General features: G+C 60.1%; 104 protein-coding genes, 1 tRNA gene and 6 pseudogenes (1 of these 111 running past the window's edge). 52 read left to right on the top strand and 59 right to left on the bottom strand.

What is annotated here, in order from left to right; translation table 11 throughout:
- The first annotated feature begins 338 nt into the window (after positions 1-338).
- The 3 genes from HCF10_RS20410 to HCF10_RS20420 all read left to right on the top strand — a co-directional run bounded on the left by HCF10_RS20410 (position 339) and on the right by HCF10_RS20420 (position 3,239).
- Positions 339-947 carry a LysE family translocator gene (locus HCF10_RS20410; protein WP_131696166.1) on the top strand — a complete coding sequence of 203 codons (609 nt, stop codon included), beginning with the start codon at positions 339-341 and terminating at the stop codon, positions 945-947.
- A gap of 315 nt (positions 948-1,262) precedes the next feature.
- Positions 1,263-2,270 carry a GlxA family transcriptional regulator gene (locus HCF10_RS20415; RefSeq protein ID WP_131696167.1) on the top strand — a complete coding sequence of 336 codons (1,008 nt, stop codon included), beginning with the start codon at positions 1,263-1,265 and terminating at the stop codon, positions 2,268-2,270.
- A gap of 48 nt (positions 2,271-2,318) precedes the next feature.
- A complete protein-coding gene (locus tag HCF10_RS20420; protein ID WP_167656268.1) occupies positions 2,319-3,239 on the top strand; it encodes an ADP-ribosylglycohydrolase family protein in 921 nt (306 codons plus the stop codon).
- 118 nt (positions 3,240-3,357) lie between these two features.
- Here HCF10_RS20420 and HCF10_RS20425 read toward each other — a convergent pair whose 3' ends face one another.
- The 3 genes from HCF10_RS20425 to HCF10_RS20435 are packed head-to-tail and all read right to left on the bottom strand — an operon-like array spanning position 3,358 to position 6,526.
- Positions 3,358-4,617 carry an FAD-dependent oxidoreductase gene (locus HCF10_RS20425; protein ID WP_167656269.1) on the bottom strand — a complete coding sequence of 420 codons (1,260 nt, stop codon included), beginning with the start codon at positions 4,615-4,617 and terminating at the stop codon, positions 3,358-3,360.
- A gap of 3 nt (positions 4,618-4,620) precedes the next feature.
- On the bottom strand, positions 4,621-5,559 hold the full coding sequence (locus HCF10_RS20430; RefSeq protein ID WP_167656270.1) for a dihydrodipicolinate synthase family protein: 939 nt from the start codon (positions 5,557-5,559) through the stop codon (positions 4,621-4,623).
- Positions 5,560-5,599: 40 nt separating this feature from the next.
- Complete coding sequence (locus tag HCF10_RS20435) at positions 5,600-6,526, bottom strand: 4-hydroxyproline epimerase (protein ID WP_131696171.1); 927 nt, start codon at positions 6,524-6,526, stop codon at positions 5,600-5,602.
- Between the two features lie 211 nt (positions 6,527-6,737).
- On the opposite strand from HCF10_RS20435, the gene HCF10_RS20440 reads away from it, so the two are divergent.
- A complete protein-coding gene (locus HCF10_RS20440; RefSeq protein WP_167656271.1) occupies positions 6,738-7,505 on the top strand; it encodes an AraC family transcriptional regulator in 768 nt (255 codons plus the stop codon).
- A 106-nt stretch (positions 7,506-7,611) separates the two neighbouring features.
- Positions 7,612-9,675 carry a maltose alpha-D-glucosyltransferase gene (treS, locus tag HCF10_RS20445; protein ID WP_145337768.1) on the top strand — a complete coding sequence of 688 codons (2,064 nt, stop codon included), beginning with the start codon at positions 7,612-7,614 and terminating at the stop codon, positions 9,673-9,675.
- 46 nt (positions 9,676-9,721) lie between these two features.
- Here treS and HCF10_RS20450 read toward each other — a convergent pair whose 3' ends face one another.
- A complete protein-coding gene (locus HCF10_RS20450) occupies positions 9,722-10,417 on the bottom strand; it encodes a response regulator (protein WP_131696174.1) in 696 nt (231 codons plus the stop codon).
- Between the two features lie 3 nt (positions 10,418-10,420).
- Positions 10,421-11,806 carry a sensor histidine kinase efflux regulator BaeS gene (gene baeS / locus HCF10_RS20455; RefSeq protein WP_131696175.1) on the bottom strand — a complete coding sequence of 462 codons (1,386 nt, stop codon included), beginning with the start codon at positions 11,804-11,806 and terminating at the stop codon, positions 10,421-10,423.
- Positions 11,807-11,953: 147 nt separating this feature from the next.
- On the opposite strand from baeS, the gene HCF10_RS20460 reads away from it, so the two are divergent.
- The 5 genes from HCF10_RS20460 (at position 11,954) to HCF10_RS20480 (ending at position 20,309) form a co-directional block, all read left to right on the top strand.
- Positions 11,954-13,123, top strand: a complete 1,170-nt coding sequence (locus tag HCF10_RS20460) for an efflux RND transporter periplasmic adaptor subunit (RefSeq protein WP_167656272.1) — start codon at positions 11,954-11,956, stop codon at positions 13,121-13,123.
- A gap of 2 nt (positions 13,124-13,125) precedes the next feature.
- Positions 13,126-16,239 (top strand): efflux RND transporter permease subunit, encoded by a 3,114-nt coding sequence (locus HCF10_RS20465; RefSeq protein ID WP_167656273.1) that lies wholly within the window; start codon positions 13,126-13,128, stop codon positions 16,237-16,239.
- Positions 16,236-17,621: an efflux transporter outer membrane subunit gene (locus HCF10_RS20470; protein ID WP_167656274.1), complete on the top strand. Its 1,386-nt coding sequence runs from the start codon at positions 16,236-16,238 to the stop codon at positions 17,619-17,621. Before HCF10_RS20465 ends, HCF10_RS20470 begins: the two co-directional genes overlap by 4 nt.
- 202 nt (positions 17,622-17,823) lie before the next feature.
- Entirely contained in the window at positions 17,824-19,233 is a 1,410-nt protein-coding gene (gene gabP / locus HCF10_RS20475; protein ID WP_131696179.1) for a GABA permease, read from the top strand.
- Entirely contained in the window at positions 19,230-20,309 is a 1,080-nt protein-coding gene (locus tag HCF10_RS20480) for a GlxA family transcriptional regulator (RefSeq protein ID WP_131696180.1), read from the top strand. Before gabP ends, HCF10_RS20480 begins: the two co-directional genes overlap by 4 nt.
- Positions 20,310-20,383: 74 nt before the next feature.
- Here HCF10_RS20480 and HCF10_RS20485 read toward each other — a convergent pair whose 3' ends face one another.
- The 5 genes from HCF10_RS20485 to HCF10_RS20505 form a co-directional block, all read right to left on the bottom strand.
- Entirely contained in the window at positions 20,384-21,892 is a 1,509-nt protein-coding gene (locus tag HCF10_RS20485; RefSeq protein WP_167656275.1) for an amino acid ABC transporter permease/ATP-binding protein, read from the bottom strand.
- Between the two features lie 106 nt (positions 21,893-21,998).
- The gene (locus HCF10_RS20490; RefSeq protein ID WP_131696639.1) at positions 21,999-22,802 is read right to left on the bottom strand and encodes an ABC transporter substrate-binding protein; all 804 of its coding nucleotides are present in this window, start codon (positions 22,800-22,802) and stop codon (positions 21,999-22,001) included.
- 77 nt (positions 22,803-22,879) lie between these two features.
- Positions 22,880-23,932 (bottom strand): isopenicillin N synthase family dioxygenase, encoded by a 1,053-nt coding sequence (locus tag HCF10_RS20495; RefSeq protein WP_131696182.1) that lies wholly within the window; start codon positions 23,930-23,932, stop codon positions 22,880-22,882.
- 13 nt (positions 23,933-23,945) lie between these two features.
- Positions 23,946-24,797, bottom strand: coding sequence for a sugar phosphate isomerase/epimerase family protein (locus tag HCF10_RS20500; RefSeq protein ID WP_167656276.1), 852 nt, complete (start codon positions 24,795-24,797; stop codon positions 23,946-23,948).
- A 243-nt stretch (positions 24,798-25,040) separates the two neighbouring features.
- Positions 25,041-26,081 carry a zinc-dependent alcohol dehydrogenase family protein gene (locus HCF10_RS20505; protein WP_145337776.1) on the bottom strand — a complete coding sequence of 347 codons (1,041 nt, stop codon included), beginning with the start codon at positions 26,079-26,081 and terminating at the stop codon, positions 25,041-25,043.
- Between the two features lie 143 nt (positions 26,082-26,224).
- Here HCF10_RS20505 and HCF10_RS20510 point away from each other — a divergent pair, with 143 nt between their 5' ends.
- The 4 genes and pseudogenes from HCF10_RS20510 to HCF10_RS20520 all read left to right on the top strand — a co-directional run bounded on the left by HCF10_RS20510 (position 26,225) and on the right by HCF10_RS20520 (position 27,819).
- Positions 26,225-26,707, top strand: a complete 483-nt coding sequence (locus tag HCF10_RS20510) for an Lrp/AsnC family transcriptional regulator (protein WP_131696185.1) — start codon at positions 26,225-26,227, stop codon at positions 26,705-26,707.
- A 224-nt stretch (positions 26,708-26,931) separates the two neighbouring features.
- Positions 26,932-27,108, top strand: a pseudogene (locus HCF10_RS20515) (phosphatidylethanolamine-binding protein); the annotation flags it as partial.
- Between the two features lie 5 nt (positions 27,109-27,113).
- Positions 27,114-27,326 (top strand): annotated as a pseudogene (locus HCF10_RS31490) (helix-turn-helix transcriptional regulator); the annotation flags it as partial.
- 295 nt (positions 27,327-27,621) lie between these two features.
- Positions 27,622-27,819 carry a hypothetical protein gene (locus HCF10_RS20520; protein ID WP_027606646.1) on the top strand — a complete coding sequence of 66 codons (198 nt, stop codon included), beginning with the start codon at positions 27,622-27,624 and terminating at the stop codon, positions 27,817-27,819.
- 86 nt (positions 27,820-27,905) lie between these two features.
- Here the strand turns inward: HCF10_RS20520 and HCF10_RS20525 are convergent, their stop codons facing one another.
- A complete protein-coding gene (locus HCF10_RS20525) occupies positions 27,906-28,511 on the bottom strand; it encodes a cysteine hydrolase (RefSeq protein WP_131696186.1) in 606 nt (201 codons plus the stop codon).
- 462 nt (positions 28,512-28,973) lie between these two features.
- Here HCF10_RS20525 and HCF10_RS20530 point away from each other — a divergent pair, with 462 nt between their 5' ends.
- From HCF10_RS20530 to HCF10_RS32090, 4 genes and pseudogenes are all read left to right on the top strand, one after another.
- Positions 28,974-30,074 (top strand): ABC transporter substrate-binding protein, encoded by a 1,101-nt coding sequence (locus tag HCF10_RS20530; RefSeq protein ID WP_145337777.1) that lies wholly within the window; start codon positions 28,974-28,976, stop codon positions 30,072-30,074.
- A 1,278-nt stretch (positions 30,075-31,352) separates the two neighbouring features.
- Positions 31,353-32,402, top strand: a pseudogene (locus HCF10_RS32080) (sensor histidine kinase); the annotation flags it as partial.
- 213 nt (positions 32,403-32,615) lie between these two features.
- Positions 32,616-32,951, top strand: a pseudogene (locus HCF10_RS32085) (response regulator transcription factor); the annotation flags it as partial.
- Positions 32,952-33,470: 519 nt separating this feature from the next.
- Positions 33,471-33,815, top strand: a pseudogene (locus HCF10_RS32090) (ATP-binding protein); the annotation flags it as partial.
- Positions 33,816-33,905: 90 nt separating this feature from the next.
- Here HCF10_RS32090 and HCF10_RS20540 read toward each other — a convergent pair.
- From HCF10_RS20540 to HCF10_RS20555, 4 genes are all read right to left on the bottom strand, one after another.
- Positions 33,906-34,454, bottom strand: a complete 549-nt coding sequence (locus tag HCF10_RS20540) for a thioesterase family protein (protein WP_131696189.1) — start codon at positions 34,452-34,454, stop codon at positions 33,906-33,908.
- 147 nt (positions 34,455-34,601) lie between these two features.
- Entirely contained in the window at positions 34,602-34,847 is a 246-nt protein-coding gene (locus HCF10_RS20545; protein ID WP_167656278.1) for a hypothetical protein, read from the bottom strand.
- Between the two features lie 199 nt (positions 34,848-35,046).
- Entirely contained in the window at positions 35,047-35,412 is a 366-nt protein-coding gene (locus tag HCF10_RS20550) for a hypothetical protein (RefSeq protein WP_131696191.1), read from the bottom strand.
- A gap of 391 nt (positions 35,413-35,803) precedes the next feature.
- A complete protein-coding gene (locus HCF10_RS20555; RefSeq protein WP_167656279.1) occupies positions 35,804-36,151 on the bottom strand; it encodes a hypothetical protein in 348 nt (115 codons plus the stop codon).
- A gap of 76 nt (positions 36,152-36,227) precedes the next feature.
- On the opposite strand from HCF10_RS20555, the gene HCF10_RS20560 reads away from it, so the two are divergent.
- From HCF10_RS20560 to HCF10_RS20570, 3 genes are all read left to right on the top strand, one after another.
- Positions 36,228-36,428 (top strand): hypothetical protein, encoded by a 201-nt coding sequence (locus HCF10_RS20560; RefSeq protein ID WP_167656280.1) that lies wholly within the window; start codon positions 36,228-36,230, stop codon positions 36,426-36,428.
- 78 nt (positions 36,429-36,506) lie between these two features.
- A complete protein-coding gene (locus HCF10_RS20565) occupies positions 36,507-36,719 on the top strand; it encodes a hypothetical protein (RefSeq protein WP_167656281.1) in 213 nt (70 codons plus the stop codon).
- Between the two features lie 722 nt (positions 36,720-37,441).
- Complete coding sequence (locus tag HCF10_RS20570) at positions 37,442-37,651, top strand: hypothetical protein (protein WP_167656282.1); 210 nt, start codon at positions 37,442-37,444, stop codon at positions 37,649-37,651.
- A 40-nt stretch (positions 37,652-37,691) separates the two neighbouring features.
- Here the strand turns inward: HCF10_RS20570 and HCF10_RS20575 are convergent.
- Positions 37,692-37,778, bottom strand: a tRNA-Leu gene (locus HCF10_RS20575).
- A gap of 224 nt (positions 37,779-38,002) precedes the next feature.
- Between HCF10_RS20575 and HCF10_RS20580 the strand changes: the two genes are divergently transcribed.
- Positions 38,003-38,467: a hypothetical protein gene (locus HCF10_RS20580; RefSeq protein ID WP_167656283.1), complete on the top strand. Its 465-nt coding sequence runs from the start codon at positions 38,003-38,005 to the stop codon at positions 38,465-38,467.
- A gap of 90 nt (positions 38,468-38,557) precedes the next feature.
- Positions 38,558-38,749 carry a hypothetical protein gene (locus HCF10_RS20585; protein ID WP_027606617.1) on the top strand — a complete coding sequence of 64 codons (192 nt, stop codon included), beginning with the start codon at positions 38,558-38,560 and terminating at the stop codon, positions 38,747-38,749.
- Between the two features lie 45 nt (positions 38,750-38,794).
- On the opposite strand, the gene HCF10_RS20590 is transcribed toward HCF10_RS20585, so the two are convergent.
- The gene (locus HCF10_RS20590) at positions 38,795-39,076 is read right to left on the bottom strand and encodes a hypothetical protein (RefSeq protein WP_131696199.1); all 282 of its coding nucleotides are present in this window, start codon (positions 39,074-39,076) and stop codon (positions 38,795-38,797) included.
- 196 nt (positions 39,077-39,272) lie between these two features.
- Between HCF10_RS20590 and HCF10_RS20595 the strand changes: the two genes are divergently transcribed.
- On the top strand, positions 39,273-39,731 hold the full coding sequence (locus HCF10_RS20595) for a GFA family protein (protein WP_131696200.1): 459 nt from the start codon (positions 39,273-39,275) through the stop codon (positions 39,729-39,731).
- A 2-nt stretch (positions 39,732-39,733) separates the two neighbouring features.
- Here the strand turns inward: HCF10_RS20595 and HCF10_RS20600 are convergent, their stop codons facing one another.
- The 6 genes and pseudogenes from HCF10_RS20600 to HCF10_RS20620 all read right to left on the bottom strand — a co-directional run bounded on the left by HCF10_RS20600 (position 39,734) and on the right by HCF10_RS20620 (position 43,772).
- Positions 39,734-40,261, bottom strand: coding sequence for a DinB family protein (locus tag HCF10_RS20600; protein WP_167656284.1), 528 nt, complete (start codon positions 40,259-40,261; stop codon positions 39,734-39,736).
- Between the two features lie 129 nt (positions 40,262-40,390).
- Positions 40,391-40,465, bottom strand: a pseudogene (locus HCF10_RS32095) (hypothetical protein); the annotation flags it as partial.
- Positions 40,466-40,888: 423 nt separating this feature from the next.
- Complete coding sequence (locus HCF10_RS20605) at positions 40,889-41,500, bottom strand: LysE family transporter (protein WP_131696202.1); 612 nt, start codon at positions 41,498-41,500, stop codon at positions 40,889-40,891.
- A gap of 113 nt (positions 41,501-41,613) precedes the next feature.
- Positions 41,614-42,099 (bottom strand): arsenate reductase ArsC, encoded by a 486-nt coding sequence (locus tag HCF10_RS20610; protein WP_131696203.1) that lies wholly within the window; start codon positions 42,097-42,099, stop codon positions 41,614-41,616.
- 13 nt (positions 42,100-42,112) lie between these two features.
- Positions 42,113-43,396 (bottom strand): arsenic transporter, encoded by a 1,284-nt coding sequence (locus HCF10_RS20615; RefSeq protein ID WP_131696204.1) that lies wholly within the window; start codon positions 43,394-43,396, stop codon positions 42,113-42,115.
- A gap of 19 nt (positions 43,397-43,415) precedes the next feature.
- Positions 43,416-43,772: a metalloregulator ArsR/SmtB family transcription factor gene (locus HCF10_RS20620; RefSeq protein ID WP_131696205.1), complete on the bottom strand. Its 357-nt coding sequence runs from the start codon at positions 43,770-43,772 to the stop codon at positions 43,416-43,418.
- A gap of 176 nt (positions 43,773-43,948) precedes the next feature.
- On the opposite strand from HCF10_RS20620, the gene HCF10_RS20625 reads away from it, so the two are divergent.
- The 4 genes from HCF10_RS20625 to HCF10_RS20640 all read left to right on the top strand — a co-directional run bounded on the left by HCF10_RS20625 (position 43,949) and on the right by HCF10_RS20640 (position 45,764).
- The gene (locus HCF10_RS20625; protein ID WP_025856028.1) at positions 43,949-44,164 is read left to right on the top strand and encodes a hypothetical protein; all 216 of its coding nucleotides are present in this window, start codon (positions 43,949-43,951) and stop codon (positions 44,162-44,164) included.
- A gap of 71 nt (positions 44,165-44,235) precedes the next feature.
- On the top strand, positions 44,236-44,931 hold the full coding sequence (locus HCF10_RS20630) for an AzlC family ABC transporter permease (protein WP_131696206.1): 696 nt from the start codon (positions 44,236-44,238) through the stop codon (positions 44,929-44,931).
- Positions 44,928-45,239 carry an AzlD domain-containing protein gene (locus tag HCF10_RS20635; protein ID WP_167656285.1) on the top strand — a complete coding sequence of 104 codons (312 nt, stop codon included), beginning with the start codon at positions 44,928-44,930 and terminating at the stop codon, positions 45,237-45,239. Before HCF10_RS20630 ends, HCF10_RS20635 begins: the two co-directional genes overlap by 4 nt.
- 171 nt (positions 45,240-45,410) lie before the next feature.
- Positions 45,411-45,764: a hypothetical protein gene (locus HCF10_RS20640; RefSeq protein WP_131696208.1), complete on the top strand. Its 354-nt coding sequence runs from the start codon at positions 45,411-45,413 to the stop codon at positions 45,762-45,764.
- Between the two features lie 144 nt (positions 45,765-45,908).
- Here the strand turns inward: HCF10_RS20640 and HCF10_RS20645 are convergent, their stop codons facing one another.
- The 11 genes from HCF10_RS20645 to HCF10_RS20695 form a co-directional block, all read right to left on the bottom strand.
- Entirely contained in the window at positions 45,909-46,613 is a 705-nt protein-coding gene (locus tag HCF10_RS20645; protein ID WP_131696209.1) for a YoaK family protein, read from the bottom strand.
- A gap of 69 nt (positions 46,614-46,682) precedes the next feature.
- Complete coding sequence (locus tag HCF10_RS20650) at positions 46,683-48,305, bottom strand: ABC-F family ATP-binding cassette domain-containing protein (protein ID WP_131696210.1); 1,623 nt, start codon at positions 48,303-48,305, stop codon at positions 46,683-46,685.
- A 124-nt stretch (positions 48,306-48,429) separates the two neighbouring features.
- Positions 48,430-49,479: a DNA topoisomerase IB gene (locus HCF10_RS20655; protein ID WP_167656286.1), complete on the bottom strand. Its 1,050-nt coding sequence runs from the start codon at positions 49,477-49,479 to the stop codon at positions 48,430-48,432.
- A 77-nt stretch (positions 49,480-49,556) separates the two neighbouring features.
- Complete coding sequence (gene modC / locus HCF10_RS20660; protein WP_167656328.1) at positions 49,557-50,636, bottom strand: molybdenum ABC transporter ATP-binding protein; 1,080 nt, start codon at positions 50,634-50,636, stop codon at positions 49,557-49,559.
- A gap of 5 nt (positions 50,637-50,641) precedes the next feature.
- On the bottom strand, positions 50,642-51,322 hold the full coding sequence (gene modB, locus HCF10_RS20665; RefSeq protein ID WP_131696212.1) for a molybdate ABC transporter permease subunit: 681 nt from the start codon (positions 51,320-51,322) through the stop codon (positions 50,642-50,644).
- The gene (modA, locus tag HCF10_RS20670; RefSeq protein ID WP_167656287.1) at positions 51,323-52,081 is read right to left on the bottom strand and encodes a molybdate ABC transporter substrate-binding protein; all 759 of its coding nucleotides are present in this window, start codon (positions 52,079-52,081) and stop codon (positions 51,323-51,325) included.
- A gap of 119 nt (positions 52,082-52,200) precedes the next feature.
- Complete coding sequence (locus HCF10_RS20675; RefSeq protein WP_167656288.1) at positions 52,201-53,259, bottom strand: NAD(P)H-dependent flavin oxidoreductase; 1,059 nt, start codon at positions 53,257-53,259, stop codon at positions 52,201-52,203.
- Between the two features lie 105 nt (positions 53,260-53,364).
- The gene (ada, locus tag HCF10_RS20680) at positions 53,365-54,411 is read right to left on the bottom strand and encodes a bifunctional DNA-binding transcriptional regulator/O6-methylguanine-DNA methyltransferase Ada (RefSeq protein ID WP_131696215.1); all 1,047 of its coding nucleotides are present in this window, start codon (positions 54,409-54,411) and stop codon (positions 53,365-53,367) included.
- A 75-nt stretch (positions 54,412-54,486) separates the two neighbouring features.
- Positions 54,487-55,152, bottom strand: a complete 666-nt coding sequence (gene alkB, locus HCF10_RS20685) for a DNA oxidative demethylase AlkB (RefSeq protein WP_131696216.1) — start codon at positions 55,150-55,152, stop codon at positions 54,487-54,489.
- A 4-nt stretch (positions 55,153-55,156) separates the two neighbouring features.
- The gene (locus HCF10_RS20690) at positions 55,157-55,324 is read right to left on the bottom strand and encodes a hypothetical protein (protein WP_167656289.1); all 168 of its coding nucleotides are present in this window, start codon (positions 55,322-55,324) and stop codon (positions 55,157-55,159) included.
- A 24-nt stretch (positions 55,325-55,348) separates the two neighbouring features.
- Positions 55,349-55,651, bottom strand: a complete 303-nt coding sequence (locus HCF10_RS20695; RefSeq protein WP_003173824.1) for a DUF1883 domain-containing protein — start codon at positions 55,649-55,651, stop codon at positions 55,349-55,351.
- Between the two features lie 212 nt (positions 55,652-55,863).
- Here HCF10_RS20695 and HCF10_RS20700 point away from each other — a divergent pair, with 212 nt between their 5' ends.
- Both HCF10_RS20700 and HCF10_RS20705 read left to right on the top strand, forming a co-directional pair.
- Positions 55,864-56,214 carry a hypothetical protein gene (locus tag HCF10_RS20700; RefSeq protein WP_131696217.1) on the top strand — a complete coding sequence of 117 codons (351 nt, stop codon included), beginning with the start codon at positions 55,864-55,866 and terminating at the stop codon, positions 56,212-56,214.
- 20 nt (positions 56,215-56,234) lie between these two features.
- Entirely contained in the window at positions 56,235-56,465 is a 231-nt protein-coding gene (locus tag HCF10_RS20705) for a hypothetical protein (RefSeq protein ID WP_027606591.1), read from the top strand.
- A gap of 9 nt (positions 56,466-56,474) precedes the next feature.
- Here the strand turns inward: HCF10_RS20705 and HCF10_RS20710 are convergent, their stop codons facing one another.
- Both HCF10_RS20710 and HCF10_RS20715 read right to left on the bottom strand, forming a co-directional pair.
- Positions 56,475-56,756, bottom strand: a complete 282-nt coding sequence (locus HCF10_RS20710) for a hypothetical protein (RefSeq protein WP_027606590.1) — start codon at positions 56,754-56,756, stop codon at positions 56,475-56,477.
- A 141-nt stretch (positions 56,757-56,897) separates the two neighbouring features.
- The gene (locus HCF10_RS20715; RefSeq protein WP_131696218.1) at positions 56,898-57,083 is read right to left on the bottom strand and encodes a hypothetical protein; all 186 of its coding nucleotides are present in this window, start codon (positions 57,081-57,083) and stop codon (positions 56,898-56,900) included.
- 309 nt (positions 57,084-57,392) lie between these two features.
- On the opposite strand from HCF10_RS20715, the gene galU reads away from it, so the two are divergent.
- Together galU and gorA are read left to right on the top strand one after the other, a co-directional pair.
- The gene (gene galU, locus HCF10_RS20720) at positions 57,393-58,232 is read left to right on the top strand and encodes a UTP--glucose-1-phosphate uridylyltransferase GalU (RefSeq protein WP_003212579.1); all 840 of its coding nucleotides are present in this window, start codon (positions 57,393-57,395) and stop codon (positions 58,230-58,232) included.
- Positions 58,233-58,331: 99 nt separating this feature from the next.
- Positions 58,332-59,690: a glutathione-disulfide reductase gene (gene gorA / locus HCF10_RS20725; protein WP_145337794.1), complete on the top strand. Its 1,359-nt coding sequence runs from the start codon at positions 58,332-58,334 to the stop codon at positions 59,688-59,690.
- On the opposite strand, the gene HCF10_RS20730 is transcribed toward gorA, so the two are convergent.
- The gene (locus tag HCF10_RS20730) at positions 59,691-60,698 is read right to left on the bottom strand and encodes a DNA-binding protein (protein ID WP_167656290.1); all 1,008 of its coding nucleotides are present in this window, start codon (positions 60,696-60,698) and stop codon (positions 59,691-59,693) included.
- 170 nt (positions 60,699-60,868) lie between these two features.
- On the opposite strand from HCF10_RS20730, the gene HCF10_RS20735 reads away from it, so the two are divergent.
- The 3 genes from HCF10_RS20735 to ahpF all read left to right on the top strand — a co-directional run bounded on the left by HCF10_RS20735 (position 60,869) and on the right by ahpF (position 64,194).
- A complete protein-coding gene (locus HCF10_RS20735) occupies positions 60,869-61,801 on the top strand; it encodes a site-specific integrase (protein WP_131696221.1) in 933 nt (310 codons plus the stop codon).
- A gap of 133 nt (positions 61,802-61,934) precedes the next feature.
- Positions 61,935-62,498: an alkyl hydroperoxide reductase subunit C gene (gene ahpC / locus HCF10_RS20740; RefSeq protein ID WP_003173835.1), complete on the top strand. Its 564-nt coding sequence runs from the start codon at positions 61,935-61,937 to the stop codon at positions 62,496-62,498.
- Positions 62,499-62,628: 130 nt separating this feature from the next.
- Positions 62,629-64,194, top strand: coding sequence for an alkyl hydroperoxide reductase subunit F (gene ahpF, locus HCF10_RS20745; protein WP_145337796.1), 1,566 nt, complete (start codon positions 62,629-62,631; stop codon positions 64,192-64,194).
- Between the two features lie 64 nt (positions 64,195-64,258).
- Here the strand turns inward: ahpF and gloA are convergent, their stop codons facing one another.
- A complete protein-coding gene (gloA, locus tag HCF10_RS20750; RefSeq protein ID WP_053129696.1) occupies positions 64,259-64,780 on the bottom strand; it encodes a lactoylglutathione lyase in 522 nt (173 codons plus the stop codon).
- 199 nt (positions 64,781-64,979) lie between these two features.
- Between gloA and HCF10_RS20755 the strand changes: the two genes are divergently transcribed.
- Complete coding sequence (locus tag HCF10_RS20755; RefSeq protein WP_167656291.1) at positions 64,980-65,516, top strand: DUF4946 domain-containing protein; 537 nt, start codon at positions 64,980-64,982, stop codon at positions 65,514-65,516.
- Positions 65,517-65,626: 110 nt separating this feature from the next.
- Here HCF10_RS20755 and HCF10_RS20760 read toward each other — a convergent pair whose 3' ends face one another.
- From HCF10_RS20760 to HCF10_RS20770, 3 genes are all read right to left on the bottom strand, one after another.
- Positions 65,627-65,992, bottom strand: coding sequence for a histone-like nucleoid-structuring protein, MvaT/MvaU family (locus HCF10_RS20760; protein ID WP_027606583.1), 366 nt, complete (start codon positions 65,990-65,992; stop codon positions 65,627-65,629).
- A 198-nt stretch (positions 65,993-66,190) separates the two neighbouring features.
- The gene (locus HCF10_RS20765) at positions 66,191-67,732 is read right to left on the bottom strand and encodes an EAL domain-containing protein (RefSeq protein ID WP_167656292.1); all 1,542 of its coding nucleotides are present in this window, start codon (positions 67,730-67,732) and stop codon (positions 66,191-66,193) included.
- 27 nt (positions 67,733-67,759) lie between these two features.
- Entirely contained in the window at positions 67,760-68,686 is a 927-nt protein-coding gene (locus tag HCF10_RS20770; protein WP_131696226.1) for a LysR family transcriptional regulator, read from the bottom strand.
- 78 nt (positions 68,687-68,764) lie between these two features.
- Here HCF10_RS20770 and HCF10_RS20775 point away from each other — a divergent pair, with 78 nt between their 5' ends.
- Together HCF10_RS20775 and hppD are read left to right on the top strand one after the other, a co-directional pair.
- The gene (locus HCF10_RS20775; RefSeq protein WP_167656293.1) at positions 68,765-69,688 is read left to right on the top strand and encodes a DMT family transporter; all 924 of its coding nucleotides are present in this window, start codon (positions 68,765-68,767) and stop codon (positions 69,686-69,688) included.
- Between the two features lie 246 nt (positions 69,689-69,934).
- Positions 69,935-71,011: a 4-hydroxyphenylpyruvate dioxygenase gene (hppD, locus tag HCF10_RS20780; protein ID WP_027606579.1), complete on the top strand. Its 1,077-nt coding sequence runs from the start codon at positions 69,935-69,937 to the stop codon at positions 71,009-71,011.
- Between the two features lie 56 nt (positions 71,012-71,067).
- On the opposite strand, the gene rarD is transcribed toward hppD, so the two are convergent.
- The 4 genes from rarD to HCF10_RS20800 form a co-directional block, all read right to left on the bottom strand.
- Complete coding sequence (gene rarD / locus HCF10_RS20785) at positions 71,068-71,949, bottom strand: EamA family transporter RarD (RefSeq protein WP_131696228.1); 882 nt, start codon at positions 71,947-71,949, stop codon at positions 71,068-71,070.
- 242 nt (positions 71,950-72,191) lie between these two features.
- Positions 72,192-73,202, bottom strand: a complete 1,011-nt coding sequence (locus tag HCF10_RS20790; RefSeq protein ID WP_131696229.1) for an aldo/keto reductase — start codon at positions 73,200-73,202, stop codon at positions 72,192-72,194.
- Positions 73,203-73,395: 193 nt separating this feature from the next.
- A complete protein-coding gene (locus tag HCF10_RS20795; protein ID WP_131696230.1) occupies positions 73,396-74,262 on the bottom strand; it encodes a hypothetical protein in 867 nt (288 codons plus the stop codon).
- Positions 74,263-74,381: 119 nt separating this feature from the next.
- Complete coding sequence (locus HCF10_RS20800) at positions 74,382-75,293, bottom strand: LysR family transcriptional regulator (protein WP_167656294.1); 912 nt, start codon at positions 75,291-75,293, stop codon at positions 74,382-74,384.
- Positions 75,294-75,394: 101 nt separating this feature from the next.
- On the opposite strand from HCF10_RS20800, the gene HCF10_RS20805 reads away from it, so the two are divergent.
- A complete protein-coding gene (locus tag HCF10_RS20805; RefSeq protein WP_167656295.1) occupies positions 75,395-76,099 on the top strand; it encodes an SDR family oxidoreductase in 705 nt (234 codons plus the stop codon).
- 64 nt (positions 76,100-76,163) lie between these two features.
- On the opposite strand, the gene HCF10_RS20810 is transcribed toward HCF10_RS20805, so the two are convergent.
- Complete coding sequence (locus tag HCF10_RS20810) at positions 76,164-77,474, bottom strand: MFS transporter (RefSeq protein ID WP_167656296.1); 1,311 nt, start codon at positions 77,472-77,474, stop codon at positions 76,164-76,166.
- Between the two features lie 173 nt (positions 77,475-77,647).
- Here HCF10_RS20810 and HCF10_RS20815 point away from each other — a divergent pair, with 173 nt between their 5' ends.
- The 4 genes from HCF10_RS20815 (at position 77,648) to HCF10_RS20830 (ending at position 81,678) form a co-directional block, all read left to right on the top strand.
- Positions 77,648-78,754 (top strand): sugar diacid recognition domain-containing protein, encoded by a 1,107-nt coding sequence (locus HCF10_RS20815; RefSeq protein ID WP_167656297.1) that lies wholly within the window; start codon positions 77,648-77,650, stop codon positions 78,752-78,754.
- Positions 78,755-78,845: 91 nt separating this feature from the next.
- Positions 78,846-79,985 (top strand): glycerate kinase, encoded by a 1,140-nt coding sequence (locus HCF10_RS20820; protein ID WP_167656298.1) that lies wholly within the window; start codon positions 78,846-78,848, stop codon positions 79,983-79,985.
- 54 nt (positions 79,986-80,039) lie between these two features.
- On the top strand, positions 80,040-81,104 hold the full coding sequence (locus HCF10_RS20825; RefSeq protein WP_167656299.1) for a DUF1176 domain-containing protein: 1,065 nt from the start codon (positions 80,040-80,042) through the stop codon (positions 81,102-81,104).
- A gap of 61 nt (positions 81,105-81,165) precedes the next feature.
- Positions 81,166-81,678, top strand: a complete 513-nt coding sequence (locus HCF10_RS20830) for a GNAT family N-acetyltransferase (protein ID WP_145337806.1) — start codon at positions 81,166-81,168, stop codon at positions 81,676-81,678.
- Here the strand turns inward: HCF10_RS20830 and HCF10_RS20835 are convergent.
- From HCF10_RS20835 to ccoN, 3 genes are all read right to left on the bottom strand, one after another.
- Positions 81,675-82,367 (bottom strand): aspartate/glutamate racemase family protein, encoded by a 693-nt coding sequence (locus HCF10_RS20835; RefSeq protein WP_167656300.1) that lies wholly within the window; start codon positions 82,365-82,367, stop codon positions 81,675-81,677. The two genes, HCF10_RS20830 and HCF10_RS20835, sit on opposite strands and share 4 nt — an antisense overlap.
- Positions 82,368-82,457: 90 nt before the next feature.
- On the bottom strand, positions 82,458-82,667 hold the full coding sequence (locus HCF10_RS20840; RefSeq protein ID WP_131696241.1) for a cbb3-type cytochrome c oxidase subunit 3: 210 nt from the start codon (positions 82,665-82,667) through the stop codon (positions 82,458-82,460).
- A gap of 1 nt (position 82,668) precedes the next feature.
- Positions 82,669-84,096 (bottom strand): cytochrome-c oxidase, cbb3-type subunit I, encoded by a 1,428-nt coding sequence (ccoN, locus tag HCF10_RS20845; protein WP_145337809.1) that lies wholly within the window; start codon positions 84,094-84,096, stop codon positions 82,669-82,671.
- A 194-nt stretch (positions 84,097-84,290) separates the two neighbouring features.
- On the opposite strand from ccoN, the gene HCF10_RS20850 reads away from it, so the two are divergent.
- Both HCF10_RS20850 and HCF10_RS20855 read left to right on the top strand, forming a co-directional pair.
- Positions 84,291-84,785 carry a hypothetical protein gene (locus HCF10_RS20850; RefSeq protein ID WP_167656301.1) on the top strand — a complete coding sequence of 165 codons (495 nt, stop codon included), beginning with the start codon at positions 84,291-84,293 and terminating at the stop codon, positions 84,783-84,785.
- 133 nt (positions 84,786-84,918) lie between these two features.
- Positions 84,919-85,590 (top strand): DUF3313 domain-containing protein, encoded by a 672-nt coding sequence (locus HCF10_RS20855; RefSeq protein WP_167656302.1) that lies wholly within the window; start codon positions 84,919-84,921, stop codon positions 85,588-85,590.
- 3 nt (positions 85,591-85,593) lie between these two features.
- Here HCF10_RS20855 and HCF10_RS20860 read toward each other — a convergent pair whose 3' ends face one another.
- From HCF10_RS20860 to HCF10_RS20880, 5 genes are all read right to left on the bottom strand, one after another.
- Positions 85,594-86,577: a DUF3829 domain-containing protein gene (locus tag HCF10_RS20860; protein WP_167656303.1), complete on the bottom strand. Its 984-nt coding sequence runs from the start codon at positions 86,575-86,577 to the stop codon at positions 85,594-85,596.
- Entirely contained in the window at positions 86,574-88,121 is a 1,548-nt protein-coding gene (locus tag HCF10_RS20865) for a J domain-containing protein (protein WP_167656304.1), read from the bottom strand. Before HCF10_RS20865 ends, HCF10_RS20860 begins: the two co-directional genes overlap by 4 nt.
- 131 nt (positions 88,122-88,252) lie before the next feature.
- Complete coding sequence (locus tag HCF10_RS20870; RefSeq protein WP_131696247.1) at positions 88,253-89,653, bottom strand: DUF1254 domain-containing protein; 1,401 nt, start codon at positions 89,651-89,653, stop codon at positions 88,253-88,255.
- Positions 89,654-89,849: 196 nt separating this feature from the next.
- Positions 89,850-90,215, bottom strand: coding sequence for a response regulator (locus tag HCF10_RS20875; protein ID WP_131696248.1), 366 nt, complete (start codon positions 90,213-90,215; stop codon positions 89,850-89,852).
- Positions 90,216-90,468: 253 nt separating this feature from the next.
- Entirely contained in the window at positions 90,469-94,014 is a 3,546-nt protein-coding gene (locus HCF10_RS20880; RefSeq protein WP_167656305.1) for a hypothetical protein, read from the bottom strand.
- Positions 94,015-94,297: 283 nt separating this feature from the next.
- On the opposite strand from HCF10_RS20880, the gene HCF10_RS20885 reads away from it, so the two are divergent.
- The 5 genes from HCF10_RS20885 (at position 94,298) to HCF10_RS20905 (ending at position 100,865) form a co-directional block, all read left to right on the top strand.
- Positions 94,298-97,795, top strand: a complete 3,498-nt coding sequence (locus HCF10_RS20885) for a response regulator (RefSeq protein ID WP_131696250.1) — start codon at positions 94,298-94,300, stop codon at positions 97,793-97,795.
- Entirely contained in the window at positions 97,796-98,626 is an 831-nt protein-coding gene (locus HCF10_RS20890; RefSeq protein WP_371920987.1) for a CheR family methyltransferase, read from the top strand.
- On the top strand, positions 98,623-99,222 hold the full coding sequence (locus HCF10_RS20895; RefSeq protein ID WP_131696251.1) for a chemotaxis protein CheB: 600 nt from the start codon (positions 98,623-98,625) through the stop codon (positions 99,220-99,222). The genes HCF10_RS20890 and HCF10_RS20895 overlap by 4 nt, the downstream gene beginning before the upstream one ends.
- Positions 99,216-100,409 carry a hybrid sensor histidine kinase/response regulator gene (locus tag HCF10_RS20900; protein ID WP_131696252.1) on the top strand — a complete coding sequence of 398 codons (1,194 nt, stop codon included), beginning with the start codon at positions 99,216-99,218 and terminating at the stop codon, positions 100,407-100,409. The genes HCF10_RS20895 and HCF10_RS20900 overlap by 7 nt, the downstream gene beginning before the upstream one ends.
- Positions 100,410-100,487: 78 nt before the next feature.
- Positions 100,488-100,865 carry a response regulator gene (locus HCF10_RS20905; protein ID WP_057703059.1) on the top strand — a complete coding sequence of 126 codons (378 nt, stop codon included), beginning with the start codon at positions 100,488-100,490 and terminating at the stop codon, positions 100,863-100,865.
- A 101-nt stretch (positions 100,866-100,966) separates the two neighbouring features.
- On the opposite strand, the gene HCF10_RS20910 is transcribed toward HCF10_RS20905, so the two are convergent.
- The 5 genes from HCF10_RS20910 to HCF10_RS20930 form a co-directional block, all read right to left on the bottom strand.
- Entirely contained in the window at positions 100,967-105,178 is a 4,212-nt protein-coding gene (locus HCF10_RS20910; protein WP_167656306.1) for a YopT-type cysteine protease domain-containing protein, read from the bottom strand.
- Between the two features lie 312 nt (positions 105,179-105,490).
- Positions 105,491-107,125, bottom strand: a complete 1,635-nt coding sequence (locus HCF10_RS20915) for an ATP-binding protein (protein WP_205885808.1) — start codon at positions 107,123-107,125, stop codon at positions 105,491-105,493.
- A 44-nt stretch (positions 107,126-107,169) separates the two neighbouring features.
- Entirely contained in the window at positions 107,170-108,672 is a 1,503-nt protein-coding gene (locus tag HCF10_RS20920) for an ATPase domain-containing protein (RefSeq protein WP_167656308.1), read from the bottom strand.
- A 120-nt stretch (positions 108,673-108,792) separates the two neighbouring features.
- A complete protein-coding gene (locus HCF10_RS20925) occupies positions 108,793-109,842 on the bottom strand; it encodes a tetratricopeptide repeat protein (protein WP_167656309.1) in 1,050 nt (349 codons plus the stop codon).
- Positions 109,843-109,912: 70 nt separating this feature from the next.
- Positions 109,913-110,806 carry a bestrophin family protein gene (locus tag HCF10_RS20930; protein ID WP_167656329.1) on the bottom strand — a complete coding sequence of 298 codons (894 nt, stop codon included), beginning with the start codon at positions 110,804-110,806 and terminating at the stop codon, positions 109,913-109,915.
- 200 nt (positions 110,807-111,006) lie between these two features.
- On the opposite strand from HCF10_RS20930, the gene HCF10_RS20935 reads away from it, so the two are divergent.
- Together HCF10_RS20935 and HCF10_RS20940 are read left to right on the top strand one after the other, a co-directional pair.
- The gene (locus HCF10_RS20935; protein WP_131696257.1) at positions 111,007-111,774 is read left to right on the top strand and encodes an SDR family NAD(P)-dependent oxidoreductase; all 768 of its coding nucleotides are present in this window, start codon (positions 111,007-111,009) and stop codon (positions 111,772-111,774) included.
- A 12-nt stretch (positions 111,775-111,786) separates the two neighbouring features.
- A protein-coding gene (locus HCF10_RS20940) for an acetyl-CoA C-acyltransferase (protein WP_131696258.1) crosses the window boundary here: on the top strand, positions 111,787-112,736 show its 5' portion. It continues 235 nt past the right edge of the window; 950 of the gene's 1,185 nt are visible here — the first part of the coding sequence; the start codon lies at positions 111,787-111,789; the stop codon falls past the right edge of the window.

Consider the following 112,736-nt stretch of genomic DNA (forward strand, 5'->3'; position numbering starts at 1 on the left):
GGCCATGGCGGTGGGGGGCATGGTCAAGGCGGCGGCCCTGGGGGCGGTCCGCGTTAATAGTTAGTCAACGAGAGGCAGGCCATGAACAATGGCCTGCCTCTTTTTTTGCCCGGCTTAAATCCCAGGCAAAGAAAAGCCCGCGATGGGGAGCACGGGCTAAAAGGGATGTTCATTAGGAGCTGGATTCACCATAAGGGGGCGTCTGTGAAAGGTTTGTGAAAGCGCCTGAATTATTTGCGCCTGAAGTGTATGCCTCGATCCGTGCCTGGCTGTACGGGGCGCCGAGGGGCATAACCCACTACTGTCACAGGCATATCACACCGCTCGGATGCCGCACCATGGTCATGTCTACCAGCCTGCTCTCAGCCTTTGTGCTGTTCGCCTTCGTGTCCTCGATCACCCCGGGTCCGAATAACACCATGTTGCTCGCTTCGGGGGTGAACTTCGGGTTTCGCCGCTCGATGCCCCATGCGCTGGGGATCAGTATCGGCTTCATGCTGTTGGTGATTTCGGTCGGCCTGGGCCTGGGCGAAGTGTTCAAGGTGTTCCCGTGGGCCTACACGGTGTTGCGCTACGTGGGCGCGGCGTACTTGCTGTACCTGGCCTGGAAGATCGCCACGGCGGGCGGCCTGTCCGATAGTAGTGATGAACACGGCAAGCCCATGACCTTCCTCGGCGCGGCGGCGTTTCAGTGGGTGAACCCCAAGGCGTGGATCATGGCGCTGGGGGCCATTACCACCTATACGCCCGCTGAGGGCTATGTCACCAACGTGCTGGTGATTGCGCTGGTCTTTGCCGTGGTCAACCTGCCCAGCGTGTGCGTGTGGGTCGGATGTGGCAGCGGCTTGCGTAATGTGCTGCGCGAGCCGCGCTGGTTGAGGCTGTTCAATTGGTCAATGGCCGGGCTGTTGGTGCTGTCGCTGTACCCGATGTTGTTTGCCGGCTAGGCGTCAGACCGGCGAGATGGTCGCCAGCAGGCCGATGCCGATGGTCAGCACTAAAAAACCGAACAGGAAAATCGCCATCTTGGTCATACGGCCTCCGAAGGGAAGGGGGTGGGGATGTGGGCTATTGTCCGCCCAGGCGGCATTTCAATACAGGCGCAGATAGCAAAGAAAAAACCGTATCAGATGCGCTTGCGACTGTTCTGCGACGGGCTTTGGGGGGCTGCGATTTTTTCAAGATCAGTGCCTGGGACAACCACGGCTTTTCCCCCTAAGATGGCGCCCATTGCATCAACAATAAAACTGGGCCAACCCTCGATGGAAAGACGTCAGTTCAGCGGTGGCATGAAAGGCAAGAACCTGCGCTACCTCAACGAAACCTCCCAGCCGGCATCGGTCACCCGCGTCGGCTTCCTGCTGCTCGAACACTTCTCCCTGCCTGCCTTCACCCAGACCCTCGACACCGTGGTCACCGCCAACCTGCTGCGTCCTGACCTGTTCGCTTCGCGCACCTACGGTTGTGATGACGGGGAAGTCATCAGCGACCTGGGCCTGGTGATCCGCCCGGATGCGCGTCTCGATGCCCCGGCGCTGCAAGGCTTGGATCTGCTGGTGATCTGCGGCGGCTTTCGCACCGAACTCAAGGCTGGCGACCCCTTGATCCAGCTGCTGCGCACGGCCGCCGAGCAGGGCGTGAGCCTCGCAGGGTTGTGGAACGGCGCATGGTTCCTCGGCCGCGCCGGCCTGCTGCAAGGCTACCGCTGTGCCATCCACCCCGAACACCGCCCGGCCCTGGCGGAAGTGTCCAAGGCCACCCACGTCACCAGCGAACCCTACGTGATCGATCGCGACCGCCTCACCGCGTCGAGCCCCTCCGGCGCCTTCCACATGGCCCTGGACTGGATCAAAAGCTTACATGACAAAGCCCTGGTCGAAGGGATCGAAGACATCCTGGCCTTCGAAGAATCGCGTTATCGGCGGATCAAACCCACCGAAAACGTCAGCGTCAGCGCGCCCCTGCGCGAAGTGGTCAAGCTGATGGACGCCAACCTCGAAGAGCCGCTGGAACTCGACCAACTCGCTGTCTATGCCGGCCGCTCGCGCCGCCAACTGGAGCGCCTGTTCAAGGAACAACTGGGCACCACGCCGCAGCGCTACTACATGGAGCTGCGCGTCACCGAAGCACGCCGGCTGTTGCAGCACACCGAACTGTCACAGGTGGAGGTGCTGGTGGCGTGCGGGTTTGTCTCGCCGAGCCATTTCAGCAAGTGCTACAGCTCGTATTTCGGATATCGCCCCTCCAAGGAGAAGCGGTTGGTCAAGTAAAGTGGCTGCCGCTCTATGCACGCTGGCATGATTTTTCAAGGAGGACCCATGTCTCTTACACGTTTGGATCGTTATCGCGGCAGTTTGCTGGGCTTGGCCTGCGGCGATGCAGTCGGTACCACGGTCGAGTTCATGCCCCGTGGCACCTTTACACCGCTCACCGATATGGTGGGAGGAGGGCCATTCAACCTCAAGCCTGGCCAGTGGACAGACGACACCTCAATGGCGCTGTGCCTGGCCGAAAGTCTGCTGCGCAAAGAGGGGTTTGACGCGGCAGATCAGATGGGCCGCTATCTGAATTGGTGGAAATGGGGCTATTTGAGCTCCACCGGCGACTGCTTCGATATCGGCCTGACCGTTAGCAAAGCGCTCACAGCGTATCAAGACAGTGCAAACCCCTTTTCAGGTTCTACGGATCCGTATTCCGCCGGCAATGGTTCGATGATGCGCCTTGCACCGGTGGTGTTGTTTTACTTTCCGGACCTTCAACGTATCCGCCATTACGCCGCCGAAAGCTCGCGCACCACCCACGCTGCTCAGGAAGCAATCGAGTGCTGCCTGGTGCTGGCCCAGGCAATCAGCAATGCGCTTGAGGGGGGTTCAAAGGATCAGGTCTTGCAGTTGGCGCAGATGGACCTCGCGACCGCCAAAGTCGCCGCACTTGCGCAGGGCAATTACCTGGAGAAGTCCCGTGACGACATCGTCGGCACCGGCTACGCCGTGGCGTCCCTTGAAGCCGCACTCTGGTGCTTCCACCATACCGACAGCTTTGCGGCGGCAGTGCTGATGGCGGCCAATTTGGGCGATGACGCCGACACCACCGCAGCCATCGTCGGCCAACTGGCCGGTGCGTATTATGGCGCCCAAGCGATTCCTGGCGGCTGGTTGGAAAAGCTGTGGATGCGCGAGGAAATCCAAGGCATGGCGGATGCCCTGTTGGCAGCTTCGACCGGTAGTCTCGTTCAGTGAAGCGAGCACCGTCTGCAAAACCATGAAGATCAAATGTGGGAGTTGTCGAGCTCACCACAAAAAGCACGCGTTTGAAATAGCTTGTGCAAGTTGCAGTGCTTGGACGTGGCGGTTCTTCTCAAAACCTCCCCAGTCGATACGGCCCTAGCGCCGGCAACCCTGAAAGCGCAGGCGCCCCCGACGCCAATTGCCCCACCATCTCCGCCGTCACCGCCGCCTGCGTCAGCCCCAAATGCTGATGCCCGAACGCAAGTAGCACCTTCCCGTCACACACCCGATCAATAATCGGCAGCGAATCCGGCAGCGACGGTCTGAAACCCATCCACGGTGTCGCATCCTCTGCACTCAGGTCCTCACGAAACAGTCCCTGGCTCAACCGATGCAACTGCCACGCGCGTGCCATGTTCGGTGGGCGGTCGAGGCCGGCGAATTCCACCGTGCCGGCCAGGCGCAGGCCGCCTGCCATCGGCGTCATGATGAACTTGCGTTCCAGGGACGTGACGGCAAACGGCAGGCGTTGCTGTTCATGGGGCAGCATCAGGTGATAGCCCCGTTCGGTGTCCAGCGGGACTTTTTTGCCGGTCAGGGCGGCGGTGAGTCTGGCCGAGTGGGCGCCACAGGCGATCAGGACCTGGCGGGCGGCAAAGGTGCCTTGATCGGTACTCACGCTGACGCTGTCGCCTTCAACCCGTGCATCCAGCACCTGGTGTTGGAGGAACTGCACGCCCTTGGCCTTGGCCGCATCCACCAATTCGCAGACCAACCGGTAAGGGTCGAGGAAGTGCCCTGTACCCGGGAAAAACAGGCCGCCCTGGATCTGCGCGCTCAATTGCGGGGCAACCTCGCGTATGGCATCCCCCGACCAGAAATCCACCGGCACGTTTTGCGCCTGCATGCGGCGTTGCAGCTCATCAATGGCGGTGCGGGAGTTTGTATGTTCGAACACCAGCAGCGAGCCGTCTTCACGCAACAGGTGCCCGCGCTGGATGCTTGCCAGCAAACGCTGCCAGGCGCCGAGGCTCGCTTCATTGAGCGCGCGAATACCCTCCACCGTGCGCTGGTAACTCGCCGGGCGCAGGTTCAGCAGCAGGCGGATGAACCAGGGCAGGGCGCGCGGCAGGTATTTCCAGTCCAGGCGCAGCGGGCCCATGGGGTCCATGAGCATGGCGGGCAAGCGCTTGAGGATCGACAGGTCGGCGATCGGGAACACCTGTTCGGTCGCCAGGTGCCCGGCATTGCCGTAGGAGGCGCCCATGCCGGGTGCCTGCTGGTCGATCACCAGCACTTTCCGCCCCAGGCGCGCCAGCTGCAGGGCGCAGGCAACGCCAATGATGCCGGCTCCGATTACGGCGATATCTGCAGGGTCAGGGTCGTGCATCAGCTACGCCTCTCTCGACCAGTTGGCATACCACTGGCGAAACAGCGCGTACTGGGTTTCTGCGTAACGCCGCTGGGCATCGCTGAGCACGTCGGTCTCGTTGAAGTGCAGGGCGTAGCCCTGGTCGCCGTTGAGCACCATCAGGTGCTTGTAATACAGCACCAGGTCGCAGCCTTCATCGAAGGACGACAGCACCGCCAGCGCCGCTTCCAGTTCCCGCGCCAGGCGCCGGGCCTTAGCATCGCCCTTGGCGGCTTGCTTGCTCAGGGCCACCAGGTGCAGCACTTCGCGGGGCAAGGCATTGCCGACGCCGGTGATCGCGCCCGTGGCGTTGCAGTTGACGAAACCGTGCACCACCTGAGTATCGACGCCGACCATCAGGCTCACGCTGTCGTCCTGGGAGGTGATGTGCTCGGCGGCGTAGCGCAGGTCGGCAGCGCCACCGAACTCCTTGAAGCCGATCAGGTTCGGGTGTTCGCGGCGCAGTTCGAAGAACAACTCCGCGCGGGTGGCAAAGCCGTAGTAGGGGCTGTTGTAGATCACCGCCGGCAGGTTGGGCGCGGCCTTGAGGATCGCCGAGAAATGCGCCTTTTGCGCGGTGACCGAAGCACCACGGGACAGCACGCGTGGGATCACCATCAAGCCATGGGCGCCGACCTTGGCCGCGTGGGCGGCGTGGGCCACCGCCTCGCGGCTGTTCACCGCACCGGTACCGACAATGGTCGGCACGCCGGCCGCCACCAGGCGCGCCACGCCTTCCTGGCGTTCGGCTTCGGTGAGCAACGGCCAGTCGCCCATGGAACCGCAGTACACCACGGCGCTCATGCCGATATCTATCAGCTCGCGGCCCTTGGCGACCAGCGCGTCGAAGTCCGGCTTGCGCGCGGCGGTACACGGGGTCATCAGCGCGGGGATGCAACCGGTGAAGACGTTATCGCTCATTGTCCTAGCTCCTTGCAGCGTTCAATCAAAAGGGATGGGCTCAGATGCCCCAGGCAAACGGGTCCTGCTCGTCGATCAGCAAGGTGCTGTCGGCGGTCATGTAGGCGCGGCCGGTGATGAAGGGGATGACACATTGGCCGTCCCATTCATAACGGCCTTCGAAGCGGCTGCCGGTGATGCTGGCCTGTACCCAGGTTTCGCCGGGGCCGAGTTTTCCATCGGCGGCCAGGCACGCCAGCTTGGCGCTGGTGCCGGTGCCGCAGGGTGAGCGGTCGTAGGCTTTGCCGGGGCACATGACGAAGTTGCGGCTGTCGGCGTGGGCATCGTCGGCGAACAGTTCGATATGGTCGATCAGGGCACCGTCTGCGCCGTGGATACCCTGCGCCTCGAGGGCCTTGAGCATCGCCCAGGTGTAGTCGGTGAGGGCGTCGACGTTGTCCATCTCCAGCGTCATGCCGTGCTCGGACACCAGGAAGAACCAGTTGCCGCCCCAGGCAATATCGCCCTGGACTGCGCCGTGGCCCGGTACATCCACCGTCACCTGCTGGCGATAGCGATAGGCAGGCACGTTGCGCAGGGTCACGGCGCCGTCGTCGTGCAAGGTCGCGGCCACCGGCCCCACCGGGGTGTCGAGGGTGTGCACGCCCGGCTGGATGCGCCCCAAGTGGTGCAAAGACGCCACCAGGCCGATGGTGCCGTGGCCGCACATGCCCAGGTAACCGGCGTTGTTGAAGAAGATCACCCCGCAGGTGGCGCCTGGGGTGACGGGCGCGCAGTAGAGCGCGCCGACCAGGACGTCATTGCCACGGGGTTCCAGCAGGCAGGCGCGGCGCCACGGGTCGTGCTCGGTGCGCAGGTTTTCCAACTGGTCGGCAATGCTCGCGCCCTTGAGCGCGGGGAAGCCGGTCATCACCAGGCGCGTGGGTTCGCCGCCGGTGTGGGAGTCGATCACATGCAGTCGCTTCATAACGCGCTCCCTCTATGAAGGCTGTGGGGGGGCCTTCTTGTGAGTGTATGGATAGGCATGCAGTGGCCCTATCGTGAACGCGCAAGCGCGGCGGCGATTGATGTTTTTTGCTGGCATCGATGACGAATTCAGCACAGTCCGCCCTGCTCGACAGCACCCCGGGCATGGGGCAATCTGCTTGCCATCGAGGTGAAAACGGGGAGTGACACTCATGCTTCAAAGCGCGTTTGCGAGCCTTTGCCAAGGGCACGGGGCAAGCCCTCCCCACAGCATCGAGCAGCTATTGGCCGGTGTGGCGCAGCTGCTGCCGATGCTGGATGTGATCCCCAATGCCGCCATCTTCATCAAGGACCTGGACGCCCGTTACGTCCTCGCCAACCGCACCCTGGTGCAGCGCTGCGGCCTCAAGCAGTTGCAACCGTTGCTGGGCAAGACCAGCGCCGACGTCTTTCCCGCACAATTGGGGCCGGGCTACACCGAGCAGGATCGGCGCGTGCTGGAGCAGGGCTTTGTGTTGGAGGACCAACTCGAACTGCACCTCTACGGCAGCCGCGAACCCGGCTGGTGCCTCACCCACAAATGGCCGCTGTACAACCACGAAGGCCGCATCATCGGCCTGGCCGGCATCTCGGTCGACCTGCAATCGGCCAGCCAAACCCACCCGGCCTACCAACGCCTGGCCGCCGTGGACGAGCACATCCGCAGGCACTTCAACCGCCGCGTCACCCTCGGCGAACTGACGCGCATCGCCGGGATTTCCGTGGCGCAACTGGAGCGCTACTGCAAACGCGTGTTCCACCTGACACCCCGGCAGATGATCCAGAAAGTACGCTTGGAACACGCCCATCGGTTATTGCACAGCGACATGCCGATTACCGAAGTCGCGCTGCAGTGCGGCTATACCGACCACAGCGCTTTCACGCGGCAGTTCAAGGCATCGACGGGGTTTACGCCGAGGCAGTATCGGGAAACCTGCTGAACGCCCGAGCCCCCGGTTCAGGCAAGCTACATTGCAATGCAACGAATGGCCCGCCGAACCCTCATATGTTCACGAGTAATGTTTAACGACGACAGGTACCAAGCTTATGACCGCGGCTGAAAACAACCATGTGAACTGGCTGGTGGAACAATCGATGCTGCACGCAGCACGCCAGCGCGCCAAGCTCTATTCGGGCCAGGGCCGGTTGTGGCAACAGCCGTATGCGCAGACCCGGCCGCGTGATGCTTCGGCTTTGTCGTCGGTGTGGTTTACCGCCTACCCGGCGTCGATTGTGACGCGCGAGGGCGGTACCGTGCTGGAGGCGCTGGGGGACGAGACGCTGTGGCACGCGCTGTCGAAGATCGGCATCCAGGGCATTCATAACGGCCCGCTGAAAAAATCCGGTGGCCTCACCGGCAACCAGCACACGCCAACCATTGACGGCAATTTCGACCGCATCAGCTTCGAGATCGACCCGCAGTTGGGCACCGAGGCGCAGTTGCAGGCGTTGACGCGCATGGCGGCGGCGCACAACGCGGTGATCATCGACGACGTGATTCCGTCCCACACCGGCAAGGGCGCGGACTTTCGCCTGGCGGAGATGGCCTACGAGGATTACCCCGGCCTTTACCACATGGTGGAGATCCGCGAGGAAGACTGGCCGTTGCTGCCCGATGTAGCTGAGGGCCGCGACGCGCAGAACCTCAGCCCGCTGCAAGTCGATGCCCTGCGCGACAAGCACTATATTGTCGGCCAGTTGCAGCGGGTGATTTTCTTCGAGCCCGGCGTCAAGGAAACGGACTGGAGCACCACGCCCGTGGTCATCGGCGTGGATGGCAAGCCGCGTCGCTGGGTGTACCTGCACTACTTCAAGGAAGGCCAGCCCTCGCTGAACTGGCTCGACCCGACCTTCGCCGCGCAGCAGATGATCATCGGCGACGCCTTGCACGCCATTGACGTGATGGGCGCGAAAATCCTGCGCCTGGACGCCAATGGTTTCCTCGGCGTGGAACGCACCCTCGATGGCACGGCCTGGTCCGAGAGCCATCCGCTGTCGATTACCGGTAACCAGTTGCTGGGCGGGGCGATTCGCAAAGCGGGCGGTTTCAGCTTCCAGGAGTTGAACCTCACGGTGGATGACATTGCGTCGATGTCCCATGGCGGTGCCGACCTGTCCTATGACTTCATCACCCGCCCGGCGTACCAGCACGCGCTGTTGATGGGCGACGCCGAATTCCTGCGCCTGATGCTGCGCGAAATGCATCGCCAGGGCATCGACCCCGGCTCGCTGATCCATGCGTTGCAGAACCACGATGAGCTGACCCTGGAGCTGGTGCACTTCTGGACGCTGCATGCCCACGACACCTTCCTGTATCAGGGCCAGACGTTCCCCGGCAATATCCTGCGCGAGCATATCCGCGAGCAGATGTACGAGCGCCTGGCCGGCGAGCACGCGCCGTATAACCTTAAGTTCGTCACCAATGGGGTGTCCTGCACCACCGCCAGCATCATCACGGCGGCGCTGGGCATTCGCGACCTGGAGGCGATCAGTGCTGCGGACATTCAACAGATTCGCCAGATCCACTTGCTGCTGGTGATGTACAACGCCATGCAGCCGGGGGTGTTCGCCTTGTCCGGCTGGGACCTGGTAGGCGCGCTGCCGTTGGCCGCCGAGGAAGTCGCGCACTTGATGCAGGATGGCGACACCCGCTGGATTCATCGCGGCGCCTACGACCTGGTGGACCTGAACCCGGACGCAGAATTGTCGGCCGGCCAGATGCCGCGTTCGAAAAGCCTCTACGGCAGCCTCAACAGTCAGTTGCAGGACCCGGAATCGTTTGCCTCGCAACTGCAAAAAATCCTCGCCGTGCGCCGTGCCTACGACATCGCCGCCAGCCGCCAGATACTGGTGCCAGACGTACAGAACCCTGGGCTGTTGATCATGGTCCACGAACTGCCGGCCAACAAAGGCACGCAAATCACCGCGCTGAACTTCGGCGCCACGCCGATCACCGAAACCCTGCACCTGCCGGACATCGCGGCGGGGATGGTGGTGGACATCATCAACGAACGGGTAGAAGGGGACCTGACTGCAGAGGGTGAGTTCACCATTACCCTGGATGCGTACGAGGGGTTGGCGCTGCGGGTAATCGGCAGCACGCCGATGTAACCCCAATCCTCCAATACCGAAGAATCCAATGTGGGAGGGGGTGTTTTCAGGCATGTGGCTGCTTTTCAGCCAACTGAAACCGATACCCAACCCCATACAACGACTCAATCGGCGTTTCCCCCGGGCACACCTGTTCCAGCTTGCGCCGCAGATTGCGGATATGGCTGTCCACCGTGCGGTCGGTCACCACGCGGTGGTCGGAGTAGATGTGATCCAGTAATTGGTCGCGGGAAAATACGCGGCCGGCGGCGCGGGCAAAGGTGTTGAGCAGGCGCAACTCCAGAGGCGTGAGGTCCAGCGTGATGCCGTCCAGCGAGGCCTGGTAGCGGGCCTCGTCGATCAGCAGGCGTGGCGCGCTGGTGTCCAGCAACTGCGGGCTGCGGCGCAGGATGGCCTTGACCCGGGCCACCACTTCGCGGGGGCTGAAGGGCTTGCAGATGTAATCGTCGGCGCCGAGTTCCAGGCCAAGCAGGCGGTCCACTTCTTCGACGCGGGCGGTGATCATGATGATCGGCACCGCGCTGAAACCACGCAGGTCCTGGCACAGCTGCATGCCGTCACGGCCGGGCAGCATCAAGTCGAGCAGGACCAATTTGGGTTCGTGGGCGCGCACGGCGGGCACCACGTGCAGGCCATTGTCCAGGCACAGGGTGGTGTAGCCGGCCGCCTCGAGGTAGTCCCGCATCAGGGCCGCGAGCTTGGGTTCGTCTTCGACGATCAGGATCGGCTGTTCATCGTTCATGGTTCACAGGCTCCGGGGCAGGCGCAGGATCAGCCACAGGCCGCCGTAGGGCGAGTGGTCGGCAACCAGGCTGCCATCGTGGGCGTTGGCGATGCTACGGCAGATTGCCAGGCCCAGGCCCGCGCCGCCATGCTCGCGGTTGCGCGATGACTCGCCGCGGTAGAACCGCTCGAACAAGCGTGGCAGCTGGCTGGCGGACACGCCCGGCCCGGAGTCGAGAAAGTCGATACGCACCGTGTCGCGGTCGACACCGACACTGATGCGCAACGTGCCGTTGACGTCGGTGTAGCGCACGGCATTTTCCAGCAGGTTGGAAAACAATTGCTGCAAGCGACTGGCATCCGCCAGCAGCTCCACGGGCTGGCGCGGCAGCTCCAGGTCGATCTGCAACTGGCGGGCCGTGAAGCGCTCCCGGTACATCGCCAGGCTGTTTTCGAGCAAATCGTTCAGCCGACATGGGGCCTTGCGGTAGGTCAGGGCGCCCACGTCCGCCAGCGACAGTTCATACAGGTCATCCACCAGCTTGCTGAGCATGCTGACTTCGCCTTGCAGCGACTTCATTGAGCTTTGGTCAAGGCTGCGCACACCGTCCTCGATCGCCTCCAGTTCGCCGCGCAGCACCGACAGCGGCGTGCGCAGTTCGTGGGAGACATCAGCCATGAACTCCCGGCGCATTTTTTCGTTGCGCTCCAGGGTGTAGGCCAATTGGTTGAAGTCGCGGGACAATTGGCCGACTTCGTCGTCGGAGGCCACGGCCACGCGGCTGCCGTAATCGCCGCTGGCCAGACGGTGGGTGGCGGCGGCCACGCGCTTGACCGGCTCCAGCAGCGTGCGGGCGATCCACCAGGCTATCAGCATCGCCAGCAGCAACGAGAACACGCCCATCACCAGGCTGGTGCGCAGTTGGTACTGCTGGAAGCGTTCGCCACCGGCTTCGGTCACGCTCTGGAACGGCGTGACGGCCAGCCAGCCGACGGTTTCGCTGTTCACCACCACGGGCTGTATCAGCGCATCCTCGCCAATGGCCGGGTAGCCGGTGACGCGTTTCTTGTCTTTATCGAGGAGGGCGATGCGAAACAGTGCACCGGTCAAGTCCGACGCCAGCGGCGGGCGGAAATCATCCGACGCACGCGCGGCATCCGGGTCAGGCCGCATGACGTCAAACCAGCGATCCGGCCGATTGCGCAGAAAGTCCCAGTTGCCCTCACGTTGGTAAGCCGTGGCCAGGCGCGGCACCACCTGGGCCATGCGCTCCATTGCCTGCTCATTGATAAAGCCCAGGAACCCGCGACCAAAACTCCAACTGGTGGCCAGGCCCATGCTCAGGATGACCAGCAACACACCGGCCAGCACCGCGACAAACAACTTGGTGGAGATACTCAACTTCATGAATGGGGGCCGTAACCAAAGGGACGCGTCCATTTAGGCCCCCACGGACGAAAGATTCAACCCAGGCCGGCAATCTTCAATTTTCCTGCACATTTGCCTTTCAGCATGAGGGTGAGGCTTGCACCACCCCGTCTTGCAGAGGCAACTATGTCGACTAAATTTTTCGCCAAATACCTGGTAACCGCCGCGGTTCTCATGTCCTTCATCATTCTGGTGCTGCTCGGCGGCTGCTCGGCTGGCGACCCCGCGCCCGACGTCGCCACCCCCAAAGTCTCGGTGATCACCGTGCAACCCAAGAGCCAGGTGCGAACCACTGAACTGGCCGGGCGTACCCAGGCTTTTATGGTCGCCGAGATTCGCCCGCAGGTCGGCGGTATCGTGCAACAGCGCCTGTTTGTCGAAGGCGCCGAGGTGAAAGCCGGGCAGGCGCTGTACCAACTGGATGCGGCACCGTACAAGGCGGCGCTGGCTGAGGCGCAGGCGAGCCTGGCCAAGGCGCGCGCCACCTTGAAGTCGGCTCAGGCCACCGCCGCGCGTAATGCCCAGTTGGTGAAGATCGACGCCATCAGCCAGCAAACCAACGAGGACTCACAGGCCACCCTGCTGACCGCCGCCGCTGATGTTCAAGTGGCCCAGGCCGACCTCGACACCGCTCGCATCAACCTGGCCTACACCCGCATCAGCTCGCCGGTGGCCGGGCGCATTGAGACCTCCACGGTCACCCCCGGTGCATTGGTGGTGGCCAACCAGGACACCGCGCTGACCACCGTGCAGCAACTCGACCCGATCTATGTGGATGTGACCCAGTCCACCACTGAGTTGCTCGCCCTCAAGCGCGACCTGGCCCGTGGCGTATTGCAGGCCAATGGAGACGGCGAGGCCCGCATCAGCCTCAAGCTGGATGACGGCAGCGCCTACAACCACGACGGCCGTCTCAAGTTCAGCGGGGTGAGCGTCAACCAGGGCACCGGCACCGTGACCTTGCGTGCAGTGTTCGACAACCCGGAGCATTTGCTGATGCCCGGCATGTACGTGCGCGGCGTGTTAGAGCAGGCCCGCGATGACCAGGCGATCCTGGTCCCGCAAAAAGCCGTGAGCCGCAACGCCAGCGGCGTGACCTCGGTGTTGCTGGTGGTTGACGGCAAGGTCGAGCAACGCGTGCTCACCGTTGACCACGCCGTGGGCAACCAGTGGTGGGTCACCGCCGGTTTGAAGGCCGGTGACCAGGTGATCGTCGAGGGTGGGCAAAAAGTCCGCATCGGCGCCGTGGTCCAGACCCAGGCCGCAGATGCCGGCGCCCTGGCGCAGGAGGGTTGAACATGGCACGTTTCTTTATTGATCGACCGATTTTCGCCTGGGTCATCGCCATTGTGATCATGCTCGGCGGCGCGTTATCCATCAGCCAGTTGCCGCTGGAACAGTACCCGGACATCGCGCCGCCCACCGTGCGTATTTCCGCCACCTACACCGGCGCTTCGGCCAAGACCGTCGAGGACTCGGTGACCCAGGTCATCGAGCAGCAAATGAAAGGCCTGGACAACCTGACCTACATGTCGGCCTCCAGCAGTTCGGCGGGCAGTGCCAGTATCAGCCTGACCTTTGGCGCCGGCACCGACCCGGATGTGGCGCAGATGCAGGTGCAGAACAAGCTGCAACAGGCCGAGTCGCGCTTGCCGCAGTCGGTGCAGAGCGAAGGCCTGACCGTGACCAAGGGCGGCTCGGACTTTTTGATGATTGCCGCCCTGGCCTCGGATAATCCCAGTGTCACCGGCACCCAGATCGGTGACTACATCTCCAGCACCTTGCTCGATTCCATCAGCCGTATCGATGGGGTGGGGGACGTACAGACCCTCGGTTCGGGCTACGCCATGCGCATCTGGCTGAACCCGGCGCTGCTGGAAAAATACGCGCTGATGCCGTCGGATGTGAGCGCCGCGCTGGAGGCGCAAAACACCGAAGTGTCAGCCGGCCAGCTCGGCGCATTGCCGGCGGTGAAGGGCCAGCAACTCAATGCCACCATCAGCGCGCGCAGCAAACTGCAAACGGCCGAAGCGTTCCGCAATGTGGTGGTCAAGTCCAGCAGCGACGGCGCGGTAGTGCTGCTCGGCGACGTGGCGACCGTAGAGTTGGGCAGCGAGAGCTATGACATCAACTCGGCCCTCAATGGCAAGCCGGCCGCCGCCATGGGCGTGCAACTGGCGGCGGGCGCCAATGCGCTGGACGTGGGCGAGGCAGTCAAGGCCAAGCTCAAGGAGCTGGCGCCGTTTTACCCCACTGAAATGCAATTGAAGAACGTGATCGCCTACGACACCACGCCCTTTGTGAGCCTGTCCATTGAGGAAGTGGTCAAGTCCCTGGGCGAGGCCATCGTGCTGGTGGTGCTGATCATGTTCCTGTTCCTGCAAAACCTGCGGGCCACGCTGATCCCGGCGATCACTGTGCCGGTGGTCCTGCTGGGCACGTTGGGTGTGTTGGCGTTGTTCGGGTATTCGATCAATACCCTGACCATGTTTGCCATGGTCCTGGCCATTGGGTTGCTGGTCGACGATGCGATCGTGGTGGTGGAAAACGTCGAACGGGTGATGGCCGAGCAGGGCTTGTCGGCCCTGGCGGCCACGCGGCAATCGATGGATGAAATCACCAGTGCACTGGTCGGCATCGCCCTGGTGTTGAGTGCGGTGTTTATTCCTATGGCGTTTTTTGGGGGTTCCACCGGGATTATCTATCGGCAGTTTTCGGTGACCATCGTCTCGGCCATGGTGCTTTCGGTGGTGGTCGCGATGACCCTCACGCCGGCACTGTGCGCCACGTTGCTCAAGCCGGGGCACGCAGTTCAACGGGGTTTTTTCGGCTGGTTCAACCGTTCTTTTGAGCGTTGCTCCAGCGCGTATGAAGCGTTGGTCGGCGCTGTCCTGCAACGCTCACGGCCCAGCCTGGTGGTGTACGCGCTGATCGCCGCAGCCATGGCTGCGGGCTACGCCAGCTTGCCCACCTCGTTTCTGCCGGATGAGGATCAGGGCATTCTCATGGCGCAAATCCAGCTGCCAGTGGGGGCCACCGACAGCCGTACCCAGGCGGTGTTGCACCAGTTCGAGCAGTACATGCTCAAGCAGCCAGAAGTCGAGGCGATGATCAGCATCAGCGGCTTGGGTATGGGCGGCAACAGCCAGAACACCGCGCGTGCGTTTATTCGCTTGAAAGACTGGAGTGAGCGCTCAGACGATGCCGCCACGATTGCCCAACGCGCCACGTTGGCCCTGGCAAGCATTGGCGATGCCGATGTGTTCGTGATGCAACCGCCCGCCGTGCGAGGCCTGGGCCAGAGTTCAGGGTTTGATTTGCAGCTCAAGGACCTCGCCGGTCTTGGCCACGATGCGCTGGTGGCGGCGCGCGAGCAGTTTATCGCGCTGGCCAGGCAAGACCCGCGCCTGCTGGGCGTGCGCAGCAATGGCCTGGACGACGCACCGCAACTCAAAATCAGCATCGATGACCGCAAGGCGGGGGCCTTGAGCCTGAGCACCAGCGACATCAACAGCACCTTGTCCACGGCGTTGGGCGGTACGTATGTGAACGACTTCCTCAACCAGGGCCGCGTGAAGAAGGTTTACGTGCAGGGCGAGGCCAGCACCCGCATGCAAGCAGCGGATCTGGATCACTGGTTCGTGCGTAACAGCAACGATGAAATGGTGCCGTTTTCGTCATTTGCCAGCAGTGCCTGGAGCTATGGCTCGCCTTTGCTGGAGCGCTACAACGGCACATCCTCCCTGGAAGTGGTCGGCGACCCGGCGCCCGGCGTGAGTTCCGGCGCTGCGATGGACGCGGTGGAAGCGATTGCCCGGCAACTGCCCGATGGCATCGGCTACGAATGGACCGGCCAGTCCTACCAGTTGCGTCTGTCCGGGTCTCAGGCGCCTTTGCTGTATGCGGTGTCCATCCTGTTTGTGTTCCTGTGCCTGGCCGCACTGTACGAGAGTTGGTCGGTGCCATTCTCGGTGATTCTGGTAGTGCCGCTGGGCATCGTCGGCGCGGTGTTGGCCACGCGATTGACCGGGTTGAGCAATGACGTGTACTTCCAGGTCGGCCTGCTGAGTACCGTAGGGCTGGCGGCGAAGAACGCGATCCTGATCGTTGAGTTTGCCAAGCACCTGCAAGAGCAGGGCAACAGCCTGCGCGAGGCGACGCTGATCGCCGTGCGCCAGCGCTTGCGGCCGATCCTGATGACCTCCCTGGCCTTCATGTTCGGCGTGCTGCCCCTGGCCGTGAGCAGTGGCGCAGGTTCCGCCGGGCGTCGGGCCATCGGTACCGGCGTGCTGGGCGGCATGTTCAGCGCCACCGTGCTGGGGATCTTCTTTGTACCGCTGTTTTTTGTGTTGATCCGCCGCCGATTTGGCCGTGTCAGCACGACGCCCATTGTCGAAAAAGGTGACGCATGATTCGCTTTCTCTGCCCATTAGTGGCCGCATTGGTCCTGAGTGGCTGCATCAACCTGGCGCCTCACTATCAGCAGCCCGAGGCTCCGGTGCCTGGCGAATGGCAAGCGGGTGTGCAGGGTGAGGTGCCGGCCGACATCCAGTGGCAGCAGTTCTTTACCGACCGCCGCTTGGCACACCTGCAAACCCTGGCCCTGGCCAATAACCGCGACCTGCGTCTGGCCAGCCTGAATATCGAGAAGGCCCAGGCGCAATACCGCATCCAGCGCGCCGCGGCGTTCCCGACCATCGACGCCAGTGTCAGCGGTACCCATAGCCGCACGCCGGGTTCGCTGTCCAGCAGCGGCACGGCCGTCACCAGCCACGACTACAGTGCGCAACTGGGGCTTAGCAGCTATGAAGTCGACGTGTTCGGCCGCGTGCAGAACCTGCAGGACGAAGCGCTGGAAGACTACCTGGCGCTGACCGAAACCCGGCGCAGTACGCAAATCAGCCTGGTGGCAGAAGTGGCCACCGCCTGGCTGACCCTGGCCGCCGACAACCAGCACCTACACCTGGCCGAGGAGACCCTGGCCAGCCAGCAATCCACCTACGAATTGACCCAGCGCAGCCACGCCCTGGGTGGTTCGACAGCGTTGGCCGTGGCCCAGGCGCAGACCACCGTCGAGTCGGCGCGGGTCGATGTGGCCGAGTATCAGAGCCAGATTCTCCAGGACCGCAACGCCTTGCGCCTGCTGGTTGGCAGCGACATCCCAGACGCCTTGCTGCCCGACGCCCACCTGCAATCGGCGGCGGCGTTGGTGCAGGTGCCGGCCGAACTGCCGTCGAGCCTGTTGCAGCGACGCCCCGATGTTCTCGCGGCGGAACACAGCCTCAAGTCCGCGAATATTGACATTGGCGCGGCCCGTGCGGCGTTTTTCCCCAGCATCAGCCTCACCGCGAATGCGGGCTCCGCCAGTTCGTCACTGTCCAGCCTGTTCAAGGCCGGCAGCGGCGCCTGGACCTTCGCCCCGAGCATCAGCGTGCCGATCTTCGATGCCGGCAGTAACCGCGCGACCCTGGATGCCGCCAAAGTCGAGAAAGAGATCCAGGTGCAGACCTACCAGCAAACCCTGCAAACCGCGTTCAAGGAAGTCGCCGATGCCCTGGCCGTGCGCAGCACCCTGGACCAGCGCCTCACCGCCCAGCAAGCGCTGACCGAGGCGAGCCAGAAGAGCTACGACCTGTCCGACGCGCTCTACCGCGCCGGCTCGCAAAGCTACCTCGAAGCCCTGGACTCCCAGCGCTCGCTGTACAGCGCCCAGCAGGACCTGATCACCCTGCGCCTGGCAGAGCAGAGTAATCGGGTGAGTTTGTATAAGGTGATGGGGGGAGGGTGGCAGTAGTCCCAGGTGGGCTGTGGTTAGCGAGGCTCTGCAATGCGGCTAAGCAGCCTGTCTCGATGTCGATATCAGGCGACTGAGTGCCGTTATCAGGCTGTTTTCGCGGCAGGGATGCCGCGTACTGTGACTCGTCATTAAGAAACGATGATCGCCTGACCCTCCAGTCAGTACGTCTTAACGTCGATCACAGAGAATAAAAACAACGATGAATAGCCTGAGTTCCAAGGATTCAAACGGCCAGTTGGCGCAGGGCTTCAAGCCGCGCCATGTCACCATGCTCTCCATCGCAGGCATTATCGGCGCGGGGTTGTTTGTCGGGTCCGGGCACGCCATTGCGGCGGCGGGGCCGGCGGTGATGCTGGCGTATCTGTTTTCCGGCCTGTTGGTCGTGCTGGTCATGCGCATGCTGGGGGAGATGGCGGTGGCAAATCCCGACACCGGCTCATTCTCGACCTACGCCGACCAGGCCATCGGGCGCTGGGCCGGGTTTACGATCGGCTGGTTGTACTGGTGGTTCTGGGTGCTGGTGATTCCCATCGAAGCCTTGGCCGCCGGGCATATCCTCAACCAGTGGTTCCCCCAGATCGACGCTTGGCTGTTTGCCTTGTTGTCGATCTTTTTGTTGGTGGTCACCAATTTGTTCAGCGTCTCCAAGTACGGCGAATTCGAGTTCTGGTTTGCCATGGCCAAGGTCGTGGCGATCATCGGCTTCATCGGCCTGGGAGGCGCAGTGTTGATGGGCTGGATTCCCGAGCGGGAGGCCAGCGGCTTGAGTCGCTTGATGGAAGAACACGGTGGTTTCGCACCTAACGGCCTGTCTGCGGTGGTCGGGGCTTTCATTACCATCATGTTCAGCTTTATTGGCACGGAAGCCGTCACCATTGCGGCAGCCGAGTCCAGCAACCCGGCGCAGAATATCGCCCGGGCCACGCGTTCGGTGATGTGGCGTATCGGCGTGTTTTACGTGTTGTCGATCTTTGTGGTGATTTCCGTGGTGCCCTGGAACGACCCGCTGTTGGCGTCGGTAGGCTCTTATCAACGTGCCCTGGAACTGATGAACATTCCCCACGCCAAGTTACTGGTGGACGTGGTGGTGTTGATCGCCGTGGCCAGTTGCATGAACTCGTCCATCTACATTGCTTCGCGCATGCTGTATTCCCTGGGCAAGCGCGGGGACGCGCCAGCGCTGATGAAAAAGACCTCGGCGGCGAGTGTGCCAAGGGCCGCCGTGATCGCCAGCACGGTCCTCGGTGCCGGTGTGACCTTGCTCAGTTACTTCATGCCGGCCGGGCTGTTCCAGTTTCTGCTGGCCAGTTCGGGGGCCATCGCCTTGCTGGTGTACCTGGTGATCGCCGTTTCGCAGCTGCGCATGCGCAAGGTCCTGCAGCGCCGCAATGTCACGCTGACGTTCAAGATGTGGCTGTTTCCCTGGCTGACCTGGGTGGTCATTGTCTTCATCTGTTGCGCATTGGCGGTGATGCTGTTGACCCCCGAGCATCGCTTCGAGGTGTCTTCGACGATCATCCTGGCCTTGCTGATTTCCTTGGTCGGCGTCCTGACTGCACGCCAACCCGAACCTGAGCGCAAGCCGATGCCGGTCGCCTCGCAGCCATGAACGCTCGGCCGGTGACCCGCCTGGTGTTTGTGTTGCTGGACCAGTTCACCCTGATCTCACTGGCGTCTGCCGTAGAGCCGCTGCGCATGGCCAACCAGCTAGCAGGCCAGGAACTCTACTCTTGGCAGACGGCCAGCACCGACGGTAATCCCGTTTGGGCGAGCGATGGCATGCCCATCACACCTGACTGTTCGATAGGCAGTGCGCCTTGCGCCGATATCGTGCTGGTGTGCGGCGGTACGGGCATTCAAGGCACGGTGACCGACGAGTTGATGAAGTGGTTGCGTACCCAGGCACGTTATTCGAAGCGTCTGGGTGGTATTTGTACCGGCAGTTGGGTATTGGCCCGGGCGGGGTTGCTCGACGGGTTTGAATGCAGTGTGCATTGGGAATGGCTGGCGGCCATGCAGGAAGCCTTTCCACGGGTGAGCCTCAGCGCCAGCGTGTTTACCCTCGACCGCGATCGCCTGACCAGCTCGGGCGGCACCGCGCCCATGGATATGATGTTGCACCTGATTGGGCGTGAGCATGGGCACGAGCTGTCGGCGGCGATTTCGGACATGTTCGTGTACGAGCGCATGCGCAATGAGCAAGACCATCAGCGCGTGCCGCTCAAGCACATGCTCGGCACCCAGCAACCGAAGCTGCAGGAAATCGTCGCGCTGATGGAGGCCAACCTGGAAGAACCGATCAACCTGGATGAACTGGCGGAGTATGTGGCCCTGTCACGGCGTCAGCTTGAGCGAATGTTCCAGAAATACCTGCACTGTTCACCCTCGCGCTACTACCTGCGGTTGCGGCTGATCCGCGCGCGGCAGTTGCTTAAGCAAACCCCCATTTCGATCGTGGAGCTGGCCTTGCTTTGCGGGTTTGTGTCCACACCGCACTTCTCCAAATGCTACCGCGAGTACTTTGGTGTGCCGCCCAGTGACGAGCGCCTGGTGACGGCAGGAGAGCGAGCCGTCATTTTGAAGCCGATGATTCGCGCCGTACCGATGCCGATGCCGATGAGTGCCTTGGAGCAGGCGCGGGGGGAATCGACGTTTGCCAGTGTCCGGCTCAAGGCAAGGAGCTGAGAGCACAGTGAGTGGGTGTGAGCGCTGATCAGCGACGCTTGCGTTTCGAGTTTCAGGCCCCACTCACGCCGGGTTTAAACCCGCATGAATGCCTTGATTCTCTCGCCGCACTGATCGGCACGAATCATCCCAGGCGCCGCATCCACCGCAACCAGGCCGTCTTCCATGAAAATCACCCGGTCGGAAATGGACAGGGCGAAGTCCATCTCGTGGGTCACGATCAGCATGGTCATGCCTTCTTTTGCCAGGTCGCCGATGACCTTGAGCACGTCGCCCACCAGTTCCGGGTCAAGGGCTGACGTCGGCTCATCAAACAGCATGATGTGCGGGTCCATGGCCAATGCGCGGGCGATTGCCACGCGTTGTTGCTGACCCCCAGACAACTGATGCGGATATTTTTGTGCGTGAGCCAGCAGTCCGACCTTGTCCAGCAGGGCGTAGGCGCGCTGTTCGCTGATGAGTTGGTCGCGGCCGTGATAGCGCGGCGCGAGGGTAACGTTGTCGAGAATCGTGCGATGAGGAAACAGGTTGAAGCTCTGGAACACCATGCCGATGTGCTGTACCCCACGGCGTACTTGTTGCGTGTTGGTGTTGTCACCGGCGTGGATATAGCTTTCGCCGAACAGAATGATCTCGCCCTGGTCGATGCTTTCCAGGGCGTTGACGGTGCGAATCAGCGAGGTTTTTCCCGAGCCCGAGGGGCCGATGATGGAAATCACCTGACCCACATTTACATCAAGGTTGATGCCCTTGAGCACAGCATGCTGGCCGTAGCGCTTGTGAATGTTGACCAGTTGCAGGGCGGGTGCGGAGCCAGGCCCAGGCGCTTTGCCAGCGCTTGTCGAAGGGGGCGTCGCCCGTGACGCGCGTAGACGCCCCACGCTGATGTCATCGAGCGTTTGGGGTGTGCGGTTGTTGAGTTCCAGGTGGTGCTCCAGCCAATGAAACAGCCAGCCGAGCACGGTCACGATCAGCACGTAATACACCGCCACAGCCGAGAGGGTTTCCATGACCAGGAAGTTTTGCGCGTAAAGGCGCTGGCCCACAGTCAACAGTTCGGTCAAGGAAATCACCGAGACCAGCGAGGTCAGTTTCACCACGGTGATGTATTCGTTGATCAGCGTTGGCAGGGAAATGCGGAACGCCTGTGGGATCACGATCAGACGCTGTAAACCGAGCAGGCCGATGCCCAGCGCGCGGCCGGCCTCTTTTTGTCCTTTGGCCACGGATATCAAGCCGCCACGGTGGATTTCCGCCATATAGGCCGCTTCGGTGACCACCAGGGCCAACAGGCCGGAATAGAACGGGTTGGACAGTACCCCCCGGGTGACCGGGAACATCTGCGGCAGGTTATAGACGAACACCACCAATACCAGCAGCGGCACGCTGCGAAAGAACCAGATATAAATCGACGCCGGCACGCTGATCCAACGCGTGGCCGAGAGCTTGGCCGAAGCCAGCAGGAAGCCCAGCAGCATGCCGATGAACCAGGCCAGCGTGCTGAGCTCCACCACCGTAATGCAGGCTTTCCAGAAGTCCGAGAGCGAAAACAGAGAAAAAAAGTAAGGCCATTCAAATTGCATGTGTACCTCCAACTGCTGGCGTCGACGCAGGCTTCACCTGGGCCGGGCAGTCAAGCGAAAGCCGCCGACGGTGGGAGCGGCTTCGCTCCCACAGGGCTGCACTGAGTCAGTTAGTCGGTTCTTCGAGGTTGTATTTCTTCAACAGGGCGGCGTACTCACCGGACGCCTTGCTCGCCTCAAAGGCCTTGAGCAGTGCCTGATAGAGCGCGTCGTTGCCTTTCTTGACGTAAATACCCAGCGTCTGCTGGTAGATCGAGTGCTCGGTGCTGACCACGACGCGACCCTTGGTACGTTCTGCGATCATGCCGGCGGCGCCGTCGATCTCGACCTGAGCCTGCACATTGCCGGAGAGCAGCGCCTGGGTCACTTCGGGTGCGGACGGGAACTCGCTGACCATAATCGCGCCCTTGTTATTCGGGGTGCAGTAGTCCGTCGAGAGCGTGTTGAACTGCGCCACCCACGTGGTGCCTTTTTCCAGGCCGACTTTCAGGCCGCAGAGGTCTTCCGGTACTTTCGGTTTCAGCGGGCTGTCTTTAAGCACCATGATCGCTGCGCCGGTCTTGGCGTACGGGATGGTTTGCGCTTGCGTCTGCCGCTGGGGCGTGATGTACATGCCGGAGATGATCGCGTCGTAGTGACCGGCGTTCAGGCTGAGGATCAGGTTGGAAAACTTGGTGTCAACGAAGTCGGCCTTGAGGTCCAGGTGCTTGGCGAGCAGGTGCGCCAGCTCGGGGTCGGAACCGACGACGTTTTTATGTTCGTCGTATGACTCGAAGGGCGGATAGGTGATTTCCATGCCGACCTTGAGTATGCCGGGTGTCACCGTCGTTGCGGCATGGGCGCCAGCTGCACCAAGGAGTGCGACGGCCAGCAGGGTCAAGCGGACAGCATTATTGATTGGATTGCGCATCATCGATGACTCCACGTCGGTAAAGTAGGGCTGGGCGGGTGGTTAAACAGGGCGGTGTGACCAGGCTGAGGGTTGCATCAGGACGCGTCCTGCGCCTGGCTCTTTAAGTGACCGAAGCTCGATGGCTTGCGCGCTTTCTCGTACAGCTTGAGTTCGCCCCGTTCGACTTTGCGGCGCAGGTACTGATAGGTCTGCAGCGCTTGGCCGAACATGTGCTCACCGATGGTGATTTCCTCGTAATCCTTAGCGCCTTCAAGAAACTGTGGCAGTGGCTTGATCTGCGTATGGAAGTCGCATGCGTAGAAGAGTGGGAAGGCGTAGCGCTCTTCACTGACGGTTCGCACTCGGTGAGCCGTAGCGACGAACGTACCCGCAGTCATGACCTCCAGCATGTCGCCGATGTTGACCACAAAGGCACCGTCCACGGGCGGCGCATCAATCCAGTGCCCCTGATCGTTCATCACCTCGAGGCCTGGCTTGTCGGCAAGCAAAATGGTGAAGCACTCATAGTCGGTATGCGCACCAATGCCGGGTGCGTCTTGGGCGGCCAGGTCAAATGGGTAGTGAATCAGGCGCAGTTTCGACGGTGGGCGGGTAACCAGTGCTTCGAAATAGTCCTCTTCCAGGCCCAATGCGAGCGCGAAGCCCTTGAACAGGCGACGACCCAACGCAAACACCGCTGCGTAGTAAGCTTCGACGGCAGGACGGAAACCCGGCAGGTCTGGCCATTCATTGGCGCCGATCAATGGGGTCCCGGCCATGACCAGCGGATCGTCTTCGCCCACTTCAAAACCGACATCGAAGGCTTCCTTGTGATCGGGTTTGCCTTTGGCATAGACCTCTTCGCCTTCAGGCACAAAACCCTTGTGGCTGCGGGAGGTGCCGATGTAGTGCTGCATCTTGTACGCAAGGGATTGCGCAAACAGGTCCTTTGCCGCGTGACGCAAGCCGTCGATCAGCGACGACTCGATGCCGTGGTTCTTGATGTACAGAAAACCCACTGCGCGGGCGGCGTTACCGAGCTCTTCGGCCACTGCCTGGCGCTGTGTGATGTCGTCGCTGTACAGCCCGGCGATGTCCACCAGCGGAATGCGATTGAAGTTGGCGGCCTTTGGCGTTTTGTCAGGCATGAGGGAACGCTCCTTATCGGGTTGAGGCACCGCTGAAGCGGCGGAAATGCTCGCGCTCGGTGTTTGCCATCCACACATTCAGCGACCACAGGTCGGCCACCGGCACATTGGTGAAGGGCAGGTGATGCAGATAGCCGTCGGCACCGAACTCCGGTGTCAGCGTGCTGACCTGATAGCCGCGGTTTTCCTGGGATCGCCAGATGGCCTCCCAATGTTGCTGATGGAAGGCCAGCGCCTGGGCATACTCGGGGGCGGCGGGGTGGGGAACCTGGGGCCCCTGGTCATAACCGACCCGGGCTTGAATGTGGTGAACGCGTTCGACGAAGGCGCTGAGGTCGTCTTCCGGATCGTTGAGCAGACGCTCGCAGGTGACGACCCAATGACTGATGTCGCTGGTGAAGCGCAGGTCCGGCAGTTGACGAATCAGCTCGAGGGTGACCCAGGGGTTGAACAACGAGCGCGCACGATGGGTTTCAAAGGCGCACACCTGGCCATGCTTGCGCGCGACGTCCATCGCGCGGCCAAAGAAGTCGACTTGCTGTACCAGTGGCCAGCGGTCGTTGCCAGCCAGCAGGTTGATGAAGCGCGGCGATAACTCAGCCGCCCAACCGAGTTTTTTATCGAGGTCCAGAAGGTGTTCGTCGACGCTCGCCGATTGTTGCGGCAGAACATCGTAGGCGCTGAAGACGGTACTGATATAGCTGACGTGGTTGGCGCGTAGAAAGGCTGCGAACTCGGCGCGTTCGCTGGCGGTCATGGGCAGGCGAGCTTCCATGCCATCGAGCCCGGCTTCAAGCAGCTCCTCCAGCGCTTGTGCCTTGCTCGCGGTGTAGCCCCACAACGTTCGGAATATTTCCAACTTCATCGATCTGCTCCAAAGGTGCCTTCGCATGATTGACACAGCGGCGTTGCGGCGCTAACCGAAACGCACAAAAAACGGCAGTGACAATCAGAAAAGGCAATCTTCGGGCCGCATCTCTGTGGAAAGGCTCCTTTGTTGCCGCCAATAGTAGGGAGGGGCGGTTGGCGGAAAGAATAGGGAAGTGCAAATAGATAGTTCAGAGATTTCTAAACTATTGTTCAGTGCGGCTCAGGGTGGCGTCATGCGTTAAAACTCGGTTATGACGGTTACACCTGCCGTCTCGAAGCGGTCCATGTTCGTCAACGCATCGATGGACTGCGCCAGGCTGATGGTTTTACCCACGAGTTTTTCAGGTGCCAGCTTGCCTGAGGTGATCATCTCGATCATGGCGCCATAGCGATGCGCTTGCATCCCGTGGCTACCGTAGATCTCAAGTTCATGGGCGATAACCTTGCTCATGGGGATTGCCGGCGTGGCGTGATCAGCGAGCATCAGCCCGACCTGGACGTGCTTGCCGCGACGGCGCAGGTTGTTGATGGAGTTGAAACAGGTGGTTGGGTGGCCCAATGCGTCCAGCGAGACGTGGGCACCGCCCTGGGTGATTTCCAGCACGGCTTCGGTGACGTCTGCGACGCACTGGGCATTAAGGGTGGCGACAGCGCCGAGCGCGCGTGCCAGGTCGAGTTTTTCCTGGGAAATATCGATGGCGATCACGTTTGCGCCAATGGCCTGGGCGATCATCACCGCAGACAGGCCTACGCCACCACAGCCGTGAACCGCTACCCACTGACCGGCGCTGACGTTGCCTTGGTCGACGATTGCACGGAACGAGGTGGCGAAGCGACAACCCAGGCTTGCGGCGGTAGCGAAGTCCATGCTCTCAGGCAGCGCGACCAGGTTCAGATCGGCCTGGTGGATGCCGACGTACTCGGCAAAAGAACCCCAATGAGTGAAGCCCGGCTGAAATTGCGTGTGGCAGACCTGCTGATTGCCGCTGTTGCACTGCGCACAAGCACCACACCCGCCCACGAACGGCACGGTCACGCGGTCACCGACCTTCCACCGCGTGACGTCGTTGCCCACTTCGGCCACGATGCCCGCCAGTTCATGACCCGGGACATGGGGCAGTTCAATGTCGGGGTCGTGACCTTTCCAGCCATGCCAGTCGCTGCGGCACACCCCGGTGCCAAGCACCTGGATCACCACACCATGACGTTCCGGGGATGGGTCTGCCACGTTCATAAGGCGCGGCGGCTTGGAAAAGGCTTCGTAGACGACTGCTTTCATTCAAATTACCTAGGCTTGGAGGGGCGATTCAGGTATTGCCATTATGAATGAGCGCCTTGAAATTACCTTTCAAGTTGCAATTGACCGAACGCAAGAATTGAAATTAACCTTCATTTTAAAGCCAGAATTTGAGGAGTTATTTCATGATTGAGCAGCTCGATAAGGCGGACATTGCAATATCGGAGCGTTTGCAGCGGGACGGCAAGCTGTCTAATGTCAAGCTGGCCGAGCAGTTGTCCCTCAGCGAAGCGTCCTGTTGGCGCAAGCAAAGACGGCTGGAAGAATGCGGGGTTATCGAGGGATACCAAGCCATTCTCAATCGAAAGAAACTCGGGTTGGGCCTGAAGGCCTTTGTCCAGATCTCCTGCACGGATCACAGCGAAGAAGCCACGGCAAGGTTTGAAAAGATTATTCAGGCGGCCCCGCAGGTATTGAGTTGCCATAACACAACGGGGGAGGCGGACTTTCTACTTGAGGTGGTTGCACGGGACTTGGACAGCTATAGCCGCTTTGTCGAAACAGTGCTGAGGAAGCTCCCTGGGGTTTCAAGTATTCGCTCGAACCTCTCCCTGCGCGAGATGAAGACCACCCATCGACTGCCCGTCAGCGAGCTCTTGAGTATCTGAAGGCTGTCAGGCAGGACGAGAGTCATCGTTCGCCCGGACAATCGAGCATTTCGGCACTGTTATCGAGCATTTCGGCACAGTCCCCCGTCTTTGTTCAACCTAGACTCGAGCTTCACTTTCAGACTCAGCTGGAGCCGCGATGAACATCAGATTAATCCTGCCTGCACTCTCCATGGCCGTAACACTCAGTGGCTACGCTGCGGATTTCTCACTGACCAGCCGGGTTCGGTGGCGCTTGCCCTCCTGTCGAGGATAAACCCCATCGCTATCAATTCACCGTGTGGGCCTTGAAAGCCGACAAGCTACCGCTCGACAACCAGGCCAGCGGAGCCTTGGTAGGTTACATGCTCAACGCCAACGTCCTGGCCAAAGCGACCATTACTTCAACTTACGGACGTTAAGCACGATGCGCCCTTGGGACGGCATACAGCACCGGGAAAATATTATCGATGCATCTGTCATACGGGCGCGACATGCCCTTACCTTGCCAAAGGTGCCGGTATTCGTGACCACCTTGTGTCGAGTGCGGCAGGGGGAAAAACTGTTGCAATGGGATGACCGGGAAATGCGCGCAGGGCCTCAGCATCTGATTCTGATGCCGGCCGGGCGCGAGCCAGGTGCTGACGTTTACCGGTGGGTACCGGACCAGGCCGTCTGGCGTTAGTGCTACCGTTTACGCAGCCCCGCTGGAGCCTGCTGGATGACTCATCCAATTTCAGTTCCCCACATCGCAATGCCTCCAGCCGCGCCATCCAGGAAATACCCACGGCGCCGAATGGATCGAAATACACACCGGCAGGGTCACCTTGTGCCAGTCTGGGCGCGTCCATTCGTCTGTTGCCCGGCACTCTGGGGGGCATGGCGTTTCTCAACCTTAAGCACGGATATCCCGAGCCCAAGAACGGAGAGCCAGCATGGAAATCAATGAAAATGCCCCGGGCAACATTTCACAGCAGGCTGTAACGCGCGGCACGGACAACGAGACAGGGCACGACCCGAAGCGTGATGAGGATAAGATCCCGCTGCCGCCGGACGACGATGCACCCCTTGAGGAGGATATGTCTGATGTGGACGCCGCCGATTCAGTGGCGAGCGAACACCCTGACAACTGAGGTGTTTCAGATCAACGAACCCGGCCAGGGTGTCGCAGGTGACTGCGAATCCGAAGGCGGCTGTAAAGCCGCCTCCTGGGCGATGGCTAGCGGGCGTTCAGCCCGTTGAGAAACTCGGTGTGTTGCAACGTCCTGGAAAACATCGGCAGCGTGAAGCGTTCGGCAGCCTGTTGTTGCTCGTCGGTGAAGGTCGCGGTGCAATCGATCAGCGTTACCACGTTATAGCCCTTCTCATAACCTGATCGAACCGTGCCTTCGACACAGCAGTTGGTCAGGAAGCCCGCCACCACCAGGGTCTGGATGCCGTTGTTGCGCAGCACCAAATCCAGGCCCGTGGTGGCGAAACCGTCCAGCCCGCGCTTGCCCTCCACGAGGATGTCGCCGGCTTCCCGGGTAATCGCTTCGCTGATGTCGGCGCCCCAACTGCCGGTGCGAAAGGCGCTGCCATCGGCAACGCCCTTGAGAATCCCGTAGTCGCGGGTGGTCAGCTCCGGGTAGCCCTCGGCGAATTGGATCGGCAGGTGGATGATCTTCACGCCGAGCGTGCGCGCCTGTTCAACCGTGGTGGCGGTGTTCGCGAGCATATTGGACGTGTGCATCACGTCTTTGACGGCGTCATGGAACACGCCGCCTTCGGTGGTGAAGTCGTTTTGGTATTCGATCAGCACAAGGGCGGTGGTGTGGGGGTTCATGTCGGGTCTCCGATAAGTGGGTCAAGCAGCAAGCGTAGAACAGCAAGCGGGTTTGAGTAGGGCAGCAGCAAACACATAACCGTGGCTCAGAACGCCGTATCCGTTCACAGACCGCGGGCGTAGCGGGCACTTTGATACTATGCTCATTGCCAATGCGAGCCCTATACGGGTTTCAATGTTCGGCTGCCAAGGGCACTGACCTTATCGAAATCATTGACGTTGGCCAGCAGCCTTGTATCGGCAAGACAGCCGGGGGGTGGGCTTCGGGCTTTTTCAACGGCACTACGCAACAACCTGCACGCGGCATATGGGGAAACGTTCAATGCCTGCCCCAAACCTACATGTTCGAAAATCTCCAAACCCGGGGGCCAACCGCTCCAACCAGGACAAGCCGTCGATCCAGGCTGTAGGCAGGTGCAGATGGATGACTGTTGGTAAATGCCAAGCATGATGGAGAACAGCATGAACACCAAACCGATCTACACGATCTTGGGGCGCTTCGCCGGCTGCGTGGCGGGGCTGGCGATAGTTGCCGCCAACCCAGCCCATGCTGCCGACGACGGCATCGCCAGCGGCCCTACCGCAAGCTATAGCATTGCCTTCAGTAATTCCTATGCGGGCAGCGATTTTCGCAAGGTGATGGTGCGCAACTGGCAGGAAATTGCGCTCCAGGCGCAAAAAGACGGCTTGATCCGTGAGGCTCCCGTCGTCAGCGCCAATAACTCGGCTTCGGAGCAGGCGGCCCATATCCAGGACATGATCGTCAAGGGCGTCGATGCCATCGTGGTCCTCGCTGCCTCCGACACGGCCCTCAACGGGGTGATCCGCGATGCCTGCAACGCCGGCATCGTGGTGGTTGTCATGGCCAGCCTGGTCACCGAGCCCTGTGTCTATACCGTGGATTACAACTGGTCCGCCATGGGCCGTGTGGAAATGGATTACATCGCCGAGCGCCTGAAGGGGAACGGGACGTTGCTGGAGATCCGTGGCATCGCTGGCGATGCCACGGATAAAAACATCAGCGATGGCATTCGCAAGGCCGCCAGCGACTATCCGGGCCTGAAATTCGTCAAGACCGTATACGGGAACTGGACGGCTTCTGTCGCCCGCAAGGAAGTGACGCTGGCGCTGCCGTCGCTGCCCACTATTGATGCCGTGGCGACTCAGGGTGGCGACGGATATGGCGCGGCCATGGCGTTCAAGGCGGCGGGACGCCCTTTGCCGATCATTGTGATGGGGAACCGTCAGGACGAACTTGCCCTGTGGAAACAGGAACGCGATGCCAATGGCTACGAGACCGTCTCTGTTTCTGCCTCCCCGAGCGTCTCCCAGATGGGGTTCTGGGTGGCCCAGCAGATACTGGCGGGCAAGCAGGTGCCGAAGTTCGTCGAGGTGCCGCTGGTACGTATTGATGCCAAAGACCTGGACGCCTGGCTCGCCACCATGCCGGTGGGTGGCGCCGCCAATCCTTTCTACGGCCAGGCTTCCGTTGCGGCGATGATCGATGCGGCCATCAACCATACGGCGCCGCCGGCGTTTTTGCCGGAGGTGCCGAAGCAGTAGCGGCGGGCGAGGTCCATGTTGACATTCAAATCAGCCACGGCCAGGCCTATTGCCGTCAGGATTGGCCTGGCGGTTGCCGCACTGGTGTTGCTGATGCTGGCGGTATCGCTCGTGAACCTCTACGGTCTGCGAGGCATGGTACGTGCGGTGGATTCCGCCAGCCATTCCGCGGAAATTCTGGCCTCGGTCAACGGGGCCACCGGGCGGGTGGAAAACTTCATTGCCACCCGCGACCAGGAAAGCTTGTCCCAGGCCGAAGGCTTGGTAGCGACCGCTATCAGCGGCCTTAACGCTATTCCGGCGGCAGAGGCGCAATCGCTCAAGGGCAGCCTGGAGAGGCTCGCTGCAGCGATCGCGTCCTTGCGGGCGGCGACCCTGACCATGGATGGCGAAACCGAGAATATGACGGCCCATTACGCCCGGATGCGAGAGGCGACGGCCCTCGTTGAGCAGGGTATCGCCGATGGGCTGAAGGGCCTGGATTCCCGCGCCGCGGACCACGAGGCGCGGGTGAGCAACGCCCAGAGCGCCCATCGCATCCTGGATATCCTGCGCAACGGTGAACGCATCATTACCGCCAATGTAGCCAAGGTGTTGGTGACCGGTGATGGTGCGGCCGCCACTGCGGCGCGCAGCGCCTGTGCGGCGCTGCCGCCTGTGGTCGAGCAATTGCGCGAGTTGATGGGAGCGCCGCAGCAGGTGGAGACCCTGGAGCAGTTGGCGAAGGCGGTGGCTGCAGCCAGCCTGGCGCTCGAGCAGCTTGACGAGGCTCCCAAGCTTCGGGGAGGCGAGGCTTTGCGGTATCTGGGTGCTGTTGGAGGTGTGGCAGAGCGCCTTGAAGTCATGTTGGCTGAAGTGGACGAGCATATTGCCCATGACGCAAGTGACATTCAGGCCGCCACCGGTTTACTGCAAAATGCAGCCGCGTTGTCCAAGCGTTTCGCCGAACGTGTTGCCACCCTGGAGGCGCAGACCTTGTCGTTTCGCCTGGCGCCGTCGGCCGAGGTCGCCAGCTCTGTAGGCGTCATCCTCGATGAGCTCTCCCGTCTCGCGCGGGTTCTCCCTTCTTCTGTGGGGCCGCAGGCCAACGCTACGCCCCTGACGGTCAGCGATCAGATTGCTGGCTACCGAGCGGCATTTGCCAGGTTCCATCAGGCGAGCAACGCCTTGAGCGACGCGCGCGACCAAGTTCGCAATGAGGCACGGAGTGCGGGCCTGTTGGTTGCGCGCTTCGCTGGCGAGGCGCGCTCAGACGCCTTGGCCCACAAGGATCGCGGCATGCTTGCGGCGATCATCGCGGGCACCGTCGCCATCCTGCTGGCCGGTGCCATCGCCTGGAGCACCTCGCGGTTTGTCGCGCAGCCCATCGTCGCCCTGGCCTCGGTCATGCGCCGGCTTGCTGCCGGTGACCTGACCGCCGAGATCGCCAGCGCTGGACGCGGCGATGAGATTGGGATCATGACGCGGGCCGTCCGGGTGTTCCAGGAGAATGCTTTGCGCATCCGGGTGCTGGAGGCCGAGGCCGAAGCCGAAAGACAACAGGTGCAGGCCTCTCTGGAGAGGATGGTCGCCGAACGGACCGACACGCTGCACCGACAGACCGAGGTGCTGGAGGCACAGGCGGTCGCACTTATTCAGGCGCGCAACCAGGCCGAGACGGCCAACCAGGCAAAGAGTGATTTCGTCGCCACGGTCAGCCACGAACTGCGTACCCCCCTGACCCTTATTCTCGCCCCGTTGGAGCAGCTTTCGGTGGCGATGACCCCGCCGGCGGACTGGCACGTGCAAATCGACCGCGCACAACGAAACGCACTGCGCTTGATGAACCGCGTGAACGATATCCTTGACTTCTCCAAGGCCGAAGCAGGCAAGTTTGAGCTGTGTCCGGCGCCCGTTGATTTGAACAAGGCAGTGGGCGTGCTGGCCGAGGACGCCGCCATGGTGGCCAAGGGCAAAGGCTGCACGTTGACCTGCAGCATCGATCCTGCCCTCGGAACCGTGTTCCTGGACCCCCGACACTTCGAGAAGATTCTGCTCAACCTGGTGAGTAATGCCATCAAGTTCACCCCCGCTGGCGGTACCGTGCATCTGGCCGTCACTGCGCTTGATGACGAGCGATTTGAACTCGCGGTGCAAGACTCGGGCATTGGCATCGCGTCTGACAAATTGCCCCTGCTGTTTCAGCGCTTTTCCCAGATCGACAATTCCGCCACGCGGCATTACAGCGGTACAGGCATCGGTCTGGCCCTGGTCAAGGATCTGGTCGAGCTGATGGGGGGCGAAGTTCGCGTCAACAGTGAGCCTGGAAAGGGGTCGTGCTTCCTTGTTCGATTTCCTCGGGGAACTGAGCAAAACACCGTGCCGACCGAAGCCAGTCATCTGCATGAGGGATCGTCACCCGCCGCAATGATCACAACCGAGCAGCGCCACTTGCTGTTCGACGACGGCCACCGTGGCAGTAGCAACGACCCAGCGTCCATGGGCGATGCAGACAACGAGCAGCACCCGGAACGCGCCTCGCAGTCCAGGGTTCTGGTGGTTGATGACAGCTCGGAAATGCTTAGCTACCTCAGCGAGCTTTTGCGCGACGACTACAGCGTCGTCACCGCAGCTGACGGAGAGCAGGCCTGGGCCATACTGCAGCGCCAACCGATCAATGTCGTTCTCTCGGATGTGATGATGCCGGAGCTCGATGGCTTCGGCCTGACCGCCAGGATCAAGGCGAGCGCCGGTTTTGCCCATCTGCCCGTCATCCTGTTGACGGCCCGCGGCGGCAGCGAGGCTTGCATCTCCGGGCTGGAGAGTGGCGCCGATGACTATATCGCCAAACCTTTCTCGCCATTGGAGCTCAAGGCTCGTGTACGCGCGGCGCTACGCATGAGCCAGGTGCAATCCGAGCTGCATGCGAAATCCCGTCAGGCGGGTATGGCCGAGATCGCCACGACGGTGCTGCACAATGTCGGCAACGTCCTCAACAGCGTGAACGTTTCGGCAGAGCTGGTCAGCAGCCAGATGCGCACCTCCAAGGCCCAGGGCCTGGGCAAGGTGGCGCAGATGATGAACGAACACATCCATGAGTTGAGCGATTTCCTCACCCAGGACCAGAGGGGAAAGATGCTGCCCGACTACCTGCTCAAGCTGGCGCAGGCGGTGGCGGCAGAGCAGCAGGGCATCATCGAAGAACTCGAGCAACTCACCAAAGGCATTGACCACATCAAGACCATTGTCGCTGCCCAGCAGTCCTATGCCGTTGCTGTCAGTGTCGTCGAGACAATACCGGTTTCGGAATTAATCGATGATGCCTGGCGCATGAGTGCCGGCTCACGGATGAAACAGGAGGTGACAGTGGTCAAGGACATTGCCGACTTGCCCCTGCTGTCGCTGGACCGGCACCGGGTGCTGCTGATTCTGGTGAACCTGATCAGAAACGCCGGGCAGGCGTTGGACGGCGTGGTCGATCGCGGCCCGTGCATCACGTGCAGCGCCTCCCTCATTGCTGACGGAACAGTCTTGCGTATCACGGTGGCCGACAATGGCAACGGAATTACGCCAGAGCACCTGACGCGTATCTTTTCCCATGGCTTCACGACGCGCAAAGACGGTCACGGTTTCGGCCTGCACAGCTGCGCGCTCGCCGCGCAGGAAATGGGTGGCAGCTTGACCGTGCACAGCGACGGGGCTGGGCAGGGCGCAAACTTCATCCTCGAAATCCCCCTTGATGCGCCGCAGAGTATGCGTTGAACATCGAACAACGCCGGAATGGGTTGCGTTAATTTACGGTTAAGGCGGGTAAACCAATAGCGCACGGGTCACGGGCTGCCTGCAAGTCAGTCAATCATGGGTGCTTTCTTCATCTCTGAGCTGGCGGCTCATGGCATCGCAGCTCTGCGACCACGAGGTCAGCCATGTCGGCATCTCTGGCGACCGTTCGGGCAGTCCCAGTTCTCGAACAAACTCGCTTGGCGGAATAACACCTTTCGCTGAACGAAATAGACCTCGCATTACGACAACGCCGATCACCCTGCCTTTGCTCACAAATCGATGCTCCATGAAGCTCCACTTGTCGTCCCAGCCAAGCATCCTTGTGTGGATTTCAAACGCTTCAAACAGCCTAAGCTCACGACGAAATTTACCCCAAGTGTCTCCGACGATGGGCAGCGCCTTTGCTCTAATAGCTACTCGATAGGCGCCACTGCGCAAAACGAAATCCATGCGTCCGACATCGGCCAGAGTGAAATATCGGCCGTTGGTGACATGTCGATTGAAGTCGAGGTCCAGTGGCCAGACGCGCATTCGGATGACGGTCGATTCCAGCGCTTTTGCCGGTCTGCGCCAAGGTCGACGAAGTAGCATGAGGAGAAGTCGAAACCAGAGATTCATACAGACGCCGATAGTTGAATGATTGGCGTACTTTAAAGTGCCGAGGGCTGAGCCAGGTAGGTCCCTAAATGACTAAATTCTGCGCAAAAGTACATTCCGATCACTAACTTCTATGGTTTAAGTTTTTCTAGCGGGTTTCGCAGGTCGCTATCGCGATAACTGCCGATCGGCAATCGTCTCGGGCTTGCGATGCAGGCCGCCGCTTGCGAAAGCCTTGCGGCTGGTGAGAACTGTCGCGATCTTGTTGAACGCTTCGATGTACTCGCGGTTGATCCAAGGGAACTGTGTCTCAAGCTTCTCGTGCTCGGTTGGCAGCTCACAACCGCCCCCAGTAATACCTGGAGGGACATGATCATTGTCGACACAAGCACTGGGGAGCGAGTAGATGAGCACGTCCCGTCCAAGTAATCGCCAGGCTGCTGCGCCCGGTAAGGTTAAGGATTAAAGCCAGCAATGCTGATGTATGTGCGAGATGTCCAGCCGCTACTGCAAACGTGTTTTGCTCATTTGACTTCCAGGTCATAAACGCGCCGGTATTGGCACTTCCCCATTCCTTGGGCTGCGGGCGACGGGGCTGGGGAAATCCATAAATTCAAAGGCCAAGATCCATCCCTAGCAACTCGCCTTTGAGCCTGTTCGGGCTACTACAATCAGGATTGTTCTCTCTAGCCAATAGGTAGTCGGCCAACTCATTTCCTAATTCGGCTGACCGTATAGGATCTTCGTTTTCTAAAGGTGCTATGAGATCCATAATTTCTTGCAGATTCGACAGTCGATGAGCGAAACGTTCGTTGCCCTTGAGAGCGTTTATCCGTTCCGCTGAACGAGATAAGCGCATACCCTCGCGGTCCTTGAAATCTTCAATTTCTAACATGATCGCGTAGCGCAGCCCCCGGATCCACTGATGATCTTTGGCGGGTGCTACAGAGAATTGTCTTATCTTGTCGCCTATTGCCATGGTTTCCTCATGCGTTTGATGAATTAGTGTGGCGCAACGCTACCATTTCGTAATGGACGTAGTTACTGGCATTCCATACACACTGTATGCCTGTCCAGGAAGACTGTAGATTCAACCCCTAAAGGATGATGCAAGCCTGTGGAGCGGTAACCAGAGGTATGCAAAAGTACCCAAGAAATACTGGTTTTTAGGGCTTATGTAGACGGCTAGGCCCAGAGCAATACCTATTACTGCTATCGATATATCGGTAGATCTTGCTGCGTCCTTTCTGGTGAGCTCATTCCTCGTGACCTTTGTGATGTGCCGAAGGTGCAAAACGCGATGACCGAGTTGTAATGTCAGCCTGTTTTACGAGCTTGCGGTCAGTGAGCGTCTTTTATCACGTTGAAGTTCAATAACAGAGGCGGCGGCAAGCCATAAAAAAGAAAGCATCCAAACGTAAAATCCGTAGCTGTAGCTTGTGATGCTTATCCTTCCGGCGCCATCGTTCCAGATGCTGGTGTAGGAGAACGAGGTTAGGCCCATCGCGATTGCTATGATTGAGCAAATGCCGGTCGAGCATGTAGACGAATGCGAGTCGGTGCAGGTTGTGCCGCTTTCTGTCGATCATCACCGTCAGATAGCCACTTGAAACCAGGCTGCCCGCAACAGTTCTGCTTCGGCTGACAAGCCAGGTGAAAACGCCCGATTCTGGCGAGTAGGCAAGTATCGATTTCAGGTATTCAGGGGCGATAGGCATGGCTTCGCCTCGCCAGCTGGCGTGATTCGTTTAAGTGGGTGATATGCTTTGCTGCTTATCAAACAAGGAGGTGGTAATGGCGGGTAAAAAGCTTGAAGCGTTCCGCGAGTGGTTCACGCCGCGTAAGCGGTTATGGGCAGGGCTCGCTTTGCTTGTCACTGCGACATTCGGGCCGCTTTTCTATCCAGGCTTCAATGGTTATTGGGGTATCTTTATTGCTCCTGGGATCATGTTTCTCTGCAGTGCATGGAATCCCGAAGCTCGCGATAAGCGCTGATAGCCTAGCCGTCTGGCGCTATTCAGCGATATAGGGTATTGCGGGTGACCGGCATGGAGCCGGATCAAGGAGGTATGTATGCGTGATTACAACTACGAAGCAGGCCTTCATAAGCTTCAAATCGCAAAAGACGAAGCTGAGGCAGCGGCGGAAGATTTCTACGACAAATACTGGCCGTTCCAGACTGACGAGATAGCCGCTCAGTACGGGGAACTGCAGTTCACGGCGGTTATCATGCTCGCCGAGTTTGAACAATTCGCTCAGCAAGGCAGCGTTAAGCACGCACGGTAACGCTCCTTAAGGTGTGTTGCTTGTTCCGCAGTTCCGGCAGTCTTCCCGGTAGCGCTGAGCGTCGCTTATGAACCGACCGCAACCATCGCAGTTGAACATCATCATTCGCGGCCTTTGCGGCTGCACCAGCTTTATGGCTGAGCCTCGCAAGGTCTCCTTGATGTTCACGTCGTCGCGCTCAAGATCCTCGGCTCGGCCATTCAGCACCAGCAGCTGCACCGCCTCGCTGACTTCCTCGAGCTAATGCCAGAGCATCAGCTCGTCGAGCATTTGCCGGGTACCGTACGGGACTGTGTGCCGCATCGCCCAGTTCCTGCCGCTTCTCGGCGAGCCTGGCCGTTCGTTCTTCCTGGGTCACAGCCAAGGCCTACCTCTTCTATTCCGCTGGCTGGCAGCGCGAGCCAGGTTTGACGTTTGCGTTGCTGGATGCGGGCTATGTGGCGCATGAATCGACCTTTACCTGGCTTCAGGCGCCTACGGCTTCGAAGATCCGCGCGGCGTGATCCTCTTACCGAAGTACAAGGAGGCGAGCATGCGCTCCCACTTATTACGTGGTGGTCGCCAACTGGATTGCGAATAAGCGATTGGTCGCGCTGCAAGGCTGCTTATAGTCAGCACCACTTCATCAAAGGCTCGCTTCGGCGGGCTTTTTTTATTGCCTGGAGAAAAGCAGGAGCGCAGCACGCGCCGTCAATCTGCCGCGCGTGACAACCGGACGGCTGTTGCGGATCACTCGACTGACTGCTAACCAGAACAACAAAATCTCCAACACTATGCAGATTGCCGGCCTCACCGAGGTGATCGACGCGAAGATCAGCTGTTCGGCATTTCTGTTCGTTGGAGTGGACGGCTTAGCAGGGGGCTGGATCTTGGGATTTGATTTAGGTCGGCAGGACGCCGGAGCAATGGAAACTGCGGAGCAAAAAAGATAAGGGCCTGCATGAAGTTCATCATGCAAGCCCTTGATATATATGGTGCCCGAACCCGGAATCGAACCGGGACGCCCTTACGAGCGGGGGATTTTAAGTCCCATGCGTCTACCAGTTTCGCCATTCGGGCGGTAGCGCGTTGTTACAGGGTTGGGAATATATAGATCCAGGCGCTTCGACGCAAGGTCGGACTGCCGCTTTCTTGCTTCAGGGGCGCCTGAAAAAGCTTGGCAGATCAGTGATCTACATCGGCTTTAACAGGCGAACCAGAGGATTCCTACGGCAGGGGAACAAGCGGCATAAATGACAGTCATAGCGATATGCCATCCCGGCAGTCTGGAAAGGAATCAGTTGATGCTCAGTGTTCGCAAGCGATCCTGGTGGGTGGTTGCAGGTGTCATGGGACTGTTGGCCGGTACGGCACAGGCTGGGAGTGCGGTGAAGTGGGGGGATTTCAGCGCGTCAGGCGGTGACCGGTTGACGGGGGCTTCGCTGGAGGCCGGCAATCAGTATGTGTTGAAGGCGTCGAGCATTTCGGTGGGGGATATTGAACAGCTGCAAGCGGCGCAGAAACGTACCGATAGCGAGGTGCAAGGCCTGAAAAGCAAGCTGGAGGGTCAGGACCGCGCGTTCGATGAGTTAAAGCGCAGGGACGGTTCGAGTGCCAGCTCCAGTGACAGCCAGTTGGCGAGCCTCAAGCGCACGGTCGAGAATCAAAACAGCACGATCGAACGGCAGAAAAGCGACATCGACGGTTTGAAGCGCAGCCTGGATGATCTCAAGCGCACCGTGGATACCTTGAGCAACAAGGTCAAGTAGCGTGGCCGCCGCGACATGCGGTCAGTCATGAGCCTGGACTCGGGTGTAAGGTAGGGCGTGCAACGCTAATCTCAGGAAAGCGAGGTGACTATGAGCGCTCCACTGCTGAAGAAGCTGCATCTGAATGGGTACGACATCGTGCAGGTCAATTTCGGGCCATGGCGGGTGTGTACGCCCCAGGACCGGCTGGCGTCCTTTAACTCCCGCGAACAGGCGCTGGCGTATGCCGCCACGTTGCCGGGCTACCAGGCCCGCAACCGGCCGGTGTCCAATGATGATTGATTGAAAACGAAGCCCCGGTTTGACCGGGGCTTCTGCGTTTCTGGCTTATACGAAGGGCTGTGCGCCGAAGCCACGTGGCAGGCGTTGCAGCCCTGTCAGCTCGGTCAGGCGTTGCGTCCAGGCACTGCGCCAGTCGGTGCTGGTGTGGGTCTTGGCTTGGCGCGAAGCACGGCGAGCGGCGTTGCGCTGGTTGCGGCGCGCTTCCTTGAAGGCGTCGGTGTTGCGGCAGGTGCGGCACTTGACCCGTTTCAGCTCGGTGCTGGAGGGCAGGTTATTGCCGTGATGACCGCAGGCCAGATGCCCGGCAACCTTGAAGTGAATGACCATGTAAGCGTCTCCTTCTTATTGGGTGCGCGCATCGGTAAACCCACAATGCACGCGGGGAGGGCGGGGATTAAAAATCCGGGCACCTGAAATTTCGACCCCGTGGGTGCGGCAGCGTTCGGTTTTGCCCTTGGACCTGTTCAATACCCCTGCCTGGACGCTAACCTGGCACGCCACTGATCATGAAAAGGAGTGTGTGATGAGCGTCGAAACCCTGCCCTTGGAAGGCAGTTGCCGTTGTAACAGGGTGCGCTTCAGCGTGAGCCAGGCGCCGGTAATTACCATGGCGTGCCACTGCACCGGTTGCCAGAAGATGACCGCCAGTGCGTTCTCCCTCAGCGCGCTGATTCCCGCCAGCGCGTTCACCGTGACCCAGGGTTGCCCGGTGGTCGGCGGCCTGCACGGGGTCGATCGTCACTATTGCTGCCCGCACTGCATGAGCTGGCTGTTTACCCGGCCCCATGGCATCGATGAGTTCGTCAACGTGCGTGCGACATTGTTGGATAGTGCCGCGGATTACGTGCCCTTTATGGAGACCTGGACCCGCGAAAAACTGGCCTGGGCTTCCACTCCGGCCGTCGAAAGCTTCGAGCAGTTGCCGCAACCCGAGGATTTTGTAAGGTTGTTGCAGGCCTATGCCGAGTTCAGTGCTCGCTGAGTTCAGTCAATCAAAGCGAGCAGGTCCGTATCGCCTACGTCCTGCCCGGCCTGGGTCAGCAGCGTGGTGACCTGGCCTCGATGGTGGGTCTGGTGATTGAAAAAATGTACCAGCAGGGCGCCAAACGGCTTGCTGGCCGCCGCGCCGCGCATGTTGTGGTAGTGCAGGTGATGGTCGAGGTCGGGCTCGCGCAGGGTGTGGACCCAATCGATGATCAACGGGTCCAGCCAACGGCGCCGGACTGCGAGTTCACCCAGGTCGGCGAACGCCAGCTGCTTGAGGTCCGAGGGGGCGGCAATGGCGCTCAGGGGCGCCAGCACCTCATAGCCTGCGGGGTGCAGGGCAAAGCGCTTGAGCCAGACCGTGTCGCCCAACGTCAGATGGTTGAGCGTGCCGAAGATCGAGCCGAAAAATGCCCGGCGGTCCACGCGCAATTCATCGTCCGTGAGCTTGGCCGCCGCGTCATAGACCTTGCGGTTCATCCACTGGTTATAGGTCGCCAGCAGCGCCATTTGTTCGATACGGTCCACGTGCTTTACCCCTCGTTGGCAATGGTGCCGTCATCATAAGGCAATTACCTGGACGACCCGCAGTTGCAACGGCACCTGGCGCAACCTGCCAAGCCCAGTGAAATGGTTGCGTTGGCGTTCCGCCTGCTTGGTCAGCAGCACGTAGATGAACGGATTGTTCAGTGCCTGCAGGAACTGGACGATGGCGTGAGGCGGTTTGTCATGGACCTCTTTTCTTATGCAGTAGCGTGTTTTTTACGGCGCCCATTGTCTGTACTCCTGTCGCCAATTCTCGATAAAACATACCCGGTACTTACCTGAATACAGGCGAGCGAAAGCATGCCGAGTCGCTGACTTCGCGATCTTGGATAACTTCTACTATCAAGCTCCAGCGCAGCTTACCGGACCGGGGAGGCGAGTCCTGTCATATTCTGGGTTGGGCGCCCGATGCCCGCCAATGCGGTGCTCGGACAGCGACTGGATACTGTGTCCATTGGCTTCTTTTGTGAGGGTTAAAAAAGGCCCCAGTTGCGGGCACGGGCAAACTACTCAGACAGTTACACAATGTCAGCGCATGATTAATTAGATAGCCCGGTGTTCAGGGTTCATTCAGACAAGAGGCCTTCGAAAGTTACCCGATATATAACTTCATATGCCGCGTGCGGCGAGAATGGCCAGATAGATCAATACCAAACCGCAGGCGCCATAACTGATGCGCTGCCAAGTGGGCGATGCGTTCTTGCGCAGCAGGTTCACCAGTGCAGCGATCAAAAAGCATGACAGCACCGAAGCCAACATGAAGCCGGCGAAAAACATCAGCGTCTGTCCATGACTGGGCGTGGCGCCGACGATGCCTGAGAGCGCGCTGCCGAGTGCTCCCCAGTAGACGATGTTTTTCGGGTTGGCCAGGGAGATTGCCGCGCCCACGGCCAGCGCATTTTGTCGGGTGCTGGCCGGTGCATCATCGGCTTCGGGCAAGTGCCAGGCGTCGATCAGGCTGCGAACGCCCAACCAGGCCAGGTACAGCGCGCAGATGATCGTCAGCGGCACGCGCACGGCGTCATGCTGGATCAACAGCGCGATGCCGGTGAGGCCGATCACCGCCCACACGGCATCGCCTACCAGCGAGCCAAACTGCACCAGCAAGGCGGGTGTGAACCCGTGCAGCAAGCCACGGCGCAGGGTCTCCGCCAGCACCGCACCGGGGGAGAGGCAAAACACAAAACCGAATACCAGCGCGTAAAAAAAGATCGTCAGCATGCCCGCGTCCTTTCAGGAAAGTGCGAGAGCATACGCTGGCAGAGGGTTGGCGATCCATATCTGCACACACTGTTGTGGCAAGCCCACTTGCCAACGTGGGATTCATTCAGCCGTCAGGGCGTGGTCATTTCCAGCAGCGCGATGCGGTCGAGCTCGGCCTTCAGCTCGCCAGGGCTGAGGTGGGCAAAGGGCAGGGCGAAAAACGCTCGGCAACGGGTGGCGATGGTCGCCAGCGTTGCGTCGAATGCGGCTTGGATATTGGTTTCATCGCCCTGCACATCCGAAGGATCTTCCAAGCCCCAATGCGCCTTCACCGCCGGCCCGAAATACACCGGGCAGGCTTCACCCGCCGCCTTGTCGCAGACGGTGATGACCACATCCGGCGGGCTGCCTTCAAATGCGTCATTGCCCTTGCTGTACAACCCCTCGGTGCGGATGCCCGCCGCCTGCAACGTGCTCAGGCTGCGCGGCAGGACCTGGCCCTTGGGAAAGCTGCCGGAGCTGACCGCGGCAAAACCCTGCGGGGCCAGGTGGTTGAACATCGCTTCGGACAAGATGCTGCGACAGCTGTTGGCGGTGCACATGAACAGGACTTTCATTGCGGTCTCTCCTTCAGATACTCAGGCGCAACGCGAGGGCGGCGAGGGTGATCAGCAGCACCGGCAAGGTCAGCACAATCCCGACCTTGAAGTAGTAGCCCCAGGTGATGGTGATGCCTTTGCGCGCCAGGATATGCAGCCACAGCAGGGTGGCCAGGCTGCCGATGGGAGTGATTTTCGGGCCCAGGTCGCTGCCGATCACGTTGGCGTAGATCATCGCGTCCTTGACCACGCCCACGGCATGGCTGGACTCGATGGACAGCGCGCCGATCAATACCGTCGGCAGGTTGTTCATCGCAGAGGACAACAACGCCGTCAGCACCCCAGTGCCCATGGCCGCACCCCACACGCCGTAAGTGGCAAAGGTATCGAGCCAGGTGGCCAGGTAGGTGGTGAGGCCGGCGTTACGCAAGCCGTAGACCACCAGGTACATCCCTAAGGAAAAGACCACGATCTGCCACGGGGCTTCCTTCAGCACCTTGCGCGTGGAGATCTTGTGGCCCTTGGCGGCGATCACCAGCAGGAGCACGGCGCACACCGCGGAAATCGCGCTGATGGGAATGCCCAGCGGTTCCAGGGCAAAGCAGCCGATCAGCAGGATGCCCAGCACCCACCAGCCGGCGCGGAAGGTGGCGCGGTCGTGGATCGCGCTGGCGGGGTCGGCCAGGTCGGCCGGGTCGTAGGTCTGGGGAATATCTCGGCGAAAGAACCACAGCAGCACCGCCAGGGTGGCGGCGACACTGACGAAGTTGACTGGCACCATGACGGCGGCATATTCGTTGAAGCCGATCTTGAAATAGTCCGCCGAGACGATATTCACCAGGTTCGACACCACCAGCGGCAGGCTCGCCGTGTCTGCGATAAACCCCGCTCCCATCACAAACGCCAGGGTCGCCGCCGGCGAAAAGCGCAGCGCCAGCAGCATCGACATCACGATGGGGGTGAGGATCAGCGCTGCGCCGTCGTTGGCAAACAGCGCCGACACCAGGGCGCCGAGCAGCACCATATAGGCAAACAAGCGCCGGCCACGCCCGCGCCCCCAGCGCGCCACATGCAGCGCAGTCCAGGCAAAGAATCCGGCCTCATCCAGCAGGAGGCTGATGATGATCAGCGCGACAAACGTCCCGGTGGCATTCCAGATGATGTGCCATACCACCGGGATATCCGCCAGGCTGATCACGCCACAGGCCAGGGCCAGGATCGCACCCAGTGTGGCGCTCCAGCCCACTCCGAGGCCCTTGGGCTGCCAGATGACCAGGACGATGGTGAAGATGAAAATGGCGACTGCGACAAGCATGAAGAAACGCTCCGGTGGTTCAGCAGCAGGTGCTGGCTCGTTGTGGTCTGTCGCCCATTGCACCCAGACGCTGTGCGTCGTTGTGCAACCATGGCTGGTTGGCTTGCAGGGTGATGTCCAGCACCTGGGTCACCCAATCGGGCAGTGCCGGGTTGACGCGGTAGTAGATCCATTGACCCTGACGACGATCCAGCAGCAGCCCGCTACTGCGCAGTTGCGCCAGGTGGCGGGAGATTTTTGGCTGGCTGTCGTCCAAGGCATGGATCAGTTCGCACACGCAAAGTTCGCCTTCACGCTGAATCAATAACGTCAGCCGCGCCCGAGTGGCGTCGGCCAGGCACTTGAACAAGGTGGGCGGTGTAAGGGGCGCCGACATGACCATGACCTCTGTATATATGAGGATTCGAATATACGTATTTCCATATATTTTGGTCAAACCCTGTTTCAATTGATATGGATCAAATCACCGGAAAACCGCCACAAGTGATTGAAATTAAAATGAAACACGAATGTCCTAAAGTGCCTCCCCATTGCTGATGAAGGAAGACCCGCGTGACCCGTGCCACTCGCAACCTGCGCAAGACTCTGGATTCCGTCGCGGAAAATAACGAAACCGCGGCGTTCGACCTGATGCGTGCCGTCGAAAAGCTCGGCGATGAAGTGCTTCGCCAAAGGTTGCTCAACACGATTCACCGACTCAACCAGGATGCTCACGAACTGCGTGAAGCGCGGGATTCGGTGGAGCAGGTGTCTGTCAGGCTCGCCTGAGCAAGATCGTTCAAGACAAGCCCCTTAGAGGGCTGGCATGCTTGTCGACTGTCTGTCGATGAGCCGTTTCCATGCCTGCTGCCTTACCTCATTACGCGTTCGCTCGCGGCGCAATCGCCGTCATTCCCTTGTCCCTGGCCTGTGCGCCCTGGGGACTGCTGGCCGGCTCCATGGCCATCGATGCGCAATTCACCCCCCTGCAAGCCCAGGGCTTGTCCGCCATTGTGTTTGCCGGCGCTGCGCAGTTGGTCGCCATTGGCATGGTCAAGAGCGGCGCCAGTCTTATTTCCATTGTGCTGACTACCTTGCTGCTAACCTCCCAACATCTGCTGTATGGCATGCACCTGCGCCCGATTCTTTCGCCGCTCAAGACGCGCTGGCGCATCAGCCTGGGCTTTCTGATGACCGATGAGTTCTTTGCGCTGGTCAGCCACTATGACCGCGAAACCTTTAATCGCTGGTATGCCCTGGGCGTCGGCTTGACGTTTTACATCATCTGGAACCTGTTCACCCTGGCCGGTATCGTGCTGGGCAAAAGCATCCCCGGCCTCGATCAGTTGGGCCTGGAGTTCTCGATTGCCGCCACCTTTATTGCGCTGATCACCCCGGTGGTGCGCGACGTGCCGACGGTGGTCTGCGTGGCGGTGTCGCTGCTGTTTTCCGTATGGCTGAGCTTCCTGCACTGGGAGTCGGCCGTGGTGGTGTCGGGCGTGCTGGGCATGAGCGCAGGGTTTTTCTGCAAACGGCTGGGGGTTGGGCAGCGATGATTTACCTGATGATTGTGGCCATGGGCCTGGTGGTTTTTTTCAACCGCTATTTGTTTATCGAGCCGCGCCTGCCGGTGCGCCTCAACCGTGGGGCACGGGAGTTTCTCGGGTTTGCGGTGCCGGGCATGCTCACGGCGATCTGCGGGCCGATTATTTTCCTCGCCGACCACCAGCTCAACCTCAGCCCGGCCAATCCGTATTTGCTGGCAGGTATCTGCGCGGTGGCGCTGATGTTCTGGACGCGCAACGTATTGATTACCGTGCTGCTGAGCATGGCGCTGTTCTACCTGTTTCGCTGGTGGCTCTGAAGCGCAGGCGAAAAAAAGCCCGCGGGAGGGCGGGCAGAAGGAAGGCTTCTGAAAATGAGCCAGGCCACTATAGGCGGCACATTCTCGCACCACAGTGAAACAAAATTCATGGCGGCGTCAGTCAGCCTTGCGGCAATGGTACAGTCGCGTTTTTTCCAACGAGGCAATGGCATGCACAAGGTGGTAATGGGCGCATTGGTATTGGTAGCACTGGCCGGTTGCGCGGGATCGAAGATGAACGAGGCGCGCTTGGGTGCTCCGTACAAGGCCATGGCATCGGACAAGGCCACGCTGGTGGTTGCCGAGTGCATCCAGTTTGGCTGGCAGGACGAAAGCGTGTTTGGCGTCGACGCCGGAGGCTTCAAAGAGCCGAACGGCGCCGGTGGCTTCACCGTCTACACCACGGGTGGCGATTACTTCGTCGACGTGCAAAGCGCCGGCGCCGGTTCGTCCGTCAAGTACTACGCCGTTGAAGATACGATGCCGGCCAAACGTCGTTTGGCTGCACTCGCGACTTGTCTGTAGTCCGTTGCCTTAGTCATTTTGGGAAACGCCCGGCGGGACAGCCGTTGGACATTCGCTTATGATTCAATCCGCCCGCCCGACATAATGGCTCTTTACCAGTACACGGACGTCGAGGCCTAACCGTCGGGCGGGCACCTTTGTTCCTTATCGCGGCATAAAACCCAAATGCCAGCGCCGGGGAATCTTCAGCGACACCAGCCCCAACACCCCCGCCAATACACCGCTGACCACCAGCGCCCTCAGCCCCATGTGCTGTTCCAGCAACGCGCCGATCACCGCGCCGACAAACATTCCCGCCCACGGAATCAGTTGCACCCGCCAGCCGTTACGGCGTTCCCCCAGCATCCAGCGTCCCAGTCCGCGCCCAAAGCGTGACAGCGCGCCAGTGACGTAGGTAAGACCCACCGGCAAGCCGTTGACCTCTTCCACGGCTGCGTTGAGCATGCCCATCGCGATAATCGCCGCCAGCAGCGCGGGCAATGTATCGGCGAAGGGCAACAAGGCTGCGCCGCAGAGCAACGTTGCAATACACAGCAGCAGGGGCAGGGCATGGCGCCGGCTGAGACGGCTGACCACTACACCCAAGGCGTTACCGGCGACGAATGTGGCGACCAGCAACAGCAGGCGTGCGGTCAAGCCGAGATCCCCAACACTGATGGCCACTGCCAGGCGCGTGGTGTTGCCGCTCATGAACGAAACAAAGTCGCCGCTGGCCATAAAGCCGATGGCGTCAGTCATGCCCGCCAATACCGAAAGGCTGGCCACCAGCATCAGGCCGACGCGGCCCCGCCAGCGCTTTTGATGGGCCAGTGCGGCGTTGGCATACGGCTTGTGGGGCGAAGGCAACATAGGGCCGGCTTCCTCGGTGAGATTATCCGGCCACTACCCTAGGACGCTTTGATTGCGCGCGCAATAACCTCAGACACTCTCCAGGCGCCAACCCTCAGTCTCCCACGTCAAAAGGTGAGTCGGCTTGATCGCCTGAACGAATGCTTCGTCATGGGAGACCGCCACCATCGCCCCGGTAAAACCTCGCAACGCCTGCTCGAAAGCGTTCACCGATTCCAGGTCCAGGTGGTTGGTGGGCTCGTCGAGCAACAGCAGTTGCGCGGGTGTCTCACGCCACAGCGCAATCGCCATCGCGGCTTTCAAACGCTCGCCGCCGCTGAGGTGCGCGGCCGGTTGTGTCACCCGCAGGGCATCCAGTTGCAGCAACGCCAGGCGCGTACGCAGTTCGGCTTCGGCCAGTGGTGTGTCGAGCAGGTTGAGCTGTTCGACGACGGAGCGCCGGTCGTCCAGCAGCGCCAGGTGCTGATCGATATAGGCACTGGGCACAAACACGTGGCATTCACCGCTGAGCGGCTGCCATTGGCCTGCCAGCAGCTTGAGCAAGGTGGATTTTCCGCAGCCGTTTGGCCCACGCACGGCAACGCGCACCGGGCCCATCAGGTTAAGGGTGAGCGCTGGGTGGTCCAGCCACGGTAACCGGGCATTGACCAGGGCCAACACCTGTCGGCCATTGGGTACCGCTGAGCCTGGCAAAGCCAACAAGGTGGGGGATTCATCGATGACGCGCGCATAGGCCTGGCGCACCTGGTCATCCAACCGGGCTTTGTCGGCGAGGTGCGCGCGGTGCCGTGTGTCGACGACCTCGGTGGCGGCGTTTTTCCACCGAGCCCTGGTAAACCGGTCCACGTTGGCGGTCTCTGCGTGTTTGCGCGATTGGGCGGCGTTACGTTGCAGGTTATCGTGGTCCATTTGCAGGCGCCGACGTTCGCGGCTGCGTGCCTGGCGAGCGTGTTCCAACGCAGCGATGGCGGCCTGTTGCTGCCCGTCGTGTTGGGTGCGATAAGCCTGGTAGTTACCGCCATACACCTGTGGTCCGAGGGGCGATAGTTCGACGATGCGGCCCATGGTGTCGAGCAATTGCCGATCATGGCTGACCACCACCAGGCCGCCGCGCCAATCCTTCAGCACACGCAGTAACCAGGTGCGGCCAGCCCTGTCGAGGTGGTTGGTGGGTTCATCCAGCACCAGCAGTTGGGGGGCGGCCAACAGCGCACCGATTACCGCGACTCGAGCCAATTGGCCGCCACTGAGTCGCTCGGCCGGCGCTGCAAAGCCGAGTTGTTCCAGACCTGCTGCATCCAGGGCCCGGCGCAAACGATCGGCAAGGTCCCAGCGATCGGCGATCAGCGCCAGGTCGTCGACCTGCGCTTCGCCCCGGGCCATGCGTTCAAGGGCCGCCAATGCCTCGGCGACCCCGGCAATGTGGGCGACGGTTTCCCCTGCGGTCACCGCCAGGTACTGCGGCACATAGGCCACGCTGGCCGCGCAATCGAGTGAGCCGCTGGTGGGTAGCAGCACTCCGGCGATGAGTTTGGCGAGGATACTTTTGCCCCGTCCATTGCGCCCCACGATGCCGGTGGGTGTGTGGTCGATGGACAGGCTCAGGTCGTCCAGCAAGGTCTCGCCGTTGGCGAACTCGAAGCACAGGTGTTGCAGGGAAACCAATACGGGCAGCCGGTTGACGTCAGTCATCAGCACCTCCAAAAAAATGTCGAACAGGCCAACAAGCGCGCCTTGCGGCTTGTTGCAGATACATTTTGGAAGGCTTAGTGGTTCACGTCGGCGGTCGTCCCGGGAGTCAGAAGGGAGGCAGAGCCTAACCCGCCTTGGCTTTCTGGGGCAAGTCGGCGGCCAGTTGCTCAAGGAACATCGCCAAGGCGACTTCCTCGGCCTTCAGGCCTTTGCGCAGCCGTGGCTTGGGCAGCTTGGACAATTCACCCAGGCTGAAATGCTCCAGCACGGCCGGGTGGATATAACACTTGCGACACACGGCGGGCGTGTTGCCCAACTGTTTGGCGACATCCTTGACCATCGCCACCACATGTCGCTTGGCGTCGGATTCCGGTTGCCATTCCAACTCCCGCAGCACCGCCAGCGCCATGGCGGTGCCAGCCCAGGTGCGGTAATCCTTGGCGGTGAAGTCGGCACCGGTAAGGTCGTGCAGGTAGGCGTTGACGTCATGGGAACTGACGGTGTGCCGCTCGCCGTCCTCGTCCAGGTACTGGAAAAGATTTTGCCCTGGTAACTCCAGGCAGCGCTTGACCACTGTGGCCAGGCGCCGGTCCTTGACGCTGACCTGGTGCTCCACGCCACTCTTGCCGCGAAACTGGAACTGGATTTCGCTGCCTTTCACATCCACATGGCGGTTGCGCAGGGTGGTCAGCCCGTAGGATTTGTTGTCGCGTGCATATTGGGTATTGCCGACACGGATCAGCGTGGCGTCCAGCAGCATCACCACCGTGGCCAGGACTTTTTCGCGGGTGAAGCCGGGTTCGGCGATCTGCGCTTCCAGCTGTCTGCGCAGTTTCGGCAGGGCGTTGCCGAATTCCTGCAGCCGAGCGTACTTGTCACTGTCACGCACCTCGCGCCAGCGCGCGTGATAGCGGTACTGTTTGCGCCCACGGGCGTCGCGGCCGGTGGCTTGCAGGTGGCCGCGCGGGTCGGCGCAGATCCACACGTCGGTATAGGCCGGAGGGATGGCGAGGGCGTTCAGGCGCTTGATCTCATCGGCGTCCTGGATGCGCTCGCCCTTGGCGTCGAAGTACTGGAATTTGCCGCGCAGCTTCTTGCGGCGGATGCCGGGCTGGGTGTCGTCAACGTAATGCAGGTCGCGGGGCAGGTCGGCGGGCAGCGCGGAGTCGGGCATGGGGCAAATTCCTTGGCAAAAAATCAGACCGGTATGCCTGATTGACCGCAGCCGTATGTGGTCGTGCCAAAAGGTTTTTACGCCAGTACGGCGACCGCTTTGATTTGTGCCCACATCGATTGGCAGGGATGCAGTTGCAACTGGTCACGGGAGAACCGCGTGATACGCGCCAGCAACGGCGTGCCATCCGCGTCCAGGCGCACGAGCACATGGGCGCTGTTATCCGCTGCAATCTCTTGGGTAACCGTCACCGGCAGGCGGTTGAGGATGCTGCTGTGCTCTCCGGCGTGCAGGCTGAGGCTGACGTCGCGTGCCTGTACCTTGACCCGCAACGCCTTGCCCAGCGCCAGCGGTGCATGGGCCACGCGCAGATGCTGGGCACTGTCGGGCAGTTGCAGCGTGAGCAGTTGGTAGTGATCGTCGTAGGCGCTGACGCTGCCGTTGATCACCACGCCAGCGTCGTCCCCCAACGCCAGTGGCAGGTCGAGCCGCGCCAGGGTTTCGCCTATGGGACCACTGGCCAGCGCCTTGCCGTCGCTGAGCAACACGATGTGATCGGCCAGGCGTGCCACCTCATCCTGGGCATGGCTGACGTACAGCATGGGGATGTCCAGTTCGTCGTGCAGGCGTTCCAGGTAGGGCAGGATTTCACCTTTGCGCTTGCTGTCGAGAGCGGCCAGGGGCTCATCCATCAACAGTAGTTTTGGGCTGGTGAGCAGGGCACGGGCGATACCGATACGCTGGCGTTCACCGCCGGACAGGTGTTGGGGGTGACGCTCAAGCAGATGGCCGATCCCCAGCAACTCCGTAGCCTGAAGCATATCCACCCGGCGTTGCGGGCGCGCGATGCGTTTGAGACCGAACTCCAGGTTGGCCCGCACCGACAGATGGGGGAACAGGCTCGGCTCCTGGAACACGTAGCCGAGCGCGCGCTTGTGCGGCGGCACGAATAGCCCGTTGCGGCTGTCTTGCCAGACTTCATCGTTGATCTGGATAAACCCGTCTTCGGCGCGCTCCAGCCCGGCGATGCAGCGCAGGCAGGTGGTCTTGCCGGAGCCCGAGTGCCCGTACAGCGCAGTCACCCCACGGCCGGGCAACTGCAGGTCCACGTCCAGGGCAAAGCCTGGGTACTTCACGTTCAGGCGCACATTGATCATCGACATCAGCTCCAGCCCATCTTGGTTTTACGGCTGGAGTAGAGCGCCAGCAACACGAGGAACGCGAATACCACCATGGCGCCCGCCAGCCAATGGGCCTGGGCATACTCCATGGCTTCGACGTGATCGTAGATCTGCACCGAGACCACACGGGTTTTGTCCGGGATATTGCCGCCGATCATCAGCACCACGCCGAATTCGCCGACGGTATGCGCAAAGCCCAGAATGGCCGCGGTCACAAATCCCGGGCGCGCCAGGGGCAGGATCACGGTGAAGAAGGTGTCCCAGGGATTGGCGCGTAGGGTCGCGGCCACTTCCAATGGGCGAGTGCCGATGGCGGAGAAGGCGTTTTGCAACGGCTGCACCACGAACGGCATGGAATAGATCACCGAACCAATCACCAGCCCGGCGAAGCTGAAGGTGAGGGTGCCCAGGCCGAGCCATTGGGTGAACTGGCCAACGTAGCCATGGGGCCCCATGGTCAACAGCAGGTAGAAACCGATTACCGTGGGCGGCAGTACCAACGGCAGGGCCACCACCGCGCCGATAGGGCCGCGCCACCATGAACGGGTGCGCGACAGCCACAAGGCGATCGGAGTGCCGATGACCAGCAGGATCACCGTGGTCAGTGACGCCAGTTTGAGGGTCAACCAGATTGCGGAAAAATCGGCACTCGACAGGGGCATTTATTTGGCCAGCTCATAACCGTAGGACTTGATAACGGCAGCGGCTTTCGGCCCCTTGAGGTACTCGACCAGGGCCTTGGCTGCGGCGCTGTCTTTGCCCTTGTTGAGGATCACCGCGTCTTGTTTGATCGGGTCGTGCAGGGTGGCAGGGACGATCCAGGCCGAACCGCTGGTGACTTTGCCGTCTTTATAGATCTGCGACAAGGCGACGAAACCCAACTCGGCATTGCCGGTGGAGACAAACTGAAAGGCCTGAGTGATGTTCTGGCCTTCGACGAGCTTGTCCTTGACCTTCTCGGTCAACCCTTCCTTGGCCAGCACCTGGGTAGCGGCGAGGCCATAAGGCGCGGCTTTCGGGTTGGCGATGGACAGGTGCTTGAATTCGTTTCTCTTCAAGACCTCCCCCTTGGCGTCCACATAGCCTTCCTTGGCCGACCACAGCGCCAGGGTGCCCACGGCGTATGTGAAGCGCGAGCCTTTGACGGTGTCGCCTTCGCTTTCAAGTTTCTGCGGGGTGGTGTCGTCGGCACTCAGGAACACTTCGAACGGCGCGCCGTTCTTGATCTGGGTGTAGAACTGCCCGGTGGCGCCGTAGGCCGCGACCAGCTTGTGGCCGGTGTCTTTTTCGAAGTCGGCGGCAATCGCCTGGATCGGTGCGGTGAAGTTAGCTGCTACGGCTACCTGGACCTCATCGGCATGGGCCGAACCGACAGCGAACGCGGCGGCCAGCATGGTCAGGCGTAAGGCGTGAATCTTCATGAAGCAGCTCCTTGGGGACTGTACGGCCTGTTATAGGGAGAAGATGTAACCGCTATGTATGGGAATATATAGCGGTTAGCCATTGCCGGTACAGTGCAAAGTTGCCGCAGGTGAAAGCGCTATTTGAGCTTTGCTAAAGCCTGCTCGGCCAATTCGCGGGTCAGTTCATAGGTGCTTGTGTCTTTACCCAGGCGTAGCGCCTGGCCGGACCACAGGTTGCTGAAGCCTGCTTCGTCCTTGGCCTTGAGTGGTATTAATGCGCCGCCGGACCTGGGAAACGCGGGTGCCGTGGGGTTGATCGCTCCCAGCTCACTCATTGCCCGGTTAATGATGCCCCGTGCCGGGCGCCCGGTGAATAGGTTGGTCAGGGCGGTTTCGCTGGCCTGTGCATGGCGCAGCGCATGGTGATGGGAGGCTGTGATCGTAGCTTCGGGGGTGAACAGATACGCCGTCCCGATCTGTACCGCTGAAGCGCCCAACGCCAAGGCTGCGACGATGCCACGTGCATCGCCAATACCACCGGCCGCAATCACTGGTACGGTCACCGCGTCGACGATCTGCGGCACCAGTGCCATCAGGCCTATCTGGCTGCTGAGGTCGTCGCTCAGGAACATCCCGCGATGCCCCCCGGCTTCAATGCCCATGGCAATAATCGCGTCGCAACCGTGCTGCTCCAGCCAGATCGCCTCTTCAACGGTGGTGGCTGACGACAGCACCTTGGCGCCGGTGGCTTTTACCCGATCCAGCAGGGATTTTTCCGGCAGGCCAAAGTGAAAACTGACGACCTCGGGCCGGAACGCTTCAACCACCTGGCAAGCTGCGTCGTTGAACGGTGCGCGATCGGAAACCGGCGTTGGCGCCTCAAAATCGGCACCCAGCTCGCGGTAGTAGGGCTCCAGCAGAGCCTTCCAGCGTCGATCACGTTCTTCGTCGGCGGCAGGGGGCTGGTGGCAAAAGAAGTTGACGTTGATGGGGCGCGTACTGGCCTGGCGAATGCTGGTCAGCGCGGCGCGCAGTTGCTCGATGCTCAGTGTGGCCGCCGGCATCGATCCTAGGGCGCCCGCTTCGTTGGCGGCGATGACCATGGCGGCGGTCGTGGCACCGGCCATCGGCGCCTGGATGATAGGCACGTCGATGCCGAGCAGGTCGAGAATGCGGGTGTCTGGCCAGGTGCTCATGGGATGCGTCTCCAGCGTGAGTCGGTTTTTTCGCTGTTTTAGCAGGGTACCTGGCACCCGGCCAGTCTGTTTTATTCACTGGACGAGGTGGGCTTTTCGTGCGCGTCAGTGGTCTTTTTCGCGATCGAGCAGCTGCCGCTTGCGCTCAACCCCCCAGCGATAGCCGGATAAATCACCATTGCTGCGCACCACCCGATGACAGGGAATCGCCACCGCCAGGCTGTTTGCTCCGCAGGCTTGGGCCACCGCGCGAAAAGACGTGGGTGCGCCGATACGCTGGGCGATCTGCGCGTAGCTGGCCGTGCTGCCCACCGGGATTTCGCGCAAGGCCTGCCATACCCGCTCCTGAAACGCCGTGCCGCGCAGGTCCAGCGGCAGGTCCAGGCCCAGGGCGGGAGCCTCGATAAACCCCACCACTTGGGCGATAAGCTGTTCGAAACGACGGTCGGCGCCCACGAGGTTGGCCTTGGGGAATTGGTCCTGCAGGTCGCGCACCAGTTTGTCCGGGTCATCCCCCAATAGAATCGCACACACACCTCGGGCACTCTGCGCCACCAGGATCGCACCCAACGAGCATTGCCCGACGGCAAATAGAATTTGGTTGTTGGTGCCGCCGGCCTTGTAGTCGCTGGGCGTCATGCCGAGCAATTGGTTGGCCGACTCATAAAAGCGGCTGTTGGAATTGAAGCCGGCTTCATACAGCGCATCGGTTACCGAATGCGGGCCCTTGAGCCCCTGGCGCACCTTGCGTGAGCGATGGGCGCTGGCGTAACCCTTGGGCGTCAGGCCGGTCACGCCTTTGAACACGCGGTGGAAATGGAACGGGCTCAGTCCGGCCCGGCTCGCCAGCGTGTTGAGGCTGGGCGCGGTGTCGGCGTGTTCGATCTGCCGGCACGCGTCAGCCACCAATTGCGCATGCTGCGCAGCCAGCTGCGTCTGGTCACCGGCTGCGCGTTTACTGGCGCGATAACCGGCGGCCTCGGCCTGTGCCGGGGTGTCGAAAAACTCGATATTTTCCGGGCGGGGCAATCGCGAGGCGCTGCTCGGGCGGCAATACACACCAGTGGTTTTTACGCCGTAGACGAACAGCCCGTCGGCTTTCGGATCGCGGGCAAGAATCGCAGCCCAGCGCAGATCTTGTTCGGTAGTCATAGTTGGCACTCTTGACGGATCCTGGCCAGATTAGCCGTGCCGCAGTGGCCTGGCACTCCGAAGCTTGCGGTCAAATCAGCCGGCGGTGCGAAAAGTGAGGTTGATACGTTGCGGGCCCATGATCGGGTGCACGCCTTCCTTGATCGGCGTCACCCCATGAAAGCGCAGCCGATCGACCCCGCCCCAGACCACCACATCACCATGGAACAGCGAGACCTTGCGGGTCTTGTCACTACGCGCGTGACCACCAAACAGGAAAACTGCCGGCAGTCCAAGGGATATCGACACGACGGGCTCGCTGTAGCGACGTTCATTCTTGTCCTGGTGCAAGGACATTTTCGCGCCCGGAACATAACGATTGATCAAGCAGGCGTCGGGGGCAAAGTCGACAAACCCGGCGTCTGCTGCGGCTTCTATGGCCAGTTGGCGCAAGGTGTCCGGCAGCGCTGGCCAGGGCTGCCGGGTGCGAGGGTCCAGGGGCGTATAGCGGTAGCCGCTGGTGTCGCTGGTCCAGCCCAGCGCGCCGCAACTGCTCAAGGCTGCCGACATGGTAAAGCCACCGGGCGTAACCATTTGCCGAAACGGCGATTGCGCCAGCACACGGCGCAGTTCTGGTAGAAGGCGCTCAATCCAGGGCAGGGCATATCCCCTAAGCACGTAGGACTGTTCGCCGATCTGCTCACGTGCTGCTGGTTGTTGCAGGGCGTCATCGGCGAACAAGTCATCTGTGGGCCCGGGCATTGCCTTACAGCGCCTTGCTCACGTTGATGTCGGTGATTTCATCGCTGGTATCGTGGATTTTCGCCAGGGCTTGCAGGGCCTCTTCTACGCTGTTGGTGGTAAGTTGGGCGAACTCAAAGCGGCGTTCGCCATTGAGCTTGTACTTGATCACGTATTTGGTAGTGGTGGTCACGGTGATTTCCTGTGGCTGTTCGAGTCAGCTCAGCTTGGTGCTGGTGCGACGTACGATGCGAATCTTGTGGGACAACGCAGGCTTGCGCGTGACGCTGATTGCGCGGCGGGTCACCACGTCCAGGGTGATATTCCAGAACCCGGTGCTGGGTGCGGTGATCTTGGCGGGGAACTTGTCGAACGCGCCGCCGTGGTACGTGTGGCGGCCGCCATTCTTGAAACTGCGAAAATTTGCGTCACTCATCAGGCGAATATTACAAGTCTGCGAGCATTCGATGACGACAATGTCCCCCTCGTTGAGGTGCTCGCGCTGGTGGATAAATTTCATGAGGGTGTCTCCAGAAGGGCTTTTTCTGAAAAATCAGAATGATACGTAGGTTAAGATGGAGTTTATCAGCCCCAGCGCGTTTATTATCGGCCCGTCTTCAACGGCGTCGACAATTTAAAACAGTTATTTACCGAGTTATAAGAGATAAATCCTACGTGGGCGGGAGAAAATTACTATCTCCGCTGTCGTAGGGTCTTTAATGGAGGATTTGTATGAAGTGGAGTGTGTTGGTTCTGGCCTTGGCGATAGGTGGGTGTGCTTCGGTTGCAGATATCAAGCAGACCCCGCCGACGTTGGCCGTCATCTCCGGGAAAAAACCCCAGGAGTACGCCGCGTGTGTGGTAAGAAAATTGTCGGCCACCCGTCGGCCGCCGCAGATTGAACCGCATAAAGACGGTGTCCAAGTCATCGTGCCGCAGAAACTTTCCGCCGATCCTTCGGCAATTTTCGATATTGAAGAGCGCTCCAGCGGTAGCAGCATCAAGCTCTACGAGAGCATGTCCAACGTGCCTATCCGCCCGGGTGACGTGAAAAAGGCCGGTGAAGAGTGCATTTCCGGTTGATGCCGCTGGGGAAAGCCGATATGAAGCGTGAACACGTCAAAGCCCGTCATGCCGAGGGTGAAATCTCGGCCACCCATGTCATCCAGAACCCCGCCGATCTGGGCGAGTGGATCGTCTTCTTCAAGAAAAGCGGCGGTCGCAGCTTTTTTCTGGTGGATGATCAGGATGAAGTCGAGTCCTTTGCCAGTCTTGACGAACTCAGCGAGATCCTTCGGGAGCTGGGCATCAAATTTGCCGAGATCCACCTATAACCCTCGTGGTTACTTGCAGACCACCACCACACTGCGACTTTTGTAGTTGCCCACATCCTGGCCCAGGGTCTTGTCGCTTTCTTTCAGCGATGGCGTGCCCTCGGTGCCGACAATGCGATAGCCGGTGCCTGCGCAGGAGGCATCGGCTTTTTCGTAGCAACTGGCCCAGGAGTTGGCTTCACCTGAACAGTCGATGGTCAGGCCTTGCTCGCCGTTTTTGAGGTAGACATCGGAAGTGGTGGTGCAGCCGGCAAGTGCCAGTACCGCAGTCAGTGCCAGAAATTTGTTCATGTGTGTTCGTCGTCGAGGGTGTGGGAGGGGCGCTGACACTGTCGTGGGGCGTTTTTGAAAGATTATAGCGAACTGCCATCTAGGTACAGGCAAAACCCAAAAAAGCCCCTGGTTCGGGGCTTTTTGCACAGGCCTGCTGGCTTACTTGCCCTTCGGCCTTTTGCTCGATGCGTGGCCCGCTTCATCCACAAATACTTCGGCGACCGCGATCGCCATGCTTTCGCTCTCGAACACGCCCGCGACGCTGTCTCCGTGGAAGTTGATCAGGTGCCAGCCGTCCGCTCGCTTGGTGATCAGGTAGCCGTTCACGCCTTTTGGTTCTGACATCTATTAACAATCTCGTGGTCTGATTCAAGGGCGTAATGATAGCGCCAAATGTCCCAATGCCGCGCAAGTTATTCCAGGTCAGTGTTCTGGGCTGAAAAGCGTGCTAAAAGGGTTGCAGCCCCTTTAAACATGAGGAAACGGGGTTTTTTACCGTGACGGCAGAGTCGCTCTTTGTAAGATCAGCGGAACTTACGCCGACATTTTTTCTCTATGATGACATCGCAACGCCAGCAGAACCCATTGTAAGGTGACTGCGGCCTGATTAGACTGCGCCGAACTCCGTACGCACAGCCCTTTGTAAGGACTTATATGATCAAGAAATGCTTGTTCCCAGCAGCCGGTTACGGCACTCGCTTCTTGCCAGCGACCAAGGCCATGCCCAAAGAGATGCTGCCGGTGGTAAACAAGCCACTGATTCAGTACGGCGTCGAAGAGGCACTGGATGCCGGTCTGAACGAAATCTCTATCGTCACCGGTCGCGGTAAGCGCGCACTGGAAGACCATTTCGACATCAGCTACGAGCTGGAAAACCAAATCAAGGGCACCGACAAGGAAAAATACCTGGTCGGCATCCGCAAGCTGCTGGACGAGTGCTCGTTCTCCTACACCCGTCAGACCCAGATGAAAGGTCTGGGCCACGCCATCCTGACCGGCCGCCCGTTGATTGGTGACGAGCCGTTCGCCGTCGTACTCGCGGACGACCTGTGTGTGAACCTGGAAGGCGACGGCGTACTGACCCAGATGGTCAAGCTGTACCAGAAATACCGTTGCACCATCGTTGCGGTTCAAGAGGTTGATCCTCAAGAGACCAACAAGTACGGCGTGATTGCCGGTGACGACATTGGTGATGGTCTGATCCGCGTACGTGACATGGTTGAAAAACCGGCGCCTGAAGATGCACCGTCTAACCTGGCGATCATCGGTCGTTACATTCTGACTCCGGACATCTTCAAGCTGATCGAAGAAACCGAGCCAGGCAAGGGTGGCGAGATCCAGATCACCGACGCCCTGTTGAAGCAGGCCAAAGACGGTTGCGTGATCGCCTACAAGTTTAAGGGTCGTCGTTTTGACTGCGGTGGCGCCGAAGGCTACATCGAAGCCACCAACTTCTGCTACGAGCACTTCTACAAGACAGGCAAAGCTTACTGATTCACGCTGACCTGCCTTTGAAAAGCCACCTTCGGGTGGCTTTTTCGTTTTTCAGCCCCATGTAAGTCGGTATGCTGATGTCCTGCCGAGGAGAATGAAATGGCCTACGATTTTGACCTGTATGTAATTGGCGCCGGTTCCGGCGGTGTTCGCGCGGCGCGCTTTGCTGCAGGCTTTGGGGCCAAGGTGGCCGTGGCGGAAAGTCGCTACCTGGGTGGCACCTGCGTAAACGTTGGCTGCGTGCCGAAGAAACTATTGGTGTACGGCGCACATTTTGCCGAGGACTTCGAGCAAGCCAGTGGCTTTGGCTGGTCCCTGGGGGAAGCGAATTTTGATTGGGCGACCCTGATCGCCAACAAGGATCGCGAGATCAATCGCCTCAATGGCATCTACCGCAACCTGTTGGTCAACAGTGGCGTGACCCTGCATGAAGGCCATGCGCGCCTGGTTGATCCGCACCAGGTGGAAATCAATGGCGAGCGTTTTACAGCCAAGCACATCCTGATCGCTACCGGGGGCTGGCCGCAGATTCCGGATATTCCGGGACGTGAGCACGCGATAGGCTCCAATGAGGCGTTCTTCCTCAAAGAGTTGCCCAAGCGTGTGCTGGTGGTAGGTGGCGGTTATATCGCTGTTGAGTTCGCCGGGATTTTCCATGGGCTGGGCGCGCAAACCTCGTTGCTGTATCGCGGCGATCTGTTCTTGCGCGGTTTTGATGGTTCAGTGCGCACGCACCTTAAAGAGGAACTGACCAAGCGTGGCCTGGACCTGCAATTTAATGCCGATATCGAACGTATCGACAAACAAGCCGATGGCAGCCTTAAGGCAACCTTGAAAGACGGTCGCGTGCTGGAGGCCGATTGCGTGTTCTATGCCACCGGCCGGCGGCCGATGCTGGATAACCTGGGCTTGGAAAATACCGGCGTCAAACTGGATGAGCGAGGTTTCGTCCAGGTGAACGACCAGTACGAGACCACCGAAGCGTCGATCCTGGCAATCGGCGATGTGATCGGCCGTGTGCAACTGACGCCGGTGGCGCTTGCCGAAGGCATGGCAGTAGCGCGTCGCTTGTTCAAGCCCGAGCAATACCGTCCGGTGGATTACGCAATGATCCCGACAGCGGTATTCAGCCTGCCGAATATCGGCACGGTCGGCCTGACGGAGGAGGAGGCGAAGAAGAATGGGCACCGGCTGCAGATCTTCGAAAGCCGTTTCCGCCCGATGAAGCTGACCTTGACCGAGTGCCAGGAAAAAACCTTGATGAAGCTGGTGGTCGATGCCGACACCGACAGGGTGTTGGGCTGCCACATGGTCGGTCCGGACGCGGGCGAGATCGTCCAGGGCCTGGCGATCGCGCTCAAGGCGGGCGCGACCAAGCAGCACTTCGATGAAACCATCGGCGTGCATCCCACGGCGGCGGAAGAGTTCGTCACCATGCGCACGCCTGTGGCGGACTGATCAGGTGGGTGGTGTTGCCTCTGGCGTCGCTGCAACGGCGGCCGCCAGGCGCAACGCTTCGATAGTGGCGTGGGCCTTCATAAGCTCCAGTTCCAGGTGCTTGTTGGTGTGCCCGTGCTCAGCCAGCGCTTGTTGGCGTGACTCGCTTTCAAGCAAGGCCACCCGCAGGCGTTCCTGAAGCAGGGTGCGCTCGCTGTCGATCTGGTTCACGTGTTCGTTCAGTTTCAGTTGCTGGGCCTGGCCTTTGCGGGTTTCTTCCAGCAGCGCAGCCAATTCCTTTGTCGTCACTCGGTGCTCGATCAGCAAGCGCTCATTGTCGCGATGCAGCTGGGTGATCTCATCTTGGCGAACCATTGCGCTTTGCTGGGCTTGGCGTAGTTCTGCCTGTACTTGCTGCAGCTGACCTTCGTGGCGCCGCTGTTCCTGCTCGCGCTGCTCTTTGATCGCATTGCGGTAGTGCTCCAGCGCCTCGCGGGCGTGCAGGTGCTTTTCTTCCAGCGAGCGAATCTGCTCGTCCTTGTCGCTGATCCGCAGTTCGTAATCACTGCAGGCCTGGCTGAGCCCAGCGTTGCGGGTTTGCTCGGTTTGCAGGCTGGTATTGGTGGTTTGCAGGGCGGCGCTTTCTTCTGCCAGGGCGGCCGCTTGAATATCGAATTGCTGCTTGAGTTCGGCGTGAGCTTCTTCAAGCGCCTCGATCTGGGCGAGCAGGGCGGCTTTTTGCTGTTCGAACTGCGCCAGGGCCAGGTCAATCGGCTCTTGAGCTTTCTCCTTCAAGCGCAGCGCCAACCGTGCAACCAGTTCACCCAGCTCGTCGTCAATCGGGGCTTCGGTGATGGTCAGGCGGGCTTCGCTGTCGTCCAGCTCCTTCAAATAGCGGTGGATCGTGGTTTTCGAGCCGGTATTGCCCATCTCGATGCGTACCGCGTCGATGCTGGGGTTCTCGCCACGGGCAAGGATCGCCAGGCGTGCCGTTTGAACTACTGCTTTATTAATGCCGCCGCGAGCCATGGGGTCTCCGTCGATTTAGTACTGTGGTATGTATTATGTATATACATACCATATCACGAATAAAAATTCGTTTAAATTCATGATTTAACAGATGGGATATTGGCGTATTATCCCGTGTCACTGGCGTCTGGAACGCTTATATGTCTGCCAGCAGTACGAATAGGCCTCCCATGAGCGATCTGGATCGTTACCTCAACGCCGCCACCCGCGATAACACGCGCCGCAGCTATCGCGCGGCCATCGAACACTTCGAAGTCAGTTGGGGCGGATTTCTGCCGGCTACCAGCGACAGCGTGGCGCGTTATCTGGTGGCGCATGCGGGTGTGCTGGCGGTCAACACCCTGAAGCTGCGGCTCTCGGCACTGGCGCAATGGCATACCAGCCAGGGCTTTCCCGACCCGACGAAAGCGCCGGTGGTGCGCAAGGTGCTCAAGGGGATTCGCGCCGTGCACCCGGCGCAGGAGAAGCAGGCCGAGCCATTGCAGCTCAGGCATCTGGAGCAGGTAGTGGCCTCCCTTGAGGCTGAAGCGCGAGAGGCCAGTGAGGCGCAGGATCCACCGCGATTACTGCGCGCCAAGCGTGACACTGCGCTCATCCTGCTGGGCTTCTGGCGCGGTTTTCGTAGCGATGAGTTGTGCCGATTAAGTATCGAACACGTGCAGGCCACACCCGGTGCCGGCATCAGCCTGTATCTGCCGCGCAGCAAAAGTGACCGCGACAACCTCGGCAAGACCTATCACACCCCGGCGTTGCTGCGCCTGTGTCCGGTGCAGGCCTACAGCGAATGGCTCAGCGCGTCGGCCCTGGTGCGCGGTCCGGTATTCCGGGGTATTGATCGCTGGGGAAATCTGGGGGAGGAGGGCTTGCACCCCAACAGCGTGATCCCGCTGCTGCGCCAGGCGCTTGAGCGTGCGGGCATCGCCGCCGAGCAATACACCAGCCACTCGTTGCGCCGGGGTTTTGCCACCTGGGCCCATCGCAGCGGCTGGGACTTGAAGTCGCTGATGAGTTACGTCGGCTGGAGCGACATGAAATCCGCCATGCGCTATGTTGAAGCAACGCCCTTTCTCGGCATGACATTGGCCACTCAACCGCTGCTTTGAGATTTCTTCTATTAATACCGTCACCTGATAGGGAAAACCAATCGTCAGCATCAGGTTTGCCAATGAGCCATCCGCCGAGAGAGTGGGTAGGATTCACCTCATCAACTTCTTAACCCCTGACGGAGAGTCAACGATGCCTATCATCAACAGCCAAGTAAAACCGTTCAAAGCGACTGCATACAAAAACGGCAACTTCGTAGATGTGACCGACGCTGACCTGAAAGGCAAATGGTCGGTAGTGTTCTTCTACCCAGCCGACTTCACCTTCGTTTGCCCAACCGAGCTGGAAGACCTGGCTGACAACTACGCCGAATTCCAGAAACTGGGCGTCGAAATCTACAGCGTTTCCACCGACACCCACTTTGCCCACGCTGCCTGGCACAACACTTCGCCAGCCATCGGTAAAATCCAGTACACCATGATCGGCGACCCGACCCTGACCATCTCCCGCAACTTCGACGTACTGATCGAAGAAGCTGGCCTGGCTGACCGCGGTACCTTCGTGATCAACCCGGAAGGTCAGATCAAGATCGTTGAACTGAACGACGGCGGTGTTGGCCGTGACGCTTCCGAGCTGCTGCGCAAAATCAAGGCCGCTCAATACGTAGCTGCCCACCCAGGCGAAGTGTGCCCAGCCAAGTGGAAAGAAGGCGAGGCTACTCTGGCTCCGTCCCTGGACCTGGTCGGCAAGATCTAAGTCTGTGAAGACGTCTCAAGGGCGGAACTCCGCACTTAAGTAAGCTGCATCCGCCCTCAAAACGCCCGGGCGAGAGTCGCTCGGGCGTTTTTTTGTCTGCAATAAACCGAATTAATAGGAAATCGCCCGTATGTTGGACGCCAATCTTAAAGCTCAGTTGAAGTCATACCTGGAACGGGTCACCCAGCCGATCGAGATCGTCGCCTCCCTCGACGACGGCGCGAAATCCCAGGAAATGCTTGCCCTTTTGCAGGACGTAACCAGCCTCACCACGCTGATTACCCTGAAAACCGATGGTGATGATGCGCGCAAGCCATCGTTCTCCATCAACCGCCCGGGTGCCGATATCAGCCTGCGTTTCGCCGGCATCCCCATGGGCCATGAATTCACTTCGTTGGTGCTGGCCCTGCTGCAAGTCGGTGGCCACCCGTCGAAGGCCAGTGTCGAAGTCATCGAACAGATCCGCGCCCTTAAAGGTGAGTTCAGCTTCGAGACGTACTTCTCGCTGTCCTGCCAGAACTGCCCGGACGTGGTCCAGGCGCTGAACCTGATGGCCGTGCTCAACCCGAACATCCGCCACGTCGCCATCGACGGCGCGCTGTTCCAGGCTGAAGTCGACGAACGTCAGATCATGGCAGTGCCGAGCGTTTACTTGAATGGCGTGAACTTCGGCCAGGGCCGCATGGGCCTGGAGGAAATCCTCGCCAAGCTCGACACCAGCGGCATTGAAAAAGCCGCCGAGAAAATCAGCGCCAAAGATGCCTTTGATGTGCTTGTCGTCGGCGGTGGCCCGGCCGGTTCCGCAGCGGCCATCTACGCCGCACGTAAAGGTATTCGCACCGGTGTTGCCGCCGAACGCTTTGGCGGCCAGGTGCTGGACACCATGTCCATCGAGAACTTTATCTCGGTACAGGAAACCGAAGGGCCGAAACTGGCCAGCGCCCTGGAAGCCCACGTACGTCAGTACGACGTGGACATCATGAACCTGCAGCGCGCCAGCAGCCTGATCCCAGCGAAAAACGCCGGTGACTTGCATGAAATTCGCTTTGAAAGCGGCGCGACGCTCAAGTCCAAGACCGTGATCCTGGCCACCGGCGCCCGCTGGCGCGAAATGGGTGTGCCCGGCGAGCAGGAATACAAGGCCAAGGGCGTGTGCTTCTGCCCGCACTGCGATGGTCCGTTGTTCAAGGGCAAGCGTGTGGCGGTAATCGGCGGCGGTAACTCCGGCGTTGAAGCGGCCATCGACCTGGCCGGTATCGTCAGCCATGTGACCTTGCTGGAGTTCGACAGCAAGTTGCGCGCCGACGCGGTATTGCAGCGCAAGCTGTACAGCCTGCCTAACGTTGATGTGATCACCAGCGCGCTGACCAGTGAAGTCAAAGGCGACGGCCAGAAGGTCACCGGCCTGGCCTACAAGGACCGCGATACTGGCGAGTTCAAGACCATCGACCTGGAAGGCATCTTTGTACAGATCGGCTTGCTGCCCAACACCGACTGGCTTAAAGGCACTGTGGAATTGACCCCGCGTGGCGAGATCATTGTCGATGCCCGTGGCGAGACTTCACTGCCAGGGGTATTCGCTGCCGGTGACGTGACGACCGTGCCGTACAAGCAGATCGTGATTGCGGTAGGCGAGGGCGCCAAGGCTTCCCTGAGTGCTTTCGATCACTTGATCCGTACCTCCGCTCCGGCGTAAGTCCAGGCCCGGAAACGAAAAACCCCATGAGTGATCATGGGGTTTTTTGTTGTGTGTTAGAAACTTACAGCGGCGCTGGCTGAATAATCTCAACCCAGTACGCATCCGGGTCCTTGATGAACGCCAGGCTTTTCATGCGGCCATCGGTCAGGCGTTTCTGGAAATCGCAGCCCAATGCTTCGAAGCGTTCACACGCAGCGACAATATCGGGCACCGAGATGCAGATATGACCAAAACCACGCGGATCGGTGTTGCCGTTGTGATAGGCGAAGTCGGCATCGTTTTCGGTGCCGTGGTTGTGGGTCAGTTCCAGGATGCCTGGAATTGACTTCATCCATTGGGTGCGCGCGGCGGCGTCGGCCGGGATCTGGGATTTGTCCACCAGGGCCAGGAAGTACAGGCTGAATTCGGCTTCCGGGAAGTCGCGCTTTTCAACCAGGGAAAAACCCAGGACACGGGTGTAGAAGTCCAGGGACTTGGTGATGTCCTTGACCCGCAGCATGGTGTGGTTAAACACGAAGTTCGAGGTGGCGGTGTCAGGTTGGGCGGTGACGCCCGGGAAGGTGTTCAGTTCGTGCAGGCTCATGGGCCCTCCAGAAAAAAATGGGGCAAACGCGGCTCCAGGTGAGAGGAGCGTTCCCTTGGCTTGCAGCTGGCGTCCGTGCAGCCGGACCATGATACGCAAGGCCCGCCTGCCGCGCCAAATGAAAAAGCACGCGTAGGTCTTGCGACCAGCCGGTGGCGGGGCTCACACTTTGTCGCTTGAACCTTGGGTGTCTTTTGCAATGATCGAATGTCGTTTACCGCTGTTGAGCGCTCTGTGTTTGCTGTTGTCCAGCCCTTGGGTATGGGCGGGCGAGCCGGAAATTCATTGGCCCAGCGGCTGGCAGGTCGAGGAGGTGGTACCCGACGGCGACGCGCCAGCCACGCCGCAGCCGGTTTCGCGGCAGCGTGCGATCAAGAACGATGAAAATGGCAACACAGTGATGGTGATGGAGTTGACGGGGACGCCGATCGAGGCTGGGCATAACGTTAACCTTCAGGGCGTATTGCTGGAGATGCGCAAGTCCATCCAGAAAGATTTTGCCCAAGGCGGCTACCAAAGTGTGTGCAGCAAGATGCACTCGACAACACTGAGTCGTCTTGAGGCCGTAGAAACTACGTGTGTGATTACTGAGAATGGACGGCACGTGCTTTCACAAACATTGGTAGGCGCGGTTGATACCGATAAAGCGTATGTTTTTTCATACGCGGGTCAAGCCGACGCTTACCAAGCAAGCAAGGATGAAGTCAGTTCGGTGCGCGCTGGCCTCAAACTTTAAGTGCGTTTCACCCGTCATTCTGAACAAAGTGAAATGTTATTTAAGTTCGGTTTCGAACCCTTGAATAAAAAAGCCCCGCATGTGCGGGGCTCTTTGTTAGTACGTGGTGATCAGCCGCGAAGCCAGGAATCTACAGTGGCGGCGCCATACTGTTCTTTCCAGGCTTTGAGGCCGCGGTGGTTACCGCCCTTGGTTTCGATCAGTTCGCCAGTGTGCGGATTGTGGTAAACCTTGACTACGCGCGCACGGCGCTGTTTTGGTGCGCTGGCGGCGGCAGCGCTGGTCTTGCCCGGGTTTGGATCAAGGATCAGGATGATGTCGCGCAGGCCTTTGCCGTAGGTTTTCATCAGTCCTTGAAGCTTTTCTTCGAATTCGATTTCTTTCTTCAGTCCGGCGTCGTTCTTCAGGGACTCCAGCTGGGCAAGCTGCTCTTGAAGGGCTTTTTCTGCTGCGCGAAATTCGGCGAGTCTGGACAAAATCTGTACTCCAATAGTGTATTTGGCTGATGTCAACTACAGACAAAGCTATAAGCCAATAGCGTTAAGGCGACTCACAGAAGAAGTCGTCCTGCGAGTTCTGCACAGGCAAGAAAAATTGTAGTAGTTAATCCGCCACGAGTAAATCATGTCTTTTGTCTTATTAACATTATTTCAACGCCGCTAGTGCATGGCTATTCAATGGCTGACTAGGTTTTTAATGAATTCATCGCTGGGTAATGGCTTTCCAAACAGATAGCCCTGGAGAAAATGCACACCATGAGCGGCCAGGTATTCGCACTGCTCGGCGGTCTCTACACCTTCTGCAACGATGCCCAGGTCCAGCTTGCCGGATAATTCGATGATGCTGTCCAGAATATGCCGCGATAGTGCATCGGCACCGATCATGGCGACAAAACTCTGGTCGATCTTCAGATAGTCCACATTGAAGTTGCGCAAATAACCCAGGCTGGAATGGCCGGTACCAAAGTCATCGATGGCAATCATCACGCCCAGTTGATGCAGGGCGTCGAACAGTCGACGGGTAGTATCCGTGGGCTCGATCAACTCGCGCTCGGTCAACTCCAGCACCAAGGTCACCTGGCCTGGCGTGAAGGCGGCGAGAAATTCACGGCAGTCCTCTACCAGTGCAAGGTCGTGGCAATGGCGCGCGGTGATATTCACGCCGATATGGAAACCCGGGCTGAACCGCGTCGCATGGGGCGCCAGTTGGGCAGCGGTCTGGCGCAGCAGGGCACGGGTCATCGGCACAATCAGGCCAGAATGTTCGGCCAGCGGGATAAACAGATCGGGTCGGACCAGACCTTCCTTGGGGTGCTGCCAGCGCATCAGCACTTCGCAGCCGGCCCATTCGCGGGTGTCGCCGCGCACCACCGGCTGGAAGTACGGGATGAACTCGTTGGCCCCCAGCGCCCGCTGCAGCTCATGGGTAGGCGCCGAGGAACGCTTTTGCAGCCAGTGCGCAAGCAGGCCCGCGAGTACGCCAAAGAACACTACCAGGCTGAACAGCGCGGGGTAACGTGCCTGCATATAGCGCCACACTTCACCGGCCGGCATGCCGGCGTCGACGCTGTAGTGATAGCGCTCGGATGCCAGGTGATGATGGGCTACGGCAAATACCGGGACTGCGGTGTCGTGCACGTTGCCATCGGCGCCGAGCCAGTGAGGCCCGACTTGCAGCACAAGCTGCGCATAGCGGCTGATCAGGCGCAGGGCGTTGGTCAGGTGATAGCCGTCGATTGAGGCAAACGCGGCTTTGTCCCCGTCGACCAATCGGTAGACCAGCAACGCGGTATCCGGTGTAACCGGGTTGCCGTTCATCAACCACAGGCGGCCATCGACATAGTCATCCGGGTTCACCGGTGACTCGTAGTGACTGCCGAACAGGGAGCTGCAATAGATATTTTTTTGCCAGGACAAGGTCGTCGCCCGCACGAACGGCCGGCGCGTGACCTGTTCACGCAGCGCCAGTTGCACGCCACTGTCACACGGCTGTCCGGCCAGTGGCAGCAAGGCCTGGGCGGCGAGGGCGGTATTGTCGAGCATCAGGTCGAATTGACGTACGGCCTCCTGGGCGGTTTGCGCCGTGCTTTGTTCAAGGGTGCGTTCAGCTTGCCAATACAGGATGGTCACACCCAGCAGGATCGGCAGCACCCCCGACAACACGCTGATCGAATAGCGGGTGAAGAGCTTTCGCGGGCCTTTGACGGTGAGGGGCATGGGTTCAGGCCTGTTGCGCAGGAGGCTTTACCGGCAGGCCGGCGGGGAATGTTTCGATGATAGATGGCCCGCTTGGACTTCGCTCGCCCTGCCAAGGCTTTGCGCAATCTCGATAAAGGCCAGGGTGGCCGGTGACGACTGCCGCCGATCCAGTACCGCCAGGCCAATCTGGCGCGGCACGCGGGGCGAAAGCGGTCGCTTCACATAGCGCGGATCAAGTGCCTGTGGCAGCGATGCTTCGGCGACGATGCTCAGGCCGTCCCCACGGCTGACCGCTTCCAGGGTGCTCAACAGTTGCGCGCAGCGGTAGCGCACCTTCGGCCGCAGTTGGCCGACGTCGAACAGGCGGGTGACCAACTCCGAGGAGCCGGCTTCCGTCAGGATAAAGGCATCGTCACACAGGTCCTGCAGGGCCAGCGTGTCCCGCGCAGCCAATGGATGATCTGCCGGCAGCAGCGCCACCATCTGGTCCTCGAACAAGGCAAAGGTGTCGAAGCGCTCCTGTTCCAGCACCACAAAGCCCACATCGATCCGTCGCTCATCCAGCCACTGCAGCACCTGGCGGTCGGGCCCTTCGTCCACATGCACCTCAATCCCCGGATGGGCGCTGCGAAACTGGCTGAGGATGGCTGGCAACAGGCGAATCGACGCGGTCGGCCCGAATGAGCCGATGCGCAACGTACCGCGCCGCATGCCACGCGCATCGGCCGCCTCTTGTTGCAGGGTGTTGGCCAAGCCGAGCATGGCACGGGCACGCCCGAGTAATTGCTGGCCGATGTCACTCGGTTCTACCAGCGACTGGTGGCGCCGAAACAGCTCCACACCCAGTTCCTGCTCCAGGGCCTTGATGGCATGGGACACCGCCGATTGGCTGATGCCCAAGCGGTGGGCGGCACTGGTAAAACCTTGGAGCTCGGCGACCAGTGAGAAAATTTCCAATTGGGTCAGTGTCATGAGTGAAAGCTCATTTTACGATGATCGGTTATTAGCTGAAGAATACGCGAATTCTTCCGTACCTTGAGCTCATCCCTCATGCGACTCGCCTCCGATCACCTGACTTATTGCAAACTCGCCGCCGTCACCATGATCTGGGGCGGCACCTTTGTCGCCGGGCGCTTCCTGGCCGACCACCTCAATCCGCTGCTGGCCGCCAGCCTGCGTTTTATCCTCGCCAGTCTGGCGTTGTTGCTGTTCATGGCCTGCGCGCGTATTCCTCTGTTGCGTCCCAATCTTCGGCAGTTTGCGCAACTGGCGGTGCTGGGATTCTTCGGGATTTTTTTCTACAACCTGTGCTTCTTCTATGGGTTGCAGTACATCAATGCGTCGCGGGCTTCGTTGATCGTGGCGTTGAACCCGGCGGTGATCGGCTTGGCGAGCTGGCTGTTATTCAAGGAGCGGCTGAGTCGGATCAAGCTGCTGGGTATCCTGTTGTGCCTGGTCGGTGCCGGGACGGTCATTGTCAGCCGTAACCCGCAGTTGTTGCAGGCCACCGCCGATGCCTGGATCGGCGATTTACTGATCCTTGGCTGTGTGGCGGGGTGGGGCGTTTATTCGCTGTGTGCCCGTGGGCTCAACCAAAGCCTGGGGCCATTGCAGACGGTCACCTGGTCGGTGCTGCTGGGTACGTTGATGTTGACCACCACCGCGTTTGTCACCGCAAGCGTCAGCGTAGAAGCGCTTGGTTGCTTGCCGATAACCCATTGGCTCAGCCTGGCCTACCTCGGCGTTTTGGGCTCGGCGCTGGCATATATCGGTTACTACGACGGTATCCGGCGCATCGGCGCGACGCGCGCCGGCGTATTTATCGCACTTAACCCACTGACGGCGGTGATCTGCGGCGCACTGCTGCTGGGGGAACAACTGACGGCGCCCATGCTGGCGGGCGGGGCCGTCATCCTGTTGGGCATCTACTTGTGCAACAAACCCCTTGCACAGGCCAGGGCAATGGGGATTTGATAAGAGTACGGACAAATACGGTTACGCTGTGTAGAATCGATTTACGCATACAAGAATATGGACTTGCGCTCACGCAAGCCTCGGCCGTCAGAGACTGATGTAACCATGAAGCTACTCGGCTCCCCCCTCATCTTTGGTGACTTCCTCGCCCGCAGTGTGCGAGGCCTTTCCTGCGCGCCGCCCTCCGACCTCATCCTTGCTCGCACATAACCACTTGCTACCCACAAGAATGATGAGGCGCCGGCCATGACCGACCACTACGAAAACCCAATGGGCCTGATGGGCTTTGAATTTATCGAATTCGCATCGCCGACCCCCGGCACCCTGGAGCCGATCTTCGAGATCATGGGCTTCACCAAAGTCGCGAACCATCGCTCCAAGAACGTCCAACTGTTCCGCCAGGGCGAGATCAATCTGATCCTTAACAATGAGCCCAACAGCATCGCCTCCTATTTCGCCGCCGAGCACGGCCCGTCGGTGTGCGGCATGGCGTTCCGCGTCAAGGATTCGCAAAAAGCCTACAACCGCGCGCTGGAACTGGGGGCTCAGCCCATCCATATCGAAACCGGCCCGATGGAGCTGAACCTGCCGGCCATCAAGGGCATCGGCGGCGCGCCGCTGTACCTGATCGACCGTTTTGGTGAGGGCAGCTCGATCTATGACATCGACTTCGTCTACCTCGACGGCGTCGAGCGTAACCCGCAAGGCGCCGGCCTCAAGGTCATCGACCACCTGACCCACAATGTGTATCGCGGGCGCATGGCCTACTGGGCCGGCTTCTACGAGAAACTGTTCAACTTCCGCGAAGCGCGCTACTTCGATATCAAAGGCGAATACACCGGCCTGACGTCCAAGGCCATGAGCGCCCCGGACGGCATGATCCGCATCCCCCTGAACGAAGAGTCGTCCAAGGGCGCCGGGCAGATCGAAGAGTTCCTGATGCAGTTCAATGGCGAGGGCATCCAGCACGTGGCGTTCCTCACCGACGACCTGGTCAAGACCTGGGACGCACTCAAGAAGATCGGCATGCGCTTCATGACTGCGCCGCCGGACACCTACTATGAAATGCTCGAAGGCCGCCTGCCGAACCACGGCGAACCGGTGGATCAACTGCAAGCACGTGGCATCCTGCTGGACGGCTCGTCAATCGAAGGCGACAAGCGCCTGTTGCTGCAGATCTTCTCGGAAACCCTGATGGGCCCGGTGTTCTTCGAGTTCATCCAGCGCAAGGGCGATGATGGGTTTGGCGAGGGTAACTTCAAGGCGCTGTTCGAGTCCATCGAGCGGGACCAGGTACGTCGTGGCGTGTTGACCGCCGACTGAGCATGAAAAAAGCCCGACCGAGGGACGCCTCGGTCGGGCTTTTTGTCGTTTGGCATTCAGGCCCGGCGCTGACGCACCAAATGTTTGAACCCTTCGAACACCAGTACCATGACTGCGATCCAGATCGGGATGTAGGTCAACCATTCGCCTGCCTTGATGCCTTCACCCAACAGCAGCGCCACTACCAGCAACAGCACCGGCTCGACATAACTGAGCAGTCCGAACAGGCTGAATGCAAGCAACCGACTGGCAATGATATAGCTCACCAGCGCCGAGGCACTGATCAGGCCCAGTACCGGGATCAACCCGTACAGCCTGGGGTGGGCATCCATCACCGCGAAACCCTGTTCGCCGCTTTGCACAAACCACCAGGCCACCGGCAACATCAGCGCCATGTCCAGCCACAGTCCTCCCAGGTGGTCGGTCTTGAGGTATTTGCGCGCGATGAAGTACAGCGGGTAACCGATGATCACCACCAGCGTCGCCCAGGAAAACCCGCCGGCCTGGAACAACTCGTTAAGCACCCCGAGGCTGGCAAAAAACACCGCGATTTTTTGCAGGTATGAAAGCTGTTCGCCCCATACCAGGCGTCCGGTAAGCACCATGCTCAGCGGCAGCAGGAAGTAACCTACCGATACATCCAGGCTGCGCCCGTTCAGCGGTGCCCACATGAACAACCACAACTGCACGCCCAGCAAGGCCGACGACAGCACCACACCGCCGATCAGCCGAGGCTTGGCCGCGAGCACTTGCAGCAACTCCCACACCCGCCGCCATTCGCCACTGACGATCATGAATACCGTCATGCACGGCACGGTCAGCAACATGCGCCAGCCGAAAATTTCCAGGCCGCTCAATGGCGTCAGCAATGACGTGAAGTAGTACATCACGGCAAACAACACCGAGGCCGACACCGATAACACAACTCCTTTAGACACGCTGTCCTCGCGAAAACCAATTTCAAAAAAAAGGGGAATTTCAAGAGGGGATTATGGTGCTTTTGAGTCGAGAGGGTTGCGCTGTTTTGGGGCGTTTTTCAGGAAAATTTCTCGTTACCGCTTTCTGGGTCGGCTTGGTAGGGTCAGTCGGGTTGTTGTTGTTGTTGTTGTTGTTGTTGCGAGCGGTGCAAGCCCGCTCGCCACAGTAAGCCCGCTCTACAACCGTAGCCTGGTCACTCAGCCTACGCGCGCGCCACCCGGCCCGAGACAAAATGGCCTACATCATTGAACCCCGGCGTGGAGGAATGCCCCGGAGTCACCAGCGAGTCGATAAAAGCCTCATCCTCAGCCGTGATCTTCACGTCCAGCGCGCCGGTGTAGGCATCCCACTGCGCCTCGGTGCGCGGCCCTACGATCGCCGAGCTCACCGCCGCGTTGTTCAGCACCCAGGCTATCGCAAACTCGACAATGCCCACGCCACGGCCCTGGGTGTATTGCTGGATCTGCTGGGCGATGCGCAGTGACTCCATGCGCCATTCGGTTTCCAGGATGCGCTTGTCCTGGCGGGCGGCACGGCTGCCGGCTTCGGGTGTGACGTCCGGTGCGTATTTGCCGCTGAGCACGCCACGCGCCAGTGGGCTGTAAGGTACGACCCCCAGGCCGTACGCGGCGGCGGCGGTGATCTGTTCGACTTCGGCCTGACGGTTGACGATGTTGTACAGCGGCTGACTGATCACCGGCTTGTCCACGCCCAGGCGTTCGGCGACACGGATCACCTCGGCAATCCGCCAGCCGCGATAGTTGGACAGGCCCCAGTAACGGATCTTGCCCTGGCGGATCAGGTCGCCGATGGCCGATACCGTCACCTCCAGTGGGGTGTCGTGATCTTCGCGGTGCAGGTAGTAGATGTCGAGGTAGTCGGTATCGAGGCGGGTGAGGCTGGCTTCCAACGCGTTGAAGATGCGCTTGCGGCTCAGGCCACTGCGGTTGGGCAGGCCCTCCGTGGGGCCAATGGCGACTTTCGACGCCACCACCCAATCCTGACGATGGCGAGCGATGGCTTCGCCGACGATTTCCTCGGAGCGCCCGCCGGTGTACACGTCCGCCGTGTCGATGAAATTGACGCCCTGGTCCCAGGCCTTGTCGATGATGCGCAGCGAGTCCTCGGTGTTTGTCTGTTCGCCAAACATCATGGTGCCCAGAGTCAAGGCACTGACCTTCAAACCGGACTGGCCCAACGTGCGGTAAATCATGGTGCATTCCTCAAAAGCATTGACGAGTGCTATGCAATACCAGAGAGCAAGGCTCTAGAACAAGCTCAACGTCGGCGTATCGGCGTGCACGGACCCGCCTGTCCCCCCGCCGTGGCCGTGTGCAACTGATAACGCCGCGGGTGATTCGGCGTTACCAGTTGAGAGCGGCGGGGGCTTACATCTTTGAACAAGATCAAGCGATATAGAGGGGCGTGCCTACGTCGAATCCACCGTCGAACTGAAACTCCACGCCTTCTCTCACAATAAAACTGCATTTCAATGTGCCTTTCGCGCGGCCTGTAGCGGGGAGTGAATCGAAATGCAGGTTTCCTCCTACTGCGGCATAGAGGCCGTAAGCGGGACGGGCGCTGCAGTTGACGAAAACCTCCGTGCTTTTTGGGGAGATGACATAGTCATGCTCGGTCAGGTTTTTTGTTATCTGGATGCTGACGATTTGGTTTGAGGGTGGAAAAGAGTCGATATCCCGCGAGCCAAAGACTTCCCAGCTGTCCGGGAAAAAGGGCGATTCGTGACTGATAATGCCAACGGTCTTTGCTACAAAATCTTCATGTGAAGGAAACGGGCTATTACGGAATGTTCCATTGAAGGTATCTGTATAGAGCCTTGGGTAGGATATTCCCTTCAAGTGAAGCTCGCCGTCGGTAAGGTCTACATGCGCTTCGTTAAATTCCGCCGATAAATGGAAGGTTGCGTTCATTTCCTCATTTAGGACTGAAACGGTGATCTCCCCACTTACAATCCGATAGACGGAAATACCTGCTCCATAGGGTGCAAAGACAAAGCCGGTGACCTCGTCGGGGAAGCTGTAGATGTGCTTCTTGCCGTTCTCTTCAAGATCAGCCGGAAGCACCACGTTCAGCCCATAATAATTCTGGTGTGGGTCGCCGCTTTGCAATTCAACCCCACTGAAACGCCAGTGCTCTCCGGACTTGAAGATATGTTGTCTGTCGAGATCGGATACGAACGAATGGGTATGGCTGCCGGTAAACGCTGCGGTGAGGCTGCCCGTGCTCGCGGTTGGTTTAGCTTTAGTTGTCATCTCGATGTTCCTTGCGCAATGTGAAGGGGACTTCGGAATGGACATGCTAAATGCGATAGGTACGCTGAGATACTGTCATAAATGACAGGTTTAAAAAGCCACCTCTTAATAGCTGAAACTTAGGGCCGCGATGGGTGTAACAGGGCCTGGCAGCGCACTTGTAGAAACCGGTGCAACACTTTCACCCGTTCCGACACTTGCAGGCGGTGGGGGCACATCAGGTTGAACGGGGTGGGTTCTCCCTGCCAGTCCGGCAACAGTTGCACCAGCCGTCCGGCCTTGAGGTCCCGGGCGATGTCGAGGTTGGCCTTGTAGGCAATACCGTGGCCGGCGAGTGCCCAGCGCCGCACAATCTCGCCGTCATCGCTCAGGTAGTCGCCCGTCACCTCAACTTCCTGCAACGTCGTGCCCTGGCGAAAGTACCAGGTGCTGTTGGCCCGGCCCTGGCGCATGTACCGCAGCGTGTTGTGCTGCGCCAACTCCGCCGGGGTGCGCGGCGTGCCGTGGCGCGCCAGGTAGTCGGGGCTGGCGCAGGGAATGCGTTGGTGGTCGGGGACCACCGGCAGCGCCACCAGGCTGGAGTCCCGTGGGACGCCGAAACGCAGGGCGATATCGACGGTGTCGCGGAACAGGTCGGCATTGCTGTCGTTGAGCAGCAATTGCAGGCGGATGTGCGGGTGTTCCTGCTTGAACTCATCCAGCCAGCCCAGGACTACATTGCGGCCAAAATCCGAGGGCGCGGCCAACTGCAACAGGCCGGTCAGGCCCTGGCTCTGCTGCTTGAGCGCTTGCTCGCCTTCGGCCAATGCGGCCAGCGCTTCGCGCACGCTGTCGAGGTAGCGGCGACCTTCTTCGGTCAGGCGCATGCTGCGGGTGGAGCGTGCCAGCAGGCGGGTGCCCAACCGGGTTTCCAGGCGCTTGAGGGCGATGCTGGCCGCTGCGGGGGTCAGACCCAGCCCACGTGCGGCGGCGGACAGGCTGCCGGTGTCGGCGGTGCGTGCGAACACTTCAAGGTCGAGGATTGAGCTCATTTGTAAAAATCCTTTAAAGATCCTGTCGTTTTACCGGGATTTTTCGCTGATTGCCAAGCTGGGAAGATGAGCGCTCACTTTCTGACCCAGGACATTTCTTAATGACTTCTCCCCTCAACGGTAAAACGGTCATCGTCATCGGCGGCAGCAGCGGGATCGGCGCAGCCGTGGCCAAGGCCGCCGCTGCACGCGGTGCTCAGGTGGTGTTGGCGGGGCGACGTCTCTCGTCGGGCAGCCAAAACGGCCTGCGCAGCGAACCCGTGGACGTCACCGACGCCGCCTCCCTGCAGCGTTTGTTCGAAACCGTCGGGCGGTTTGACCATCTGGTGTACACCTCCGGCCCCTCGGTGCGGGCCAAGACCTTGATCGAAACCGATCTGGACGAGGCCCAGGACAACTTCAACGTGAAACTCTGGGGCGCGTTGCGGGCGATCCAACAGGCGCTGCCTTTTCTTGATGAGCGCGGCAGCATCAGCCTGACCTCCGGGCAACTGGGGCGCAAATTGGCGCCGGGCCAGTTCATCAAAGTCGGTATCAACGCGGCCACTGAAGCCCTGGGCAAGCAGTTGGCCAAGGAGTTGGCACCGCGTCGCGTTAACGTGGTGAGTCCCGGTGTGATTGATACCCCTGCGTATGCGGGGTTGGCCGAGGACCAGCGCTTGGCGATGTTTGCCAAGGCGGGTGGCGCATTGCCGGTGGGGCGCGTAGGGCAGGCAGAGGAAGTGGCGGCGGGGTATGTGCTGGCCATGGAGAATGGCTACATGACCGGTGCTGTCATTGATATCGACGGCGGCGGGCTGCTGTAAACGCGGACTATATGTGGGAGGCGGCAAGTCGAATCGTCGCCCCGCCCCTCCCACATGGACCGTGTTATACCTTCAAGGTCCGCGTCATCCGCAACGCCAACACACTGCCCGCCACAATTACCGCCGCCAGCAGGTACAGCGCCACATCCGTGGAGCCGGTGGCGTCCTTCACAAAACCGACGATATACGGGCTGAGGAAGCCGGCCATCTGGCCCATGGAGTTGATCAGCGCCAGGCCACCGGCCGCTGCGCCCGCACTGAGCATGGCGGTCGGTACCGGCCAGAACATCGGCAGGCCGGTGAGGGCGCCCATGGTCGCGATGGTCAGGCCGAGGATGGCGATGGCTGGCGTGGTGGCGAAGTTCACGGCAATCACCAGGCCGATGGCGCCCATCAACATCGGCACGACAAGATGCCAGCGACGCTCCTTGCGCAAGTCCGCCGAGCGGCCCACCAGCAACATGAAGACAGCGGCCAGCAGGTATGGAATCGCGCTGAGCCATCCGATCATCAGGTTATCGCTGAAGCCCAGGTTCTTGATGATCGACGGCAGCCAGAAGTTGATGGCGTACACACCGCTCTGGATGCAGAAGTAGATCAGGCCGAACGCCCAGATCGCCGGGTTCTTGAACACTTCGGCGAGTGAATCGTTGGTGGTTTTCGGCTTGTTAGCCAGGTCGGTGGCCTGGTCGGCTTCCAGCACTGCGCGCTCGTGGGGCTTGAGCCACTTGGCGTGGGCAAAGCTGTCGCTGAGCAGGAAGTAGGCGAGGGCGCCGAGAATCACGGTCGGAATGCCTTGCAGCAGGAACATCCACTGCCAGCCCGCCAAGCCGCCTTGGCCGGCGGCGAAGTGGTTGAGGATCCAGCCGGAAAACGGGCTGCCGAGCAAACCGGACACCGGGATCGCCGACATGAACAGCGCCATGATCCGCCCACGGCGGAACGTCGGGAACCACTGCGAGAGGTACAGCACCACACCGGGGAAGAAGCCGGCTTCAGCCGCACCGGTAAACAGGCGCAAGGTGTAGAAATGCGTCGGCGTGGTGACGAACAGCAGGCAGGTGGACAGCGTGCCCCAGACGATCATCATCAACGCAATCCAGCGCCGTGGACCGAACCTGGTCAGCGCCAGGTTGCTCGGCACGCCACACAGCACGTAGCCGATAAAGAAGATCCCGGCACCCAGGCCGTACACGGTTTCGCTGAATTTCAGCGCATCGAGCATCTGCAACTTGGCAAAGCCAACGTTGACCCGGTCGAGGTAGTTGAACAGATAGCAGATGAAAATGAAGGGGATCAAGCGCAGGGTAACGCGCTTGTAGATGGCGTTTTTATCGTCATCGGTGGCCAGTGTGACAGCGGCGCTCTGTGACATGGGAATCTCTCTTTATTATGATTTTGCGCGATGCGAGGGTAACGTCGATCGCCCAACGAGTCTCGGCCAGGTGGCGGGGTGCTGTCTTTGTGCTTGCGCACAGTGATGCATGCTTTGCGCTGTGCCGATGAACAAGCACGCTTTCAAGTGCTTTCTTTCAAGGAGATGGCCGCATGTTCGAGCTGGATCATGACCTGGCGCAGGATATCGTCGATAGGACCATGGCGATCCTGCCCTACAACGTCAATGTCATGGACAGCCAAGGCCTGATCCTCGGTAGCGGCGAACCCGAGCGCATCAACACCCGCCACGAAGGAGCACAATTGGTGCTGGCCAATGGTCGCGTGGTCGAGATCGACGGCCAGACCGCCAAGCACCTCAAGGGCGTGCAGCCGGGCATCAACCTGCCGCTGATGCACGATCAGCGCCTGATTGGCGTACTGGGCATCACCGGCGAGCCCGAGTTGTTGCGCACTTATGCCGAACTGGTGCGCATGACCGCCGAAATGCTCGTCAGCCATCGTCACCAGCAAACCGAGCAGCAATGGCGACGCCAGCGTTGCGATGATCTGTTGGCGTTGCTCCTCGCCGACAGCGGCGACTCACCACGCCTGGTCGATGAAGCCCAGCAATTGGGCCTCAAGCCGCAGCTGGCGCGCACGCCGTACCTGTTCGAACTGGGGGCGGGCCAATCGGCGGAAGCATTGAACACCTGGCTGACCTCGCGCTATCCGGACAGTTGGTGCGTGAGCTCGGCGCAGTTCTCGCTGCTGTGGTGCCGACCGGCGGCACAGCAGGTGGACAATTCACGGCTGCTGGAAAAGCTCGAAGGCCTGGGCTGGAACATCCTTCGCGTGGCCGTCGGCGGGCAGGCGGATGGCCTGGCCGGATTGCGCCGTTGCTATCGTCGCGTCGGCGATTTACTGGCCTACGGTCGCGATGTGCTGCCGCAGTCGCGGCTCTTGACCCTCAACCGCTACCGCTTGCCGGTGATGCTCTGGCGTCATCGCAACGACGATGCCCTCGACGAACTGCTCAACCCATTGCGCAAGGTGCTGGCCAAGGACAGCAACGGCCAACTCCTGGCCACGCTGCGCAGTTGGTGCGAACACGACGGGCAAAGCCAGGCCTGTGCCGACGCCCTCGGCATTCACCGCAACAGCCTGCGCTACCGCATGGAGCGCATCGCCGAACTCAGCGGCGTCGACCCGCTGACCCTGGACGGCATGCTGGCACTGTACCTCGGCGTGCAGCTGTTGCCCCAGGCTTTGTCGGAATGAACAACAAACCTTACCCGTACTTGTGCATCGGACCGGCGTCATCGGCGGTGCCAACTGGCAGCATGGGCGTCATAAAAACCGGAGAAAGCCCATGAAAATCATCATCGCCCCCGACTCGTTCAAGGACAGCCTGAGTGCCGAGGGCGTCGCCCAGGCCATTGCCGCAGGGTTGGCGCAAGTCTGGCCGGATGCACAGGTGATCCAGTGCCCGATGGCGGACGGTGGTGAAGGCACGGTGGACTCGGTGCTCGCCGCCTGTAACGGCCAATTGCGCCGCCAGGCGGTGCGTGGCCCTCTGGGCGGGACGGTTGAAGCACGTTGGGGCTGGTTGGCCGACAGCCACACCGCGATCATCGAAATGGCCGAAGCCAGCGGCCTGCAATTGGTACCGCCAAGCCAGCGCGATGCGTGCACCAGCAGCACCTACGGCACCGGCGAGCTGATTCGCGCGGCCTTGGACCTGGGTGCCCAGCGCATCATTCTGGCGATTGGCGGCAGCGCCACCAACGACGGCGGTGCGGGTGCGATGCAAGCCCTGGGCGTGCAACTGTTCGACGCTGCGGAACAGGCCTTGCCTCCCGGAGGCCTGGCCTTGTCACGACTGGCGCATATCAACCTGGAAAAACTCGATCCGCGCCTGACCCAGGTACGCTTTGAAATCGCCGCCGATGTGAACAACCCGCTGTGCGGCCCCCACGGCGCCTCGGCGATATTCGGCCCGCAAAAAGGTGCCAACCCTGAGCAGGTGCAACAACTGGACGCTGCCCTTGGCCACTTTGCCGATCACTGCGCCAACGTCCTGCCCAAGGACGTGCGCGACGAACCCGGCAGCGGCGCCGCTGGCGGCCTGGGTTTTGCCGCCAAGGCGTTCCTCGGTGCGCAGTTCCGCGCGGGCGTGGACGTCGTCGCCGAACTGGTAGGACTTGACGAAGCCGTACGCGGCGCCGACCTGGTCATCACCGGCGAAGGCCGCTTCGACGCCCAGACCCTGCGCGGCAAGACCCCCTTCGGCGTGGCCCGTATCGCCCGGCAACACGGCGTTCCGGTGATCGTCATCGCCGGCACCCTGGGCGACGGCTACGAGCAGATGTACGCCCATGGCGTGGATGCGGCATTTGCCTTGCCGAGCGGCCCGATGAGCCTGGAGCAGGCCTGCAGCGAGGCACCGCGTTTGCTGCGCGAGCGCGCGGCGGATATTGCGCGGGTGTGGCGAGTGGCGGCCAAGCGCTGACGCATCACGCCGAACATGGGACAATCCGCGCCTTTTTCGACACGGAGAGTCCCCATGCTACGCCCCGTACTCCTGGCCCTGCTGCTGACCGGCACCGCCACCCATGCCTTCGCTCAACCGCCCGCTGAAACCGTGCCGCTGCTGCGGGAAATCAAGAACTGGGTCACCGGTTGCGACAACCTGCGCAATTGCCATGCCCTGAGCGCGCCCAGTGGCGTCGATGAAGAAGACTACAGCGCCCTGACCTTGCACATCTGGCATCAGGCCGGCCCCGAGGGGTATCTACGCTTGCGCTTCGACCATCGCGGCGAAGCGCTGGACCTGTCGACCCTGGTGTTGGACGGTCAGCCGCTGGGCCTGGAACTGACCCGGGATTTGCACGTAGAACTGGACGATCAGGGCGGCGATCCCGAGGTGCAGTCTTACGGCGTGATCGAGGACGCCGCAGCGCGGCGCTGGTTGCAGCGTTTGCGCAATGGCCAGCGCTTGCAATTGCCGGGCGATGAGCAGGCGCATGTGTCGCTCAGCGGCCTGAGTGCTTCGCTGCTGTTGATGGATGCGGTGCAGGGGCGGGTGGATAACGTGACGGCCCTGGCACGCCCCGGAAAAGCTCCGGCCAGTGAGGTGCCGCCACGCTTGCCGACGCCGGTGCTGCGCAAGTTCCCTGCGCCGCCGGCGTTGACCGTGCAGGAACAGACGGGCCTGGTGGCGGCTGCATTGCAGGCCGTGACGCCGGAGGAGGGTGAGCCCGAGGCAACGGCCGGGGCGCTGACGGCGCAACAGGCGATGACGGTGGCGCGCTACGACTGCGCGGCCTACAACTGTGAGTTCGACGTGGTCAGCCGCCAGCGTCAGGCGCCATATGCGCAAACGCCGCTGGAGCTTGAGCCCTTGCCGTTGGACGGCGCCGCGCTGCAAGGCTCGGTGGGCTATGACGAAGCCTCTGGCACCCTGAGTTATTTCTACAAGCAGCGCGGGATCGGTGACTGTGGCGGCGGTGGCGTCTGGGTGTTCGACGGCAAGGCGTTCCAGCTCAGTGAGTTTCATGTGATGCCGCGCTGCACCGGTGTGGGTTACGGCGATTGGCCGTCGTTGTGGACGACCGCACCGGCGCCCTAGCCAGGGGGCGGGCATGGCCTCTACACTGGCCGGCCACTTGTTTTTCAAAGGATGAAACACAATGCACACACCTGAACCCCACATCGTGATCCAGCGCTTTACCGAGGCCCACCTTGAAGGTGTCGCGGCGCTCTATAACGAACCGGCCGTGTGCCGGCAGGTGCTGCAGATGCCGTTCCAGTCGGTCGAGGCGTGGCGCAAGCGCCTGGTGATGGACAACGAACGGCGCCTGCAACTGGTGGCGGTGCACGGCGGTGAGGTGATCGGCCAACTGGGCCTGGAACAGTACCTGCGCGTGCGCCAGGCGCATGTGGGTTCGTTCGGCATGGGCGTGGCCACGGCCTGGCAGGGCAAGGGCGTAGGCTCGCGGTTGTTGACGGCCGCGCTGGACGTGGCCGACAACTGGATGAACCTGCACCGGGTGGAACTCACGGTGTACGCCGACAACGACGCCGCGCACCACCTGTACCGCAAGTTCGGCTTCGAGGTCGAAGGGCGCTTGCGTGACTACGCCCTGCGCGATGGGGTGTTCGTCGACACCCTGAGCATGGCGCGCCTGCGCAAGTCGGCTTAACCCTCCAGCGCAAACGCCACCGCAGCGTGCGCATGCAGCTCGGTGGTGTCCAGCAGCGGCAGGTCGCTGTGTTCGGGCTTGACCAACAGGCTGATTTCCGTGCAACCGAGGATGACCGCCTGGGCACCCCGTGCAGCCAGGGAGTCGATGACCCGCAGGTAGACCTGGCGGGACGCATCGCTGATCACGCCGACGCACAACTCCTCATAGATGATCCGGTGCACGGCGCGGCGCTCCTCCGCGTCCGGCACCAGCACGGTGAGCCCCTGGGCGGCCAGGCGTGACGTGAGAAAATCCTGCTCCATGGTGAACGCGGTGCCGAGCAAGCCGACCGTCAGGGTACCGGCTGCCACCGCCGCCGCAGCGGCCGCATCGGCGATATGCAGGAAGGGAATCGACACCGCCGCCTCGATACGCGGCGCCACCAAATGCATGGTGTTGGTACACAGCACCACACACTCGGCGCCGCCCGCCTGCAAACGGCGCGCGGCGTCTTCGAGGATCAGCGCGGCGTCATCCCAACGCCCGGCGTGCTGGGCCTGCTCCACGGGGCCGAAGTCCACGCTGTACATCAACACCTGTGCCGAGCGCAGCGGGCCGAGCTGGTCACGCACGCGCTGGTTAATGATGCGGTAGTACTCGGCGCTGGACTCCCAGCTCATGCCGCCGATAAGGCCGATGGTGCGCATGCGATGCTCCTGACAGGGAAAGTCGCTTCACCTTACCCATCGGCCGCTGAATAGTCATACGCAGTTGCAGGCCAAATGACCGGAGCAGTTTCACATGTCCAGGTTGACCCAGCCCGGCCGGGGTTGCTCCGCTGCAATTGCCTGGATGGGTTTACCTGTGGCCTGTTCAACGCGCCGCGCCACCTCCGGGTCGTCAGCGAACGGCAACATGCTGGCTTCGTCCAGGCTCGTCTCGGATTGCCCGCGCAGGCAATACTCCACCGCACCGTACAGGCACACCACAATCAGGAAACTCCACATATCAGGCGATCCGCGCATCGAGTTGGGCCACGTTCAAGTCTGCGACCCGCACGGTGCGCCAAGTGTTGTAGGCCATCAGCAACATGCCCGAGAGGAAAAATACTCCGCCCGCAAATCGCACCACAAACCCCGGATGGCTGGCCTGCAAGGCTTCGACAAACGAGTAGGTGAGGGTGCCGTCGTCGTTTACCGCGCGCCACATCAGGCCTTGGGTAATGCCGTTGACCCACATTGAGGCGATGTACAGCACGGTGCCGATGGTCGCCAGCCAGAAGTGCAGGTTGATCAGCGCCACGCTGTGCATCTGCTCGCGGCCGAAGACCTTGGGGATCATGTGGTACAGCGAGCCAAAGGTGATCATCGCCACCCAACCCAGGGCGCCGGCGTGTACGTGGCCGATGGTCCAGTCGGTGTAGTGGGAGAGGGCGTTCACGGTCTTGATCGCCATCATCGGGCCTTCGAAGGTCGACATGCCATAGAACGCCAGGGACAGCACCAGGAAGCGCAGGATCGGGTCGGTGCGCAATTTATGCCAGGCGCCGGACAAGGTCATCATGCCGTTGATCATCCCGCCCCAGCTCGGGGCCAGCAGGATCAGCGACATCGCCATGCCCAGCGACTGCGCCCAGTCGGGCAGGGCGGTGTAGTGCAAGTGGTGCGGGCCGGCCCAGATGTACAACGTGATCAATGCCCAGAAGTGCACGATGGACAGGCGATAGGAGTACACCGGCCGCCCGACCTGTTTGGGCACGAAGTAATACATCATCCCCAGGAAGCCGGTGGTCAGGAAAAAGCCGACGGCGTTATGCCCGTACCACCACTGCACCATGGCATCGGTCGCGCCGGAATACACCGGGTAGGACTTGAACCAATCCACCGGGATGGCCAGGTGATTGACCACATGCAGCATGGCGATCACCACGATGAAAGCGCCGAAGAACCAGTTGCCCACGTAGATATGTTGGGTCTTGCGCCGCACCACCGTGGTGAAAAACACAATGGCGTAGGCCACCCATACCACGGTCATCCACACCGCGCCGGAGAACTCGATCTCGGCGTATTCCTTGGTGGTGGTGTAGCCCAGGGGCAGGCTGACCAGCATGATCACGATCACCGACTGCCAGCCCCAGAAGGTAAACGCGGCGAGGCTGTCGGAATACAGCCGTACCTGGCAGGTACGCTGAACCGCGTAATAGCTGGCGGCAAATTGCGCGCTGCCGGCGAAGCCGAAGATCACCAGGCTGGTGTGCAACGGCCGCAGTCGGCCAAACGTGGTCCAGGGCAGGTCCAGGTTCATCTCGGGCCAGACCAGTTGCGAGGCGATCCACACCCCCATGGCCATGCCCACCACACCCCATACGAGGGTGGCGATCACGAATTGGCGGACGACTTTATAGTTATAGGCCTGCTCGATTGTTGCGGTGCTCATGCTCAGTCCTCCCACGGTTCCAAGTGGCGGGCACTGTAGGAAACGCGGGAAAAACAAAACAGGCTCAGAAAAAGCTCATTACAGCGGATCAGTCGACAAGCACGCCCACTGGCCTGTCAGCGTTAATCGTACGGTGAGTGGCCGCATCTGCCATGATCGGGCATCGCAACCTGGCACACCCAAGGAAATCCGCAATGGACGATGTACAGCAACTGGGCGAGATGCTTCGTCATTACGCCGATAGCGAAGCGCACAAGAAGCAGCAGTTCGATGTGCAGTCGGCCCGCTGGGCACAAAAGCTCGGCGAGTTGTTCGGGCAGATCGAGCAATGGCTTGAGCCGGTCAAAACCGTCGGCTTGCTGGAGGTGCACCGTGAAGCCTATGTCGCCAGCGGGCCGGGCGTGCCGGTGGAGACGTCGACCTTCAAGACCGAAAAACTGCTGGTGCACATTACCGGTAAAACCGTGGAGTTCGTGCCCGAAGTCATGGGCGTCGGCGGCTTGATCTCGGTGTCGGTGATGGGTTTGACCGCCGCCCGTCACGGCAGCGTATCGTTGGTACTGCCGGCCGAAAAAAACGACTGGTTGTGGAAAAAAACCAACGGTTTGAAAGACCCTGACACCTTTGGCTTCGACGCCAACTTCCTGGCCACGCAGTTGCAGAGCTTGATCCCGCGCGAACGCGGCTGAGGGCGACCGCTTCGTACAGCGTTGATGCGGGCTGCGGGTGTGTCAAACATTGGGTACAAATAAGCATTTTTTGCCCAGGATTGGCTATACCTACAGCTCAATGCCTCAATGATGATCGCCAAGGAGTTCAATAATGAAACTAAGGCTAATGATCAGTACGCTGTGCGTCGCGTCAATTGCTATGGCTGGCTGCGCCAGCAAGGTCACCCAACCGGACGAGTACTCGGGTTTTCTTTCCGACTACAGCCAACTCAAGGAAGCCAAGTCGCCGTCGGGGGCTGAGGTGATGCGCTGGGTCGACCCCAAACTGGACCTGAGCCGCTACACCGCGGTGTACATCGAACCGACGCAGTTCTACCCCAAGCCCCAGGCCACCGCGAAAATTCCCGACAGCACCCTCAATGACATCAACACTTACTTCAACCAGGCACTCAAGCGTGAGCTGGGCAAGTCACTGCCCCTGGCCAACGGCCCTGGCCCCGGTGTGATGGTGGTGCGCGCGGCGATCACTGCCGTCAGCAGCAAGACCGAAGGCCTCAAACCCTATGAATTCGTGCCTGTGGCCCTGGTGGCGGCGGCGGTGAGTACCGGCACCGGCATCCGCGACCAGGAAACTACCCTCGGCACCGAGGCGCAGTTCCTCGATGGTGCCAGTGGCAAGGTGCTCGCCCAAGTGGTGCGCAAGGGCACGGGCAAGCCGCTGTCCAACGACTCGCAGGTGATGAAGGCCGATGACGTGAAAGGCGTGATCGATGGCTGGGCGTCGGACCTGCATCAGTCGTATGTGAAACTGAAAAAACACTAGGGACTAGAACGCGTTCCTGGCGGGTTTGTTGTAGTAGCTGAGCAGGGCGTCGTAGCGACGGGTGATGAGGTAGTAGTCATCACTCAGTTGCTGTGGCGGGGCGTGTTCCCGCCAGTCCTGATGCAGAGTGCGCAATGCCTGGAGGTACGCGTCGGCTGACGAGCGGGTGGCGTACCAGAGGTGAGTGGCTTCATCCTCCCGCTTGCTGCGCGGCGTTTTCGCCATGAAGTCCTTGCTGGCATCGCTGGCCTGTTGCAGCGTCTCGGTCAAGCTGAGCAGTTGCTGGGGCGTCAGGCTGGCGTCGCGTACACCCTGGTCAATCTGGTTCATCGCCTGACGGGCCGCGATCATATGGTTAAGCAGGTGCCAATGCAGGTCCCGGCCGAAGCGCGCTTCGAGTCGCGCCAGTTGTACCGGGCGCAGATGGATGTCTTCGTTTTCCAACTGGGTGCGTAACGCAGCGGACGCGCTCAGGTACTCTTCGCCCCGGTTGGCCAATTCCCCGACCATCCGCTTGTTCATGGCTTGCGCCACCCATTGACGCATGTTCGACGGCATACCTTCGGTTTGTATCGGATCAACCATGTCCGCCAGTGAGGTGAATTTATTCAGCTTGTCGGCATACACCATGGCGAGAGTACCGAGGTGGCTTCCGGGCTGCTGACGCTCCAGTTTGAGGGTGTACAGCTGCGAACAGACCGCCGCCTGGATAATGCGGGGCTCGGGCTCGTCACGGTCGCCAAACTTATCCTGGGTGGGCGCCTCGGGTTGTGTCGAACGCATACGGTAGTAAGCCAGGCGCGTATCGCGATCAATGCGGTTCACACAATCAATGATCGGCGCCAGTGCGCTGGCCGTCGCGGTGGAAGGGCTGTCCCGTTGGTCCAGCCATAATTGCACGCGTTGCAGCGGTTTGGTGGCGCCGGCCACACCGAGCAATCCCAGGCCCAATACCAGGCTGATGGGTAACAACCATTTCGGATTCATTGCGCGGCCTCCTGGCCATACCACTGTGCCTGGGTGGCGGGCGCCTGACAGTCGGGGGCGCTGCGAGGCATGCGGCTGCACAGGCGTTCGGGCCACTGTTGCAGGCCCTGGTTACGGGTCACGTGTTGCTGGTTGTCGAGCACCGTCAAGCCGGTGTACAGCACAATCCCACTGATGACCAACAGCACCATGCCCAGGGCCGTCCAGCGTGGGTGGCGGGCGGTCCAGGTGGTGTGGCTGTTCATGAAGGGCCGCTTGATCACGCCGATAGCCGCCAGGGTCGCGACCAGCGCCAGGCTGGCAAACGGGCCGAACGCGTAACCCAGCACTGCGGCAAGGACCAGCCCTGGCAGCAGGTCCCGTATCGGCAACAACGGAAGGTGAGTAGGGCTGAACCAGCGCGGCAGGCGCTCACTGAGTCGTTCATCGAGCACGCGGTACTGGTGAGCCAGCGGGCTCCAGACCTGCCAAGCCAATCCGGCGCCTATCACGGCGCCCAACGACCACAGCAGGCCGTAGCCCAAGGTCGGCAGCACATTGCCGGCCAGGGGCTCGGCATTCACCAGCACGCCTACCAGGCAACTCAGCACCAGCGCGACAATCCAGGGCCAGGTGTCCATGGCCGTGTCCCACCCTTGCCAGAAGTACACGATACCGCCGGGCATCGTTTCGGCTTCGGCCACGTGCTCGGTGTAGATATCTGCACTGAGTGCCTGGCAGGCTTTCCAGTCATGTTCATCAAAGCGTTGGGCGAAGGCACGGCGCTGACCCAGGCTCATCGGTGCCAGTAGCAGCCGGGCAGCCCGTTGTTGCGGGCTGTTGGGCGCTTCTGCGGCGAGTGCCCGTTGGCGTGCCATGAAGACCGGGCCTTGCTGGCGTTGCAACAGCCGCGTCCAATCCCCCGCCGGGCAGTCATGACCGGCGCCGCCGTGCCAATGCTGGCCGGCGCACACCGAGTCGAACACTGCGCTCGACCAGTAGTGACTCTGTGCAAGCAGGCGGGCCAGCCATTGGTTGAACCACTCGGCATGCGGGTGATTGTTCACCCAGGGATGTTCGGAACGTGCGGCATAGGCAGCCAGGAAAGCGGCCTCGTCCTTTTGCTCAAGGGCCTGGCGCAAGGGTTGCTGCAAAGCGCTGCGGTGCTTGCGCTCGAGTCTTTCGATCAGCTCGCCGGGCAGTTCCAGGCGCTGCCAGGCCGTCAGCCAGTTGAAGGTTTCAAAGGCCCAGCGGGTTTCTTCGGGGTTGAGATGCCCCTCGATGTCGCGCAGCAACAACTGGATTTCAAAGTGCAGCGCATTGCCATGGGCCATGGCTGCCTGGTAGTGGTCGGCAAGGCTGTCGCCCTGGATGTCGATGACCACTTCGTCAGCTTCCTGCTGCCCCTGACTCCACGCCAGCGCGGCCTCATAGGCTTCGCGCAGGCGCTGGAAACCCTCGGGGTCATCATCCGGCCGGGTTTTCTTCAGCAGGGCGGCGTATTGGCGCTTGATCGCGCGGCTATCGGCATCCGGCGCCAGGCCAAGGACATTCCAGCAAGTCATGTGCAGTGCAACTCCGTAGACAATCGCGCGCACATTACCCGTTTTACAATTTGATAAACCAGCGGTAGTACGGGTTGGCGCTTACAGCAGGAATGGCCCGGCCTGACGCGGTCGCGACCGGGCACGCGGTGTTACTTAAGCGGCGTCAACGGCGGCAGCTTCCACTGGCCGTTACCCACCTCAGGCTTGGGCAGGTAAATCCGCAGGATTGCGTAGAACGGACCGGGTGGGGCCGGCAACCAGTTGCTCTGCTCGGCCTTCGGCGGCTCGTGGTGCTGCAGGGCCAAGGTCAGGCCGCCATCGGCGTCCCGCTTGAGGCCGGACAGCATGTGCGAATTGATCAGGTAGCGCTTCTTGTGGTTGGGCACCAGCAGCTTGGTCTTGGCGTCGTACATGGTCAGCGACCAGAAGGCATCGGCTGGTGGCAACTGGTCCTTGGCGAAGTGCACGGTGTAGCTGTGGCGTGCGCCGTTGGCGGGCTTGCCCTCGCTGTCGAGGATATAGCTCAGGTACGCGACCTCATCGCCGGAGTTACCGAAAAGCCCCATGTCCGCACCGGCGTAGCGGTACAGGTAGTTGTTGTTCAGGTGGTCGCGGCTGCCGTACAAATCGCCACTGGCGACCTGATGCGTGTCGACCTTGTCCTTTTTGAACGCGGCAAACTCGGCGCGTGCATCGGAGATACCGTCTTCCAGGGCCTTGCGCTGTTCAGCGGTCAACTCCTTGACCTTAAAGGGTGCGCCCGGGGCGATACCAATCTTGGCGAAGCGCGCCAGCAGGTCTTTCTCGCTGTCCTGGGGTGCGGCGAAGGCCAGCATGAAGTTCAGGTAGCGAAACAGTTGCGGGCCTTCGGTCATGGTCGCCATGGGCTTGGGCCATGGGACCTTCGGCGCCTTGGCCGGCGCAGCTTGCTTCACGTAATTGCTCAGAGACTGGACTTTGTAGCCGTTCTGGATCTGCTTGACCTTGTTCAGATCCTTCTCGTCGAACAACTGCGTACGGTAGAGGGCGTAGGCGATGTTGCTTTCGCTGTAGACCACGCGGTCCACGTTCACCGGCTGCTGACCTTTCCAGTCCGGGCCGGCGATCATGTAGTGGCCGCCGTTGTTGCCGGTGCTGCGGGTGCCCAGATAGGCGATGTTCTGCGTGTAGAGGTCGATCAATTGCACCGAGTAGTAACGGTCGTCTTCGATCTTGGGCAGCGTCAGCACCAGTGGCTCGCTGCGCAGGTCCATCCACACGAACGAGTAGGGCGTGTCCGAGTTCGGCGTCACGAACGCGGTGTCCTTGGGGGTGATCACTTGGGCGGTATTGCCGATATGGTTGAACGGTGCCTTGAAGTTGGTACCGCCCTTATCAACGGCCTGGGTGTAAAGCGTCTTGTACATCTCCACCACCGGGTAGCCATACAGGTAGGCTTCCTTGGCGATGGCCCGGGCTTCGCTGGGGGTGGCGGTAAATTCGGCCCAGGCGCCGGTACTCATGAGTATCGAGAGGCTCGCCAACAGCAGGCGCGTCGGTTTTCCAATCATGTTGTTGCGTCCTTCCAAAGTTCGTTTGACTGCCGGGGAATAAAGGCGATGAGTTTCCTGTTTTATTTCCCTGACGTCACGTTAATCCCTGCGAATAAAGTGAACTCATCAATGCCGATCTGTACGGCGGCTTGAACATGTGGATAAAGACGCACAAATAGCCGCCCTTGCCGGGCGGCACTGTGTAAAAGAGGGGTCAGGCGGCAGGCAGCATCGATTTGACTTTGTCGCGCAATTGATCGATGGAGAACGGCTTGGCGATCACCTGCATCCCGGCGGGCACATCAATATTCTCGGCATAGCCGCTGGCAAACAGGATAGGTAGGGTGGGGCGCAATTCACGCACCTTGGCCGCCAGTTGCTTGCCGTCCATGTCCGGCAGGCCGACGTCGGTCATCATCAGGTCGATGATCTGCGCGGTGTCTTCAACAATCTTCAAGGCTTCTTGCGCATCGGCAGCTTCAAGCACCAGGAACTCCAACTCTTCGAGCACATCAACGATCAGCATACGCACGATGGCATCGTCTTCGACGACAAGGAGGGTGGAGGAGACTGCGGACATAATGAGGGTTCCCGAAAAAATGGAGGTGCAGGTCTTTAGCGGTTGAAAGACCATTCTCTAATGAGTCGCGTCAATCTCGGCAAGTTCCGTTGGCGGGGGCATTGTGACGGGAATGCAAGAAAAAGTCGCGTTACTCACCAGAGGCCGCGGGCCATCAGTGGCTCCGTCCTGTGCGCCGTTCAACACATTGCCGGGCAAGCGGCTTCGTTCAGAAGCTCCTGGCCCTGCCGGGGGCCAGGATCAATGCCATGCCTTAAGGCGGCAGGGGTCTGGATACCATCATTGAAACCGCAAAACTGTCCACCTTGTCTGTGACGATGTCATCGGGATGGAACGCGCTCACGTGGAACCCCTTTTTGCCCCCCGGCGAAATCTTAGGCCTTAAGGTCGCGCTGACACCGCCGCTATTGAGGATTTTCTCGATGCCTTCACGCATAGACTCTACGTTATCAAACCTGACCAGTCCGCCATTGGGCTCGAAGAAAAACCACTCTTTTTGGCCATCCTTGACTCTGATGCCTGCCAGCATGGCGTGATCTTCCGTGCTGATTCTCAGGTATTTTGACGTCGTGGACCTGCTCAGATCGTCGATGATGGACTGATGATTGATCAATGAAGGGGCGGCGTTTACGTGGAAGGTGTCCTTTGTGTTTACGGCGTACTGCAGTGTTTTTAAATCGTGATTGAATAGGGTGTGCAGCGGAGAGGGCGATTCAGTGGTGGAGGCCTTGCGAAGATTGTCGAGGAATATTTTTTCGTCTCCTCGATGCAAGGCGAGCGCCATGGCATTCGATAACCCGGCGCAATCGCCGTTGGAGGTCAAATCAACACGGCCGAGGTAGTCCGACTGGGCAAAGCTATTGATGGAAACGCTGGGAGAATTCCCGACATCGCGGGTAAGCAGCGCAGTGAAATACTTGCCCTCTTCAATTCTTTTGGCCTTCAACTCCCTGGCCAGAATCCCCATTTCTTCAGGTGTCCTGCCAGGTTTGGCCGCTAATACCATCAACGCCTCGAAACTGCGCTGTCCAGAGTAATCCGACAAGTCATCCAATGCACCGTTTCGATAACCCTGGTTGAATTTCGGAAGTGTGTTGGAGGTCCTCGCGGCAGAGATATTCTCTCCGGCACTCGCCAGGTACGTATCTGGGACTCTACCGAACAGACTGCCGCGCAGGGGGGAGAAGTTCTCGATTGGCGGGCCATAGGGCAGGTTTCGAAAAGGGTCGAAGCTATACCATCGATCGTTTTTCAGAACGGCGACGCCGTCGACGCTATTCTCTCCGACTTTATAAGTCCCTATCAGCGTCGGACCATATTCCTTGTTGGCCGCCTTCAACAGGTCATAGCTTCCCGATGCGCCACGTACCTTGTTAATCAGCACCTGCCCGGAGTCACTGAGGAATCTTGCTCCACGTGTGACCAGGCTGGCGGTTCCCGTCGCCAAGCCCCTGACCCCGCCGAGCGGATTGAGCGCGCCGATAAGACCACTGCCGAGGACGCGTGCCGTCTGGAGCGCCTTTATAGTAGGGGACGCTGCGGATACAAGCACTTTGGCGGCTTTTGCGGAAACACCGTAACCCATCGTGGCCAGCGCTAGAGTATCCAGGCCAAGGTCCAGAAGGCCTGCCTCATAATCACCGTCGCGAAAATTGACATAGGCCGACCTGAACGGAATCAAGTTGAGAAAGAACTGCCTGACTCGCTCATCGCCTGCTTTCTGCTCATCAAGTGTCGTGGTTCCATTGGCTTGCAGCCATTGGTCCTTGCCGTTGATATCAAGGTGTTCAAGAAACGCGTCCGCAAGGTACTGGGTTCGGGCGGAGGTAAAACTCGACGGGGCCGGTAAAGGGGTATTCGGTTGGTGTGCTTCACGCCCTTGGCGATCAAGGCGTTCCGGGGTGAATTTTTCGACTTTGGTCAGAATATTCGCGTCGCGCCAATCACCCCGGGTGATGGCCGCCTCACTCGTGCGCTTGACGATTCGTTTGTTTCTTATATCGATTTCATAAACACAGACCTGGGGTTTTCCGTCGACCTCTCTTTCAGTTCTTACCAGCAACTCATTGAGTCTTGACTGGAAAGTGGGGGGATTTATGAGCCCCCTGCCAATTTTGTACTGGTTAGATTGATAGAAATCGATTTTACCGAATTCCAGGTTTTGCCGGTCTTCCAGCGGGAGTTCGGAAATCAGGTGTTTCACCTGGGTCTGAATGCCTTCTTTCAGCGATTGGGTCGCCGTCTCGTATTGGCCTTGAAATATGCCGTTGACGTTGAGCCTGGGCTGCTCGTTGATCGCATTGATGGGGACCCGGGCATCGTCTGTTTTCCAGTTGACGTTGATGCCCATCATGGCCATGTCCAGCATTGAGTGTTTCCCATCCAATTGCTTGGCTTTGTCTTGGGAGACGGTCGAGAGGCACTTCAATTCAAACGGAATACCTTCCCCAAAATGCTCCTTGAGCTTTGCCAGGGCGATGGCTTTTCTGCTTGGAATCTCGGCAGACAGTAATTGGGAGGCCTTGACTCTGGTAGTCAACTGCTGATTGAACGCGGTCCTGATGCTCTCCACTTCCTGAGGGGTGTAGGCAGCATCATCCTTCTTTACGACAAGGCCATTGATCATGCCCCAGTCCAGCAACAAGGCTGTGATGACGTGGACCGGCGGATCATTCAAGACTTGGGCGGCACTCATCACCTGGCCGTAGTCCAACTGTGATGTGGTACCCGGTGCACTCGCTTCGACCTTGGCCACCGCCAGGCAGAAATTTACCCAGGCCTGGCTGCCGTTGACCAGCGTGTCGGGAATGTCCTTGACCAGGAACTGAGGCGCTATGCGTGACAGCAACAGGTGGGTGGCCAGCTTGGCTGTGGCTTGCGTGGCCCGGCCTTTATCCACCAGATGGCGACTGAGCCCCTCAACGATGGCTGACGGTGGCATGCCCCAGTATTTTTCCTGCCCCAAGTCGAAGCCGGCGATTGAATTCCTGGCGGGCGACTCGACGGATTCACGATCGAGGCCAATGTTAATGGCGGCCAACACGTAGTCGCTGATGCTGGTTGGCGTGGCAATCCCTTCAAGCCCGCTCTGTAATGCTTGCCCCATCGCCTGGGCCTTGGTGGACTTGAGCAGGGTTTCCAGGGCCTTGGCAGGGTCTTGCAGTTCGGCATCCGACAGCGAGCTGGCTTTTATCAGGGCGCCCAGCGCGCCTTTTGTCAGCTCTGACCGGACCGGGCCTGGCTCTGAGTGGCGGCTATGCCGCATCACCCCGGCTTCGGCAATGACACGCACCTTGTGTCGTTGTTGCGAGGTCAAGGGCAGGGGCCAGGATAGCGCCCCCCCGAGATTGCCCAAGGGTTGTTCCAATGCATGAGCGTGCGCGGCGTCCGCCAAGTGAACCAGATCAAGCCGGGTTTCAGGCATAGTCAAATTATGGTGCTTGAGAAAGGTTTCCAGACTGACAGAGGCCTGGCCTCCCGACGCGCTGTCCTGGTGGTAGGCGGAGCGTGGGTCAATGGCGGTTTGAGTACTGCTCAAATGAGCCAGCAGGGTTTGGGGCGTCGCATCCTGCGCAAGGGTGTTCATGGCAGTGGTGAGGTGCTGCGCCACATTTTTCCAGTTCTGCGCGTTTCCCTGCGCGCGGGCCTCTGATGTATGTGACAGGGATTGATCCGAGACTATTGCACGCGTGGCGCCGCTGGGGTTGCCAGTGGAAGGCGTGCCCTCCGGCTGATCGGGTGATATTGGCGTGGAGTATTTGAAACCCTGTGGATGTAGCAAACTCAAAGAGGAAGTCATCTTTATTACCTTTAGTTATTTAAGGGTAATACCTTCTGAAAGGGCCTCCCTGGACCTAAGGCACACAGCAAGTGAGTGTCGAGCGTAAGTCCGGACGTTCCCCGCAGGCCGGGAAGCAAGTGTCAGAAATCATATATGTAGGCATGCAGGCAGGGAGCGGGGGGAGGGAGTCTGATCAGGCAGACCGTCGCGCTTAATCTTCTATGTGCATCACAAAACGTAGCCCTCTACCGCCACTTTGGGGCAAACTCCCGGGTTTTCCATACTTGGCCAAGGCATGCCCATGACTCCCGCGTCGTCTGTCGATGAAAAGAGCTTTCGTACACTGCTCAGCCGAAACGTAGCGTTGCCCCTGGGTGTGGGCGTGCTAAGCGCGGTATTTTTCGTCTGCCTGATCACCTATTTGCTGTCAGTCATCCAATGGGTCGAGCACACCGACCGGGTGATCAATAACCTCAACGAATCATCTAAAATGACGGTGGACCTGGAAACCGGCATGCGCGGTTTCCTCATCACCGGTGACGAGCACTTTCTCGACCCGTACGAAGTGGCTAAGCCGCGGATCATTGCCGACCTGCGCAACCTGCAAGAGCTGGTGGCGGATAACCCACAGCAGGTGGACCGTCTCAAGCGCCTGGAAGCGTTGCAACTGGAGTGGAACAAATACGCCCAGTCAATGATTGATATGCAGCGCCAGAGTGGGGACTACCGCGGCGCGGTGAAGGCCGGCCGTGGCAAGCGCCTGACCGATGAGATCCGCAAGGAATACGAAGATGCGGTGGCGATGGAGCAGCAGTTCCGCATCACGCGCAATCAAGAAGTCACCCGCACCACCGTTATCAGTGTCACTTTGTATTTGGCGTTCGTGTTGGGGTTGAGTGGCTTCCTGGCCTATATAGGCCGTAAGAATTTACTCGCTCTTTCAGGTAGTTATAGCGCAAACCTCGCGTCACAACAGAAGATCGCACTGCGCCTGGAACAACAAGCCTGGCTACGCAATGGCCAGACCGAATTGGCCGAGCAAGTCCTTGGCCAACTGACCCTCAACATGCTGGGCCGCAATATCCTGCAATTCTTCGCCCAGTACATGGGCTCGGCGGTGGCGGCGCTGTATGTGCGTGAAGAGCACGGCGGCCTCAGGCGCGTGGCGACGTATGGCTTCTCCCGGGAACAGGAACAGCTTGAACAGGCTATCTACAGCGACGAGGGGATCGTGGGCCAGGCCGCCCAGTTGGACCGGCTGATTCGCCTTGATGATGTGCCGGTCGACTACTTCAAGGTCAGCTCCGGCCTCGGCGAAGGCTCGACCCGTAGCGTGCTGGTGGTGCCCACCAGCGATGACGACCGTGTCAATGGTGTGATTGAGCTGGGCTTCCTGCGACCGCTGGAAGAGCGTGATGTAGAACTGCTGGAGCTGATCGCCGGTAATATCGGCACGTCAATCGAAGCGGCGCGCTACCGCCAACGCTTGCAGGAAGTGCTGGCCGAGACCCAGCAACTCAACGAAGAGCTGCAAGTGCAGCAGGAAGAACTGAAGACCGCCAACGAAGAGCTTGAAGAGCAGTCGCGCATCCTCAAGGAATCCCAGGCCCACCTGGAAACCCAGCAAGCCGAGCTGGAGCAGACCAACGAGCAACTGGCCGAACAGACCCAGACCCTGGCCGAGCAGCGCGATGCCATGGACCGCAAGAACGTCCAGCTCAACCAGGCCCAGCTCGAGCTGGAAGACCGCGCCGATGAGTTGCAGCGTTCCAGCAAGTACAAGTCCGAATTCCTCGCCAACATGTCCCACGAACTGCGTACACCGCTGAACAGTTCGTTGATCCTGGCCAAGTTGCTGGCGGAAAACCCCCAGGAAAACCTCAGCGCCGAACAGGTCAAGTTTGCCGAGTCGATCTATTCGGCCGGCAACGACCTGCTCAACCTGATCAACGACATCCTCGATATTTCCAAGGTAGAAGCCGGCAAGTTGGAAGTGCGCCCGGAAAACTCCAGTGTGGCGCGCCTGGTCGATGGCTTGCGCGGGATGTTCGAACCGTTGGCCGCTGACCGTAAGCTGGGCTTCCAGGTGGAGGTACAGAACGGTGCGCCGGTGATGCTGTTTACCGACCGCCAGCGCCTGGAGCAGATCCTCAAGAACCTGCTGTCCAACGCGGTGAAGTTCACTGAGCAGGGCGAAGTGAGCCTGTCGGTGTCCCGTGCGCCGGGCGAGGGCATTGCCTTTACCGTGCGTGATTCGGGTATCGGTATTGCGCCGGACCAGCAGGAAAGCATCTTCGAAGCTTTCCGCCAGGCCGATGGCACCACCAACCGCCGCTACGGCGGCACCGGCCTGGGCCTGTCGATTTCCCGCGACCTGGCCGCGTTGCTCGGCGGCTATATCAGCGTGACCAGCGAACCCGGTAAAGGCAGCACCTTTACCCTGGTGCTGCCGGAGCAGTATGTCGAACGCGAGGAAGACGCCGCGCCGATCGAGCAACCGCGCCAGGTCGTGGCCGCCCCCGCGCCCAAGCCCATCGCGATCTCACCGCTGCCGGTTGCCGACGCCAAGCAGATCCCGCGGTTTGCCGACGACCGCGACAAAGCGCCGTTCACCAGTCGTTGCATCCTGGTGGTGGAGGATGAACCGAACTTCGCGCGCATCCTGTTCGACCTGGCCCATGAGTTGGGTTACCAGTGCCTCGTGGCCCATGGCGCGGACGAAGGCTACAGCCTGGCCGAGGAATACATCCCCGACGCGATCCTGCTGGACATGCGCCTGCCGGACCATTCCGGCCTCACCGTGCTGCAACGCCTCAAGGAGCACGCCAACACCCGCCACATCCCGGTGCATGTGATTTCCGTGGAAGACCGCGTCGAAGCCGCCATGCACATGGGCGCTATCGGCTATGCGGTAAAACCCACCACCCGCGAAGAGCTCAAGGACGTGTTTGCGCGTCTGGAAGCCAAGCTGACCCAGAAGGTCAAGCGCGTGCTGCTGGTGGAGGACGATGACCTCCAACGCGACAGCATTGCCCGCCTGATCGGCGACGATGACATCGAGATCACCGCCGTGGGCTTCGCCCAGGAAGCGCTGGACCTGCTACGCAACAACGTCTACGACTGCATGATCATCGACCTCAAGCTGCCGGACATGCTGGGCAACGAGTTGCTCAAGCGCATGGCCACCGAAGATATCTGCTCGTTCCCGCCGGTGATCGTCTACACCGGCCGCAATCTCACCCGTGATGAAGAGGCCGAATTGCGCAAGTATTCGCGCTCGATCATCATCAAGGGCGCCCGCTCACCGGAGCGCCTGCTCGACGAAGTCACACTCTTTCTGCACAAAGTCGAATCCCAGCTGTCCCATGACCGCCAGAAGATGCTCAAGACCGCCCGCAGCCGCGACAAGGTTTTCGAAGGACGCAAGATCCTGTTGGTGGACGACGATGTGCGTAACATCTTCGCCCTGACCAGCGCCCTGGAGCACAAAGGCGCCGTGGTGGTGATCGGCCGTAATGGCCGCGAAGCCATCGAGAGACTCAATGAAGTCGACGATATCGACCTGGTGCTGATGGATGTGATGATGCCGGAGATGGACGGCTACGAGGCCACCGCCTTGATCCGCCAGGACCCGCGCTGGAAGAAACTGCCGATCATCGCCGTGACGGCCAAGGCCATGAAGGACGATCAGGAGCGTTGCCTCGCGGCGGGCTCCAACGATTACCTGGCCAAGCCGATCGACCTGGATCGCCTGTTCTCGCTGATTCGCGTATGGCTACCCAAGATGGAACGCATTTAAGTGGAGCAACGTTTTTTGGAGAAAAGCAGCGATATTGAGCTGCGCCTGTTGATCGAGGCGATTTACCTCAAGTACAGCTACGACTTTCGCGACTACTCCGGCGCGTCGGTCAAACGCCGCGTGGCTCATGCCTTGCGCCAGTTCGACTGCGCCACGATTTCGGCGCTGCAGGAGCGGGTGTTGCATGACCCGGCAGCGTTCATGCAGTTGCTGCAATTTCTGACGATCCCGGTGAGCGAGATGTTTCGCGATCCCTCGCACTTCCTGGCGATCCGCCAGGAAGTGGTGCCGCTGCTCAAGACCTACCCGTCGATCAAGATCTGGATCGCCGGTTGCAGCACTGGGGAGGAGGTGTACTCCATGGCCATCCTGCTGCGTGAAGAGGGCTTGCTGGAGCGCACGATCATCTACGCCACGGACATCAACCCGGCGTCCCTGGATAAAGCCAAGCAGGGCATTTTCTCGCTGGAAAATGTGCGGGCCTACACCGCCAATTATCAACAGGCCGGGGGGCAACGATCATTTGCCGACTACTACACGGCGGCCTACGATTACGCAATCTTCGACAAGACGCTGCGCGAGAACGTGACGTTTGCCGATCACAGCCTGGCGACCGACAGTGTATTCTCAGAAACTCAATTAATTTCATGCCGTAACGTATTGATTTACTTCAATAAAAAGTTGCAGGATCGAGCATTCGGATTGTTTCATGAGTCGCTGTGCCATCGCGGCTTCCTGGTGCTGGGCAGCAAGGAAACCCTGGATTTTTCCGCCTACAACAAGCAATTCGAACCCTTGGTCAAACAGGAACGGATCTACCGAAAATCATGAGCGACGTTGCAGCCAACCCGATTCGCGGGATTGAAGCCATCGTCGTCGGCGCTTCCGCCGGCGGCGTCGAAGCGTTGCTGAGTATTTTCAGCGAACTGCCCGAGTCCTTCGGCCTGCCGATCATTGCCGTCTTGCACCTGCCGGATGAGCGCCGCAGCCAACTGGCGGAAGTCTTTGCGCGGCGCTTGCCCATCCCCGTGCGCGAAGCGCGGGACAAGGAGGTAATCGATGCAGGCACGCTTTATTTCGCCGGACCCGGCTATCACCTCTCGGTAGAGCATGACCGCAGCCTGTCCCTGAGCCAGGAAGACCGGGTACACCATTCCCGGCCGGCTATCGATTACCTGTTCGCCTCGGCCGCCGACGCCTATGGCAAGGGGCTGCTGGCGATTCTCCTGACCGGCGCCAACCACGATGGCGCCCACGGGCTGGCCCATGTCAAGCACTCGGGCGGCACCACCGTGGTACAGGACCCCAGTGAAGCTCGGATCGCCGTGATGCCGCAGGCGGCCCTGGCCTTGCATATACCCGACCATATTCTGACTTTGAGCCGCATTGCCGCATTGCTGGCTTCCCTGGAATCCTCCCCATGTTAAGTACTGTCCAGGCCAAACTGCTGATCGTTGACGATCTGCCGGAAAACCTGCTGGCCCTCGAAGCGCTGATCAAGCGCGAGGATCGCCAGGTCTTCAAGGCATTGAGCGCCGACGAGGCCTTGTCCCTGTTGCTGGAGCACGAGTTCGCCCTGGCGATTCTTGATGTGCAGATGCCCGGCATGAACGGGTTCGAGCTGGCCGAACTGATGCGCGGCACCGAAAAAACCAAGAACATTCCGATTGTGTTCGTCAGCGCCGCAGGCCGTGAGCTCAATTACGCCTTCAAGGGCTACGAAAGCGGCGCCGTGGATTTCCTGCACAAACCGCTGGATATCCACGCGGTGAAGAGCAAGGTCAATGTGTTCGTCGACCTGTACCGCCAGAGCAAGGCGATGAAACTGCAGGTGGAAGCGCTGGAGCGCAGCCGTCGCGAGCAGGAGCTGTTGCTGACGCGCCTGCAGGCCACCCAGGCCGAGCTGGAGCAGGCAGTGCGCATGCGGGACGACTTCATGTCGATCGTCGCCCACGAAGTGCGTACGCCACTTAACGGCCTGATCCTGGAAACCCAGCTGCGCAAGATGCACCTGGCGCGGGATAACGCCGCCGCGTTCACCCTGGACAAGATGCACGCCATGGTCGACCGCGACGAGCGTCAGATCCAGAGCCTGATCCGCCTGATCGAAGACATGCTCGACGTCTCGCGTATCCGCACCGGCAAATTGTCGATTCGCCCGGGGCGCTTCGACCTGACGCAACTGGTAAGCAACCTGGTGGAGAATTTCGCTCCGCAAGTGGCTGCCGCCGAATCGTCGATGCAACTGGTTGCCGGTGGACCCGTGGTGGGCAACTGGGATGAGTTCCGTATCGAGCAGGTGATCACCAATCTGCTGACCAACGCCTTGCGCTACGGGGCCAAGAGCCCGGTGGAGGTGCGCGTGTACAGCGAACATGGCGAGGCCCGGGTCGAGGTGCGCGACCATGGGATCGGCATCAGTGAAGCGAACCAGAAGCGTATCTTCCAGCAGTTCGAACGCGTGTCCGCCAGCCAGGTATCAGCGGGCCTGGGCCTTGGGCTGTTTATTTCAGAACAGATCATTGCAGCCCACGGCGGCACCATCGAGGTCGAGAGCCGGATAGGCGAGGGCGCGTTGTTTCGGGTGTGCCTGCCCCTTGAACAGTCGGCATGAAATCAATCGTCACCCCGACGCAACCTCTGCGTGACCCCATGGTCGTAATTGCAGCAATTGACCGGACAAAGGCTTCCCATGAGTGAAGATGCACAAGATGTCGTTCTGATCGTCGAGGACGACGAATCCATTATGTTTGTGCTGGGTGAGTACCTGGCCGGCCTGGGGTATCGGGTGTTAAAGGCGATCAACGGGGAGCAGGCCTTTGAAATCCTCGCCACCAAGCCGCACCTGGACCTGATGGTCACCGACTACCGTTTGCCCGGTGGGATTTCCGGCGTGCAGATCGCCGAGCCCGCGCTCAAGTTGCGCCCGGAATTGAAAGTGATCTTTATCAGCGGCTACCCGCAGGAAATTCTCGACTGCAACAGCCCGATCACGCGCAATGCGCCGATCCTGGCCAAGCCGTTTGATCTGGATACGTTGCAGGAGCATATACAGCGGTTATTGGCCTGAGGGCGGGGCGGCGTCGAAAGTCCGACGCCGCTGCTTTCGCTTTCATAGGTTCAAGGTGTCAGTTTTTTCCTATTGGCATTGAGCGTAGGGTGAGAGGTGCTTTAGCTCACCATAAATGCCGGCGGTATGTCCCCTTTGACATAAAAGACCTCTAACTCCTGCCCGTTCAATTTTTCAACGGCTTGCAGAAGGGTTGCTTTAGTGATTTTTTTATCCCCGACCAGTCTTTCCCCGTCTTTAAGAACGATATCGACCACCGTTCGAAATGCGTTCGGGTCTTGGGTGGTGTCGACAGTAAAGACGGGCACCTTCTTAGAGGGTGTTGAGTACTGAGTGGCAAAACTATTGGCTTTGGCCTTGCTCGCGCTGAATGACATGACTTCACCGCCACTGCCTGATGTTCTTGCCGTATGTTGGATAATCGCAGCCAGATAGTCGTCGCCGGAAGAGTCCGTTCCCGCTGCACGCCTGAGGCCGGTCGCGAGAGTATCCCCGGTAGCTGTATGCCCTCGAAATATTTGGGTTGGGACAGCGAAGTCAAATTTCTTCAGTTCCTCAAGGGTTCGGACACTCGCCTTGGTCCCGGGGGTGGCAAGACGTTCATTGAGTAAACGAACCATGAACTTTTCAGCACTTCTTTCGCTGTCTGGTCGGATGGCGAGTCGTGCGTCATACAGCTTTTTAACATCCGTACTCAGCACACTATTTGTTCGCTGCCACGCATCAGTATGGTCGAAGACCTTGAACTCCAATTTAGCGGGGTCAGTACTATGAGTCACGTAGCCTGGCTCCAGTTTCTTGTCGCGAGTCAGTTTCTCCAGTGCCTTTTCCATGTCCTGTGCATTGGAAAATTTCGCAAGCCCATGATTAGGGTCATAGAAGTAGAAGCTCTTTCCTGTGTCATCAACCCTTACGCCAGCCGCCATGGCGTGACCAGGAGAGTCGATCATTATTGACTTGGATACGCTGGCGTCGGCCAGCTCATTCACGATGCCTTGAACCGTCTCCTGACGCACCGTCTGTTGAGCATGAAAAGCACTTCGCGCGCCGACTTGGGTTTGGATCTTGCTCAGTTTGGCAGTAAATTCTCTGGAGGCCGGATCGGCCGGGTAGGCCGCTGCACTGAGCATGTTCTTGATCAATAACCGTTCTTTGCCTTCTGCCATGGCGTCCGCCATGACACGTGACAGCGCGGCACATTGGCCATTGGACAATTGCCCGGTCTTGGAAAGGTATATGACTTGAGGCATAGGTATTACGCTGCCGAGCCCTGGTTCTATGGCATCGATAAAACGAGCTGAGCCAACCCGACCGATTTGGTAAGAGAGATCGTCGAACCGCTTGAGCAGCATCCCGACCTCCTTGGCGGTAAGGTTTTTATTGCCAGCCAAGGTTATGATATCTGCGGGCTTCATGGAATTGGAGAACCCTCTGATAGTTTGGGGGTTTCCTGATTGGTATCCGCTTTCAAACTGAGCTTTTTGCGGTCCAGTGCGATGGTCGTTAACGGTCTTTTTCCAGCTTTTGACAACGGCCTCATCGAGTGTCTTTCGGGGGCTGTCCGCAGTCGCCCATTTCCCGAGTTCTGCCATTTGGTTCTGCAGCGAGGGCAAGAAATCCTCCAGCGGTGCGCCATAAGGTTTTAGTGACAAGGGATCAAGTGCGTACCACTTGTTATCTTTGAACGCTGCCGCACCCTCCATAACTTCGCCTTGATACTTGAGGGTACCCATCGACACGCTGTCCAGGCCGTTAGGAGCATTGAGCAAACTGCGGCCAGACATCTGTAGGGAATGAACACCGTCAGAGAGTGACGATGCTGCGGATCTCGCACCTTTCGTCAACAAGCGCGTCAGGTCCGCCACGTCAGCGAAAAGATTGGCGTCTTTAAGCACGGCGCCACCGAATTTCTTGACGCCTGTCAGTAGCCTCATAGCCGTTGTTTTACTGGTTCTGTTAACAATGCCGCTGCCTTTGGCGCCAGGATTATAAAGCGCTATCAGATCCAGCATTGCATCGCCGATGGCGTCGTCCCATTTACCCTCAATCGCGTTTTCGATAGCGGATTTGAACGGAATAATTACATTCAGAATGTCGTTGCTGAGTTTATTGTTTTTCCGGTACCGCTTCTCAAAGTTTGTTTCACCTGAAGCATTTGCCTCGAAACTGTCCTTGTCGCTGAAAAAATGCTCGCTGACGGTCTTGGCAATCGCATCGGTCTTCGCGGTAAAGAACGTCTTGAGTGGGGCAGTTGTCGAATTCGGTTCGTCGGCGCCGGAGCTGATTGACGCGGGCTGGATCTTGACCCGATCAATAATGACGGGGACTTTTGGCGGTGGTAGCCCTCCATTCCCGATCCCATACTTATCCAGGTCAAACGGCAGCCGTTCAAACCCTTCGATATATTTATCGCCGTCTACCCCACGGAAGATACGGGTTGCACCGATCGGCAGATCGTCAGGCAGGTCGGTTTTTTTGCGAATAGTCTGATCGCTTACAGAAAACTCATAGTAGGTGGATTTCTCGCCACGCACCGTTTTAAACAATATGCAATCGCGTCCAATTTTTTTGTATTGTTTTTGACTGATATCATCTTCTCTATCCTCATGCAGTGGTAGGCGAACGGAGTAAGCCGTTAATCCCCCGAATCCAAAGTTTTTTCGGTCTTCTAAAGGGAGTCGTGAAATTTGATTCTTTATACGCGAGGTAAAGGCTTTTTTTACCCCGTCGAAATAAGGCGTGAACGTTTCTTTAAATACTTCTTCGATATCGGGAAGCTCAACGAATTTAGGCTCGAGTTTTTTTAGTAGCTCCTTGTCAAAATCAGACCTGAGCGTATCGGCCTTGAGCCGACCCGACATATATAGATCAATAATCGAGTATGCTGTGCCACCTCTGTTTTGGCGGCCCAGCTTGATGAATTCTTTCTCGAGAGGGACGTCATCGCCCAGTACTTTTTTGAGTTCGGCTTCTGCCAAGGCTTTTCTGGTCGGCAGCGGTGAGGAGAACACCGCGAGGCGTGTACTCAGTTCTGTTATCTGCTCGTTGAATTTGCTCCGCGTGTGCTCAATCGCTGCTGGGTCGTAGTTGTCATCGTCATCCTTAATGAGAAAACCATTGACGATACCCCAGTCAACCATGGCGTTGCGTTCAGCAAGGGCGGCGTGCACCGCTTGGCGCTCGCTGACCGCAGAGGTGTTGCCGAACTCGATCACTTGGTCAAATGTCATGGTCGCCGCAGTACCGGGCGCCTGTTGCTCAATGCGCGAAACGGCAGCACTGAACACAGCCCACTCGTTGGAACCGTACACCAGGTTCTCGGGCAACTGTTTGACCAGAAACTGCGGCGCGACCCGCGAGAGCAGCAAATAACCCCTCACGTCAGGGACATTGGCGTTTTCACGTTCTAGATGGTCATTGACCGCCGCGATGATCGCCGAAGCGGGTTTGCCCCAATTGTCGGGCTGGTTCAGGTCATAGCCTGCGATACGGTTGCGCTGTGTTTCGGGCGTGATGCCCAGTTCCAGTGCCACCGCTGTCATCAACCATTCATTGACACTGGTTGTGGTTGAAATGCCCTGCAGTTCGGCTTCCAATTTCTGACCCAGTGCCTGCGCCTGGGGGTTTGCGATCAACTGTTCGAGTACCTTGCGAGGGGTTACGGGTGATTCTGTGTTGGTGACAGCGTGTATGATCAAGGACTGAATGCTGGTATTAGCTGATTCGTTGACGATAGCGCGCACGCGGTCTTGCTGGAATTGAGCCAGGGGTACCGTCCGACCCAGCAGCCCGCCGAAATCACCCAACGCAGGCGGTGCGGGCAATGGCATGGCAATTTTCTGGGTCAATCGCAAGGTCTCTTGCCAACTGGTGGGTAACGGCAAACCCAGCGCCTGGATGTATCGTTCGGCGCTCATGCTTTGCCCTTCGAGAAGGTTGTTCTTGCGCGCAATGTAAGATTCTGGTGGCAGGGTTATCTGCAACGATCTAAGCCGCCGTTCAGTGCCATAGTATTGATGTTTCTGCAACTCACCTGTTTTAGTCAGGCCATCGATAAGTGCTTGTAGGCCAATGGCATCGGCCGCCGTCATCGAATTTTTTTGCAGAGGTGGTGGCAACTGATTCTGGACACTTTGTTGGGCGAGAAGCGATCTTTGCCCGATACTCCGAATAGATCGTTGATTACGTATCGGATCGATGTCCCACTCGGAAGAAGATTCAGCAAGAGGCGCATGGGACGAGGCGGAAGTTGATGTTTGCGGGGTGCTCTGAAGATGCTGGCGGGGAAGAGTAACGCTATCGGATGAAATCATGAGGGGCATTCTCTGAGAGGCAAATGAACATACCCCGGGTGTTGTAACTGCGCCCGCGGTTTAACACTTGGTATTGGCATTAGCCTCTAACGTTCCAACTCTACCCTTTGCCGGAAGTTACTAAATGCGCTGGGCGCCGATACATAGGTGACTCACCGACGGCACTTGAGTATTACTTCCTGTATCTAAAAGTAAAACTTCAGACATTGCAGGTCATTAACGAAGTTTTCAATGAGCCAAATTCGTGGCCTTCAACGTAAATAGCCTGTCAGCGGGCCCGGTCGAGACCCAGCGTTTCGCTTGACCTGCGCCTCATTCACTGGCCTTTATGTGAGTCATCTCCCGCACCTTCGCCGTCAACAAGTCAAAGGTAAAGGGCTTGGTGATCAATTGCATCCCCGGGTCCAGGAAACCACCCCGCACCGCCGCATGCTCGGCATATCCGGTAATAAATAACACCTTCAGCTCGGGGCGAATCTGCCTAGCGATCTCTGCCAGTTGTCGCCCGTTCATTCCGGGCAAGCCTACGTCGCTGATCATCAGGTCAATGCGTTGGCTGGATTCGATAATCGGGAGTGCGCTATCGGCATCGCCGGCTTCGACAAACGCGTAGCCCAGTTCGCTCAGTACCTGGCTGACCAGCACGCGCACCGCCGGGTCGTCCTCGACGATCAGCACGGTTTCACCGGTATTGGCGACAGGCAGCAGCGCCGGGTCCAACGGCCTGTCCTCGCTGATTTCACCGATATAGCGCGGCAGGAACAGACTCACCGTGGTGCCTTTGCCCACCTCGCTGTGGATGGTGACATGCCCGCGTGACTGGCGCGCGAAGCCGTAGATCATCGATAGGCCCAGGCCGGTGCCCTGGCCGATGGGTTTAGTCGTGAAGAATGGGTCGAATACTCGGCCAATCAGGCTTTCAGGGATGCCGCAGCCAGTGTCGCTGACGCTCAGTTCCACATAGTCGCCCGGCGTGAGCGTGCCGTAGGCGGCAGTAAACACGCTGTCCAGATGGCGGTTACTGGTGTCGACCGTCAGCCGCCCACCCCCCGGCATCGCATCCCTGGCGTTGAGTGCGAGGTTGAGCAGGGCACTTTCCAGTTGATTGGGGTCGGCTTCGGCGGTCCACAATTGGCTGTCCAGGCGCATGTCCAAGGCGATGCTTTCGTTGAGACTGCGTTGCAGCAGCTCGCCCATGGACGTGACCAGTTCGTTGATCTGTACCGGCTTGGAATCCAGCGACTGGCGCCGCGAGAACGCCAGCAAGCGGTGGGTGAGGCCGGCGGCGCGGTTGGCGGAGGTCACGCCGAGGTCGATCAGGCTGTCGAGGTCATCCAGCTTGCCACGGGACACACGCCTTCGCAGCAGTTCCAGGCTGCCGATGATGCCGGTCAGCATATTGTTGAAGTCGTGGGCGATGCCGCCGGTCAACTGGCCGACGGCTTCCATCTTCTGGGATTGGCGCAAGGCTTCTTCATTGCTGCGCAACTGCGCCGTGCGTTCTTCGACTTGCTGCTCCAGCGTCTCAAGGGTGCGCTGCAGGCGCAGTTCGCTCTCGCTCAGGTCGATCAACCTGTCCCGTGCTTCATATTGGCGGCGCCGCCCACGCAGGGCTGCGCTCACCAGGCTGATCAACGTCACGGGGTGGAAGGGACGCTCCAGGAAGGTCACGTTGCCCAGCAAGCCGCTGAAGTGTGATGAGCCGTTGTGCTCGGTGCCACCATGGTGGGTCATTAACACGATGGGCAGGTCAGACCAGGCGGGCTGACGATGCAGATGCTCCAGCAGCGGCTCCAGGTCCGCGCCACGCAGGGCCTCGGCCGCAATGATCAGCATGCCGGCGCCTTGCTCCAGCGCTTCGCACAGCACCGTCAGGTTGCTGGCGATGATCCCGCTGTAACCGGCCTGGTTGAGCATCATCAGCGCCAGCGAGCCGTCACGGCCCATTGGCGCCAGCACGATTGCGCGTTCGGATATGTGTGGTACGGTCGTCACACGCCCTCATCCTTGAGCAAAGGGGAACCGGCGCCCATATAGGTCGGGATCCCACGCAAGACACCTTGGAAGTTATCCAGCGGTTCACCGACGGTCATGCCACGGCTGCCGATACGGTATTCGCGGATGGTCGACTCGTGGGCGCCGGTGCGTTTCTTGATGATCGAGATGGCGCGGCGGACCTTGCCCAGGGCCTCGAAGTAACGCAACAGGATCACCGTGTCGGCCAGGTAAGTAATGTCGACAGGCGCCTGCATGTCGCCGACCAGCCCGTGTTGTGCGACGGTCATGAATGTCGCTGCGCCACGGCGGTTGAGGTACAGCAGCAGTTCGTGCATATGCAGGATCAGCGCGTTTTCTTCCGGCATCGCCGCCTGGTAGCCGTTGATGCTGTCGATAACCACGGTCTTGATCCCGCGTTCATCCACGCAGCGGCGCACGCGGTGTGAGAACTCGCCGGGGGACAACTCGGCGGCGTCCACTTGCTCGATCAGCAGGTTACCGGTGGCTTGCAGGGCGGCGAGATCGATGCCCATGTTGCTCATGCGCTCGAACAGCAGGCCCAGCTCTTCATCGAAGATAAATAACGCAGCCTTTTCGCCACGGGCTACCGCCGCCGCGGCAAAGATCATCGAGATCAGCGATTTGCCGGTACCGGCCGGGCCGAGGATCAGGCTGCTGGAGCCGGTCTCGACACCGCCGCCCATCAAGGCATCCAGCTCACGAATGCCGCTGCTCAAGGTCTGGCGCGTGTAGCCACCGCGATGTTCGGCAGCTACCAGGCGCGGGAATACATGGATGCCGTCCTGCATGATGGTGAAGTCGTGAAAACCGCCACGGTATTTTTGCCCGCGATACTTCACCACCCGCACGCGACGGCGCTCGGCACCGTAGTTGGGGGTCAGCTCTTCGAGACGAACCACGCCGTGGGCCACGCTGTGCACGGTTTTGTCGAGGGATTCGGTGGTCAGGTCGTCGAGCAGCAGCACGGTAGCGTCATAGCGCACGAAGTAATGCTTGATCGCCAGGATCTGGCGGCGATAGCGCAGCGAACTTTGCGCCAGCAGGCGGATTTCCGAGAGGCTGTCGATCACCACGCGGGTCGGTTTGACCCGTTCCACCACTTCAAAGATCTGCCGGGTGGCTTCGCCCAGCTCGAGGTCGGATGAGTACAGCAGGCTCTGCTGATGCTCGGCATCCAGCAGGCTCTCCGGCGGGGTCAATTCAAAGATATGGATATTGTCGTCCAGGTCCCAGCCATGGGACTCGGCGCCCTGGCGCAACTCACGCTCGGTTTCGGACAGTGTGATGTACAGGGTTCGCTCGCCCTTTTCCGCCCCGGCCTGCAGGAAGTGCAGGGCAACCGTAGTTTTACCGGTACCCGGTTCACCTTCCAGCAGGAACAGATGGCTGCGCGATAGCCCGCCGCACAGAATGTCGTCGAGGCCCTCGATGCCGGTGGCTGCTTTTTCGCTTAACAACGCTTTGGATGTAGACAAGAAGTGCCCTCAGGTCACATACGAGTAGAGGATGCGCATCCAGGTGGACGTGCCATGTTCTCTTGACCGTAGCGCTTTGCGGCGGTTCAAACTGATGCGTGATTATTGCGCCTACAGGCCTTACTGGAGGGCCGGATCGTCAGGGTTTTGCTGTTCGAGCTGGGCGAGCAGCACCTGCACATTCTGCAGTTGACCGCTTTCTTTCCAATAGTTGACCAGCAGCACCCGTGCCTTGCGATTGGCCGGATGGCGCTGGATGATTTCCTCCAATTGGCGCTGGGCGGCTTCCAATTCCTGCTGGGCGTGCAGGGTGGTGGCGAGGTCATAGCGATAATCCTGGTTGTCCGGCTCCAACTCCACCGCCTTGGACAGACCCAGCAGCGCATAGGGACGCTCGCCGTGGTGCAGCAACCACATGCCGAGGGCGTGCTGCAGGTAGGCCGACTCAGGATGCGCCGCCAGTTGCCGTGCCAACAGTTGGCGGGACTCGTCGGTTTTGCCTTGTTTATCCAGCAGTTCGATCTGCGCCACGACCGCTTGCAGGTTGTCCGGCTGCAAGCGCATGGCCTGTTCCAGGGCGTTTTGTGCGTCTGGCAGCAGGGCGCTGTGAATGTACAGGCGCGCCAGTTGAATCCAGCCTTCGGCGGTTTCGGGCTCGGCCTTGAGCTTTTTCACGAACTCGTCCAACACCTGCTGCAACGGCCCGAAGTACAGGCCCAGGGTGTCTGGCGACAGGCCGAGCAAGGCGTTGGCGGCGGTGAAACGCACGCTTTGTTCGGGGTCATCCAGCACTGGGCCGAGCAACAGCGTGCGCTGGCCGGTGGGCACCAGGCCGACGATGCTGTGGATGGCGGCCTCGCGCACCAGCGGCGATTCGCTGCTGAGGTCCTTGTCCGCGAGCTTCAAGGCTTGGGGGCTGGGGTAGTTGGGCAATTCGGCATGCAAGGCGGCGCGGCGCTCGGGTGACAGGTCCGGCCGGCCCAGTTGCTGATACAGCACACGCGCGGCGCCCGGTTCACCGTTGTGTGCCTGTTTCAGGGCTTTGGAGTAGCCATGGGCAATGGCGGGAGGCACGGCCACCTGGGTGGTGCGGGAGAAATACCAGGTGATCAGCACAATCAACAACAGGGCGCACAGGCCGACGATGGAGTAACGGCGTGACTTTGACATGCAGGTGTCCGAAAGCTGAAGAAGCAAAGTCGCAAGCTTCGGTCAGACCACGGCAGGTGTCAAACCCGTGTCAGGTCAGCACGTATTCCACCGGTTCCAGGGCCGCTGGCAGGTCGGTTTCGCCGAGGGCGGCGAGCAGCTCACGCTCCAGGGTGCGCAGGATCGCATTGCAGGGCAGGTCGTTTTCGTCAAAGCCGAAAGGGTCTTCCAGGTCGTCGCCGATTTCATCGAGGCCGAAGAAGGTGTAGCTGACGATGGCGGTAAACACCGGCGTCAGCCAGCCCAGGGGTTCGGCCATGGCGAACGGCAAGAGAATGCAGAACAGGTAAATGGTGCGGTGCAGCAGCAAGGTGTAAGGGAAGGGCAGCGGCGTGCTTTTGATTCGCTCGCACGCGGCCTGTACCTGGCTGAGGCTGACCAGGCGGGTTTCCAACTGGGTGTAACGCCATTCGCTGATGGCGCCTTGCTCGGCCAAAGCGGAAAATCGCGCGCCGAGCTGTTGCAGCACCCGGTCAGGGAGGTTGGGATGACTCGCTTCCACGCTGGCCCACGGCTTTATCGCCCGGGCTTCGTCTTCGTGGCGCAGACGCGCGACCAGCCCGTGGGCGAAGCCGCCCAGCCCCCGCAGCAAGCGCCCACGCTCCGCGGGGTCAGTGAGCACCTGGGTCTCGCGAATCAGCGAGCGCACCTCGATGATCATCTGCCCCAGTTGCTTGCGGCCTTCCCACCAGCGGTCATAGCAGGCGTTATTTCGAAAACTCATGAAGATCGACAGCGACAGCCCGAGCAACGTAAAGGGTGTCGCGTTGACCTTGGAGAAATACGCCGGGTGCAGGGTTTCCACCAACACGATCACCGACGCCAGCAGCGTGACCAGCAGGCTACGCAGGGCGATGCGCTTGGCAATCGAGCCCTTGAGCGAAAACAGGATGCCCAGCAGGTTCGGTTTGGGACGTACGATCATCGGTGGGCGGACTTCTTCGGTGGCGCAGGCTCTCAGGTTAGGAGCTTGCAAGCCGGGCGTCCAATCGCTTGGACTGACCGGCCGATCAGCGCGGTCGATGATTGGCCAAACCAGTCAGCCATGTTGAAGGCTTTGACCATTGCTGCCGTAGCGTTGCAGAGCGACTATTTCGACGATACCGACCGTTCAAGGAACCAATAATGCAGATTGAGAACAAGATTTTTCTGGTCAGCGGCGGCGCTTCCGGCCTTGGTGCGGCCACCGCAGACATGCTGGTCGCGGCCGGCGCCAAGGTCATGCTGGTGGATTTGAATGCCGACGCCGTGGCGGCCAAGGCCAGGCAGCTCGGCGACAACGCCCGCAGCGCAGTGGCGGATATCAGCCAGGAAGCCGCTGCCGAAGCCGCCGTGCAGGCAACGGTCGCGGCGTTTGGCGGTTTGCATGGTTTGGTCAACTGCGCGGGGGTGGTGCGCGGTGAAAAGATCCTCGGCAAGAGTGGCCCCCACGGGCTGGCCAGCTTTGCCCAGGTGATCAACGTCAACTTGATCGGCAGCTTTAACTTGCTGCGCCTGGCGGCAGCGGCCATCGCCGAAACTGAAGCGAACGCCGACGGCGAGCGCGGGGTGATCATCAACACCGCGTCGGTGGCTGCGTTCGACGGGCAGATCGGGCAGGCTGCCTATGCGGCTTCCAAAGGCGCGATAGCCAGCCTGACCTTGCCCGCCGCACGGGAGCTGGCGCGCTTCGGCATTCGCGTGATGACCATCGCCCCAGGCATTTTCGAAACCCCGATGATGGCCGGCATGACCCCGGACGTGCGCGACTCCCTGGCCGCCGGCGTGCCGTTTCCGCCACGCCTGGGCAAGCCTGTCGAATACGCCGCGCTGGTGCGGCACATCATTGAAAACAGCATGCTCAACGGCGAGGTGATCCGTCTCGACGGTGCCTTGCGCATGGCGGCCAAGTAAGGAGGATGACCCATGAATGATCCCATCGTGATTGTCAGTGCCGTGCGCACGCCCATGGGCGGGTTCCAGGGCGACCTCAAGGGCCTGACTGCGCCGCAATTGGGCTCTGCCGCCATCCGTGCGGCGGTCGAGCGTGCCGGCATCGCCGCCGACGCCGTGGATGAGGTGTTGTTTGGGTGCGTGCTGCCCGCCGGCCTGGGCCAGGCGCCTGCGCGTCAAGCCGCCCTGGGCGCCGGGTTGGACAAATCCACGCGTTGCACCACCCTCAACAAAATGTGCGGCTCGGGCATGGAAGCGGCGATCCTGGCCCATGATTCGCTGCTGGCCGGCAGTGTCGACGTGGTGATCGCCGGCGGCATGGAAAGCATGTCCAACGCGCCCTATCTGTTGGACCGCGCCCGCAGCGGCTATCGCATGGGCCACGGCCGCGTTATCGACCATATGTTCCTCGACGGCCTGGAAGATGCGTATGAAAAGGGCCGCCTGATGGGGACCTTTGCCGAGGAGTGCGCGCAGCTGAACGGCTTTAGCCGTGAGGCGCAGGATGCGTTTGCCATCGCTTCGCTGACCCGTGCGCAGGAGGCAATCACCCATGGCAGTTTCGCCGCCGAAATTGTCCCGGTACAGGTCACCGTCGGCAAAGAGCAGAAAACCATCCTGCATGACGAACAGCCCCCCAAGGCAAAGCCGGAAAAAATCCCCAGCCTCAAACCGGCGTTCCGCGAAGGCGGCACGGTGACGGCGGCCAATTCCAGTTCGATTTCCGACGGCGCGGCAGCATTGCTGCTGATGCGTGAGTCCGAGGCGCAAAAGCGCGGGCTCAAGCCGCTGGCGGTGATCCATGGGCACGCGGCTTTTGCCGATGAACCCGGGCTGTTTCCGGTGGCACCGGTGGGGGCGATTCGCAAGTTGATGAGCAAGACCGGCTGGAGCCTCGACGAGGTCGATCTGTTCGAAATCAA

The organism is Pseudomonas sp. B14(2022) (assembly GCF_012030485.1).
Lineage (GTDB): Bacteria > Pseudomonadota > Gammaproteobacteria > Pseudomonadales > Pseudomonadaceae > Aquipseudomonas.

Excerpts from the sequence above, each read along its gene's own strand:
- HCF10_RS20410 (WP_131696166.1), top strand. The coding sequence starts at position 339 with ATGGTCATGTCTACCAGCCTGCTCTCAGCCTTTGTGCTGTTCGCCTTC.
- HCF10_RS20415 (WP_131696167.1), top strand. The coding sequence starts at position 1,263 with ATGGAAAGACGTCAGTTCAGCGGTGGCATGAAAGGCAAGAACCTGCGC.
- HCF10_RS20420 (WP_167656268.1), top strand. The coding sequence starts at position 2,319 with ATGTCTCTTACACGTTTGGATCGTTATCGCGGCAGTTTGCTGGGCTTG.
- HCF10_RS20425 (WP_167656269.1), bottom strand. The coding sequence starts at position 4,617 with ATGCACGACCCTGACCCTGCAGATATCGCCGTAATCGGAGCCGGCATC.
- HCF10_RS20430 (WP_167656270.1), bottom strand. The coding sequence starts at position 5,559 with ATGAGCGATAACGTCTTCACCGGTTGCATCCCCGCGCTGATGACCCCG.
- HCF10_RS20435 (WP_131696171.1), bottom strand. The coding sequence starts at position 6,526 with ATGAAGCGACTGCATGTGATCGACTCCCACACCGGCGGCGAACCCACG.
- HCF10_RS20440 (WP_167656271.1), top strand. The coding sequence starts at position 6,738 with ATGCTTCAAAGCGCGTTTGCGAGCCTTTGCCAAGGGCACGGGGCAAGC.
- treS (WP_145337768.1), top strand. The coding sequence starts at position 7,612 with ATGACCGCGGCTGAAAACAACCATGTGAACTGGCTGGTGGAACAATCG.
- HCF10_RS20450 (WP_131696174.1), bottom strand. The coding sequence starts at position 10,417 with ATGAACGATGAACAGCCGATCCTGATCGTCGAAGACGAACCCAAGCTC.
- baeS (WP_131696175.1), bottom strand. The coding sequence starts at position 11,806 with ATGAAGTTGAGTATCTCCACCAAGTTGTTTGTCGCGGTGCTGGCCGGT.
- HCF10_RS20460 (WP_167656272.1), top strand. The coding sequence starts at position 11,954 with ATGTCGACTAAATTTTTCGCCAAATACCTGGTAACCGCCGCGGTTCTC.
- HCF10_RS20465 (WP_167656273.1), top strand. The coding sequence starts at position 13,126 with ATGGCACGTTTCTTTATTGATCGACCGATTTTCGCCTGGGTCATCGCC.
- HCF10_RS20470 (WP_167656274.1), top strand. The coding sequence starts at position 16,236 with ATGATTCGCTTTCTCTGCCCATTAGTGGCCGCATTGGTCCTGAGTGGC.
- gabP (WP_131696179.1), top strand. The coding sequence starts at position 17,824 with ATGAATAGCCTGAGTTCCAAGGATTCAAACGGCCAGTTGGCGCAGGGC.
- HCF10_RS20480 (WP_131696180.1), top strand. The coding sequence starts at position 19,230 with ATGAACGCTCGGCCGGTGACCCGCCTGGTGTTTGTGTTGCTGGACCAG.
- HCF10_RS20485 (WP_167656275.1), bottom strand. The coding sequence starts at position 21,892 with ATGCAATTTGAATGGCCTTACTTTTTTTCTCTGTTTTCGCTCTCGGAC.
- HCF10_RS20490 (WP_131696639.1), bottom strand. The coding sequence starts at position 22,802 with ATGCGCAATCCAATCAATAATGCTGTCCGCTTGACCCTGCTGGCCGTC.
- HCF10_RS20495 (WP_131696182.1), bottom strand. The coding sequence starts at position 23,932 with ATGCCTGACAAAACGCCAAAGGCCGCCAACTTCAATCGCATTCCGCTG.
- HCF10_RS20500 (WP_167656276.1), bottom strand. The coding sequence starts at position 24,797 with ATGAAGTTGGAAATATTCCGAACGTTGTGGGGCTACACCGCGAGCAAG.
- HCF10_RS20505 (WP_145337776.1), bottom strand. The coding sequence starts at position 26,081 with ATGAAAGCAGTCGTCTACGAAGCCTTTTCCAAGCCGCCGCGCCTTATG.
- HCF10_RS20510 (WP_131696185.1), top strand. The coding sequence starts at position 26,225 with ATGATTGAGCAGCTCGATAAGGCGGACATTGCAATATCGGAGCGTTTG.
- HCF10_RS20520 (WP_027606646.1), top strand. The coding sequence starts at position 27,622 with ATGGAAATCAATGAAAATGCCCCGGGCAACATTTCACAGCAGGCTGTA.
- HCF10_RS20525 (WP_131696186.1), bottom strand. The coding sequence starts at position 28,511 with ATGAACCCCCACACCACCGCCCTTGTGCTGATCGAATACCAAAACGAC.
- HCF10_RS20530 (WP_145337777.1), top strand. The coding sequence starts at position 28,974 with ATGAACACCAAACCGATCTACACGATCTTGGGGCGCTTCGCCGGCTGC.
- HCF10_RS20540 (WP_131696189.1), bottom strand. The coding sequence starts at position 34,454 with ATGAATCTCTGGTTTCGACTTCTCCTCATGCTACTTCGTCGACCTTGG.
- HCF10_RS20550 (WP_131696191.1), bottom strand. The coding sequence starts at position 35,412 with ATGGCAATAGGCGACAAGATAAGACAATTCTCTGTAGCACCCGCCAAA.
- HCF10_RS20555 (WP_167656279.1), bottom strand. The coding sequence starts at position 36,151 with ATGCCTATCGCCCCTGAATACCTGAAATCGATACTTGCCTACTCGCCA.
- HCF10_RS20560 (WP_167656280.1), top strand. The coding sequence starts at position 36,228 with ATGGCGGGTAAAAAGCTTGAAGCGTTCCGCGAGTGGTTCACGCCGCGT.
- HCF10_RS20565 (WP_167656281.1), top strand. The coding sequence starts at position 36,507 with ATGCGTGATTACAACTACGAAGCAGGCCTTCATAAGCTTCAAATCGCA.
- HCF10_RS20580 (WP_167656283.1), top strand. The coding sequence starts at position 38,003 with ATGCTCAGTGTTCGCAAGCGATCCTGGTGGGTGGTTGCAGGTGTCATG.
- HCF10_RS20585 (WP_027606617.1), top strand. The coding sequence starts at position 38,558 with ATGAGCGCTCCACTGCTGAAGAAGCTGCATCTGAATGGGTACGACATC.
- HCF10_RS20590 (WP_131696199.1), bottom strand. The coding sequence starts at position 39,076 with ATGGTCATTCACTTCAAGGTTGCCGGGCATCTGGCCTGCGGTCATCAC.
- HCF10_RS20595 (WP_131696200.1), top strand. The coding sequence starts at position 39,273 with ATGAGCGTCGAAACCCTGCCCTTGGAAGGCAGTTGCCGTTGTAACAGG.
- HCF10_RS20605 (WP_131696202.1), bottom strand. The coding sequence starts at position 41,500 with ATGCTGACGATCTTTTTTTACGCGCTGGTATTCGGTTTTGTGTTTTGC.
- HCF10_RS20610 (WP_131696203.1), bottom strand. The coding sequence starts at position 42,099 with ATGAAAGTCCTGTTCATGTGCACCGCCAACAGCTGTCGCAGCATCTTG.
- HCF10_RS20615 (WP_131696204.1), bottom strand. The coding sequence starts at position 43,396 with ATGCTTGTCGCAGTCGCCATTTTCATCTTCACCATCGTCCTGGTCATC.
- HCF10_RS20620 (WP_131696205.1), bottom strand. The coding sequence starts at position 43,772 with ATGTCGGCGCCCCTTACACCGCCCACCTTGTTCAAGTGCCTGGCCGAC.
- HCF10_RS20630 (WP_131696206.1), top strand. The coding sequence starts at position 44,236 with ATGCCTGCTGCCTTACCTCATTACGCGTTCGCTCGCGGCGCAATCGCC.
- HCF10_RS20635 (WP_167656285.1), top strand. The coding sequence starts at position 44,928 with ATGATTTACCTGATGATTGTGGCCATGGGCCTGGTGGTTTTTTTCAAC.
- HCF10_RS20640 (WP_131696208.1), top strand. The coding sequence starts at position 45,411 with ATGCACAAGGTGGTAATGGGCGCATTGGTATTGGTAGCACTGGCCGGT.
- HCF10_RS20645 (WP_131696209.1), bottom strand. The coding sequence starts at position 46,613 with ATGTTGCCTTCGCCCCACAAGCCGTATGCCAACGCCGCACTGGCCCAT.
- HCF10_RS20650 (WP_131696210.1), bottom strand. The coding sequence starts at position 48,305 with ATGACTGACGTCAACCGGCTGCCCGTATTGGTTTCCCTGCAACACCTG.
- HCF10_RS20655 (WP_167656286.1), bottom strand. The coding sequence starts at position 49,479 with ATGCCCGACTCCGCGCTGCCCGCCGACCTGCCCCGCGACCTGCATTAC.
- modC (WP_167656328.1), bottom strand. The coding sequence starts at position 50,636 with ATGATCAATGTGCGCCTGAACGTGAAGTACCCAGGCTTTGCCCTGGAC.
- modB (WP_131696212.1), bottom strand. The coding sequence starts at position 51,322 with ATGCCCCTGTCGAGTGCCGATTTTTCCGCAATCTGGTTGACCCTCAAA.
- modA (WP_167656287.1), bottom strand. The coding sequence starts at position 52,081 with ATGAAGATTCACGCCTTACGCCTGACCATGCTGGCCGCCGCGTTCGCT.
- HCF10_RS20675 (WP_167656288.1), bottom strand. The coding sequence starts at position 53,259 with ATGAGCACCTGGCCAGACACCCGCATTCTCGACCTGCTCGGCATCGAC.
- ada (WP_131696215.1), bottom strand. The coding sequence starts at position 54,411 with ATGACTACCGAACAAGATCTGCGCTGGGCTGCGATTCTTGCCCGCGAT.
- alkB (WP_131696216.1), bottom strand. The coding sequence starts at position 55,152 with ATGCCCGGGCCCACAGATGACTTGTTCGCCGATGACGCCCTGCAACAA.
- HCF10_RS20695 (WP_003173824.1), bottom strand. The coding sequence starts at position 55,651 with ATGAAATTTATCCACCAGCGCGAGCACCTCAACGAGGGGGACATTGTC.
- HCF10_RS20700 (WP_131696217.1), top strand. The coding sequence starts at position 55,864 with ATGAAGTGGAGTGTGTTGGTTCTGGCCTTGGCGATAGGTGGGTGTGCT.
- HCF10_RS20705 (WP_027606591.1), top strand. The coding sequence starts at position 56,235 with ATGAAGCGTGAACACGTCAAAGCCCGTCATGCCGAGGGTGAAATCTCG.
- HCF10_RS20710 (WP_027606590.1), bottom strand. The coding sequence starts at position 56,756 with ATGAACAAATTTCTGGCACTGACTGCGGTACTGGCACTTGCCGGCTGC.
- HCF10_RS20715 (WP_131696218.1), bottom strand. The coding sequence starts at position 57,083 with ATGTCAGAACCAAAAGGCGTGAACGGCTACCTGATCACCAAGCGAGCG.
- galU (WP_003212579.1), top strand. The coding sequence starts at position 57,393 with ATGATCAAGAAATGCTTGTTCCCAGCAGCCGGTTACGGCACTCGCTTC.
- gorA (WP_145337794.1), top strand. The coding sequence starts at position 58,332 with ATGGCCTACGATTTTGACCTGTATGTAATTGGCGCCGGTTCCGGCGGT.
- HCF10_RS20730 (WP_167656290.1), bottom strand. The coding sequence starts at position 60,698 with ATGGCTCGCGGCGGCATTAATAAAGCAGTAGTTCAAACGGCACGCCTG.
- HCF10_RS20735 (WP_131696221.1), top strand. The coding sequence starts at position 60,869 with ATGAGCGATCTGGATCGTTACCTCAACGCCGCCACCCGCGATAACACG.
- ahpC (WP_003173835.1), top strand. The coding sequence starts at position 61,935 with ATGCCTATCATCAACAGCCAAGTAAAACCGTTCAAAGCGACTGCATAC.
- ahpF (WP_145337796.1), top strand. The coding sequence starts at position 62,629 with ATGTTGGACGCCAATCTTAAAGCTCAGTTGAAGTCATACCTGGAACGG.
- gloA (WP_053129696.1), bottom strand. The coding sequence starts at position 64,780 with ATGAGCCTGCACGAACTGAACACCTTCCCGGGCGTCACCGCCCAACCT.
- HCF10_RS20755 (WP_167656291.1), top strand. The coding sequence starts at position 64,980 with ATGATCGAATGTCGTTTACCGCTGTTGAGCGCTCTGTGTTTGCTGTTG.
- HCF10_RS20765 (WP_167656292.1), bottom strand. The coding sequence starts at position 67,732 with ATGCCCCTCACCGTCAAAGGCCCGCGAAAGCTCTTCACCCGCTATTCG.
- HCF10_RS20770 (WP_131696226.1), bottom strand. The coding sequence starts at position 68,686 with ATGACACTGACCCAATTGGAAATTTTCTCACTGGTCGCCGAGCTCCAA.
- HCF10_RS20775 (WP_167656293.1), top strand. The coding sequence starts at position 68,765 with ATGCGACTCGCCTCCGATCACCTGACTTATTGCAAACTCGCCGCCGTC.
- hppD (WP_027606579.1), top strand. The coding sequence starts at position 69,935 with ATGACCGACCACTACGAAAACCCAATGGGCCTGATGGGCTTTGAATTT.
- HCF10_RS20790 (WP_131696229.1), bottom strand. The coding sequence starts at position 73,202 with ATGATTTACCGCACGTTGGGCCAGTCCGGTTTGAAGGTCAGTGCCTTG.
- HCF10_RS20795 (WP_131696230.1), bottom strand. The coding sequence starts at position 74,262 with ATGACAACTAAAGCTAAACCAACCGCGAGCACGGGCAGCCTCACCGCA.
- HCF10_RS20800 (WP_167656294.1), bottom strand. The coding sequence starts at position 75,293 with ATGAGCTCAATCCTCGACCTTGAAGTGTTCGCACGCACCGCCGACACC.
- HCF10_RS20805 (WP_167656295.1), top strand. The coding sequence starts at position 75,395 with ATGACTTCTCCCCTCAACGGTAAAACGGTCATCGTCATCGGCGGCAGC.
- HCF10_RS20810 (WP_167656296.1), bottom strand. The coding sequence starts at position 77,474 with ATGTCACAGAGCGCCGCTGTCACACTGGCCACCGATGACGATAAAAAC.
- HCF10_RS20815 (WP_167656297.1), top strand. The coding sequence starts at position 77,648 with ATGTTCGAGCTGGATCATGACCTGGCGCAGGATATCGTCGATAGGACC.
- HCF10_RS20820 (WP_167656298.1), top strand. The coding sequence starts at position 78,846 with ATGAAAATCATCATCGCCCCCGACTCGTTCAAGGACAGCCTGAGTGCC.
- HCF10_RS20825 (WP_167656299.1), top strand. The coding sequence starts at position 80,040 with ATGCTACGCCCCGTACTCCTGGCCCTGCTGCTGACCGGCACCGCCACC.
- HCF10_RS20830 (WP_145337806.1), top strand. The coding sequence starts at position 81,166 with ATGCACACACCTGAACCCCACATCGTGATCCAGCGCTTTACCGAGGCC.
- HCF10_RS20835 (WP_167656300.1), bottom strand. The coding sequence starts at position 82,367 with ATGCGCACCATCGGCCTTATCGGCGGCATGAGCTGGGAGTCCAGCGCC.
- HCF10_RS20840 (WP_131696241.1), bottom strand. The coding sequence starts at position 82,667 with ATGTGGAGTTTCCTGATTGTGGTGTGCCTGTACGGTGCGGTGGAGTAT.
- ccoN (WP_145337809.1), bottom strand. The coding sequence starts at position 84,096 with ATGAGCACCGCAACAATCGAGCAGGCCTATAACTATAAAGTCGTCCGC.
- HCF10_RS20850 (WP_167656301.1), top strand. The coding sequence starts at position 84,291 with ATGGACGATGTACAGCAACTGGGCGAGATGCTTCGTCATTACGCCGAT.
- HCF10_RS20855 (WP_167656302.1), top strand. The coding sequence starts at position 84,919 with ATGAAACTAAGGCTAATGATCAGTACGCTGTGCGTCGCGTCAATTGCT.
- HCF10_RS20860 (WP_167656303.1), bottom strand. The coding sequence starts at position 86,577 with ATGAATCCGAAATGGTTGTTACCCATCAGCCTGGTATTGGGCCTGGGA.
- HCF10_RS20865 (WP_167656304.1), bottom strand. The coding sequence starts at position 88,121 with ATGACTTGCTGGAATGTCCTTGGCCTGGCGCCGGATGCCGATAGCCGC.
- HCF10_RS20870 (WP_131696247.1), bottom strand. The coding sequence starts at position 89,653 with ATGATTGGAAAACCGACGCGCCTGCTGTTGGCGAGCCTCTCGATACTC.
- HCF10_RS20875 (WP_131696248.1), bottom strand. The coding sequence starts at position 90,215 with ATGTCCGCAGTCTCCTCCACCCTCCTTGTCGTCGAAGACGATGCCATC.
- HCF10_RS20880 (WP_167656305.1), bottom strand. The coding sequence starts at position 94,014 with ATGACTTCCTCTTTGAGTTTGCTACATCCACAGGGTTTCAAATACTCC.
- HCF10_RS20885 (WP_131696250.1), top strand. The coding sequence starts at position 94,298 with ATGACTCCCGCGTCGTCTGTCGATGAAAAGAGCTTTCGTACACTGCTC.
- HCF10_RS20895 (WP_131696251.1), top strand. The coding sequence starts at position 98,623 with ATGAGCGACGTTGCAGCCAACCCGATTCGCGGGATTGAAGCCATCGTC.
- HCF10_RS20900 (WP_131696252.1), top strand. The coding sequence starts at position 99,216 with ATGTTAAGTACTGTCCAGGCCAAACTGCTGATCGTTGACGATCTGCCG.
- HCF10_RS20905 (WP_057703059.1), top strand. The coding sequence starts at position 100,488 with ATGAGTGAAGATGCACAAGATGTCGTTCTGATCGTCGAGGACGACGAA.
- HCF10_RS20910 (WP_167656306.1), bottom strand. The coding sequence starts at position 105,178 with ATGATTTCATCCGATAGCGTTACTCTTCCCCGCCAGCATCTTCAGAGC.
- HCF10_RS20915 (WP_205885808.1), bottom strand. The coding sequence starts at position 107,125 with ATGGGCCGTGACGGCTCGCTGGCGCTGATGATGCTCAACCAGGCCGGT.
- HCF10_RS20925 (WP_167656309.1), bottom strand. The coding sequence starts at position 109,842 with ATGTCAAAGTCACGCCGTTACTCCATCGTCGGCCTGTGCGCCCTGTTG.
- HCF10_RS20930 (WP_167656329.1), bottom strand. The coding sequence starts at position 110,806 with ATGATCGTACGTCCCAAACCGAACCTGCTGGGCATCCTGTTTTCGCTC.
- HCF10_RS20935 (WP_131696257.1), top strand. The coding sequence starts at position 111,007 with ATGCAGATTGAGAACAAGATTTTTCTGGTCAGCGGCGGCGCTTCCGGC.